Below are 115,343 nucleotides of genomic sequence, written 5' to 3' on the forward strand. Positions count from 1 at the left end.
AAGCCCAGGTTGTAATCACGCTGCGTGCGCTTCTTCCGGGTGGGAGTATCGTTGCCCATCTGCTCATTCTCCAGATGACAACGTATTTCAGGACGGGACACCGCAATAAAAAAGGGCGGCTCGTTGAACGAAGCCGCCCTTTTGATACGCATCAGATTACGATTGGCTCAGAGATCCAGGTAGTCCAGAATCCCCTCGGCGGCTTCGCGGCCTTCCCAGATCGCGGTGACCACCAGATCAGAGCCACGGACCATATCACCACCGGCGAATATCTTCGGGTTAGTGGTCTGGAAGGCGAACTCCGCTTCCTCGGGTGCGCTCACCCGGCCGGAATCGTCGGTGTTCACACTCAGCTCACTGAACCAGTCCGCCGGGCTCGGTCGGAAACCGAAGGCAACCAGAACCGCATCGGCCGGAATGACTTCCTCACTCCCAGGCACCACTTCCGGACGCCGACGGCCATTTTCATCAGGCTCGCCCAGCTTGGTCTGTACCACCTTGACGCCTTCAACCCGGTCCTCACCAATGATGGCAATGGGCTGCCGGTTGAACAGGAACTTGACGCCCTCTTCCTTGGCATTGGCAACCTCACGACGCGAGCCCGGCATGTTTGCCTCATCGCGGCGGTAGGCACAGGTGACACTGGCGGCCTGCTGACGAATGGAGGTGCGGTTACAATCCATGGCGGTATCACCACCGCCCAGCACGACCACCCGCTTGCCTTTCATATCGACGAACTCGCTCGCATCCTTTTCGAACCCCAGGCGTCGATTCACGTTGGACACCAGGAATGGAAGAGCATCGTGAACACCATCCAGTTCCTCGCCCGGGAAACCTCCCTTCATATAAGTGTAGGTGCCCATGCCCATGAAGACCGCATCATATTCATCGATAATGTCCTGAAGCTGGACGTCCTTGCCCACCTCGGTTTCCAGGCGGAACTCGACACCCATTTCTTCGAACACTTCACGACGGCGGGTCATCACGGTCTTTTCAAGCTTGAACTCAGGGATACCAAAGGTCAGCAGACCGCCGATTTCCGGATAGCGGTCAAACACCACCGGCTTGACGCCATTACGCACCAGCACGTCCGCACAGCCAAGGCCGGCCGGCCCGGCACCGATAACCGCAACCTTCCTGTCGGTCCATTTGACTTCCGACATATCCGGCTTCCAGCCCAGAGCGAAGGCAGTGTCGGTAATGTACTTTTCCACCGAACCGATGGTAACGGCCCCATAACCGTCGTTCAGGGTGCAGGCGCCTTCACACAGCCGGTCCTGGGGACAGACACGACCACAGACCTCCGGCAGGGAGTTGGTCTCGTGACAGAGTTCCACGGCCCGCATGATGTTGCCCTCGGACACCAGCTTGAGCCAGTTGGGAATATAGTTGTGAACCGGGCACTTCCATTCGCAATAGGGGTTGCCGCACTCCAGGCAACGGTGTGCCTGGCTGCTGGCATCCACAGGCTCGAACTGGTAGTAGATCTCGCCGAAGTTCTTGCGACGCTTGCTGGCAGGCACCTTTTTCGGGTCGACACGGCCCACCTGGACAAACTGGAAATCGTTGTTCAGTCGTTCTTTCATCGTGACGCTCTCATCATCATGATTTCGACGGGCCGCTCTCGCCATGCGGAGCGGCCACTGACTACGGTTGATGGCGGCCTTTTATTCCGGACGCGCCCGGGTGCTGGCCAACAGGCTCTTGAGGCTGGCGGCTTTCGGCTTCACCAGCCAGAAGCGGACAACGTAGTCGTCGAAATTCTCAAGGATATGGCGGGCCCATTCGCTACCGGTTTCATCCACGTGTTCGGTAACAACACCACGCAGGTGATTGCGGTAGGGCTCCATGTCCTCACTGGAAATGCGCTGGATCTCCACCAGTTCATGGTTGTACTTGTCCACGAAGGTGTTGTTCTCATCCAGCACGTAGGCGAAACCACCGGTCATACCGGCGCCGAAGTTGTAGCCAGTGGTTCCCAGCACGGCCACAAGGCCACCGGTCATGTACTCACAACAGTGGTCGCCGGCACCTTCAACAACCGCGTGGGCGCCGGAATTACGGACCCCGAAGCGCTCACCGGCGGTACCGGCAGCGTACAGCTTGCCACCCGTTGCGCCATAGAGGCAGGTATTGCCAACAATGGCGGTTTCCTGGGACTTGAAGCTGCTCACCTTCGGCGGGTGCACCACCAGCTTGCCACCGGTCATGCCCTTGCCAACATAGTCGTTGGCGTCACCTTCCAGGTGCATGTGCAGTCCACCCACGTTCCAGACGCCAAAGCTCTGTCCGGCGGTACCGGTCAGGTTCAGCACAATCGGACTGTCTGCCATACCCTGGTTGCCGTGGAGCTGGGCGATCTCACCGGACAGCCGGGCGCCAATCGAGCGGTCGCAGTTGGTCACATTGAACGACCAGGTACCGCCTTTCCTGTCCGCGATGGCCTCAGCGGTTTCCTTGACCATTCGCTCCGCCAGAGCACCCTCATCAAACGGGTGGTTACGTTCCACCTGACAGGTCTGGGGCTTGTCCGCCGGGATATGGTCGTTGTGCAACAGGTGGCTGAGGTCCAGGCGCCTCTGGCGTTCGGTATCGCCAGGCAGGCGCTCAAGCAGATCAACACGCCCCACCAGTTCCTCGAGGTTGCGAACACCCAGTCTTGCCATCCACTCACGGGTTTCCGCGGCCACGAAGCGGAAGAAGTTCATGGCCATTTCCACTGTGCCCTTGAAATGCTCTTCCCGCAGGTAATCATCCTGAGTGGCGACACCGGTGGCACAGTTGTTCAGGTGACAGATCCGCAGGTACTTGCAGCCCAGGGCGACCATCGGCGTGGTGCCGAAACCGAAACTCTCGGCGCCCAGGATGGCACCCTTGACCACATCCAGGCCAGTCTTGATGCCACCATCTGTCTGCAGACGGATCTTGCCGCGCAGGTCGTTGGCTCGCAGCGCCTGCTGAGTCTCACTCAGACCCAGCTCCCAGGGGGACCCGGCGTAACGGATGGAGGTCAGCGGACTGGCAGCGGTACCACCGTCGTAACCGGACACCGTGATCAGGTCGGCGTAAGCCTTGGCGACGCCAGCGGCGATGGTGCCGACACCTGGCTCGGAAACCAGCTTCACGGAAACCAGCGCCTTCGGGTTGACCTGCTTGAGATCAAAGATCAGCTGAGCCAGGTCCTCGATGGAATAGATGTCGTGGTGCGGGGGCGGCGAAATCAGGGTGACGCCAGGCACCGAGTAACGCAGTCGTGCGATCAGTGCATTGACTTTGCCACCAGGCAGCTGGCCGCCTTCACCGGGCTTGGCACCCTGAGCCACCTTGATCTGCATGACATCGGCGCTGCGCAGGTATTCGGCTGTAACGCCAAAGCGACCAGAGGCGACCTGTTTGATCTTGGAGCGCTTCTCGGTGCCATAGCGGGCCGGGTCTTCGCCGCCCTCGCCGGAGTTGGAACGCCCGCCGAGGGTGTTCATGGCAACCGCCAGGGCCTCGTGGGCTTCTGGTGACAGGGCGCCAAGGGACATGGCCGCGGAATCAAAGCGCGGGAAGATATTCTCTACTGGCTCCACCTCGTCGATATCCACCGGCTTGATGTCCTTGCGGAACGTCAACAGGTCACGGAGCGTGGATACCGGGCGATTATTCACCAGGCCGGCGTACTCCTGATACTGACCATAGTCGCCGCTGGTGACTGCACTCTGCAGTGTGGTGACCACATCCGGATTGAAGGCGTGATATTCCTGGCCGTGCACGTACTTGAGCAGGCCGCCCTGGGTGATCGACTTGCGCCGCTTCCAGGCGATGGCTGCCAGCTGTTCCTGGTCCTGCTGGAAGTCGAAGAAGGTGGCACCCTGGATGCGACTGGGAACCCCCCTGAAACACAGGTTCACCACTTCATCGGCAATGCCCACGGCCTCGAACAGTTGCGCACCACGGTAGGAAGTGATGGTGGAAATCCCCATTTTCGACAGGATCTTCAGCAGCCCCTTGTTGATGCCCTTGCGATAGTTGTTCTTGGCGTCGATGGGATCCATCAGCATCTCGCCGGTACGAATCAGGTCGTTGATGACCTGATAGGCAAGGTAGGGATAGACCGCCGTGGCGCCAAAGCCGAACAGCACTGCAAAATGATGCGGGTCGCGAGCCCAGCCGGTTTCCACAATAATATTGGAATCGCAGCGCAGACCTTTATCAACCAGGTGATGGTGGACCGCGCCGGTAGCCATCAGACTGTTGACCGGCAACTCGCCCTCTTTCAGATCCTTGTCCGAAAGAATCAACAGCACCTTGCCGTCATCGCGGACCGCTTTTCCGGCCGCTTCGCAGATGTCACGAACGCCATTCTCAAGCCCCCGCTCCGGACTGTAGCTCAGGGGGATCCTTGCCACCTCAAAGCCGGGCCGGTCATTGCCTTCGATGCGCAGAAACTTGGCCGGCGACAGTACCGGCGTGGTCAGGATAATCCGGTTGGCGTGGCCAGCGGTTTCCTCGAAGACGTTCTGCTCGGCGCCCAGGCAGGTCTCCAGGGACATGACCACGGCCTCACGCAGCGGATCGATGGCCGGGTTGGTCACCTGGGCAAACTTCTGGCGGAAGTAGTCGCCGACATGACGAACCTTGCTGGAAAGCACGGCCATGGGGGTGTCGTCCCCCATGGAGCCCACGGCTTCCTGACCATTTTCTGCCAGCGGACGCAGTATCTGGTCACGCTCTTCGTAGGTCACCATGTACATTTTCTGATGAACCTGGAGCTCGTCGTTGTCCATCAGCCGGAATTCCGGTGTGGCGGAGTTCAGTGTGGACTCGACTCGCAGGGCATTTTCCCGGAGCCACTTCTTGTATGGCTGTGCGCTCTTCAGTCGTTGATCGATGTCGCGGGTATGCAGCACCTCGCCGCTTTCGGTATCAATAGCCAGCATCTGACCGGGACCAACGCGGCCTTTTGCCACCACGTCTTCGGGCTTGTAGCTGTATGTGCCAATCTCGGAGGCGAGTGTAATGAAGTCATCCCTGGTGATCACCCAGCGGGCCGGACGCAGGCCATTGCGGTCCAGCATGCAGACTGCATGGCGACCATCGGACAACACCAGACCGGCGGGGCCATCCCACGGCTCCATATGCATGGAGTTGTACTCGTAGAAAGCCCGCAGCTCGGAATCCATGGTATCCACGTTCTGCCATGCCGGCGGAATCATCATCCGGGCTGCCCTGAACAGGTCCACCCCACCGGCCAGCAGCACTTCCAGCATGTTGTCCATGCTGGAGGAATCGGAACCGGTCAGGTTCACCAGCGGCTGAAGTGTCTGCAGATCGGGCAGATCCGGCGCCTCGAACTTGGCCGCACGGGCCAGAGCCCAGTTACGGTTGCCAGCGACGGTATTAATCTCACCATTGTGGGCCAGATAGCGAAATGGCTGGGCCAGCGGCCACTTGGGCATGGTGTTGGTGGAAAACCGCTGGTGGAATACGCAAATGGCAGTCTCAAGGTCCGGGTCACCCAGGTCCGGGTAGAACCGGGTCAGGTCTGCCGGCATCATCAAGCCTTTATAGGACAGGGTCTTGTGGGACAGACTGCAGATGTAGAATTCCTCGTCTTCCTCCATGTCCCGCTCTGCCAGCCGGCGGCCCACGAACAGGTCAATGGCAAACTGACGCTCGTTCTGGTCCTTGCCCGGCACCACGAACACCTGCTCGATCCACGGCAGGCACTCCTGGGCCATGGGCCCAAGGCAGGAGGGATCTGTCGGCACCTTACGCCAGCCAAGGATCTCCAGCCCGCGGTCCGTCAGCCGCTGCTCAATGGCTTTACGTCCTGCCTCTGCACGGGCATCTTCCGGGCTGAGGAAGATCTGACCAACCGCGAACAGATCGCCAGGCTGCTTGCCAAAAGCAGCCTGCGCAGCCTTACGGAGGAAACCGTCAGGGCTCTGGATAAGTAGGCCACAACCATCGCCGGTCTTGCCATCTGCAGCGATACCACCTCGGTGGGTCATGCAGGTCAGCGACTCGATGGCAGTTTGCAACAACTTGTGGCTGGCCTCGCCTTTCATGTGCGCGATCAGACCAAAGCCGCAGTTGTCCCTGAATTCATCGGGATGATACAAACCTGTCATCATAAGCGTTCTCTCGCATAAAAATGCTTTTCTGTCAGCAGCTTAAATGCCTGAAGGGCAAAAGCGCCCGCTAACACTGAAAAAAAGGGCTGGCTATTTTACACTCGTGGAAATACCTATACAAACAAATACGGTGCCAACCTTGCGCTGGCTCGGTGTGATTTGCTGAATTTCCGAGCCACAAAAAAAGGCGCTCAAGGCGCCTCTCAGATATCTCCCAGGGCCCTGATCCAGGGTTGTTGGGAGCGTATCGATGACGGCAGATCCTCGGTGGAAGCACGTGCGGCCTCCCGGCTTTCGAACTGGCCAAGGTAGACCACAAACCAGTTTTGACCATTTCGTACACTTCGAGTGTAACGCAGGCCCTCGAGTTCCGGATAGCGGCGTATAAATGTCACGGCGGTTTGCTCCTGATAACCCGCCACCAGTTGTGCCGTGTAACCTGACATTGACGTTACTTCATCGAGAATCACGAACTTTTCGGGCATAGCTGCCTCAAATGCCTGACTAGCCGCTGGCTCTGGCTCTGGCTCTGGCTCTGGCTCTGGCTCTGGCTCTGGCTCTGGCTCTGGCTCTTTGACAGGCAAGTCGCTTTCAGGCATTCCGTCAAGGCCCTCGGACGCCGAAACCGCACCTGGTGACGTTATGGCCGTCTCACCGGAACTGGCCTCCCGGTCTGGCTCAACGCCTACCGGCCCGCCACCGTTTTGTTCGCTGCCCGGCCCAACCGTGACAATGGCACGCGTTGGTTCCACCTCAGGCTTTACACGACCCGACTCGGTCTCCATGACCTGATCGTACTGACTGGCAACAAACCACCAGGAGGCACCCAGAAGCACGATGGCAAGGGCCACCCACCGGATAGAGCCGAACCAGCCCCGCATTGCGGTGCCAGCCATCTTCCCCGGCGTGGTTGCCATATCCAGCCAAACAGCATGGGCAACTCGCTGCAGACGTCCCGGGCTGCCCTGGGCCAGGGTTGTCAGTTGATCCAGGCGACGCGCGGACAGTAATTCGGACGGCTTACCACCAGCCTTGAGCACCCGTGGTTCAAGATACTGACGGATATCCTCCCGTTCAAACCACGGCAAACCGATGGCATGAACACTGGCCGAAAGGCCCTCGTCACGATCCAACCCCAACTGCTCGTGCAGACCACCAGAGCCGGCGAGTATGGGAACAGCCGCCAGTGATCTGTCTGCACAACGAAAGGCCTCCAACAGGCCCCGCAATACTCCGGACGATGCCTGATCGGCGTCATCCACCAGCAAAACCTGCCGTCGCCCCTTGCAGGTAGCTTCCTCCGACAGCGTGAAAAACGCGGCCAGGGCCTCCCGTGATGTTTGCCCTTCAGGAGGACGGCGACCGATTCCCCGATACAGGGCGCGCACCACGGCGTCAAGGCAGTCCAGCTTGCCGGCATGAAGGCGGATGAACTCCAGCCGCCCGCCTTCACTCCTTACCAGTTCCCCAAGCAAGCGGGTCTTGCCGGCTCCCCGGGCACCAGTGAGTATCAGTGCCAGGTCGCCAAAACCACACAAGTGTCTCAGGGTTTCCAGCGCATGCTGGCGTTGAGCACCGGCATAGAAAGGCGTCTCGAGCGCGAGCGGGTCCTCCCTGAGGCCGTACCGCTCCTGCAATCGGGGGAACAGTCCGCCGGCTTCCAGACCAGTCAGAACATCGCTCATGGGTGCAACGACCTCCCGATTTCTGCGTACCCGTTCATCAATGGCAAAACGCGGACAGCGTGTCTGCCAGAGCATCTGGCGAAAAGCGGTCGGTAACCTCTGCGTCACCCAGGCTGCGAAGCAGTATCAGGCGCAACTGCCCATTCACATTCTTCTTGTCCACGGCCATCAGATTCATAAAGTGGTCTGACGTCATATCGTCAGGTACACCGGTGGGCAGCCCGGCAGAAACAATGACCGACTTCACCCGGCGCAGATCCTCGTCGGTGATGAACCCAAGTCGCTTTGACAGGTCAGCAGCCATCACCATGCCCGCGCCGACCGCTTCTCCATGGAGCCAGTTTCCATAGCCGGCGTGGGTCTCGATGGCATGACCGAAGGTATGACCAAGATTAAGGATAGCGCGCAAGCCTTCTTCGCGCTCATCCTGCGCCACCACGTCGGCCTTGCAGACACAGGAGCGATAGATAGCCTCCGTCAGGGCCTCTGAGTCAAGGCTGGTCAGGCTCGCCATGGCGCCTTCAAGCCACGCCAGGAAATCCGGCTCCCTGATCAGGCCATACTTGATCACTTCCGCCAGGCCAGCTGAGATCTCCCTCTGTGGCAGAGTCTGCAGGGTATCGGTGTCGATAAGCACACTGCGAGGCTGGTGGAAGGCACCGACCATGTTTTTACCCAGCGGGTGATTGATGCCGGTTTTACCACCCACTGACGAGTCCACCTGGGAAAGCAGGGTGGTCGGGATCTGGATAAAATCCACACCGCGCTGGTAACAGGCAGCGGCGAACCCCGCCATATCACCCACCACACCTCCTCCCAGGGCCACCAGCGTTGTCTTTCTCGAGTGACGATTCTTCAATAAGGCGTCGAATATGAGGTTAAGGGTTTCCCAGTTTTTGAAGGCCTCGCCGTCCGGCAGGATCACCTCATCCACCTGGCACCCGGGGAAGCTATTACGGGCCTGCTCCAGATACAGTGGCGCCACCGTGGTGTTGGTAACAATCATAACCGTCCGACCGGACACGTAGGGGGTCAGGTCGAAGCTCCCCAGCAGTCCTTTGCCAATCAGAATCGGATAACTGCGGTCTCCCAGCTCTACCCGAAGTTCCCGGAACGTATCAGGCATGGTTTCGGTCCTCCTTTTTGACCTTGCGCCGCTGGCGTGGGGATCGGGGATTCAGACGATTGATAATCTGCCGAACGACCAATCTCGGGCTCTTTCGATCTGTCAACATGACAATATCCGCCAGATGCGAATAAACAGGGTCGCGTAGCTCAAAAAGTCGCCGAAGTACCGCTTCCGGATCCTGGTTCTGCAACAATGGACGGTTTCGATCCTTACGGGTCCGTTCGATCTGCTGCTCCAGGGATGCCTTGAGGTATACCACGACAGCATCGCGCTTGAGCCACTCATGATTTCCCTCCTTCATCACGGCGCCCCCACCAGTGGCCAGAACCGATGCTCCAACTTCGGAAAGCTCCCTGACCATGGCCGATTCACGCTGACGAAACCCCTCCTCCCCTTCAACATCGAATATCCAGGGGATATCGGCACCACACCGCTCTTCGATCATGCGGTCAGAGTCCAGGAAGTGATACCCGAGTTCCCGGGCCAGTTGGCGACCGATCGTGCTCTTGCCCGCCCCCATGGGCCCGACCAGCACGATTCGTCTAGGTAACGGCATTGCTTCAACTCCCGATTGAACAGGTCGGTGAGAATACCATAAACACAAAAAAGCCGCCGGTGTGACGCGGCGGCTTTTGCTAAGGCCACTTACTTAGTCAATCAAGTTGCCTTCCATGATCTTCGGAGTGATGAAGATCAATAGTTCGCTACGCAGGTCTGACTGCTCCGTGCGCCGGAACAAGGCACCCAAGAACGGGATGTCACCGAGAAGTGGCGTCTTGGTTACAGTATTGGTGCTTTCTGATTGAAAGATGCCGCCCAGAACCACTGTTTCACCATTTCCAACCAATACCTGCGTTGTCACCGAGTTGGTGTTAATGGCCGGACCGGCTGAAGTATCTTCACCGCGCGAGTCCTGAGTAACCAAAAGGTCCATGATGATCTTGTTATCCGGCGTTATCTGGGGCGTCACTTCCAGAGACAGGGCAGCCTCCTTGAATGATGTCGAGGTAGCGCCACTAGATGATGCCTCCTGATAAGGGATTTCCTGTCCGGACTCGATCTTTGCAGTCTGCCGGTCTGCTGTTACTACTCTAGGCTGTGAAACAATCTCAGCCTTGCCATCACTCTCCAGCGCAGACAGCTCCAAGTCTACCAGGAAATCGGCCCCGCCCAAGCCCAAGGCAAATGATGAAGCGCCAGCTTCAGAAACACCCAGATCTACTACCAGAGCATCCGGATAAACGACCTCCTGATCATTCCATACGCCCTCGTTACCTTCAATGGACCCACTACCAAACAGGGTGTTACTTCCATCATCATCATAGAAGCCTCCGCCCCAGCGAACGCCTAAACTTTCCGCCACGTTGGTCTGGGCTCTTACAATCCGAGCTTCAATGGACACCTGGCGCACTGGAATATCCCAAGTATTGATCAGACGACGAATCTCTTCCAGTTTCTCACCGGTTTCACGAACACTGATGGTATTGGTTCGTACATCCGAAGAGATGAAACCACGGTCAGAGATGAGCTCTTCATCCTCCTGGATCAAGCCAACGATATCCCCCGCTTTCGCGTAGTTTACCTGGATAATTTCCAGACGAACCGGTGCCAGTTCGGCAATCTGCTTGTTGGTCTCCAGCTCCAGACGCTCACGAGCGGCAATCTCTTCCGCCGGCGCCACCAGCAGCACGTTACCGATCTGCCGCTTATCCAGCCCCTTGGTCTTCAGTATCAGCTCCAGCGCCTGATCCCAGGGCACATTCTGTAGACGCAGAGTAATGCTGCCATCAACGGTGTCGCTGGCCACCAGATTCAGGCCCGTGAAGTCAGCGATCAGCTGCAGTACGGAGCGTACCTCAATATCCTGGAAGTTCAGGGACAGCTTGTCACCAGTGTAGGGGAATTTCTCTTCCCGACGGCGCTCGGCTTCATCTTCGGTCAGCTTCTCAACGCTGACCGTGAAGCGGGAACCGGACTGGTAAGCGAGATAGTCGTAAGCGCCCTGGGGACGAATCTCGACGATCGCATCGCCACCTTCGACAAAGGTGTCAACACGAGTGACCGGCGTGGCAAAGTCAGTCACGTCCAGACGGCGACGCAAGTTAGCCGGCACCTCAGCGCCATCCATAACCAGCCGGATCCGACCACCCTGCTCGTTCAGGGCAACCGGGACACGGCTATTGGACAGGTCAATAATGACCCGGGCCTCGCCATCCTCGCCCCGGCGGAAGTCCACACCGGTAATGGCATCCCCGGATACCGATTCAGGAGCGGACACGGACGTGGAGGTGCTACCGGCGGACGTGGCAGCCGAAGCGCCTGCCGACGCTCCACCATTACCGATCGTGACAATCAGGCTGCTGCCCTCCACTTCGGTCTCATAGGGCACAAGCTCCACAAGATTGAAGATCAGGCGGGTACGATCCTGGGTTTCCACCACGGTCATGCTCTGGGTGTTGCCATCCCCCAGGGACATGTTGCGGCTGTCGAGGCCGCTGACCGTATCATCGAGATCAATGGCGATCCGCGCCGGCCGCTCAATGGTATAGCCAGAGGGTTCTGGCGGTGTGCCGTCAAAACTCAGGACTACTTCGGTGCGGTCGCCAGAGAGCGAGGAGAACTCCACGTCCTGAAGCGTTGCCGCATTGGCAATTCCGGCTGCTATCGCCAGAGTTGCCGCGCTCATCAATACCGTGAATTTTCTGAACATCGCTAGCCTCGACCCCAAAACTTGTGTTACTTGCCGGTTTCTTTGTGTATGCATGTTCTCGCCGCTCCTTAGCCTTCTTCTTCCAGGGACAGGGATCGCGGCCTTTCAACCCATCCCCCCTGTCCGTTGGGCACTATCTCCAGAAGCTCAACCCGGGTTTCGCTGATACCGATAATGCGGCCATAGTTGGTTCCCATGTAGTTACCAGAGCGGACTCGGTGAATGCCGCCGTCCGCGTCCTCAATCAGAGCGAACAGGTTGCCGCCAGCGCTTGCCAGTGTGCCCACCATCTGCAGCTCAGTCAGACCGTAGTTCTCAAGAACCTCTTTGGGTCGATCGAGATCCGGCTCCACCGTGCTTTCAGGGGTATCGTCCAGCATGGTGAGCTGGACATCCACTGGTGGCTCGAAGGGTGCGCGGCGATCCGACGCCGAATAGGTAAAGGCCTCATAGGCCTGAAATTCCGGCAGCGGTTCCACATGGCCCCGCGGTTTGTTGCGAGTTTCTTCCATATATCGGTCAAGATCTGAAAAGCCACTTTCCTGGGTACATCCGACCAGCGCAGTTGCCAGACAGACTCCCAGCCAGGCTTTTACTGCATGCTGTCTTGCCATGCTCATTCTCCAGCCCGGTAGCGGTAGGTTCTGGCGACGACCTGCATATCAAGCTGATCCGCATTACCGCTTTTTGGTGTAATGGTGAAATCGTGAAGCGTGACGATCCGGGGCAACCCCGCAACACTGCTGACGAAAGAGGCCAGTTCATGGTAGGAACCACTAACCTGGATACTGATCGGCAGCTCGACATAGAAATCACGCTGCTGCTCGCTTTCCAGCTGGATTTCCTGCAACGACAGGCCACTGCCGAGCGCGGTATTGGTAATATCCTCCAGCAGTCCCGGCACTTCAGTGTCACTGGGCAGCTGACGCACCAGTGCGCCAAAGGTTTCCTCCATCTCCACCATTTGCTGCTTGAAAACATCCAGGTTGGCCACTTGATACGCCTTGCGCTCGTACTCCTCGCGCAATTCCGCTTCCTGGCGCTCTACGCGCTCTAGCTGTGCATACTGATCCTTGATAAAGAACCAGTAGCCACCACCAGCAATGAGGCCGACAATGATCAGCGTTACGATAAATTTGATGGGGGCCGGCCAGATACCGGCGTTGTTGACATCAAGATCATTGATATCAAAGTCGTTCAGGCTTTTGAGAGAGTCCGAAAGGCTCACTGGTTGCTCTCCTCTTCCGGCTCGGGCGTAGTCTGGCTCACCGACAGCTTGAAGTCGCTGTAGCCATCACGGCGATCGTCAGCGGCGGCGACACTGGTAAGATTAGGATTCGTGAACCACTCGGAGCGTTCAAAATTCCTCATCAGGGTGGATATCCGGCTATTGGACTCGGCCATGCCCTCAATACTCAGGCTGTCCTTGGTCTTGCTGAGGTCCGTGTAGAACAACCCCTCCGGCAGGGTACGAACCAATTCGTCAAAGACACGAACGATCACCGGACGCTTGCCCTGTAGATCCTGAATAACCTCCATTCGAGCCAACAACTCTTCCCGCTTCTTGCGAAGTTGCTCGATCTCCTTGATCTGGCTGTCCAGCTTACGTGAAGCCGCTTCGATATAATCGTTACGGGACTCCTGGTAGGCAATGCGGTTATCCATATCCGTCTTCCACAGGAACACCAGGCCCGCTGCCACAATGGCGGCCCCCAGCAAGGTAGTGAAGAACCGTTTCTTTTTCTCCGCCCTGAGCTCCTCTCGCCAGGGCCTGAGGTTAATCTTGGCCATCAGTCAAAGCTCCTCATTGCCAGTCCACAGGCAATCATCAGCGAGGGTGCATCATTGGTCAGTGCCGATGCATTCACCCGGGAGCCTACTGCCATATCAGAGAAGGGGTTCGCCACGATGGTGGTCGTGGCCGTCTTCTCCTCGACCATTTCAGCCAGACCCTGGATGGAAGCGGTACCGCCGGCAAGGAGAACGTAGTCCACGGCGTTATACTGACTCGCACCGAAGAAGAACTGCAGAGCCCTGGCTACCTGTTGGACAACGGCCTCCCTGAACGGCTCGAGCACCTCGGCCTCGTAGTCGTCAGGCAGGCCGCCCTGCTTCTTGGCCAGCCCGGCTTCCTCCACCGACAGCCCATACCGGCGCTGAATTTCTTCCGTCAACTGCTTACCCCCGAAAATCTGTTCACGGGTGTAAACGGTCTCGCCTCCGGCCAGCACGCTGAGCGTGGTCATGGTGGCGCCGATATCGACGATCGCCACCACCAGTTCCTCACCGTGAGAATCCAGCTGCGGCTCAATCAGCGAGTAGGCGCGCTCCAGAGCGTAGGCCTCGACATCGACGATTTTGGCCGTAAGACCGGCAATCTCCAACGCATCCTCGCGGATGTCGACGTTCTCCTTACGGCACGCAGCCAGCAGAACATCAACCTGATCCGGATTGGTTTCAGAGGGCCCCTGGACTTCGAAGTCGATGGCCACTTCGTCAAGGGGATAGGGAATATACTGGTCAGCCTCGAGAGCAATCTGGTCTTCCAGCTCGAACTCGTTGAGCCCGGCATTCATCTGGATGACCTTGGTAATCACCGCCGAGCCGGACACGGCAACCGCAGTCTGCTTGACCCCGGTGCGAGCCTTGCTGATGACCCGCTTGATGGCGTCACCCACAGCCTCGACATCGGTGATGTTTTTCTCGACAACCGCATTGGCTGGCAGGGGCTCGACAGCGTGGCTTTCCACTTTGTAGCGACTGCCCTGCTTCGATAGCTCCAGCAGTTTGACCGAGCTGGAGCTGACGTCCACACCCAGTACGGTACTGGATTTTTTTCCTGGTAATCCGAACACGCGCTCACCTTATACCTGGACAACCTTACGTCTGACGTTCGCCAGACTCCGGCCGTAAAACCCTGGCCTGACTGCTTTATACGCTGTAGTTCTTGTATTACTGCGCAGCAGTTCCCTTTATATGATTTTTATGTAAGAGAATTTCTCGTGTTTTAGGTCTACAATGCCCCCTCGTTGTTTTGAGAGGTTGCCGGAGCATTGACTCCTTTTAACACCTAAAGCGATTTCTCAAATGATAGACTTATATCCAACAGTTGTCAGAAAAAAATGTCCCGACTGATTACAGCATCACGCTTCTTCATCTGGCTGGCCATTCTTGGGGCCAGTTCCGCCATGCTCGTTGCAGCTGGCTTCTACCTGCACCTTCGACCGGGCCTGCCGGCGGTACACCAGTTACTGGATACCCGCCTGCAGACGCCACTCAGGATCTACTCCTCGGATGACAGATTAATAGCAGAATTCGGGGAAAAGAGAAGGACGCCTGTCACAATCGACCAAATCCCCGAAAAACAGCTACAGGCCTTCCTGGCTGCGGAGGACGCACGCTTCTACGATCACTTCGGGGTCGACGTGATCGGCCTTGGACGTGCGGCGGTGGAACTGGCATCCACTGGTGAGATCCAGTCTGGCGGCAGCACCATCACCATGCAGGTGGCGCGCAATTACTTTCTCACCCGCGACAAAACCTTCGCCCGTAAATTCAACGAGATATTGCTGTCTTTTCAGATCGAGAAAGAGCTGGACAAAGCCACCATCCTTGAGCTCTACCTGAACAAAATTTACCTGGGCAACCGGGCCTACGGCCTGGCCGCAGCCTCACAGGTTTACTATGGCAAGCCCGTCCCGGAGCTGAACCTGGCCCAGATGGCCATGCTCGCCGGCTTGCCCAAGGCCCCCTCCGCTTACAACCCGCTCGCCAACCCGGACCGGGCCAAGGTGCGCAGAGACTGGATTCTGGGCCGGATGGCCACGTTAGGCTATATCACAGCGGATGAACGCGACAAAGCACTCAGCCAGCCGCTGACCGCCCAGTACAACGCTACCCGAACGGAAGTGAGCGCTGACTACGCGGCCGAAATGGCGAGGGCAGAGATGGTCGCACGCTACGGGGACTCCGCCTACAGTGACGGCTTCCGTGTCACCCTGACAGTCAACAGCGACGACCAGGCCGCAGCCACGAACGCACTGCAACGCGGCCTGGAAGCCTACGACCAGCGCCACGGCTACCGCGGCCCTGCCGGAACCACCGACCAGGTGCCCGCAGACGAGGAAACCTATCGGGACATCCTGGAAGCCTACCCGCGCGTCGAGGATCTTTACCCCGTACTGATCACCGCCATCAGCGACGAGAACAACCAGGCAGCGGCCTGGTCCCGGCACCTCGGCGAAGGCTTCATTCCCTTCAACACCATGACCTGGGCGCGGCAGTTCCGCAGTACCAACGCGATGGGCCCAGAACCGTCGAAGGTATCGGATGTGTTATCCACCGGCGATATCGTCTACGTTCGCCGGCAGCCGGCAGAAGAGCAAAGCGCGGAGACAGTCGCCAGCGACAGTGACATTGCCGACAACGAGACCACCATGGACGAAAATGCCGCTCCCGTCATTGCGCCAGTTTCCATGGCGCTCTCGCAGGTTCCGGACGTACAGGGGGCACTGATCTCCCTCGAAGCCAAGTCAGGCGCCATCCAGGCCCTGTCCGGTGGTTACAGCTTCGGGCAGAACAAGTACAACCGGGCCATACAGGCACGTCGCCAGCCCGGCTCCACGTTCAAGCCCTTCATTTACCTGCACGCTCTGGAGCAGGGAATGACGCCGGCCACCATCTACAATGACGCCCCCATTGTTCACCAGGGCGACGAAATGGAACCGGGCTGGCGCCCGGAAAATGCCAGCGGCGAGTTCGACGGCCCCACGCGCCTCAGGGAAGCTCTGTACCGGTCCCGGAACCTGGTCTCCATCCGCCTGCTGCAGGATCTTGGCGTTGACGACACGGTGGCCTTTCTTGACCGGTTAAAACTCCCCACCGAACACCTCCACCGCGACCTCTCCCTCGCCTTGGGCAGCGGCTCGATGACACCAATGGATATGGCGAGGGCATTCGCTGTTATCGCCAATGGCGGTTATGACGTGCAGCCCTACCTGATCCAGACCATCGAGAACAGCTACGGAGACGTACTCTACGAAGCACCTCCAGCCATCCTGTGTGATCGCAACTGCGACCAGCTCAGGGAAAACAGCCCCACCCCCATTGTGGGCTTCCCGGCTATTCGCGTTGCGGAACGACTGGCCGACGAGCGCGCAGTGTATATCCTGCATTCCATGCTCAAGGACGTCATCAAACGAGGCACCGGCACCGGCGCCCGCGTACTGGAACGTGACGACCTGGCCGGCAAGACCGGCACCACCAACGAGCAGAAAGACGCCTGGTTCTCAGGCTTCAACCATGAGATTGCCACCACCACCTGGGTGGGCTTTGACCAGCCGGCAACCCTGGGCTTTCGGGAGTTCGGCGGCACGGCAGCGCTGCCCATCTGGGTCGACTACATGCGCGAGGCACTGGATGGGATGCCTGCGTCCCATATGAAACAACCGCGAGGCATTGTTCGCGTAAGAATCGACCCGGCCTCAGGCGATCGCGCGGCTCCCGGACAGGAAAACGCCATCTCGGAAATTTTCCGCTCCAATAACGTTCCTGAGCGAACTGCAGGAAACGGACTCAGTGGCGACGACGACGCCAACCTGCCACGCAACCTCTTCTAGAAATCCAATAACCCGGTCCGGATAGCGTTCTTCCGGACTGGGCACCTGCCCCAACCTCAGCAGGCCCTGTACCCCAGACTTTTCCTGCGCCCACAAAAAAACCGACGGCTCTCACCGTCGGTTTTTTCATAGCTGCTTCGCTGACAATCAGCGAATATCGTCCATGGACTTCAGCGGGTAGTGCTCCGGGTAGCCATTTCGGGCCACACCGGAATCCACAGCAGCGCGGGCTACCGCAGCCGGCACCACATCCAGCAAACGGACATCCAGCGGCTTGGGAATGATGTACTCCTTACCGAACTCAAAGCTGCCCACGCCATAGGCTTCACAGATCTCGGCGGGAACAGGCTCTTTCGCCAGCTCACGGATAGCGTGAACCGCAGCCACCTTCATCTCTTCATTAATAGCAGTGGCACGTACGTCCAGTGCACCGCGGAAAATGAACGGGAAGCCGAGAACGTTGTTTACCTGGTTCGGGTAGTCGGAACGACCCGTTGCCATAATAAGGTCGCTGCGAGCCTCAAGAGCCAGTTCCGGTTTGATTTCCGGGTCCGGGTTGGAGCAGGCAAACACGATCGGGTTCGGCGCCATCTTGTTCAGCTGATCAACCGAGAACAGATCGGGGCCAGACAGCCCCAGGAAAACGTCCGCACCATCAATGGCGTCATCAAGGGTGCGCTTGTCCGTATCATTGGCAAACATCGCCTTGTACTGGTTCAGATCATCACGACCTGAATGGATCACGCCCTTGCGGTCCAGCATGTAGATGTTCTCGGAGCGAACACCACAGCTGACCAGCAGCTTCATGCAGGCGATAGCCGCCGCACCAGCGCCCAGGCAGACCACCTTGGCCTCATCAATCTTCTTGCCCTGAAGCTCCAGCGCGTTGATCATGCCGGCGGCAGTCACAATGGCTGTGCCATGCTGGTCATCATGAAAAACCGGCACGTTACACTTTTCAATCAGAGCGCGCTCGATCTCGAAACACTCCGGCGCCTTGATGTCCTCAAGATTGATGCCACCGAAGGTATCGGCAATACGCTCTACAGTCTCGATGAACGCCTGCGGGCTTTCCGAGTTGACCTCGATATCGAACACATCGATACCGGCAAAGCGCTTGAACAGAACACCCTTGCCTTCCATTACCGGCTTGCTGGCCAGCGGGCCGAGATTGCCGAGGCCCAGGATAGCGGTGCCATCGGAGATCACCGCAACAAGGTTGCCCTTGCCGGTGTACTTGTATGCATTCTCGGGGTCCTTCGCGATCTCGCGGACCGGTTCGGCAACCCCGGGACTGTACGCCAGCGACAGATCGCGGGAGGTCTGGGTCGGCTTGGTGATTTCAACACTCAGCTTACCCGGCCGCGGCTGGGCGTGATATTCAAGGGCTGCTTCTTTCAGATCTTGAGACATTGCCACTGTTCCGTTTGTCACGTTAAAAAAGGGACGCATTTCGACCATTCGCGGATTGACGCCGATACCCGGCTCCACAAATGTTAGCGCGCCATTATGGACTGAAGCCTGTCACCAGACAAGGGCCGAAATCCGCAATACCCACTACACTCACATTAAGGCCAGCCACAAAAAAAGCACCCCTCAGGGTGCTTTTCGACGTTTCAGTGCTCGTTGCGAGCGGCGGGCAATCAGCCCTTCCTGCCACCGATACGGCCACCGAAGCGCTTCTGGAACCGGTCAATACGACCAGCAGTGTCCATGACCTTCTGCTTACCGGTGTAGAACGGGTGGCACTGGGAGCATACGTCCAGCTGTAGATCCTGACCAAAGGTCGAGCGGGTCTTGAATACATTGCCGCAGCTACAGCTTGCGGTAATGTCGTAATACTTGGGGTGAATACCTTCTTTCATGGCGAACCTCTTCCGGTCATGCCGCCACCTGGTCACCGGGACTGACAATCGTTTTTACAACGACTTTCAATACCTTGGCGCCGGGCACCGCATGTTTGAATCCAGTGGAAAGACAGGGCACAATCAACCCCGCCTGAAACAGACCGCGCATCTTACGTGCAAATGCCCGCTGACGCAAGATACGCAACGCCCGAAACACGTGCCATGTACGCCCCGGGTGGCTCAGCAGATCAGCGAATTAACCAAACGGGACAACTAGTGAGTCAGACTGTACGCGTTGCCCTCAACCGCCCCCTCAGGCGCCTGTTTGACTATAGCGCACCCGACGACCTTGAGCTCATACTCGGCCAACGGGTGCGGATCCCCTTCGGGCCCCGGTCTGCCACGGGGCTGGTGGTGGATATCGGGGTCACGCCCCCTGAAGGTATTACCCTGAAGCCCGTAACGTCAGTGGCTGAACCCTGGCCGGCCCTGCCTGCGGAAACTGTAAAGCTGCTCAGCTGGGCATCCAGCTACTATCAGCATCCACTGGGAGAATGCCTGTTCATGGCCCTGCCCCCGGCCCTCCGCAAGGGCCGGCCTGCAGAGCTGAAAGACAGGGACAAGTGGTGGGCAGCAAACGAACCGGCCTCCGCTGACGACTTGCCAGGCAAGGCACACAAACAGCAGGCCCTTCTTCGACTATTGAAGGACGCCACACAGGCCGTCCCCTGGAACCAGCTCCGTCAGCAAGGGTTCACCCTCAAACAGGTGCAGGCGCTGGCCGACAAGTCGCTGATCAGCGAGGTTGAACCCCCGGGCATGGAAACACCCGCCGCCACCGGATCAGCCGCCACCCCGACCCTGACCCTGACCGCCGCCCAACAGAGGGCCGCAGACGCTTTGCCGGAGCGAAAGGGCTTCTCCGCCTCACTTCTCTATGGCATCACCGGCAGCGGCAAGACAGAACTCTACCTGCATTATCTGAAAAGGGAACTGCATGAAAACGGGCAGGCCCTGGTACTGGTACCGGAAATCAACCTGACACCACAAACGGTGGCCCGGTTCCGCAAGTACTTCGGCGACAGAATCGTGGTCTGGCACTCAGCCCTGAACGACAGCCAGCGCCTTGAAACCTGGCTGCGGGTCCGCAATGGGGAGCCGGTCATCCTTATTGGTACCCGCTCGGCCGTATTGCTGCCGTTTACCGCATTACAGGCCATAGTCGTGGACGAAGAGCACGACAGCTCCTACAAACAGGGCGAAGGTTTTCGTTATTCCGCCCGCGACCTTGCCGTGTTCAGGGCCAGGGAAAACCAGTGTCCCGTCATCCTGGGAACAGCGACGCCATCCCTGGAAACACTGCAGAATGCAGCTGCCGGCAAGTATCTCAAGGTGGATCTCACCGAGCGCGTGGGCGAAGCCCGACCACCAAATCTCAGGCTGCTGGACATCCGCAGCCGGCCACTGACTGGCGGCCTGTCACGACCGGCAATGGAAGACATCCGCGCGACCCTGGAAGCCAACCAGCAGGTACTGGTGTACATCAACCGTCGCGGCTTTGCGCCCGTACTGATGTGCTTCGATTGTGGCCACATCGCCGAATGCCCCCACTGCGACACGCACCTCACCTACCACCGGCGGGATCGCGCATTGCGATGCCACCACTGCAATTACCAGCAGCCAGCATTCACACGCTGCCCGAAGTGCTCCGGCGAGGCCTGCAAGCCGGTGGGCCAGGGCACAGAGCAGACCGAAGAGATCCTCACCGCGAGCTTTCCGGAGGTCCCGGTGCTCCGCATCGACCGGGACAGCACCCAGCGCAAGGGCAGCATTCAGACCATTCTGAAACAGGTCAACTCCGGCGCCCCCTGCATTCTGGTCGGCACCCAGATGGTCGCCAAGGGCCACGATTTTCCCAATGTAACCCTGGTGGTCGTGGTGAATGCTGACGGCGGGCTATTCAGCGTCGACTTCCGGGCTCCGGAGCAGATGGTGCAGACCCTGCTGCAGGTCAGTGGCCGGGCCGGTCGGGGAGCAAAGCCCGGCCAGGTACTGATACAGACCTGCCACAGCGACCACCCTCTGCTCACCACCATCGCCCGGGGCGATTACCTGTCCATAGCCCGCCAGCTCCTGGCGGAAAGAGAGCGCAACGGCCTCCCTCCCTTCCGGTCCATGGCTGTGATACGGGCCGAAGCCCCCACCATGGAAGCCGCCCTGGCCTTCCTGGACCAGGTCCGCAAGGATCTACCCGACAGTAAGCTGGAAATCTGGGGGCCCCTGCCCGCCACCCTGGCGCGCAAAGCCGACCGTCATCGGGCCCAGTTGGTGCTGCAATCATCGAACCGGGGCAGCCTGAACCGGATCCTGGCACAACTCTGCGCTCATGTTGACCAGCAACGCCTCTCCCCCGGCCTGCGCTGGCTGGTGGATGTCGACCCGCTGGAAACCGGTTAGGCGCCCGGCAACACCCCATCGGATTTTGCTAACCCCCGCCCTTTCCGGGATAATAGCCGCCCTCAAACCTGTACGTTGTTTGTCCAGTCAGATCGACCAGGCGAACCCATATCCTGAAGCAAGGGTCACCGGAAAGCATGAAAGACACCGTCACCGAACTCCTCGGCGCGGCACTGGCCGCCCTTCAGTCAGAGGGCACCCTGCCCGCGGACCAGACATTTACTCCGCAGGTGGGCAACACCAAGGACAAGGCCCACGGCGACTATGCCTGCAACATAGCGCTGGTGGCTGCCAAGGCTGCCGGCTGCCCGCCGCGACAACTGGCCGAGGCCCTGATCGCCAGGTTGCCCGAGAGCCCGGCGGTGGCCAAGGTGGAAATCGCAGGCCCCGGTTTCATCAACTTTTTCATGACCGCTGAAAGCGCCATCAGCATTGCCGCCGAGATCCTGGAACAGGGCTCCCGGTTCGGCCGCAACAACAGCGGTCAATCCAGCCGGGTGCAGGTGGAGTTTGTGTCGGCCAACCCCACCGGCCCCCTGCATGTAGGCCATGGCCGGGGAGCGGCCATCGGTGACAGCCTCTGCCGTCTGCTGGAAGCCAACGGCTACGATGTCACCCGCGAGTTCTATTACAACGATGCCGGCGCCCAGATCGATAACCTGGCGAAATCCGTCCAGGCCCGGGTCAAAGGCCTGGGTCCCGACGACGCATCCTGGCCGGAAGACGGCTACCGGGGCGAGTACATCAACGATGTCGCCCAGTCCTACCTGAAGGGCGAAACGGTGACCGCAGACGACCGCGAAGTCACCGGCAAGGCCGACCCGGAAGATAGTCAGGCTATCCGCGAGTTTGCTGTGGCCTACCTGCGCCGGGAGCAGGACCTGGACCTCAAAGCCTTCGGGGTGGAGTTTGACGTCTACTTCCTGGAGTCTTCCCTGTATCAGGACGGCAAGGTGGAAGCCACCGTAAAGCGCCTGCAGGAGAACGGCTACACCTACGAACAGGACGGCGCCATGTGGCTCAGGACCACCGAGTTCGGTGACGACAAGGACCGGGTCATGCGCAAGAAGGATGGTGGCTACACCTACTTCCTGCCAGACGTGGCCTACCATCTCGACAAGTGGCAACGCGGCTTCACCACCGTCATCAACGAACAGGGAGCTGACCACCACTCCACGGTAACCCGGGTACGTGCGGGCCTGCAGGCACTGAAGGCCGGAATTCCCCAAGGCTGGCCCGACTACGTGCTGCACCAGATGGTCATGGTTACCCGCTCCGGCCAGGAGGTTAAAATCTCCAAGCGGGCCGGTAGCTACGTGACCGTTCGTGACCTGATCGACGAAGTGGGCCGCGATGCCACCCGCTTCTTCCTGGCCGCGCGGCGGGTGGACTCGCAGCTCACGTTCGATATTGACCTTGCCCGCTCCCAGACCAACGAAAACCCCGTGTACTACATCCAGTACGCCCACGCCCGCATTTGCAGCGTGTTACGGAAACTGGCCGGGGAACACGGTATCGAGCGGGGTCGCAACGAGGTGGCAGGGGATCTGGCCCTGCTGACCCTGGACGAGGAAAAGGAACTGGCCAACCAGCTGGCCAAGTACCCCGAGTTGGTCCGCACGTCTGCCGACGCCCGCGAGCCACATCACCTGACCCATTACCTGCGGGAACTGGCAGGGCTCTTCCATACCTATTACAACGCCCACAAGGCACTGGTGGACGACCCGGCCCTGCGTGACGCCCGCCTGACGCTGTATCTGGCCGTTCGCCAGGTGATCGCCAATGGCCTGGACCTGTTGGGCATCAGCGCCCCGGAAGAAATGTAAGCAACAGGAGAGCCACCTTGGCCAGGGATTATGCTCGCAAACAGCGCCAGTCATCCGGAAAGGGAGCGGTCAACCATAGACCGCCTCCCCGGGAATCCCGTGCCCGGCCAGTAAAACCCAAGCGCGCCCCACGACCACCTGCGTCTGGGGCCCCGAAACAAAACGGAGGACTGTCTGTGCGCTGGATACTGTCACTCGCGGTGGTCGGTGGTTTTATCGGCTTCATTGTCTACCTGAATACACTGGAGACTGACGGCAACGCGACATCCGTAACGGAGCAAAAGCCCACCGTCAGCCAGCCGGCGAAACCGGCCCCGGATGCCGACGGGGATACCGCCCGGGAGCAACCCAAGTTCAAGTTCTACGACATGCTGCCGGAATCGGAAGTGGTGCCCCCCAACGTGGAGGAGTACGCCCCCAGCCCTGATACCCAGAATTTCCGTTACCTGGTTCAGGCCGGCTCCTTCCGCACTGAGGAAGACGCCGAGCGTCAGCGCGCCCAGATCGCCTTTCAGGGACTGCGTGCCAGCGTATCCCGCGCTGATGTCGAGGAAGGCAGCACCTGGTACCGGGTCAATGTCGGCCCCTTCGACAGTCGCAGCCAGATGAATTCCGCCGTGGACAAGCTGGTGGCTATCAATATCCAGCCGCTGGTGCGCAAGATTCCGAAGGAATAACCTCAGCCGGTGGAACGGCGCCTTGAAATCCCGCATACAGGCGCCATATCTCGGAAATCACTTCGATTTCAGGAAATGGAGCCCCGATGACCACAATACTTTCAGTTCGCCGCGGCGATGAAGTTGCCCTGGGCGGCGATGGCCAAGTGTCCCTGGGCAATACCGTCATGAAAGGCAACGCCCGCAAGGTACGCCGACTCTACAATGGCCAGGTGCTGGCCGGTTTTGCCGGCGGAACAGCCGATGCCTTTACCCTTTTCGAGCGCTTCGAAGCCCAGCTGGAAAAACATCACGGCAATCTCACCCGGGCGGCGGTGGAGCTGGCCAAGGACTGGCGAACAGACCGGGCGCTACGACGACTGGAAGCCCTGCTGGCAGTGGCTGACAAGACAGCCTCGTTGATCATTACCGGTAATGGTGATGTTATCGAACCTGAACAGGGGCTGATTGCCATTGGCTCCGGCGGCCCCTTCGCCCAGGCTTCCGCCCGGGCCCTGCTGGAAAACACCGAACTCAGCGCCCACGAGATTGTCGAGAAGGGCCTGGATATCGCTGCCGACATCTGCATCTACACCAATCACAATCGCACCCTTGAAGTGCTTTCAGCCAACGACTGAACCGGAGCTACCATGTCTGCAATGACTCCCCGCGAGATTGTCCACGAGCTGAACAAACACATCGTTGGCCAGGATGAAGCCAAGCGCGCTGTCGCCATTGCCCTGCGCAATCGCTGGCGTCGCATGCAGCTCGACAGCACCCTGCGGGACGAAATCACCCCCAAGAACATCCTGATGATCGGCCCCACCGGCGTGGGCAAGACGGAAATTGCCCGTCGCCTCGCCAAGCTGGCCGATGCCCCCTTCCTCAAGGTGGAGGCCACCAAGTTTACCGAGGTGGGCTACGTCGGCCGTGATGTGGAGTCCATTATCCGTGACCTGGCGGATATGGCCATCAAGATGCTGCGGGAAAAGGAAATGAAGCGGCACGAGAATCGGGCCCTGGACGCGGCCGAGGAGCGCATTCTCGACGCCCTGCTGCCACCACCGCGTAACTTCCAGGAAGACAGCCAGCCAAAGGAAGACTCCTCCACCCGCCAGCTTTTCCGCAAGAAGCTGCGGGAAGGTCAGCTGGATGATAAGGAAATCGAGATCGACTTGCGCAACTCCGCCGCTGGCGTTGAAATCATGGCGCCGCCAGGCATGGAGGAAATGACCAGCCAACTCCAGAACATGTTCTCCAACCTGTCCCAGGACCGCAGCAAGACCCGCAAGATGAAAGTGGCAGACGCCATGAAGCAGGTAAAGGACGAGGAGGCGGCCAAGCTGGTCAACGAGGAAGAGATCAAGCAGAAGGCCATCGAGTCCGTCGAGCAGAACGGCATTGTTTTCGTGGATGAGATCGACAAGGTGGCCAAACGCTCCGAGAACACCTCCGCAGACGTTTCCCGGGAAGGGGTACAACGGGACCTTCTGCCACTGATTGAAGGCAGCACCGTCAGCACCAAGTACGGCTCGGTGCGCACCGACCACATCCTGTTTATCGCCTCCGGCGCCTTCCACCTGTCCAAGCCATCGGACCTGATTCCGGAGCTGCAGGGGCGACTGCCCATCCGGGTGGAACTGCAGGCGCTGTCACCGGAAGATTTCCGCCGTATCCTGACCGAGCCGGACGCGTCGCTGGTGCAACAGTACGAGGCTCTTCTGGGCACGGAAGGTGTCAATCTCACCTTCACTGACGATGCCATCGAACGGCTGGCCGAAGTCGCCTGGAAGGTCAACGAAACCACGGAGAACATCGGCGCCCGCCGCCTGCATACCGTAATGGAGCGGCTACTGGAAAGCCTTTCCTTTGATGCCGGCGACAAAGTGACCAACGAGTTCGAGGTAACGGCAGAGTACGTGGATGAGAAACTCGGCGATCTGTCCGAAGACGAAGACCTCAGCCGCTATATCCTGTAGCTGCCCGATCCAGCCATCCCGTGGCAGGGGCCGGCAATACGGCCCCTGCCCCGATCAGGACAATAACCATGAGCCATCGCCCTACCGACATTCGCATCCGGCGGCAAAGCCAGCTCCTGCGGCTGGACTATGCTGATGGCAGCTGCTGGGAACTCCCCTTTGAGTTGCTGCGGGTATACTCCCCCTCGGCAGAGGTACGGGGCCACGGAGCCGGACCTGGCACCCTGCAAACCGGCAAGAAAGAGGTACTGGTCACGGGCGCCGAAATGGTGGGCAACTACGCCCTGAAACTGACCTTCAGCGACGGCCACGATTCCGGCCTGTACAGCTGGGACTACCTGTGGGATCTGGGTGAGAATCAGGAACGCTACTGGCAGAGCTATCTGGACCGCCTGGCACAGGAAGGGGGAAAGCGGGAATCAGGCCCCCAGACCCATCATTGAAATCACGGGCAATGGCTACTGAGCCTTGCCAAGCACCTGACTGACACTACCCAGCACGCCTTTTTTCTGTTTCCGCTTCCGTTTCTTTGCCACGTAGAGAGGCAGGGTTTCCCCGTAAAGGGCTGTACTGATGGTACGCTCGCTATCTTCCAGTACCTTCCGGTTCAGCCTGATACCGTGCCTGGCCAGCACCGGCTCGAGCTGGTCTGCCCTTCGCAGCAAATCTCTTCGGGTCATCTGGTAGGCGTGTTCGCACACCTGTCGTCGCGACCGGAAACTGAAAACACTGGAGAAAAACAGCACGGCATCATCCCTCGTCGGCTCAAACAGTATCACCTCGCGGCCAGGATAGTCCCGGTCGTATTGGGCAAGCCCTTTCTGGATGCGAGAGTGCACCATTGTGCGATACATCTGAGACAACAAGTTAGGCATACCTGCCCCCGTGAGCTCGTCCGCTGCCATGGTTCCCGCTGCTTCGGCGGCACGGGCATCAATAGGAACCTGCGGATTGATTGCCAATACCAGATCCGCACCATGATCCAAAGCCACGGACGCATGCAGCCCCTTGCGTAACGTGCCGTCCACACAATAACGCCCCTCTACCTGCACCGGTATATACAGCCCCGGTGACGCCATACTGGCCTGAATAGCCCGGGATACCGGGATGTGGTCCAGCCCTTCCTCTCCGAAGCAGACCGACTCTGTGGTTTCCACGTCGGCAGCAATCACGAACAGCCTGCGTCGCAGCTTGCGAAAATCATTGGTACGCCCGGACGTGGTGAAAGCCCGGGCCAGGTACTCTTCCAGAGCCGAGTTGTCGAACAGCCCAGCCGGTGCGGCCTGGGCCAGGATGGTCATGGCCTCCAGAAAACTCTGGTCATGGGGGTTGCGCAGAAAACGGGTGACAGCGCTGGACAGCAGCCCCGGCACGGCTCGCAGACGCCGGCCCAGTTCCCTCACCGCCGGCCGGTAGAAGACTTCCGGGTGAAAAGGATGCACTTCCGACTCGTGCCGCACAAAGATCCGGCAAAGCTGGGCGGTGGTCAGCTGGTTGGCGAGGTTGGCGGCCACAAAGCCACCGGCATTTACCCCAACGTATACGTCAAGGTCATTAAAATCCAGGCCATCCAGAGCCTCATCCAACGCCCGCAACGCGCCAATTTCATAGATGCCGCCGAGTGGTCCGCCACCACCCAGCGCCAGGCCAATTCGGGGTGTGGGTCTGAGCTGGGTTGGTTCCGTGGTCATGGTACTCGCTCCCGATACGGTCAATGGGCCTTGACACCAAACACTCAGTCGACCGGGGGTAACTGCTGCCCAGGTGTCATACCCGGATATCCAAATTACCAGCCGGAATTAGAATACTCACCTCAATTTCTGGCAAAAGGATGACAGACGCCACCTACGGCGTTACCGGGCACTCTCATAAGTTGGAACAGGCACCGAGGAACGGCTTGGCCTCAGGTAACGGGCAAACCCGGCACCACGCAAGGCCAGGTCGACACAGCTCTTGATCACGTGGGGGGAATCCAGCAGCAGCACGTCTTCCAGAAGTTGCGCTGCCCATTCACGGCTGATGCTGCGGATCACCGACTTGACCTTGGGCAGACTGGCAGCGTTCATGGACAGGGCATCGTACCCCATGGCCATCAGAAGCAGGGCGCCGCCGGGGTCACCGGCCAGTTCACCGCAGATGGTCACCGGCTTGCCCACGGAGTGGGCGTCCTGGGCAATACGCACCAGTGCCTGGAGGACGGCCGGATGGTAGGAATGGTAAAGCTGGGCAACCCGGGGATTGTTGCGATCCACTGCCAGCAGGTACTGGGTCAGGTCGTTTGACCCCACGGACAGGAAGTCCACCCGTTCCGCCAGCTCCCGAACCTGATAGACCGCCGCCGGCACCTCGATCATCACTCCCACCCGGGGCATGTGGATCTGGTAGCCCTCTTCCCGCACTTCATGGTACACCCGGTAAATCAGGTGCAGCGACTCCTCCACCTCGGAAACGTTGCTGATCATCGGCAGCATGATCTGCAGGTTGTTGAAGCCCTCGCTGGCCTTGAGCATGGCCCGCACCTGAACCAGGAAGATCTCCGGGTGATCCAGACTGATGCGGATACCGCGCCAGCCCAGGAACGGGTTTTCCTCGTTGATCGGAAAGTAGCTCAGCGCCTTGTCACCACCAATGTCCAGAGTACGCATGGTGACCGGATTGGGGGCAAAGGCTTCCAGCTGCTCCCGGTAGTACTGCCGCTGTTCATGCTCGGAGGGGAAACGTTCCTTGATCATGAACGGCACTTCAGTCCGGTACAGACCAATGCCTTCTGCACCGTGGCTCAGGGAGCGGACCACATCGGTCATCAGGCCGGTATTGACCAGCAGCGAAACCCGATGCCCGTCGGTGGTGATGCACGGCTTGTCCCGCAGGGCCTCCAGCCCACGGAACAGTTCGTCTTCTTCCTCGCAGATTTCCTCATAGAAGTGGCGTAATTCCGCTGACGGTGAAGCAAAAATCTGACCCTCGAAGCCGTCAACGATCAGCTCCTTGCCATCGAGCTGGTTCACCGGGATGTCCACCAGGCCCATCACCGTAGGCACCCCCATCGCCCTGGCAAGAATGGCCACGTGAGAGTTGCTGGAGCCACGGACGGACACCAGGCCCACCAAACGACCACGGGGCACTTCCCCCAGCATGGCGGGCGTCAGCTCCTCACTGACCAGCACCGTTCCTTCCGGGTAGTCCACCTGTCTGGTGTCACCTTCCTGGAGATGGGACAGTATGCGCCGGCCCAGGTCGCGGATATCCACTGCCCGCTCCCTCAGGTAATGATCATCCATCATCTCGAAGTGACGCACATACTGGTTGACGACCTGCTTCAGGGCCCCCTGAGCCCACAGGCCGTCGTTGCGAATTCGATTGACCACTTCCCCCGGCAGGGCATTATCCCCCAGCATCCTCAGGTAGACGTCAAAGAGGGCCTGCTCTTCCGGACGCAGCTTGTCCGACAGCCGCTCGGATACCTTCTGGATATCCTCCTGAACAGCCTTCACCGCCTCCTGGAAGGCGGCCAGCTCACCCTCGGGGTTGTCGGTCGCCTTCTCCGGCACGGCATCCAGATCCGCTGGTGGGTAAACCACCACGCCACGCCCAATGGCCACACCCGGAGCCCCGGGTACACCGTTAAACGACACATCACGGGCTTCCTCCCCGGTAAGGGACAAGCCGCTGATGGCGCCAGTGGCCTCACTGTGGGCGATCACACCGGCCAGCTGCGCGGATACGGTAACCAGGAAGGCTTCTTCGCCCTCGTCAAAGTTCCGGGACGCTTCCCGCTGCTGCACAACCAGAACGCCCAGCACCCGGCGATGGTGAATGATTGGCACGCCCAGGAATGAGCGGAAGCGCTCTTCACCGGTTTCCGGAAAATAGCGATAGCGGGGATGGGAAGGGGCGTCCTCCAGATTAATGGGCTCTTCCCGGGAACCCACCAACCCTACGAGGCCCTCCGAGTGTGCCAGGCTGACCTTGCCCACAGCCTTTTTGTGGAGACCTTCAGTGGCCATGAGGATATAGCGGTTGGAGGCAGGATCCAGCAGGTAGACGGAGCACACCTCGGTGTTCATGGCTGCCTGTACCCGGGAAACGATAATGTCCAGCGACTCCTGCAGATCGCGGGCGCCATTCACTTCCTGAACAATACTTCGCAAGATACCGAGCATAGGGGGTGTCAATCCGTCATTGTTGTTGATCCTGCTGGCGCAGTGCTTCTTCGGCACGCTGCCACTGGTCTACGATGCTGAACAGCCGGGGGGCCAGCTCCCTCAGGGCCCGGCGATACACCTCCCGCTTGAATGACACCACCTGCCCCAGGGGGTACCAATAGCTGACCCATTGCCAGCCATCAAACTCCGGCGAATCCGTATGATCTACCCGCACGGATGCGTCCGGAGAAAGCATCCTCAGAAGGAACCATTTCTGTTTCTGGCCAACGCACACGGGGCGGGAGTTCTGCCTCACCATACGTCGCGGCAAGCGATAACGCAGCCAGCCCCGGGTGCAACTGATGATTTCCACATCCGCTGCACCAAGGCCGATCTCCTCAGCCAGCTCCCGGTAGAGGGCCTGTTCCGGTGACTCGTTATGCTTGATGCCACCCTGTGGAAATTGCCAGGAGTCCTGCCCGATTCTCCTCGCCCAAAGCACTTCGCCCTTGTGGTTGGCCAGAATGATTCCGACGTTGGGTCTGAAACCGTCTGAATCAATCACGGCACAGTCCTGTCTCAAAGTTGTTAACACGGGATCTGCGGTATCATCAGGGTGCAGAATCCCGGCGCCCTGTGTTCAGGGACTTTTATTCCAGATTGACTCCATTCTTACAGAAAGCCTACCGCTCGGCAAACGAAGCCGGCATTCTTTTCAGCGTGTTAGAATCGGTTATCAAAGCACTGTTTTAAGGAGACCACCCTTGACCCTGGCCATATTTGACCTGGACAACACCCTGCTGGCGGGCGACAGTGACCACGCCTGGGGCGAATTCCTGGTGGACGCGGAACTGGTGGACGCGCAGACCCACCGCCAGCAGAACGACCAGTTCTATCAGGATTACCTGAACGGCGAGCTGGATATCCAGCGCTACCAGCGTTTCGCCCTGTCCGCCATTGCAGGCAGGGACCCGGAAGAGGTGGCCGTCTGGCGTCAGGCCTTTATGGACAGCCGCATCAAACCGCTTTACCAGAAGAAGGCGGATCGGTTACTGGCCACTCACCGCAACCAGGGCCACACCCTGATGATCATTACGGCCACCAACCGCTTCGTAACCGGCCCGATTGCCGAGGCCCTGGGCATAGAACACCTGATTGCCACCGAACCGGAGTTCCTGGACGGCCGCTACACAGGGGATATCACCGGCGTGCCCAGCTTCCAGGACGGCAAGGTACTAAGACTGCGACAATGGCTAAAAGACAATGATGCCACCCTGGAAGGCGCCTGGTTCTACAGTGACAGCCATAATGACCTGCCGCTGCTGAGACTGGTGGACAACCCGGTGGCAGTGGATCCGGATCCGACTCTCGAGAAGTACGCGAGGGAGCAGGGTTGGCCGGTAATGTCATTGAGGGATTGAAGCGAGCGCCCAAGTCCCGGACCTGATAAGCCCCTCTCCCTTGACGGGAGAGGGGTTGGGGTGAGGGTGGAGCAGGCAGCTCCCGAGTTTGGCCGCCTTTCACCCTCACCCTGGCCCTCTCCCATCAAGGGAGAGGGAATGGTAGACATCAGCTTCGGAGATAACGCCGCCAGCGGATAGCGAGGAGTTTTACAGAAACTCCGTCAGCGACCGCACAAAACATGCCTTGAGATAGTCAGTCTCCGGGATGCCCGGCACCATGGGATGATCCGGCCCCTGGTAGCCCTGCTCCAGAAGCTGCACGAAACGGTCCACTTTGCGCGCGCTGCCACGGATGATGTCCACCAGCTTGTCCCGGGACAGGTGCATGGAGCAGGAGGCGGACACAAGCAACCCGTCACGCTCCAGCAACCGGAGCGCCAGCTGATTCAGGCGGGCGTAGGCCTGCTCACCAGCCTTCTGGTCACGACGGCGGGGTATCAGCGCGGGCGGATCCAGCACCACAATATCGAACTTCTGCCTGTCGTCGCACAGACCTTTGAGCACATTGAAGGCATCTCCCTCCAGGGTGTCCACGTTGCCGAAACCGTTCAGGGCCGCATTGTGGTGAACCCCCTCCAGGGCCTGACGCGAGCTGTCCACACAAGTCACTGACGCCGCGCCACCCGCGGCAGCCTGCAACCCCCAGCCTCCGGCATAGCTGAACACATCCAGCACACGGCAACCCGCACTATACTGCTGCAGCCTCGCCCGGTTCATGCGGTGATCGTAGAACCAGCCGGTTTTCTGTCCGCCGGACAGCGGCACCTCAAAGCGCACACCGTTCTCCCGCACCTGCAGGGTTTCCACCGGCTCACCATCCACCTGCTCAACATAGGAAGACAAGCCTTCCACCGAGCGCATCTTGCCGTCATTCTTCAGGATGATGGCCCTGGGATGGACCAGACGCTGGATGCCCCGCACAATCGAGTCCTTCATGGACTCCATGCCCGCACTTGAAATCTGTACCACAACCACGTCGTCAAACCGGTCGATCACCAGGCCTGAAAGCCCATCGCCATCACCGTATACCCAGCGGTACCAGGGGTCGGGGAACACCCTGTCACGCAAAGTCAGCGCGACCTCCAGACGCTCGGTGAGGCGCTTCGGCGTCATGCCACTGTTCGGGTTACGGCTGATCAGCCGTCCGCATATCAGGGCATGAGGGTTTACAAACAGCGTGCCCAGAGGCTTGTCATTGGAAGCCCGCAGCTGGGCCTGGGCACCGGCCTCGAAATCAGTCAGCGGCGAGCGGCGGGTATCCACCTCGTTGCTGTACACCCAGAGATGCCCGGCCCGGAGACGCCGTTCGGCCCCCTTGCGCAGGTAGAGTATGGGGAAATCCATCAGGCACCAACCTTATGCATCGGCAAGCAGGTCACCATAGCCGGCTGAGTCCATCAGGCCTTCGAGTTCTCCCTTGTCGGCCAGCCTGACCCGGTACAACCAACCCTCGCCATAGGGATCCTCGTTGACCTTTTCGGGTTCGTCCTCCAATGCTTCGTTGATTTCGATGACTTCACCTGTGACCGGGCTGAACACATCGGAGGCGGACTTGACCGACTCGGCCACACCGGCCTCTTCGCCGCCAGTGACTGTGTCACCGACTTCCGGCAGACCGATGTAGACCACGTCACCAAGCTGCTCCTGGGCAAAATCGGTGATGCCAACGGTTGCCGTGCCGTCGTCGGACACACGCACCCACTGATGGGTCTCGATGTATTTGAGGTCGGCGGGTATTTCACTCATATCGATTATCCATGGCTGGAGAATTTGCCGCAGTTTACCGGAAACTGCACCGGAACAGGAACGCCAGAATGGCCGGCACCACCCGTTCGAACCGCTGGAAACGATGATCACCCCCCGGTTGTATCCAGGTCATTGCTCCGGGATGCTTCGCCAGAACCTCCCGGTAATCCAGTGTTTCATCCTCTGTCTGAACCAGAATAAACAGGTTTCCCGGATCGACCGCATCACCGGGTTCCATGGCCTCAAGCATCGAGGTATGGGCCGGCGTCAAGTTATAGTCTTCCCCGGTATAGGGGTTGTGCTGGGGCCCCAGATGATCCTGCAGCAGACGATGGGGCCAGGCGGCCGGATTGATCAATGCGGCCCTGACATTCAAACGGGCGGACAGCACAGACGCAAAGAACCCACCCATGGAACTGCCAATCACGCCGACGGGTCGACTGCCGGCGCTGGCGACGGCCTCGCCGGCACGCTTCAGGGCCAGCTCAGGGTCAAAGCCCAGCTCGGGCACAACCAACTCCACGCCGGGCGCGAGCTTCGGCAACAGGGCACGAAGCTCGGAGACCTTCCGGGATTTCGGGGAGCTGTTGAAGCCATGGAGATACACCAGCACGGGGCCGGTTGCGGAAGATGTCATGGGTTACACCTGATGGATTGCTTCAAGGGAAGCCATACAGTTTAAAGGCTGCCCCCGCCACAACGCATAAAACAGACAACCTCAGTAGCCGCTGCTGTCAGTATCCAGGTCGTACTGGAAATCCTTGGCACGAACAACGCCGGTGTCGATGGAGCCATCGCTGCCGAGGTCCAGCCAGCGGAACCCCGGTGCCTGGCGCTCCACCGAAAATTCCGTGGACCCGGCCTCGAACTGGATACAGGTGGAGGGCGTCGCCAGCAGGCGAACATCGCCCCGGTAGAGATCCAGGTCCTGGTGAATATGCCCCCAGAGCACACCACGGACGTTCTCGGAGCGGTCGATGATGCGCCAGAACTCCTCCCGGTTGGTAAGGCCAATGGGATTCATCCACTCGGTTTCGAGTTCAATCGGATGGTGGTGGAGGCTGACCAGCGCCGGACGCTCGGGATGGGCTGCCAGTGCTTCCTCCAGAAAAGCCAGCTCCCCGGGGTCCAGGTAACCATGCACCTGGCCCTTGACCGCGGAGTCCAGCATGATCACCTGCCACTGCCCGACCAGCATGTGCCTGCCAGCGGCCCGGTAATGCTGGGCAATCTCAGTCAACAATTCGCTGTCATCGTGATTGCCGGCCACCCAGCTTCCCTGGCAGCCAAACACGGAAACCTGCCTGGCAAACTCATGGTACGCGGTCTCGGACGCATCCTGGGCCAGGTCACCCGTCGCCAGCAGCAGGTCCGGATTACCGTACTGGTTCCGCGCACACTGCACCACGGCCTCCAGGCTGTCGCGGGTACGCACTCCCAGCAGGGAGCCGGCCGTATCAGCCATCAGGTGCGGGTCGGTAATCTGTAATACCCGGGCTGCCCGGCCATTGGCTGGGCTGACCATTACGGGTGACCTGTGATCTTTTGCGGGCATTGCGTTATTCATCCATCCACCAATGGTCTAGATACTAGACGGATTCTACGCAAACAACTTAAACATCAGTCACAAGTCGGATGGTATCGAGGCACACCTTTTACAATAGTTTACGCGACAGATGACATCACTAACCTTCAACACCGTCGGAATGATGCCACTGGCTACACTCAGGAATAACGTGACCGAACCTCAGGCAGTAGTCGAGCCAGTCAGCCACGAAGCCGTTCAGCTGCACTTTCTCATCCGGGTGATGCATAAAACGGTTGGGGTAATCGTTAACGGCAGCAATCTGTCGGTTACCGTAGAAGCTGATCACTTCCGCCATACTGGCATCGTGGTAAACCCTTACCGTCAGCTCGGGGTTATTGAGCCAGCGGCCGCTATTGTGCACCTGTTCGAGCAGAAGGGTTTCGGTATAGCGGGTCTGCTGCAGAACGGAAATACTGACCCGACCCAGGTAGTGGGATTCCCGGTGCAGGTCGAACTGAAGCACATCGGTGTCGTTGGTTTCCAGGTTACGCAGGCGACGCAAACGCTGGTAGTTGCCTTCACATAATGCGCCAAGACGCTGCAGGTCCGGCACATAACGGTGCCTGCGGAGGGTGGCGGCACTCATAGGCGGTTCCATTCATCCCGCAGGCGATCACGGTTCAGCTGCAGCCACTGTATGGCCATGATGGCGGCGGCATTGTTGATGCGACCATCGCGGATCATGTTGAAGGCTTCGTCAGCACTGAATACATGTGCCCGGATATCCTCGTGCTCATGGTCCAGCCCGAACAGCCCGCCGGCATTTGCGGTACCCACCTGCCCCACATAGAGGTAAACCATTTCAGTAGTACCACCCGGGGACACCAGGTATTCACAGATCTTCTCGAGACGATCAAAAGTCAGCCCGGCTTCTTCCTCCGCTTCGCGGTGGGCAACGTCTTCCGGGCTTTCACCGGCTTCGTTCATACCGGCCACCAGTTCCAGCAACCAGGGCGACTGGTCCCGCCCGATGGCTCCCATGCGGAATTGTTCCAGCAGCACAACTTCGTCCCGGGCGGGATCGTAAGGCAGCACACAGGTGGCGTCGCCGCGAACAAACAGTTCGCGGGTAAATTCCGGCATGATGGAGCCGTCAAACCGCGGATGGGTCAGCCGGACTTTATCCATGCGGAAAAAGCCCTGGAAAACCGTTTCCCGGCTGCGGATATCCACGTCGCTGGCCTTGAACTGGAAGGGTTCTGGCGTCTTCTCGGTCATGGTGATTCCGGGCTTGATGAGTAAATGAGCGTGATGGAGAACGATAGCCGGATGGTCTGCTGCTTTGCAAGTCAGGGTTTGTAGTTTGTCGGCTGTGGTGCAAGAGAGTCGGGGGCGAGGGGATCTTCCCAGACACGCCGTGAATACATCCCTGGCCGATTTTGCAGGAGCAAAAATCGGCCAGGGACGGATCCACGGCGTGTCCCGAAAAACGTTATCGACCTGTCGGCCAACCCCCAAAATCATCAGACCTGAAGGAAGCTAGACACGGTCATAGATCTTCGCCCCGGAAGCCACAAACTCCTCGGCTTTCTCTTTCATGCCGGCATCCACCGCCTCCACGTCGTCCAGGCCATGCTCTTTGGCATAGTCCCGAACTTCCTGGGAAATCTGCATGGAGCAGAATTTCGGGCCGCACATGGAGCAGAAGTGGGCAACCTTGGCCGATTCCTTGGGCAAAGTCTCATCGTGAAAAGTACGGGCCGTATCCGGATCCAGGCCGAGGTTGAACTGATCTTCCCAACGAAACTCGAACCGGGCCTTTGACAGCGCATTGTCCCGGATCTGCGCGCCAGGGTGACCCTTTGCCAGATCCGCCGCATGGGCAGCAATCTTGTAGGTAATGATGCCGGTTTTCACATCGTTCTTATTGGGCAACCCCAGATGCTCCTTGGGCGTTACGTAACAGAGCATGGCGCAACCGAACCAGCCAATCATCGCCGCCCCGATGCCGGATGTGATGTGATCATAGCCCGGCGCGATATCCGTGGTCAGCGGCCCCAGGGTATAGAAAGGTGCCTCGTCACAGCACTCAAGCTGCTTGTCCATGTTTTCCTTGATCAGATGCATAGGCACATGGCCCGGCCCCTCGATCATGCACTGGACGTCGTGTTTCCACGCAATCTTGGTCAACTCACCCAGGGTTTCAAGCTCACCGAACTGCGCGGCATCATTAGCATCGGCAATGGAACCGGGACGCAGACCATCCCCGAGACTGAAAGCCACATCGTAGGCCTTCATGATCTCGCAGATATCCTCGAAGTGCTCGTACAGGAAGCTCTCCTGGTGATGGGCCAGGCACCACTTGGCCATGATCGACCCGCCCCGCGAGACAATCCCGGTCACCCGGTTGGCGGTCAGGGGCACATGGTGCAGCCTTACCCCGGCATGGATGGTGAAATAGTCCACGCCCTGCTCGGCCTGTTCGATCAGAGTGTCCCGGAAAATTTCCCAGGTCAGATCCTCGGCAACACCACCCACCTTTTCCAGGGCCTGATAGATGGGCACGGTTCCGATGGGAACTGGCGAGTTGCGGATGATCCACTCCCGGGTTTCGTGGATGTTCTTGCCGGTGGACAGGTCCATCACCGTGTCGGAACCCCAGCGGATACCCCAGGTCAGCTTTTCCACCTCTTCCTCGATGGACGAACTGACGGCGGAGTTGCCGATGTTGCCGTTGATCTTCACCAGGAAGTTGCGGCCGATGATCATCGGCTCGGTTTCCGGGTGATTGATATTGGCGGGAATGATGGCGCGCCCCTTCGCCACCTCGTCGCGAACGAATTCCGGCGTGATCTCCTTCGGCAGGTTCGCCCCAAAGGATTGCCCCGGATGTTGCTGGTCCGCCAGGCCATTAGCCCGGGCTTCCTCCAGCTTCATGTTCTCGCGGATGGCGATGTACTCCATCTCCGGAGTAATGATCCCCTGCCTGGCATAGTGCATCTGGGAAACATTGCGACCCGGCCTCGCCCGCAACGGTTTGCGTTCATCCAGGAACCTCAGATGGTCCAGTTGCGGATCTTTCATTCGACGGCGGGTGAACTCCGAAGAATAATCGGCCAGCTGCTCGGTATCGTCACGCTCGGCGATCCAGCTCGCACGGACCGGCTCCAGGCCCTTGCGCAGGTCAATGGTCGCCTGTGGATCAGTATACGGGCCGGACGTGTCGTAGAGGACAACCGGTGGATTTTTCTCGCCCCCCATATCGGTGGGGGTATCGGTGAGTGCCACTTCCCGCATGGGAACCTTCAGGTCCGGGCGGGAGCCCTGAACGTAGATTTTGCGGGAAGCGGGCAATGGCTGGATGGCCGCCCCGTCAACACGGGCGGATTCACTGAGAAACGTTGGAATAGTGGACATGGTGCGGACCCTTTTTGTTCATCCTGTGACACGGGCCGCGTATGACGCTGGTGCTGCAAGACAGCCAAAATGAACCTGTAAAATAAAAGGCTCAGACTACTGGCTGATCAGAGCTGTCCTGGATCCCTACGCCGGTGTTAGCCGGATCAGGTTAGCGGGTTCTGCACTGCAATCTCAGCCGGTTAACCTATTGGGTTAAACCAGCACCCCGTCAAGACGCGATTATTGGAATCTACAAGCTTTCCGGCTGCCAATCTGAAACAGTCGGGCAACCCGATAGATCTTTGAGGCACACTTGAAAACCGTGCGCGCTCCAAGTCTAGAGATCCGTTGGTTTATTGTCCATAATGACCCACCGTTCTGATTAATAAGCGAGTGTCCCGTCTGGGTAATTCGTTGACCTACTGAGCCACTGAGGGCTTTGAGAGCAAGGCACGTTGACGAAGGTTTGGTGGTTCCAAATCGAGTCAACGCAACGCGGCTATCAAAGCCCTCAGTGGCTCCCGAAGGGCGTGACGCTGAGGCTTCTGGCCGGTGTTGCCAGCCCTTGATGTGGAACCACCACACCTTCGGACTGGCGCCTTGGCCAGAAGCCTCAGCGCCACGCAGTAGGTTAACGAATTACCCAGACGGGACACCATGAACACACTGAATCGCCGGCCCTGTCAGGGCAGATGGGGCGACACTTTGGGAGAAGACATGAAAAAGCAACTGCTATGCGGCCTGATTGGTCTTTTATCGGCACAGGCCGCACTGGCCATGGATCTGGTGGAGAGCTATGAACAGGCGCTTTCCTATGATTCCGGCATCGCGGCCGCCAGGGCGTCCCTGGAAGCCCAGGAAGCCAGCTCAGACGTAACCCGAAGCGCACTCCTGCCGCAGATCGGCGCCTATGGAAACGCTAACCATTACGATATTGATGGCCCCAGTCAGGATAACTCCTACAAGAGTTTCAGTTACGGCGTTCAGCTTACCCAGCCGCTGTTTCAGGCCGATGCATGGTTTGCCTACGACGCCTCCAAACTGCGGACCGAAGCGGCAAGGGCCGAGTACAACCTGGCACAGCAGCAGCTGATCCTTGATGTGGCCGAAGCCTACTTCAATGTGCTGCGGGCAGCGGACAACCTCACTACCGCCCGGGCCACAGAAAACGCCATCAAGCGACAGTATGAACAGGCGCAGGAGCGTTTCGACGTCGGCCTGATCGCCATTACCGAAGTCTACGAGGCCCGGGCCAGCTTCGACGACAGCACCAGCCGCCGCATCGCTGCAGAGAGCGACCTGGACATCGCACGGGAAAGGTTATCGCGCCTGACCGGTGAGTATCCCGGAGACCTGGAAAACCTGGAACAGGACTTTCCCCTGATGCGCCCCGAGCCCATGAATCCGCAGGCGTGGGAAACAAAGGCCCTGGAACAGAACTGGCAGATCCAGACCGCCATTCGCGAACTGGAGGCCAGCAAGGCCAACCTGAAAGAAGCCAAGGCGGGTCACTACCCCACGGTTGAACTGAATGCATCCATCGGTCGCCAACGGCTCGACAATGCAGAGACCAGTACCCCCAGCGGATTCAGTGGCCAGCAGGACGGCACCACCACCGAAGGCGTCATCGGCGTCAGCCTCAATGTTCCCCTTTACGCAGGCGGCGGCATCCAGGCGGGCGTACGGCAACAGCGCTCAACCGTTGACGTACGCGACAATAACCTGTCCACCACCCGGCGGGATGTGCGGGTAAACACCCGCAGCGTGTTCAGAACAGTCAACACCAACATCGAGACCGCCTCGGCTCTGGAGCAGACCATCGTTTCCCGCCGCAGCGCCCTGGATGCCACCCGTGCCGGATACGACGTGGGCACCCGCAACATTGTTGAAGTGCTGGATGCGGAGCGGGCCTACTATGTTTCGCTCAGGGACTACGCCAACGCGCGCTATGACTATGTGATCAACTCCCTGCGCCTGAAGCAGTCCGCGGGCACTCTGAGCCCCCAGGACATTGTCGAACTGAACAAGTGGCTCAGTGCGACAGCACCGGGCATCGAGGCCCTGGCCACCGAAGATGAAACCCTGGACAATCCTGCCCGCTAGTGTCCCTGGGTACTTTTGTCAGACATCCTCAGCCGGCCCCAGCCGGGTGAGGATGCCGCTGACCACGCGGTTCAGAGCCCCCCGGTTGGCTTCGACAACCGCCAGGGCATAGCTACCCGTCTCGCGGGCCTGATCCGGAGTGGCCAACAGCCGGATCACCTGCTCTGCCAGGTCCCGTTCATTACCCACACGAACTAGCCCCAGCCCAGCTTCCAGCTGGTCATAGACCGTTTCAAAATTGAATACGTGAGGCCCCGTCACCACCGGGATGCCCCAGGCCGCCGGCTCAAGGGGATTGTGCCCACCCCTTTCGATCAATGAACCACCGACAAACGCAACATCTGCCGCACCATACATCACCAGCAATTCCCCCATGGTGTCACCGAGGTATACCTGGGCGTCTCCCACCGGTTGCCCTGACGCGCGACGAACACAGGAAAGCCCCCGTCTTTGCGTTAGTGTCGCAACGGTATCGAACCGGTCCGGATGCCTTGGCACCAGCAAAAGCAAGGCTTCCGGCAACTGCTCCAGTACCCTCATATGGGCCGCCAGCAGTTGCTCGTCTTCGCCTTCGTGGGTACTGGCGGCAATCCACACCGGCCGCTGTCCGAAGCAGTCGCGCAATACCGAAGCTCGCTGGCGAACCTCGTCTGTAATCGCCACATCAAACTTGATGCTGCCCGTCACGGTGACATCATTACCATCAGCCCCGACTTCCCGGAACCGGGCAGCGTCATCTTCAGCCTGGGCCGCGATCCAGTCCAGGCGGCCCAGCAACGTGCGCGTCCAGCTACCGATACGCTGGTACCCCCGCGCGGACCGCTCTGAGAGGCGGGCATTAATAAGGAAGATCGGGCAATGTCTGCGGCTGGTCTCGACAATCATGTTTGGCCAGAGTTCGGTTTCCATAATAACCAGAGCCCGTGGCCTGACCCGCCGCAGGAACCGGCGCACCGACCCGGGTGTGTCGAACGGCGAATAGGCATAAAGTACACGGTCACCGAACAGGGTCCGGGCCTGGGCCGCACCGGTAGCCGTCATCGCGGTCATCAGCACAGGCACGTCCGGGCGGCGCTCCAGCAACGCCTTCACCAGCGGGGCTGCGGCGATGGTCTCGCCCACCGAGACCGCATGGACCCAGATAACCGGCTGCGGTGTGGGGGCCACCAGGCCCAGGCGCTGCCGCCAGCCCTGGCTGTCGCCGCCGCTACGACGGGTCTGCCACCAGAGGTACAATAACGCGAACGGCAGGGACAGCCGGTAACATAGCGAGTAGATAAGGTGCAGCATGAGGGCTCCGTGATCAGGTGGCACGGCCATTCTAGCGAATAGCATGGATAGTGCCACCGATCGATCGCGGCACTGACAGTACCGGACAAGCCCTGTAAACTTCAGCCTTGATTCCTTTCAACACTCTTACGGAAACAGCGGCAAAGTGAAGCGTGAGCATCGCAAAAAGACACGGGACCTGAACTACAGCCACTACCTGCACCCCCGCTGGTGGCCCACCTGGCTGGGGCTCGGCATCATGTGGCTGATTGCCCACCTGCCCCTTCGCTGGCAATGGGCAATCGGCAGGCTGACCGGAGAGCTGGCCTGGCGACTGCTACCACGAAGACGTCACATTACTGAGGTCAATATCGGCCTGTGTTTTCCCGACCTGTCACCGGACGAACAACGGGCACTGGTGCGCAAGTCATTCCGGGCCAACGGCATTGGCATGATGGAGATCGGCCTTGGCTGGTTCCGGAAGATGGCAGACCTTTCGGACATCACCACCGTACACGGCCTGGACCACCTCAACAGGGCCCTGGAGGGTGGCAAGGGTGTACTGCTGGTAGGTGGCCACTACAGCACCCTGGAAATGGGCGGCAGCCTGGCCACGGAAGAAATGAATGCCGACGTCATGCAACGGGACCACAACAACCCGCTGATGAATGCCGTCATGACCCGGTCCAGGGAAAGCCGATATGGCGCCGTGCTTGACGCCAAGGACCTGCGCGGGCTGCTCAAGCGGCTCAGGATGAACCGCGCGGTCTGGTACGCCACCGACCAGGACTATGGCCGCAAGGGCATCGTATTCGCGCCCTTCTTCGACATTCCCACCGGTACCATTACCGCCACCTCCCGCATTGCCGAACGCAGCGGTTGTGCGGTCATGCCCTTCAGCCACTTCCGCCGGGAGGACCGTCCGGGCTACGACATCTACTTTCACCCTGCTCTGGAAGACTTCCCCAGTGGCGACGAGCTGGCCGATGCCACCCGCGTAAACAGGACCATCGAGCAGGAAATCCGCCGCCATCCCGACCAGTATCTGTGGATGCACCGGCGTTTCAAGACCCGGCCAGACCCGGACGACCCGGATCTCTATGGTAAGCAGGGCAAACGCCGGCGCAGGAGCAAACGCCGCGACTGAATCGTACAGGGGCCGGCAGCCGGCCCCGCTTGCCCACCTGCACCTTTGGTGATAGCTTCCCTTCAGCCCGCTCTTGCAACAGGAAACCCCGTTTCTATGGCGCTCACCAAGACTTCGCTCGCCGTGCTCGCGCTTCGGATCTCCGGCAAACTGTCCCTCCGCATGGCCCAGCGCATCGGCCGGATTCTTGGCACCCTGAGCTGGTGGTTTCCTTCCCGTTCGAAAGCAGTGACCACGGCCAATATCCACCTGTGCTTCCCTGAGATGCCGGAGGGCCAGCGCAAGCGCCTGATCCGCTCGAGCCTTCGGCATACCGGCCAGACCTTTGCGGAGATCCCACTGATGTGGGAGTGGCCGGTGGAGAAATGCCTGGGCCTGATCCGGGAGGTGGAAGGCCTGGAACTGATCGATGAGGCCCTGGCATCGGGCAAGGGCGTCGTCCTGCTGGCCCCGCACCTGGGAAACTGGGAATTGGTAGGGGTCTACTTTTCCTCCCGCTACCAGATGGCTGCTCTCTATAGCCCCCCTCATTTGCCGGAGTTCGAGGACTACATGATCCGGGTTCGCGAGCGGGCCGGTTCCACCCTGGTCAGGGGCGACCGCCGGGGCCTCGCCCGTATGGTCGGCATTCTCAAGGGGGGAGGCATCGCCGGCATCCTGCCGGATCAGAGCCCCGACAAGAAAAGCGGTTACGCCTACGGCCCCTTCTTCGGCATCGACGTACGTACCATGACCCTTGCGCCCAAGCTGATTGCCAAGTCCGGTGCTGTTTCGTGTACCGCCTTTGCCGAACGACTCAAGGATGGCGAGGGCTTCCGCATCGTTATCCGTCCGACCGAACCGGACATCGACCACAAAGACCCGGTCACGGCTGTAACCGCCCTCAACCAGTCGGTGGAGAAGTGCGTGCGGGAGATTCCCGAGCAGTACCAGTGGGAATACAAACGCTTTCGCCACCGCACACCCGGGGAGATCAACCCCTACAATCCCGCCAAACGGTGCAAATAAGGTCTCCGCGATATCCCTGACGGGCAGCCCGAGGTCCGACCATGTATAATCTTCAACTGATTCACATTTCTGAGCCTGTTCGCGATTTATGCCTGCAAAAAACGAAGCTCCCAAGGCGATTGGCGTGGTCATCACCACCTACAATTCTCCGATCTGGCTTGGCAAGGTGCTGACCGGGTATGAGAACCAGTCGGACAATGACTTCCGGGTGATCGTGGCCGACGACGGATCCACCGACGAGACCCGGCAACTGATCGACGGCTTCCGTGAGCGCGGCAGACTCATCATCGACCACGTGTGGCACGAGGATGACGGCTTCCGAAAATGCCAGATCCTGAACAAGGCTATCCGCGAGACGGACTGCGACTACCTGATCTTTACCGACGGTGACTGCATTCCGGAGCCGGATTTTATTGCCACCCACCGCCGGCTGGCCGAGCCAGGACACTTCCTGTCCGGCGGCTATATCAAGCTCACCATGGCGGTGTCGGAAAGCATCACCGATGACGACATCCGCGGCGGCGTGATATTCGACCCGCAGTGGCTGGTAAAGCACGGCCAGCCGAAAAATCACAAGCTCTGGAAGCTCTCCCCTTCAAAGGGCTTTCGCAAGCTGCTCAACGCCGCGACCCCGGCCGCAGCCAGCTGGAATGGCATGAACAGCTCCACCTGGACCCGGGACCTGATCGCCGTGAACGGCTTCAACGAGGACATGCAGTATGGCGGCCTGGACCGGGAGCTGGGCGAACGCCTCTGGAACTACGGCCACAAGTCAAAGCAGATCCGCTACAGCACCGTGTGCCTGCACCTGGACCACGCCCGGGGTTATTCAAAACCGGAGATCTGGGAGAAAAACCGGGCTATTCGCAAGGCCGTGAAGGAGAACCGCACCTTCAGGGCCGAAAACGGAATCGAGAAGTCCCGCCCCGATGCCTGAAAAGCAAACTGCCAATCAGCCCATGAGAACCCTCGTCGTCATCCATAGCCTGAAGTTGGGCGGCATGGAGCGTGTGGCTGTTAATCTGGCCGATGCCTTTGCCGAACAGGGCCACGACAGCCATCTGCTCAGTTGCCGCAACCAGCCCAACGACCTGCAACCGGCTGACAGCCGGGTTACCCTGCATCACTGGGACCAGCTGCAGCAGTTGATGAAGTCGGTAGTGGGTATCCCGGTGTTCCTTCTGTCACGACTTCTTCTGGGCGTAATCCTGCCCCGGTCCCACTTCATGTGGGTGGGCTGGCTGCAGGGCTGGCTGCTCAGGCGTCATATCCGCAAACTGGAGCGTCAGCATGGGCGCTTCGACCGCATCATCTTTCGCGGCCTGGGTACCTTCAAATACTTCTGGTCGTTCCGGGATGACCGCTGCATCTACGTGCTGGAGAACGTCATTCACTACGACCGCCCCCTGTGGCAGAAGCGCTGGGAGTGGAAGCTGGTATTTGAAGGTCGCCACCTGGCCTGCGTTTCGTCCGGCGTGCAGGAGTCAGCCGAGCAGGCTTTCGCCAGGGGGAACATCAACCCGAAAAGTCTGCGGGTCATTACCAACCCCTGCCCTGTCGAGCAGATTCAGGCCCTGGCACAAGAGCACGACCCGGATATCCCGGAATCACCCTATATCGTGAACGTCGCCCGGCTGGTGCCCCAGAAGGGCCATGCGCTGCTGCTGGAAGCCTTCGCGAAGGCCAATGTCCCACACCGGTTGGTGATCGTCGGTGAAGGGCCCCTGCACCAGGAACTGGAACAGAAAACCAGAGATCTGGGCATTGCCGAGCGAGTGATGTTCGCCGGCAAGCGTCGCAACCCCTACCCATGGATGGAACGGGCCGACCTGTTTGTGCTGGCGTCGGAGTATGAGGGGCTCGGTATTGTGCTGACCGAGGCGATGGCCTGTGGTACGCCGATCCTGTCCACCGACAGCCGTGGCGGGGTCCGTTTTGTATTCCGTGGCGAACTGGAACAGTTTCTGACACCATCAACCGTGGATGGACTGGCGGCGGGCCTGGAATCCACGGTGGCGCGGCTGCCGATACCGGTTCAGGAGGAATGGCTGGCGCCATTCCGTAGCGATGTGGTGACCGAAGCATTCCTGTCAGAACCTGAAGTTGCAGCCCCATGAATCAACCTGTCCCCACACCCCTGAACATTCTGGTTGCCGGCATCTACTGGTCCGGGTCCGGTGCGGTGGTGGATTACCTGAAGGGTCACCCCGAGTGCTGGGTGCCCAAGGGCGAGTTTACCGATTTCAAGCGCCAGGGACGGCTTGGCACCATGCTGGAATCAGATACCGTGGACCAGGCCCTCAACCTGGCGCGCCGGACCTGGCTGGAGACAGCTCTGGGCAAGCTCCCTGCAGCCTGGTGGAAACAACGGCGCGCGGCCGCCCCCAACGGCCTGCCCCTGAAGGATCAGGTGTTCCATCATCAACTGAAGCTGAATTACCTGAAACAGTACCGCCAGCAACTGGTGCGCTCCGGCCAGCCAGGGGACGCCACAATCTGGAATCAATGGCTACGGGCGGTGGGACAGAACATTGCAGGCAACCGAAAGGCCGTGGTCTGGAACCAGCCTATCTGGGTGGGTAAGCACGAACATACCTGGCCGGGTGTGTTCGAGCCTTACCGGCTGATTGTGGTCCACCGGAACCCGGAAGATCAGTTTGCGGAAGTGGTGCGGCAAGGCAAGATCGGCAAGCGCAAGTCGGATCCCGCCTTCGACGACAGCGAAACCGACGACGTCGCCTATGTTCTCAAGGGCATCGCCAACAAGTACGAGGCCCTGGCGGAACTCCATCAGCTACTGCCGGAAGGCCGACTGCTGAGCGTGAACTTCGAGGCCTTTGTGCAGGATCACGATCGGCAGGCGTCCCGGATATGCCAGTTCCTGGGCCTGGACCAGAAGCAACTGGAAGGGGCACCGTTCAAGGCCCATGAGTCTGCCCGCAATATTGGTATCGGCCAGACTGAGGCTATCCAGAAGACCCTGAGCGGTTACCGACCCCTGGTGGACCGGCTTCGCGAACTGCGAGCGAGTCTGCCGGGTTAGCGGTCGGGAGCAATACCGTCAGGCCTGCGGCAGCTTGCAGTAGGCGTCAATCTCCCCGGACGTCGCCATGGCCTCGTAAGACTCCAGCTCATCCGCCGTATCCACTTCAAGCCAGCCGTTATCCACCAGGCAGGCCTTCACCGGCCAACCGGCGTCGATCAGGCTCTGCACCAGGCTGGTCATGTACATGTTGTCGAAGTCCTTGCCGTCATAGGTCGCGGACCGGTCCAGTTCGTCGAAGAACGCCTTGAACCGCGCCACATGGTCGCCGCGGATCCTGATCAGTCCCATGTACTGGGCTTGGACCTCATCATAGCTGCCAGGCTTGCGCCCCAGTTCCGTGACATAGCCCTGAGCGTCCATGCGGAAGGTTTCCGCATCGTCCAGGGGCTCGTCCATGCGCAATTGCCAGAGCCGTTTCCACTCCCGGTCCGCGGCCAGGCAAACCGGCGCATCACAGTCGAGCACCGCCTGAAGCACCCTGGGTTCGTAGACGATATCCCCGTAGCTGATCAGCAGATCTTCCCCGTCAACCATCCGGTCCCGGGCGCAGAACAGGGTCAGCACCATATTGGTGGCATCGTACCGGGGGTTGAGCACCAGGCCGGCCTGCAAGGTATCCAGGTCGTCCGAGCGGTAACCGCCGATCACGGTAATACCCTCACGAACACCACAGGCGGCCATGGCGGACATCTGATGGTGGAGCAATGGTTTACCGGCCAGGGGCACCATGCACTTGGGCCGGTCGTTGGTATAGGGGCGCAGTCGGGTTCCCTGCCCCGCCGCGAGGATCAGTGTCTGCATAAAGGCTCTCTGAATACCTGCAGGAATAGTTGCTGGTCCGGGCCGGTGAATGGTGTTTCGCGCTCCGGGTGCCACATGATACCAATCCATGGCAGGGTGTCATGGGTATAGGCCTCTATCGTGCCATCCGGGGCCTCACACCGGGCCGTCAATCCACTGGCCAGGCCATCCGGGTGAATACCCCAGTCATGGAAGCTGTTTACGTCCCGGAAGTCGATAAAATCCACAGCGCCCGGCAGCAACTTAAGGTCGTGCCTGACCGCCGTGTGACCTTCCACCGGCACCAGTTGCCCTCCCAGCCAGTGATTAATCATTTGCATGCCCCGGCAGACGCCAATGACCGGCATCCCCCGCTCTTTCGCCACTGAGAGCAAAGCCGCTTCCGTCTGATCCCGCTCCGGCGCAGGTTTACCCGCGTCCGGTAATGAGGACAGATCATTACCCCCGGTCAACAGTAAACCCGAAATTCCCAGGGCATCCATCCAGGCATCAGGCCGGGCAAGGCCATTGGGGACGGGCACGGCGCTCAGCCCAAGTCCCTCAAGAAACACCGCCCATTGCTGATCCAGGCAGTCCCGGCGTTCACCATAGGATTCGACCACTTCCACGCGCTGAGTGACTCCGATACGCATATCAGCGAACCACCTCCAGGCGACGGTTGGACGGGTCCAGTTCGAGAACCGAAGCACCCGCCAGGCCCAGGTATCGTGCCTCGCCGATACCAATGGCGGCGGACAGGCCGAACTCGGCGGCACGGATGGCCATATGGGAATTGGCACCACCGTACATGGTGACCAGCCCGGCGATATCGTGACCAAACAGCCAGTCGTACCCGGGGTCTGCCTGGGGAATCAGCGCGATACGTCCGGCCAGATCCCCATGGGCATCATCAGCGGTCAACTGGCGCAGATCAATACAGTCAGCCACCACTCGTTGGCTGCCGATGAAATTGGCGTGACTGTCGGCATACAGGAAACCGGAAAAATCCTCACGGCTGCGGATCAGCGGTGGCAGTTCGATCAGCGCGGTGGTCCTGGCCGCGTCGGCCCCCTCCTGGGCCCGTTGTCGCAGCCAACGTTGCGGCTCGGCCACCCCGGGATCGCCTGCACGACAGGCCAGCAAGTCCTCCAGAGACACCTGTGCGATCTCCTCCCGGGAGAGACCATGCCCACCGGCAAAGCCGGCAATACAGTCCAGCGCCAGGGACAGGTAGCGGGTGAACTCGAACTTGGCCTTTTCCCGCCCCTCGATCGCCCCACGCAGGAAGGATTCCACCTCCCGGGGCTCCGAGGGCAGACCGGCGTCTGCCAGAGCTGCGAAAAAATCCTCCCGCTCGGCCTGCCAGGCCCCTGATTCCCCGGACGGGGCGTCATGGGCGACACCGGCACGGGCGACTACCGGCCGCAGGTAGCGCTCCGGATCGTCGGCATAGTTTGCCGAGGTGATATCGTAGGTTCCCGGACGGAGATGCCCGTATTGGGCCACAAAATCGCCAAACGAAAGATCGCCCACAGCGACTCTGGCGGCATCTTCCGTAAACTGGTGAGAGACGGTACGGATCGTGTTCAGGAAGTCATCCACGGCCGCCTGCGAGAGTATTCCCATGGTCACCGCGGACCGCAGCAGCGTGACCGCAACAAAACCACTTCGGGCCAGGTGCGCGAAGGTCAGCGTTCCCACCCGCCGGCAATCCTCCAACAGGGCCACAGCCTTGTCCAGATCGGTCAGTGGCCTCTGGCTGATCACCGAGAATCGTTCCTGCAAGGTGTCGATGGCAGCCAGATCATCGTCAGTACGCCTGAAGGCGCCCCGGGTAATCTCCCTGAGCCCTTCCGCCAGGGCCGACAGGTCGTGCCCATCGAATCCGCCGTCCTGGGCAAGCCGATGCCGCCAGTGATCGAAATCCAGCGCGTAGCAGGTGGGCACCACATCGAACTCTACCTTGTCGTGCAATTGCGGCCGCCGGGCCAGCCACTCCAGGTAGAAGGTGACCAGGCGGGACGCAAGCTCGTCCGGCACCGAGGCCGGAATAAACGAGTTGAAGCTGGCCCGGATGTCGATGTACGGATGCCCCGCAAACAGCGTCAGCAGCGGCTGGGGCCGGACATCCCGGTAACCATACTCCGCTCTCTGCCTGGCCCAGACATCGTCCAGGATCAGGAATCGATACAGGCTGGCAGCCAGTCGCCCGGGTCTTGTGCCGATGATTTCGGCGGGGTTCCAGTCCGGCATGATCCCGAACATCGGCCTCTCACCCACCACGAAGGGACCAGGCGCGGAAAGCTGTCGGAAACGATTCTCCGCCTGATCAATCGCAGCCCGGGCGGCATCGCTGGAATCCAGCTCGTGCTGGACCGCAATCGGGCGCACCTGCAGGATGTGGATGCCCCCATGCCGGGTCATGGCGAACTCGACATCCAGGGAATCAAAGTCCAGTAACGCCTCCACTTCTCGCAGCGCCGGGAGTAACCCCACCAGGTTGTCAGGAATGGCGGGGTGGCCGTCCGGCGCATCCCGGTGCATGAACAGGGTCTTGTGTTCCCGGCTGGAGCCACTGGTAATGGATTCGGTGCTGGCAGTCGTGTCGTCGTAGTTAATGACGTAATAAGGTGCCCCAGTGGCCAGCACGCGGGTGAAGGCGACCCCACTGGCCGTTACGCCCTGCAGCATGGGCTGAACCAGCACCTGATTGTCCGGGTGGCCATCAGGGTAGGAGGCAATGACCTCGGCGATGGCACCGGTCAGGGCACCGGCATCATGCCGATCAACATTGAGCACGCTGGTGTAGGCACCGGCGTTGGACACCCCGAAGCCGTCCTCCGACAGGGCGCTGCTACGCACCACCAGGGTGTCGTCATCCGACAGGCGCTGGTGTATATCGGAGAGGATCTGGTCGGGGGCCCGCTCCCATTCCGCAACCGTAAAACTGACCTGGTCCTCGATGCGGCTGCGATTCAGCATGCCCTGCAGCCGATGCAGGGTCTGGGCCTTGGTTCCCAGGACAAACCGGCTCAGGTCATCGGGTTCGTTCAATTCCGCCCAGTCCCCTGCCACATCGGCGGCCTCCACCGAGAACCCCCGCATCCGCAGCAGTTCCACAAACTGCGACAGGCTGCCCTGACGCACAGGCTCCGGGAAATCCCCCCGGTGCTGATCAATATAGCCAGCCACCCGGGGTGACAGGCGCATCAGGCCCACGAACTCCGCATCCGCCATTTCAGGCAGCAGGTCGCGGCCGAGGCGGGTCACGCGGGAGCCGTGCAGGTTGACCTTCTCGCAGCGCCCAATGTCCTCCGGTGACCTGCCCTCAAAGCGGGACCGCCACTGGCTGTCCACAAGAACAGCCACATCGGCATCGACACTATTCAGAGCCCTTACCGCCGAGGCACGGTAAAGCACATCCGCGAACGACACGAAATGGACATCACGCTCATTCAACGGCGCTTCCAGCAGGGAGGCGGCGGCGCCAGTGGACGACCAGTTGGGGTTAACCGTGTAGTGAAGATCCGGATAACACTCCGCCACTTCATCCAGCTGGTAGCCGCCGACGAAATGCACTTCCGGCGCAAGTTCCGCCATGGCATTCAGCAACCAGTCCAGCACCCGGCTGCGCCCGGTCGCGCCCCGCAAGACGCTATGCTGCTCGCCCTGGAAGGGCTTGCCCGCCCCTAATATGATGAATCGTACGCCTTGCTCTGATTTACCGGGATTCAACGTCCGTCCCCTAAGTGTCAATGCGATCAGCGAGGTTATCGATGCCGTCCACGATCAGCGTAGCCCCGGAAAAGTCATGATCTGACTCACTCCAGCGTCGAGCGAAAACAAAATCGAGCCCCGCGCCTGTCGAGGCTTCCATGTCATAGCGGCTATCCCCGACAAACAGGGCTGGCTCACGGATATTACCGCTACCCAGCTCACGGGCCAGTATCTCGTCCTTGGTGTCCGGGCTGCCGAAAATACCGCCGTCAAAAAGCCCGGCCAGCCCCCGGTCTGCGAAGACATGACGCAGCTCTTCCTGGTCACCCCCGGAGACCACCAGCCAACCAGAGCCTTCGGTGAGATCACGCAGCCTGTGTAAACCCGGCGCCACGGCGCACTGACGCAACCCCTCACCCACCAGCGACGCATAGCGATCCAGCAACTGTTGAAGTTCATTCTGCTCGACGTGCGCCTGACCGATAATATCGGCCAGAAAAGTCCGGAATTTCACATACCGGGAAATGCCGCCATTACGAACATGATAGTCCACCAGCGCCTCGGCGCTGGCACGGCCATAGGGTTCCGCAGCCCTGAAGAAGGCGTCTGTCTTGACCCGGTTGGAGTCCAGCAGAACGCCATCACAATCGAACACCCAGGTCTGGTAGCGGGCCAGGTCAACCATTGAGCTTTCCCTCTGAAACGTTGATGCCATTCAAAGACGCCATACTCTACGCCACTGACCGGAACCGCGACAGACTCTTCAGTGCCGAGGTATGCACGCATCCGATCTGAGCAGGGAACGGGCGATCCAACAACATGGCCATGGCAAACCGATGGCACCCGGCACCAGAGAAGATGGGTTCACCACCGGGACCAAGATGCATCAGGATGCCACCGACCTCCCGGTAGTTGCCGGAATCCAGTTCCTGGCGGGTCGGGAAATAACCCCGGGCCTTTACGCCTTCCCAGATGAGGTCGAGGGTACGGTAACGGTTCCAGACTTCTTCGGGGGTGCTGCACTGGTCCGTGATACCGGTAGGCGAGATAGCGATTTTGCCCAGGAGAAAATCTATCGCCCCCGCCTGCTGCCAGTCCTTTCCGTCGCACCAGTGGGCCCAGCAATAGGTAAGCTTCGGATGATTCTCAAATGGTTGCTCGAGATCCGAGGGCCAGTCCTCCACGACCTTTCCAGACATCTGGCGCACCTTGCCGCCCAGGCGGTCCGTCAGGTCCCGTGCCTCGATGTATCGGCTGCATTCGGACGGACGAATCCATATCCGCTCGGCGTACCGGGGCGCTTGCGGCCCGTACTTGAGGCGATTGTAGCCATCAATCCATAACGCCCGGAGTTGATATTTTAGCGCCAAAACAAACCCTTTAACTGGAAGGTAAGACGAAACCTGAAACCGGAGCCAGGCCGCTTGCTCACTTCACTGGTGCTTCAAAGAATAACCGGTTGGTCTCGTCCACCATGCGATGCATGCCAAACTCGGAGTCGATCCACTGCCTGAGTTCCTCCGCATCAAACGCCCGGTCGCCGGAGATCAGCTTACGGACACCTTCAGCCATGGCGTCCACGTCATCGACGTCCACAAGAATTCCGTAACGGCCATGGCCCAACAACTCCTCACTACCCGGCACGCGGGTTGAAACCGCTGGTTTGCCGTGGCTCATGGCTTCGTTCAGCACGTTCGCCATGCCCTCGTTCCTCGAACACAGGAGGAACAGATCAATCCCCCCGAAGAAAGCGTCCATATCCTGACGATAGCCAAGAAAATGGATACGGGAGGATTCCGGCCTGGCCTGAATCGCTGATTTGATCTGCTCTTCGAACTCGCCCTCTCCGGCATGCACCACATGCACGTTGTCCGGCAGCCGCGAGAGCACATCCGGTAGCTGGTCAAAGCCCTTCATGGGACTGAAGCGTCCGGCGCACCCCACAATCACGGCATCATCCGGCAGGTCGAACATGGCTCGGAAATCCAGACCCCGCACCCCACTCTGTGGCTGACTGAAACCGTTATAGACCCGGACAACATTGTTCTCATCGAAAAAGCGGGGGTGCCTGAGCATCTCCTGCTTCAGGGAGTCGCTATTCACCATCAGGATGGACTTCATCAACCGGAAGATAGCGAAAAATTTGATCGGGCTTTTTACCCTTCGGGCGATCCCGAGATACAGGATGACACGCTTCACTCCGGCCAGCCTCGAGGACAGGGAAACCAGCCACCAATCTTTCTTGAGGGCGGCAAACACCACATCGGGGCGAAGGCGGCGAAGGATTCTGACGTAGTTGGCCACGACGGCGAGGTTGAAATCCCCACCCCGGGATTTCACTTCGATCACCGACACATTGTCCAACCCAGCAAAGTGTTCAGCAAAGAACCCCTCCAGGAGAATAACGTAGACACAAACGCCACTCTCCCCTAGAAAACGGGCCCTGAGAAGCACGTTCTTTTCGATCCCGCCCCATACCTTCGAGGGGCAGAACAGCACGGCTCTTTTCATAGGTCGCTCACTTGAGGACATCCGGGATCATCGCGGAGTCCTTTTCTTACGCTGGTCTCTGAATCGTCTCTTCAGGCGCCTGATCCCAAAGCTCAGGTCTTCCAGCCACCGGGCCAGGCGCAGCCACTTGGACGATGCCTCCTTTTCTGTCAGGGAGTTCCTCGCGTCCGGGCAACTCCGGAGAAACCGGTCCAGCTCCCGGGCCTTCTGTAGTGCCGGCAGGAACCAGGGTTTCTTGAGCCGGAAATCAATAAACACGACGGAATCACCCGTTATCAGGAAGTTGGCGATTTGCGCATCGGTGCGTAGGTATCCCAGCTGGTGCAGCGATCTCAAAGCATCCAGCACTGCGGGTGCATCCTGCGGACCCGCCCGTCGCCCCTCCACGAAGCGATAACACAGGAAGGAATCGGTGATGAACCCGCCTTGCCGCCGCTCGCACGCCAGCACCGCCCTCGGTACCTCAAACCCCATTTCAGCCATTTGTTCGAGGTGATGGAAAGAGCGTACCGAGTCACTGCCCCGGAACAAGGTCAGCAACCGTTCCCAGCGTCTGCCATTACGGGCCCGGGGCACCTTGAGTAGTAGCGACTGGTTCTGGAAGCAGACCTGGGCACTGAGCGTCCGCCAGTTGTCACGGAAAACCTGCTCCCGCTCTACTCCCCCAGCCAGGACCGCCTCCATCAACTCAATGCTGTCAGCTCTGTCCAGGGATGAAACCAGATGCCAGGGCGCTTCATGGTAGGAGGTAGCCAAGGCTCACGCCCCTCCCTGGCGACACCACTGGCCCGGTATTATATAGAACCCGTGATGAAGCATGATTCTCCCCCTTCCTTCAAAACAGTGCACAGGTATCCGCTCCGTAGGCTTTCTGGAGTTCTTCAAGATAGCTAACCAGCCCAAGGGCCATGACCTCCTCAAACCGGTCATCCCCTTTAATGTAATCGCAGGACCACAACCGCCTCATAATCTGATACTGCAGGATCGGGTCGTGGGTTTTGATAAACGAGCGGGTATAGTCCGTTGGCTTGTCGTTGGGCTGACGGTACCCGGTAAAGCGGCCGGAAGAGAGCATCATGTCCGTGTTGAATATGCGAATCCCGGCGGGCGCGAACCTGAGCATATCGATCACGGCATTGGGGCCCGCGTTGAGGTGCGTATCGGGCATGAACCACTGCAAAGAGCTCAGGAGCCGTAGGTTAGGCAGGCTATCGGGGAAGCAGGAAGCGCCTTTGCGGTTATGGCATACCCCCCAGCGCAACTCGGAGAAAGCCGCCTTGTAGCCCGCGCTCGACAGAGCCTTTGCCTGGGTATTGTTGTAGTAGGCGATATCAATCCTGGCCCCCTGCGTATCTGGGTCTCGCCCCTGATGCCCGCCACGGTAGCCGAATTTCACTACCCTGTCGTGACCATCAATCTCGCTGCCTTGGGCCATGTCGGAGGCGACGGGCCCCACCAGTGCCATACGCATGCCAGCAATGGTTTCCCCGAAGGCAGGATCCGCCGATGACGCCCAGGCCACCGTGGAATCCACATCAATCGGACCGCCAGCCATCAGCGCTATGTACCACCGAGCCTGAGTGATTCGATGTGGTGGACATCCCAGGGATCTCATCCGGTCAAGCATGGACCAGGCCAGGGGAAACCGCTCTCGTTCCACTTCCGCATAGCAGGCCGATGTCAGTTGAGAGAGGCCAGCCCTGCTGTCGTCGGCGTCCATGACCATCCGGTCGAGGGCCTTTTCCCTCAGTATTCGTGCCGTCTCGAAGAAGCCAATACCAATGCTCAGCCGGAAAAGATCAAGCCAGCCCATGGCGGCAAGCAACCCAGGGTCCAGCGCCCGGGCTTGGGACTGGATACTCATCAGGTCTTCGGGGATGAGTTCCGGGCAACGGAGAGCCCCCTTTGCCACCAGCTCTTCCCAGAAGCAGGACAGCGCAGTAGGCACCGGGTACCCAAAGCGCTTGAACGCCGCCTGCAACCCGGCATTTCCGACGGAACGCCGGGTGTCGTTCTTCCCATCGCGGATGAACGCACTCTTCAGCACCAGAAAACGCCACCAGCGGTCGCGCCGTTTCCTGCGGTATAGAAATCGATATAACATCCGTCGTGAAACCCGTCGTTACTCAGCCGTCGCAGCATGCTATTACATGGAAAAGATGGACCGCACCGGCAACTCGTGGCGGGTAGGTGTTACCGCCAGCAACTCCCGGGCCCCGGGGGTGTTCGTATACAGCGCCAGTAGCTCACGCATCTCCTGTGTGCGGGGGTCGTCCGCGCTATAACCGTCAAAACCCGCCATCAGCACCCGGGATGCTTCACCACTGGCCGCAATAGCAAGGGCATAAGCGACGACAAGAGAGGTCGGTAATGTACAGGAGGTTTCACCGAATTCGAAGGTGCCTTGCTCGATCCAGAGGCCGAAATCCAGGACATTCTTACCTGAAAGGGCCTGTTTGAGATCGTCCGTCAGTACGGACCAGGGCGTGATCAGTGGCTGCGGGAGGGCCCTGTGAGCCTGGCAATCCGCCAGCAGGCGCACGGGATGACAGGCCACCCTGAGATCAATCAGTTCCGAAGACACCTCCGCCTGGGTATTCAGGGCAATGACCACCGGCCGATGTCGGAGGATGTAGCTCTCGATAGCTGTCCGGTAACGGGCCACGCCCGGGCCGGTACCCAGCAGCATGACCTGCCGGTCCTTCAGCATTTCCCGGGGGTTCCAGCAGCCCCCCCGGTCATTGCCATAGAAATGCCGGGCGGTGTGCAGGGTATTGAAACTGAATTTCTTGCCGCCATTGATGCGCAGGTGTTCGATGACCGCCAACACATCCTCCTCGCTATAACGTGAATCCCCCAACATTTCCTGAATATAGGTGGGGTGAATACCGTACTTCCCAGCCAGGTAGTAGAACGGGTTGGTGCCCCACCCATGGCGCTCCTGCATGGGCCGGAAGTCCTGCCGTACCACCCTCATCAACGGCACCAGGGATACCGGTTCACTGCGACGATCAGCAATTTCAATGGCCAGTTCCTCGGTCCTGGCGTTTCCGGGTCCGCGCCCCATTCCGGTGACCGTGGCATCGACCCAGGTGACCCCGCTCGCCAGGGCTGCAAGCGTATTCTGCAAGGCCATGCCGAGGTTGTCGTGGGTATGGATTCCCAGCGCTCCAGGCCAGTGGCGACGGAACCAGCTGATAATTTGCCCCGTCTGTTCCGGATTCATGCTCCCCATGCTGTCGGCGAAATAGAGTACATCCAGTGGATAACGGGCTGCGACCCGGGCAAGGGATTCCACCTCGGACTGGATTCGGTCTGCCACCTGCATCAGGTTGAAACCCACAAGGTAACCCCGATCCTTAAGCCAGTTGGTGGCCTCCAGTGCCTCTTCAAATTCATGGACATGACAGGCTATGCGGACCAGGTCTACAGGAGAGTCCTTACTCGCCACCGGGAAGAGAACCGACAGGCGCTGGAAAATATCATCCTGTCCCACCAGCTCCGAGGCATTGACCATGACCCCGACCTTTACCTTTTCCGGAAGCGGCAGGCCCGACAGGAATTCGTCCGAAGTGTAGGCAAAGGCCCCCCTGAACCCCTCCTGGCGCAAGCTACGCAGGCCCATTTCAATGACATCAACACCCGCCGAGGACATTGCATCCAAATAGCGTTCGACAAGGCCAGACTCGAAATCCCAGTCATTGTAGTAACCGCCGTCCCTCAACGTGCAGTCCAGAAATGTCAGTCCGTCATCGCTCATTTCTCAATCCCGGTTTTTCCGATTCCGGTCGACAACATAGCCTCCGCGATCCGGAAATCCTCTTCCCAATCAATATCAAACCCCTGGATCTTGTCCAGAACGTACTTATAGGGTGTCTTACCAATTCTGTCGTGGCAGTTACGATAGACGTCCACCGGAGCCAGAAACACGGCACTGTTGATTTCGTAGAGCGGGGACAGAGTCTGGGTACGGGGCCATTTCTCAACATTACGGTCATAGTTGACTGGCCCTGCATCATTCCAGAGGAAGCCTCGCAGCTCGTTAACGGACATAAGGGAATCATAGCCCTCTTCACGCTTCCTCAGGTACATGTCAATCATGTCATCGTAATGCCCGGCCGTGATAAACGGGGAGGTTACGTGAGTCCACAGCAGATCGCCCTGCTCTACCTGGGCTCCCGCAAACTCAATTAGCTGATCGGTACTGGTGCTGCTCGATGCCAGTTCTTCGGCGCGAGCACGGATCTCCAGTCTGGTACTGGCAACTGAACGGGCGTAGGCAATCACATCCGGATCGTTGGTGGACAGGATGATGTGGTCGATCCTGCGACTGGCTAATAACTGATTGAGTTTTATTTCCAGCAGACCAGAGCCATAACCAGCAATAGGCCGGATATTTTTTTTCGGCACCCTCTCGCTGCCTTTGCGGCAGGGCAGGAAACATGTAATCCCCAAAACTCTAGCTCCCGTGGAAAGATTTTGCCATGGCCAACCAACGGATCAGGCCTTTGACATTACCGGGGCAGTAGCACCGTTAGCAAGCCGCTCTTCCCGCTTCAAAACCGCCCAGATGAAGACCATTGCGAAAACAAACATCATCACGCCAACATTACGCTCAAGCAAACTTTGCGTCAGGTTAGCCACACCGTGAAGGCTCACGAAAAGAGCGCCCCCCAGCCCCAGAGACTTTACCGACGGAGTACCGGAACGGGTTTTCTTCATGAACAATACGAACGGCACAATCAGCAATGCCAGATAGGCCACCAGGCCCACCAGACCATACCTGGCCATATTGTCAATGTATTGGTTGTGCAGGTGCCGGAACAGCCCCACATTTGAATGGATCTCCCCCGCCTGTACAAGCTCTCCTACAACGGCGTCCGTTCCAGCGGGGCCAACGCCAATCAGAGGGTTTTTTCTGAATGCTGTCAAACCAGCCTTGTACATGTCTAAGCGAGTCCCCACAGAGCTATAGTTGACCCCCTCTTCGAAATAAGCTGTGAACTCTTTGGCTGCCGCCTGGATGCGCTGTTCGACCAAGTCTACCGAGGCAAGGGAGACAGGTAGCAAGACCACTGCCACGAAGAAAGACGGCAATAGCCATTTCTTAGAGAGCAAGCGATCCCGATAGGCCAGAAACACCAACAAAACAAGAACCGGAAAGGCCACCCAGCTACTGCGGGTCCCTGAAAGGAGGGAGGCGATCAAACCTCCTGCGAAGCCAACGCCCAGCAAACCAGTCCATAGAACGCCGCGCCTCTCACTCACTGCCCAGGCAAGACCTGCCAGGCAGAGGCAAGACAATGCCAGCGCTCCGTTGCCGAAGTGGATAGGGTTATCAAAGCTCTGCACTCGCCCAGCGTCCTGAAAGGCCGCTAGATATATTGAGTATGCCCCAGTAAACAAGCCACCAACGCCGACGAATAGAAAAATCTGAGCTGCGCTTATGGGGTTCACCAGAAGAAACAGCAAAACCAGACCGGCCGCCAGATAACGGAAGGACAGGTCGAACTCTGAAATATCCTCCCCATGCACAATAAGAATCAAGACTTGGGAAATGAAATAGAACCCAAGCGCCCCCAAAAAACAGAGGCTCTCGCCGTCGACGAGCTGGCCAACCTGTTTCCACTGAAAACCGAGGCTCAGAAATGTGAGGAGTAGCAACAGTACCGGACCAAATTCATAGGCCCAGGGAGTTAAAACATGAAAAATAAAATAGGCGCCAATGGCAACTGCAGCCATCCATGAGAGAAAACCTTTAGTCCCTTTGCCTGCCTCCGGTAATGCCCTGGATCCCGGGTACCTCATCATAGATAATCTTGTCCTGCCAAAGAGCCTGATAAAGGCCGTCTATGATACCCCTCGCAAAGGTATTCCCACAGACTATTACGTTGTGGTTCTGTAACTTGTACGACCCTTTTTTCAACCGAACGCCGCAACCTTTGGAGGTTGTCCGCCTTCCACGCAGCCTCGTCACTCCCGACCCTGAGCCGGCATCGGTCGAGGTCTATCAGGTAGAGCTCGCCACCCGCCACCAGAATGTTGTCGCAGTTCAGGTCAACATGATCGAGGCCGGCATCGTGAAAACGGCGGATCATCCCACCCAGCTGGTGCCAGAGCGCTGCATATGCCAGCTTCGGCGCCTCAGGCAGTGGCACAGCGCAGTCAATACGCCTGACCAGGATCGCAGCCTGATACCAGAGCCCCCGACGCTCCCCCCACCAAGCCGCTACCGGTTCCGGAACCGGTAGGCCACGATCATGAAGCGTCTTGAGGAGGTGGAATTCCTGGCAGGAGCGCGTCCTGCGTCGACCGGTGAAGATATAGCTTCTCTCGGAGATTCGGGCAACGAGCCCACCACGACGATAATGGCGCAGCACCATATCGCCCTGGTCGGTTTCCAAAAACCAGGCACTACCACGACCACCGGCGGATACCGGCTTTGCACGGGTACCCCAGTGGGCGGGATCAAACCAGGCTTCGGTGACGGCCTTGTAGGCGGGGTTTACAACCAGCATTCATCAGCTCTGTCGATGGGCCCGCCTGGGGCTCCGCCAAAGACGTCGCACCCCGGACTGGGCTAGAATGAACGCAGTTTAGCAGGAGCGGCACCGCGTGCTCCACTTGTTGATAACCGAACTGTATCGAGAGCCCCGTTGATCAACTCCATCTGTATCCTCCGCCTTTCCGCCATCGGCGATGTCACCCACGTCATTCCGGTTGTTCTCAGCCTTCAGGAGCAGATCCCGGGGGTGAAGATCACCTGGGTGATCGGCAAGATTGAGGCAAAACTGGTGGGTGACCTGCCGGGGGTCGAATTCATTGTCTTCGACAAGAAGGCCGGCTGGAAAGGCTACCGGGCGCTGCACCAGAAACTGAGGGGACGCCAGTTTGATGCCCTGTTGCATATGCAGGTGGCCTTCCGGGCCAATCTGGCCGCGGCTGTCATTCCAGCAAAACTGAAAATCGGTTACGACAGGGCCCGCAGCAAGGACCTGCACAGCCTGTTCATCAACCGCCGCATTGCGCCTGCATCCCGACAGCATGTCCGCGATTGCCTCGCCAGCTATCTTGAGCCCCTCGGCCTGTCCGCAGCAGCACCCCGCTGGGAGATACCGCTGAGCGCCGAAGATCACGAGTTTGCACGCAGCCTCCTGGCCCGGGACCGCCGCAACCTGGTGATCAGCCCCTGTGCCAGCCACTTCCTGCGTAACTGGCCAGCTGACCGGTACGCCCAACTGGCCGACCACGCCATCCGGGACCACGGAATGAACGTGATTCTGGTGGGCAGCCCGGCGCCATTCGAAGCCGAATACTGCACCAGTATAGAGCAGGCCATGGAGGAACCCGCCACCAACATCTGCGGCAAGGACACCCTCAAGCAACTGACCGCCCTGCTCAGCCAGGCTGACCTTCTGGTCGCACCGGATACCGGCCCGGCCCACATCGCAAGTGCCATGGGCACGGATGTGCTGGGGCTTTTTGCTGCCAGCAACCCATACCGTTCCGGCCCTTATAACTCCCTGCAATGGTGCGTCAACCGCTACCCGGAGGCCCTGCAGAAGTTTACCGGTAAAACCCTGGAGGAGGCCCGCTGGGGCACAAAGGCAGAATTCGAGGGAGCAATGGAGCTGATCACCGTGGACGACGCCACGTCGATGCTGGATCGGTGGGTAGAGAGTCAGATTACAGACAGCCCCCATCACCAGATCAGGCGGAAGCTTTTTTGAAACATAGCAACATTCCCCGGACTCTCGGATTTCGCCCTGCCACCGGCCTTCTGACGGACCGGTTGTTCTGGGCGGCAATATCAGCTGGGTTAATCGTAAGCGCGCTACTTGCCGCGGGTGAACTTACGGGGGCACCCCGGAGCATCGACGTTTATACACTGGCATCTCTGCTGGTTTGGTATCCGGCGATAGAGGAACTCACCTTTCGTGGGGTAATCCAGGGCACGCTGGCAGAGACCACCACCGGCCGAAAAAAATGGCTTGGGCTTTCTGTAGCAAACGTTGCCGCAACCTTCGCCTTTACCCTTTGGCATCTTCTTTATCAGGGAGCCCCGATAATCATCACTCTGGCTTTTCCGTCTCTTGTTTTTGGTTTTTTCCGCGACCGCTACCAGTCCCTGGTGCCCACCCTACTGCTCCACAGCCTCTATAATGGCCTCTTTCTCGCGGCGCATTGGCTGTATACCTGATCTCTTAAATAAAAAAACCCCGGCCAAAAGCCGGGGTTTCTTCTCACGTAAACACCAGATGCTTAATCGGTCGCTTTCCGGTTACGCCAGGTTAACCCACCGATAGCTCCAAGGGCCAAGAGCAGAAGTGTCGGATCAAAAGGTGCGCCGGGGTTATAGCTACAACCGAAGATTCCGTCTGAATCATCCGAGGATGACGCGTCATTGGGTTCTTCCGACGGCGGTTCTACTACGGGTGTCTCATCAATGCGCACGGTGATCAGGGCTGCGTTGGACACTTTGCCGTTCGAAGTGACCGTATAGGTGAACCGGTCCAGCCCGGTAAAATCGGCGGCCGGCGTATAAACCACCTCGTTGTTCTCAATCACGGCACTACCCGTCAAAGGCTCATCCAGCACCGCCACTGCTGGCTCTCCAGCCGGTAGGGCATCGTTGGAAAGCACATCAATGGTTACCGGGGTGTTCTCGAAAGTAACGGCAGAGTCGTTGCTGGCAACAGGTGCCTCCGGGTCTGGATAGGCGTTCACCCGAACAGCCACAGTCGCCTCATTGGAGGTCGTTGGCCCTGGAATCGACACGGTATAGGTGAACGAGGCCAGGCCGGTAAATCCGACATCTGGCGTGAAATCCACAGTATTGTCGGCTTGTACGACCGCATCACCACCGGTTTCACTGACAATGGTAACGGCATCAATGGTCGCCCCGGAGTTCAGGAGCAACTGGCCATCGAGCAGATCATTGGCCAGAACTTCAATATTAGCCGTTTCGGCGCCCGGCTCCCAGTATGGGCTGTCCTGATCGTTCTCATACATGGTGACGAGATCGTTCAGAGCTACGGGCTCCCCGGTGGCAGGCAGATAGGAGGCCAATTCGGGCGCTGGGCTTCCAGCTCCCCCGTCTGCCCATGCAGGCGTTTCATTGCCAACACCCTGGAAATCCGTTGTTGGAACCGCAGTGACCCGGTAGGTTATTGAGTCGTATTTCGGATTTCCTTCTGCATCCAGGATACCTTCACCAATATAGATATAGGCATCCATATTCAAGTTAGCAAAGTCGTCACCCAGGATACTGTCGTAACGAACAGCAGCGCCGTCAGGTATATTCCTTCCAAGAAGCTGCGTCGCCCATTGTTCCAGCTGGTCCGGCGCCACGACCCCAAACGGATTCAGACCAGCGGCATCACCCGCCTGACCATAGCGCCAGTCATAGCCATCCCACCAGGCTTCAATAGCATCCGACTCAGCGGCTGGATCGCCTTCATCGTAACGACCGATAACCGTTGTCGCGAGCGAGTCAGACAACCAGTAGCCGAACAGCCCCCGTGGTAGAACAGTGCCCATCGCCTGCTCATCCACCATGCTGAAATAATTCTGTGTAATGGCACCGGTATATCCGTTTGCATTCGTGTCGTCACCGCTGAAAATAAACTGGGTCTTGTCCGATGTGTCATCAAATTCCTGTGGCGGGAAAAGACCTGCCGCCTGGTCGGACAGGAACCCCGGCGGAAATCGCTCACGTTCACCGGTATCAAACAGTTTGGGAGCGAAATGAGCGAAACGGCTCTCATTCCAGACGGCAACGTCTGGAGCACCAGTTTCACCATCAAAGAATTCCCTTGGGACCATTGTCCTCAGCTCGAAAGCTACGTCATCTTCTGCTACGTCAAACGGGACAAAGCTATCACCGACGCCGTGGCCCAGCTCGACCTTGACTCCAACCAGGCGCTGATCAGTATTATTGATGACTTTCTGAATAACCCGATAGATACGGCCAATACCATACTCCTCACGGAAGGCCTCCAGAGCTTCACCGCCATCATCGACCGGATCCTTGACGCCACCGTATCGGATATCTTTCAAGCCGACATCAAACACCAGGTCCACCGGGGTGCCAGCTTCGACGATTTCCAGAAAGTATCGTTTGGAACTACTAGGGGCATCGCTGCAGGTCTTGGGAACGATGGTTCCTTCAAAATCATCCGCTTCCCGCTCGCCCGAGGCCATGATGCAGTTGTTGGTCGGGAAATCGAAATCGTCAGTCACAACCTGTATGCCAGGCGCACGGCCGCTGCCGTCATCCAGCTCCCAGTAAACCACGGCAGCACTGTCAGTCCAGAGCGTATCTTCTGTTTCCGGAGCATCCGGTGCGTTCGTCAGGGCTGCTTGTGCAGCATCTTTGGCGGCTTCGCTCGTATAAATATGGGTCCGGGCTGTAGCACCGGTGTAACCGTCTATTCCCGGCTCAACAGTCAGCCTGTTGACCTCATTCCATGATGTTAGTTGAGGCACGGAAACATCTACGAAAGTATTGGGTGTCGGCTCCTGAGCAACAACGCTCCCTACCACCATCCCCGCGCTTAGTACACCAACGAGAATGGCCCTTTTGCTGGCTCTTAAGCCTGGTCCGGTCGTTGCCGAACGCTGACCCTGCGGATTCGTTCTAGACAAAGGCATCTTTAACTCCATGATTTAACGTAATAAAAAAACTACTGGAAATCTGCCCACAGTGGCTTGTCGACGGTCAAGCCAAAAGTTTGCGAATTAGTTAACGTGAGCTTAACTCAACGTATGGTTCAAAGAACCGCTTTATGTCAATAAATATAGTGAAATGCGCTAAGCTTATGATGAAAATTGAGACCGTAGGGAAAGACCGTGCTTGATCGAGAGAAAGGCGTGCTGGCTGCAAGCCTGATGGTTACATTTCTCTTCGGCTGTGATGGTGGTGGATCCAGTCGCAGCGGCGTCGCAGAAGATGGGGCAGACGCCCCGGAAACCACGGCCCGGCTCACGATGGCGGAAACTGCGGTGCTTGAATCAGCAGGCCTGATCTCAGGAACCATTGAGCTTGATCAGTCATTGCCTGTAGACACATCCTTCACACTTACCGAAAAGCCTGTCTCCGACAAACTGAACCTGCCCAGCGACCCCATACTGATATCCGCAAAAGCGGACAGTGCTTCGTTTCAGGTCACAATAAGCGACGACAACAGCATCGATGGTCTACAGACTTACACCCTGACTGCGACGTCCACAGCCGATTCGCAACTGGAAGCCAGCGCGGTGTTTGATGTTCTGGACGACGATGATCTGCCCAGGCTGACAACCCAGAAGGCCCATTGGGAGCAAACCGGAAACTTCCTGGCAGCGACCGACTGCGGGTCCTGCCATCAGGCCAGTGAGATCAACGCCGACCCGGCAGCGCTTCGCACGCCGGAGAACCCTGGCGATCCCGCCCCCAGTCCAGACGGTGAGGACATTAGCCCGTCCACTGGCTGGAAAAGTTCCGTTATGGCCAACGCTTTTACAGACCCCTACTTTCGGGCGGCCGTGGCCCATGAAACTGAACAGTTTCCAGAGCTGGCAGGTTTCGTTGAGGACAAGTGCCTCACCTGCCACTCCCCCATGGCCCGGACCCATGCCCACAAAACCGGCGAAGGCCTTCAGAACGATTACTATCCCATGACTTCGGCACTGACCGACCCGCACGCACGGGAGGGAATCAGTTGTTCATTGTGCCATCAGATCACTGATGACGTGGTTAATGAGGACATTAACTCAGGTCACTACAACGTCACCTACGGCCAGACCATTCCCCTGATCTATGGCCCCTATCAAAACCCGGTCAAGAACGCGATGCAAAATGCCATCGGCTTCGAACCGGAGTTCGGGCAACACATGAGCGATTCCAGGCTCTGCGGCAGTTGCCATGAGCTGTTTACGCCGGTAATCGATCATGCCACCGGTCAGCCCAACGGTGAGGTCTTTCCAGAGCAGACACCCTATACAGAATGGACGTTGAGCGACTTCGGCCCGCAAGGCGTCACCCAGGCCTCCTGCCAGGACTGTCACATGGCCCGTGACGACATTGGAGACAACTTCCTCACCAGACTTGCGGTTAATCGAAACGATGGCAGCGTCAATCTGAATTGGCCAGAACGTGGCCCATACTCACCTCACGAATTTCTCGGAGGCAACACCTGGCTGCTGGAGACACTGGAACTTTTCCGGGAAGAGCTGGGACGCAGCACAATCAATCAACCAGGCGACTTCGCCAAGGCCGCAGAGCGCACCCGGGCATTTCTGCAAACCGCTGCTACCCTGGAAGCGTCCGGCGCCGGTCTAAACCAGAACGCGCTGTCTTTTCAGATGACTATACGGAACCACAGCGGGCACAAACTGCCGACCAGCTTTCCTTCACGGCGCATATGGCTGGCTACCCGGGTAACAGATGCCCGAGGCGTCACCGTATTCGAAAGCGGCATTCCGGACGGCAATAGTCGCCTGCTCAGCGATAAGCTGTTTACCCGGGGGGAGTGCCTGGCAGCCAAAAAACCGACAGGATTCGATTCAAGCACGTGCTTCAGCGCCCATGTAGACCAGGTGACGTCAGCTGATCAAGTACCGGTTTACGAGACGGTACTGCAAACCACCACCGGTAACATTACTCATATCCTGCTATACGCCTCTGAACCTCTGAAGGACAACCGGATTCCGCCAAGGGGTTTTAATAACGACGATGCGCCCGGTTATGTAAAGCCTGCCGGGGTGGAGGGAGACAACGACTTCAACACAAACGGATCCGGGACCGACACCGTAAGCTACCAACTGCCCATCGCCGCGGATGTGGAACCGCCTTTGGAAGTGGAGGCAACGCTATACTATCAGAGCATTCGCCCCACTTTTATCAACTCAATTCGTGGCAAACATGAGTCCATCAGTCAGTTTCGCACAGCGGCGGAGTTAAACCCACCGCCAGCGGAAATACTCAGCACACTGAGCTTCACAGTGAACTGAGTGTTGCGCCAGAGAGGTCCTACTTGACCTTGGGATCAAGCTCACCAGCCTCGTAACGCTCGAACATCCTTTCCAGGTTGATCGGCTTGATCTTGCTCGCGTTCCCGGCAGTGCCAAAGGCTTCATAACGGGCCACGCAGACTTCGGTCATGGCCTTCATGGTTTCCTTCAGGAACTTACGCGGGTCGAATTCGGCCGGGTTCTGGGCCAGGAAACGACGCACCGCACCGGTGCTGGCCAGGCGCAGGTCGGTGTCGATATTGACCTTGCGCACGCCGTGCTTGATGCCCTCGACGATTTCCTCAACCGGTACCCCATAGGTTTCCGGAATCTCGCCACCGTACTGGTTGATGATTTCCAGCCAGTCCTGGGGCACGGAGCTGGAGCCGTGCATGACCAAGTGGGTGTCCGGGATGCGGGCGTGGATCGCCTTGATCTGCTCGATGGCCAGGATGTCGCCGGTCGGCGGGCGGGTAAACTTGTAGGCCCCGTGGCTGGTGCCGATGGCAATAGCCAGGGCGTCCACGTGGGTTTTCTTCACGAAGTCTGCCGCTTCTTCCGGATCGGTCAGCATCTGGCTGTGATCCAGGGTGCCCTCGGCGCCGATGCCGTCTTCTTCACCAGCCTGGCCGGTTTCCAGGGAACCCAGGCAACCCAGCTCGCCCTCCACGGAGACGCCACAAGCGTGGGCCATGTCTACAGTACGACGGGTTACGTCCACGTTGTACTCGTACTCGGTGGGGGTCTTGCCGTCCTCACCCAGGGAACCATCCATCATCACCGAGCTGAAGCCCAGTTGGATGGAACGCTGGCAGACAGCCGGGCTTGTGCCATGGTCCTGGTGCATCACCACCGGAATATGGGGGAACTCTTCCACTGCTGCCAGGATCAGGTGGCGCAGGAAGGGCGCACCGGCGTACTTTCGTGCACCAGCGGAGGCCTGGACGATCACCGGGGAATCGGTCTTGTCAGCCGCTTCCATGATGGCACGCATCTGTTCCAGGTTGTTCACGTTAAAGGCAGGTACACCGTAACCATGCTCGGCGGCATGATCCAGCAGTTGCCGCATCGAAATCAGGGCCATGGGTTTGTTCTCCTTGCTCTAAATTTGGTTGAGGCAGACTCGGGAGTCTGCTTCGGCGGGCGGGTAGTGCTTTCCGGGACACGCCGTAAATCCATCCTTGGCAGATTAATGCTCCTGCCAAATCTGCATTCAGGCCATCCATGGCCGTCATAGCTCTTCAAAAACGTCCATGTTTTTGAAGGTCCCGGAAAGCACTACCCGCCCGCCTCGCGATATGGTGACGGAGTTATTCTCCCCGTTCTTCCAATACAGCAACTGCAGGCAGCGTCTTGCCTTCCACAAACTCCAGGAAAGCGCCACCGCCGGTGGAAATGTACGAAATCTTGTCAGCTACACCGTACTTGTCAACGGCTGCCACGGTATCACCACCACCCGCCAGGGAGAATGCGTCACTCTCGGCGATAGCACTGGCCAGGGCCTTGGTACCGTTGCCGAACTGATCGAACTCGAAGACACCCACCGGGCCATTCCACAGAATGGTTTTGGCGTTCTTCAGCAACTGCGCAAACTCTCCAGCAGTTTCCGGGCCAACATCCAGGATCATGTCGTCATCGGACACGTCGGAGATGTTCTTCACGGTTGCCGTGGCGTTCTCGTCAAACTCTGGAGCGACCACCACATCCACCGGCAGTGGGATTTCCACGCGGGAAGCGATCTCCTTCGCAGTATCGATCAGGTCATGCTCACAGAGGGACTTGCCCACTGGATTACCGGCCGCCGCCAGGAAGGTATTGGCAATGCCGCCACCCACGATGATCTGGTCACAGACGTTTTCCAGGGCGTTAAGAACATCCAGCTTGGTGGACACCTTGGAACCACCAACAATAGCGACCACAGGCTTTGCCGGATTATCCAGTGCCTTGCCCAGGGCTTCCAGCTCTGCCGCCAGCAGCGGGCCGGCACAGGCCTCGGGCGCATATTTCGCGACACCGTGGGTGGATGCCTGAGCCCGGTGAGCGGTTCCAAAGGCGTCCATCACATAGACATCACACAGGGCGGCATACTTTCTGGCGAGATCTTCGTTGTCTTTCTTTTCGCCTTTATTGAAACGGACGTTCTCGAACAGCACGACCTCGCCGTCGGCTACCTCGACGCCATCGAGGTAGTCCTTGATCAGCCGGACTTCCTGGCCCAGTGCTCCGGAGAGGTGCTCTGCCACCGGCTTCATGGAAGAGGCCTCGTCGTAGACGCCCTCTTCCGGGCGGCCCAGGTGGGACATCAGCATGACTTTCGCGCCGGCATCCCGTGCCGCCTTGATGGTGGGCAGTGATGCGCGGATACGGGCGTCGCTGCTCACCTTGCCGTCCTTGACGGGTACGTTCAGGTCTTCCCGGATCAGCACTCGCTTACCGGCAAGATCCAGATCGGTCATTTTCTTGATGGCCATAGTCTGTTTCCGTTGTTTCAGATTTGATCGCAAAGATTAACCAAGGCTCAGCCAGCGCCGGCTCACATCCAGCATCCGGTTGGCAAAGCCCCACTCATTGTCGAACCAGCACAACACCTTCACCATGCGCCCACCGGTGACCCGGGTCTGGCCGCCATCCACAATGCCGGAGTGGGCATCGTGGTTGAAATCAGAGCTGGCCAGCAGTTCATCGGTATAGCCCAGGATACCTTTCAACGGTCCCTCTGCCGCACGGGCCAGGATGCCGTTGACCGCCTCTACCGAGGTGGCTTCCCGCACATTGATGACCATATCGATGGCGGATACATTCATGGTGGGCACTCGCATGGCCACGGAATTGAAGCGCCCTTCGAGATGCGGCAGAAGGCGCTCAATGCCCCGGGCCAGGCCGGTGTCCACCGGCACAATATTGTGCAGTGCACTGCGGGTCCGGCGCAGGTCCTGATGGTGGTAGGCATCAATCACCGGCTGATCGTTCATCGCCGCATGAATGGTGGTGGTACTGCCCTGCTCCACACCCAACGCCTCGTCCAGTACCTGTATCACAGGGACAAGACAGTTTGTGGTACACGACGCAGCTGACACGATGCGATCCTCCCGCGAGAGGTTCTGGTCATTGACGCCATACACCACGGTGCGGTCCACATCCGGTTCCGCCGGCTGGGAAAACAGCAACCGTTGCGCACCGGAGGCAAGGTGCTGTTCGGCGGTGGCGCGATCGCTGAACGAGCCGGAGCATTCCAGTACCAGATCGATGTCCAGTCGTTCCCAGGGCAGATCTGCCGGGTCAGCGCATCGCAGGACTTCCACCCGGTCGCCGTTGACCACCAGCGCCTCGCCATCCGTGCGCACATCCCCCTGGAACCGCCCATGGGTGGAGTCATACCGGGTCAGATGAGCAATGGTTTCCAGGTCCGCCAGCTCGTTGATGGCAACCACCTGGAACTGCTGCCGAAAACCGTTTTCGTAAAGCGCACGCAGCACGCATTGACCAATCCGGCCATAGCCGTTAATCGCAATGCGTGCAGGGGTGCCTGGCTTCATCAGTTATCCAGCAGATCGACAGCGGTATTGACCACATTGTCGACAGTGATGCCGAACTCCTTGAACAGTTCGCCCGCCGGTGCGGATTCACCAAAGGTGCTCATCCCGATAATCCGGCCGTCCAGGCCCACGTACTTGTACCAGTAATCCTCGATGGCAGCCTCTATGGCAATACGGTTGGTCACATCCAGGGGCAGCACTTTCTGCTTGTACTGGGCACTCTGGGCATCGAATACGTCGGTGGAGGGCATGGAAACCACCCGCACCTTGTGGCCCTGGTCCCGCAGCTTGGTGGCAGCGTCCTGAGCCAGTCCCACCTCGGAACCGGTGGCGATCAGGATCAGGTCCGGGGTGCCCTTGTCGTCGGACAGGATATAGCCGCCTTTCGCGATATCCGCCAACTGCTTGTCATCCCGGTCCTGGTGCGGCAGCCCCTGGCGGGAGAACACCATGGCTGTAGGTCCATCCTTGCGTTCCAGGGCAGCCTTCCAGGCCACCGCAGACTCGACCGCATCAGCCGGCCGCCAAGTGCTCATATTGGGCGTGGTGCGCAGGCTTGCGAGCTGCTCGACGGGCTGGTGGGTAGGACCGTCCTCACCCAGGCCGATGGAGTCGTGGGTAAACACATAGATGGAGCGCTGCTTCATCAGGGCCGCCATGCGCACGGCGTTACGGCAGTACTCCATGAAGATCAGGAAGGTGGCGCCGTAGGGTACAAAACCGCCGTGCAGGGCGATGCCGTTCATTATGGCGGCCATCCCGAATTCCCGCACACCGTAATAGACGTAGTTGCCACTGGCATCGTCTTTGGTCAGCGGCTTGCTGTCGTTCCAGATAGTCAGGTTGGAGCCAGCCAGGTCGGCAGAGCCGCCCAACAGTTCCGGCAGCAGAGGGCCATAGGCGTTGAGGGTATTCTGGGATGCCTTGCGGCTAGCGACAGTCTCGCCCTTATCCTGGCATTCGCGAATATAGGCATCGGCCTTTTCGGAAAAGTCTGCCGGCAGATCGCCGTTCATGCGGCGCTTGAACTCAGCCGCCAGCTCGGGCTCGGCCTTTTCATAGGCCGCGAACTTGTCTTCCCAGGCCTTCTGGGCAGCCGCGCCCTTTTCCTTCCCGTTCCAGGCGGCGTAGATGTCTTCCGGCACCTCAAAGGGGCCGTGGTTCCAGCCCAGCTTCTCGCGGGTCAGCTGGATCTCGTCCTCACCCAGGGCGGCACCATGACAGGCCTCGGTGCCCTGCTTATTGGGCGAACCATAGCCGATGACAGTCTTGCAGCAAATCATCGTAGGCTGGTCGGTGTTGGCGCGAGCACTTTCGATGGCGGCGCGGACAGCATCGGCATCGTGGCCGTCCACCGCCGGAATCACCTGCCAACCGTAGGACTCGAAGCGCTTCGGGGTGTCATCGGTGAACCAGCCGTCCACCTCACCGTCGATGGAAATGCCGTTGTCGTCATAGAAGAAGATCAGCTTGCCGAGGCCCAGGGTGCCGGCCAGGGAGGACACTTCGTGAGAAATGCCTTCCATCAGGCAGCCGTCCCCCAGGAAGGCATAGGTGTAATGGTCCACGATCTCATGGCCGGGCCGGTTGAACTGGTCCGCCAGTGCCTTCTCCGCCAGCGCAAACCCTACGGCATTGGCAATGCCCTGCCCCAGCGGCCCGGTGGTGGTCTCTACACCCGGTGTATAGCCGTATTCGGGGTGGCCCGGGGTCTTCGAGTGGAGCTGACGGAAGTTCTTGATGTCGTCAATGGAAACGTCGTACCCGCTCAGGTGCAGCAGTGAGTACTGCAGCATGGAGCCATGGCCATTGGACAGCACGAAACGGTCACGGTTCGCCCATTGCGGGTTGGCCGGGTTGTGGCTGAGATAGTCATTCCACAGCACCTCGGCAATATCCGCCATACCCATGGGCGCACCCGGGTGGCCGGACTTGGCTTTCTGAACCGCATCCATGCTCAGCGCGCGAATGGCGTTGGCGAGATCTTTACGGGACGGCATTGACGTTTCTCCAGTCTTGGTCAGCAAACAATGGGATCGAAAAAGAAGGCGCGTATTTTCGCCGATTAGTGGCCATGGGAGCAAATCAGCATTGCGCTTTTGCGGAAGCGGCTACCGGACACCCCATAAACCGTATATCAAAATATTTTGATATACATCTTGATCAAGCCCTGAGCAGCCTCTAGACTGCTCACCATGAACAGCCTGACCACCCCAGAATCCGCTCCGGGCCTCGATGCCCTCGCCCCGCTCTACAAGGCCTGCGGCGACCCCCTGCGCCTGGAAATACTACGGGTACTGCGGCGGGACACCTTCGGGGTCCTCGAAATGAGCCAACTGTTCGACGTGCGTCAGTCAGGCATGAGCCATCACCTGAAAGTGCTACACAAGGCCGGCCTGCTGGAACCACAGCGTGAAGGCAATGCCATTTTCTACCGCCGGCCGCTGCACCTGGACGCCGAAAACACCAGCCTCCTGGACAACGCCGTGCGCGAAATCTTCCGCACCATTGATCAGATTCCGGTGGCCAGCCACCTGCAGGGCAAGATTGAAGCCATCCGCAATCAGCGGGCGGACCAGTCCCAGGTCTTCTTCGCACGCCACGCGGAGCAGTTCCGGGAACAGCAGGAGCTGATCGCCGCCTTCGACCTGTACGCCGAACCGACCGCAGAACTGATCCGTGCAAGAGCCGCCAGACATCAGTGGCAGACCGCCCTGGAAATCGGCCCCGGCGAAGGCGCCTTCCTGCCCATCGTCGCCGGTATCTGCCAGCAGGTGGTAGCGGTGGATAACTCCGCCGACATGCTGCGCAAGGCGCGGCAGACCTGCGCCGACGAAAAGCTTGAAAATGTGGAGTTGGTAGAAGGCACAACCGCCACCCTGCTCGACCACCAGCAACGCTTCGACCTGGTGGTTGCCAACATGGTGCTGCACCACGTGCCCAGCCCGGCGGACATCTTCCTGGAAGCCAGTGAACTGATGGCGGCAGGGGGTTACCTGGTGATCAGTGACCTCCGCAGTCACGACCAGGACTGGGCCCGGGAGAACTGTGGCGACCTGTGGCTGGGCTTCGAGCCCGAGGAACTGAATGCCTGGGCCAGTGACGCCGGCCTGGAAACCGGCGAAGCGATGTTCATCGGCCTGCGCAATGGCTTCCAGATTCAGGTGCGGGAGTATCGCAAGCCTGAAAATACACACTGAAACCAACGATACAATGAATATCAAAAGTTTTTGATATAGAATCCAAAATCAATGCAGAACGTATCGGTTAACAACCGGACTTAACCATCGTTACTCATTTAAAGTGGCAGGACCTGCCCAACCAGCTCAAGAGGAGCCTGTGCTATGTCTGACTACAGCATCTTTACATCCGAGTCGGTCTCCGAAGGCCATCCGGACAAACTGGCCGACCAGATCTCCGATGCGGTACTGGACGCCATCCTCACCGATGACCCCCACGCCCGGGTAGCCTGTGAAACCATGGTCAAGACCGGCGTGGCCATTATCGGTGGCGAAGTCACCACCAGCGCCTGGGTCGACCTGGAAGACCTGGTGCGCGGCGTCATCAAGGACATCGGCTACACCTCCTCCGACGTGGGCTACGACGGTGACACCTGCGGCATCATCAACATCATCGGCAAGCAGTCCGTGGACATCGCCCAGGGCGTCGACCGCCAGAAGCCGGAAGACCAGGGCGCCGGCGACCAGGGCCTGATGTTTGGCTACGCCAGCAACGAAACCGATGTGCTGATGCCCGCCCCGATCACCTTTGCCCACCGCCTCGTACAACGCCAGGCGGAAGCCCGTCGCAGCGGCCTGCTACCGTGGTTGCGTCCCGATGCCAAGAGCCAGATCACCTGCCGCTACGAGAACGGCAAGGTGTCGGGCATCGACGCCGTGGTGCTGTCCACCCAGCATGACGAAGACGTGACCCAGGCAGACCTGCGGGAAGCGGTGATGGAACTGATCGTCAAGAACGTGCTGCCGGCCGAGCTGCTGCACAAGGACACCCAGTTCCACATCAACCCCACCGGCAAGTTCGTGATTGGCGGACCGGTAGGCGACTGTGGCCTCACCGGTCGCAAGATCATCGTTGACACTTATGGCGGCATGGCCCGGCATGGCGGCGGCGCCTTTTCAGGCAAAGACCCGTCCAAAGTGGACCGCTCCGCCGCATACGCTGGTCGCTATGTCGCCAAGAACATTGTCGCCGCCGGCCTGGCCGAGAAGTGCGAGATCCAGGTGTCCTACGCCATCGGTGTGGCGCAGCCCACCTCCATTTCCGTGAACACCTTCGGCACCGGCAAGATCGGTGACGACAAGATCATCCAGCTGGTGCGGGAGCACTTCGACCTGCGCCCCTACGCCATCACCAACATGCTGGACCTGCTGCACCCGATGTACCAGCAAACGGCGGCCTACGGCCACTTTGGTCGCGAACCATTTGAGATGACCGTGGGTGGAAAGACCTTTACCGCATTCCCATGGGAGAAAACAGATAGGGCTGCCGTCTTGAAAGACGCAGCTGGCATTTAACCAGGCGACTTCCCGGTAATTGGAACGGCTTTGGGGCGGGAGTCCTCTCGCAGCAGCGCCATGGATGGCGCGGAGCAAGGCGGGCGCCAGGGACGGCCCCTGAATTGCGGCGGAGAGAGGACTCCCGCCCCAAAGCCAGGCACCCAACGTATAAGTCTTCGCAAAACCGCGACATACGAATTCGACAGGAGAACACCATGAGCACTCCGGCAGAACAACTGAACAGCTTCGACGACTACAAAGTCCGCGACATCACCCTCGCTGACTGGGGCCGCAAGGAAATCAACATCGCCGAGGGCGAAATGCCCGCCCTGATGGCCCTGCGCGAGAAGTACAAGGCAGAGCAGCCCCTGAAAGGCGCCAACATCATGGGCTGTATCCACATGACCATCCAGACCGCCGTGCTCATCGAAACCCTGATCGAGCTGGGCGCCAACGTACGCTGGTCCTCATGCAACATCTTCTCCACTCAGGATCAGGCCGCTGCTGCCATAGCCGCCGCTGGCGTACCGGTCTTTGCCTGGAAGGGCGAAACCGATGAAGAGTACGACTGGTGCCTCGAGCGCACCGTGGGTGCCGACGTGGAAGGCTGGGAGCCCAACCTGATCCTGGACGACGGCGGCGACCTCACTGCCCTGCTCCACGACAAGCACCCGGATATCCTCGCCAAGTGCCACGGCGTTACCGAGGAAACCACCACCGGTGTCCACCGCCTGCAGGAAATGCTGCGCGAAAAGACCCTGAAGGTGCCGGCCATCAACGTCAACGATGCCGTCACCAAGTCCAAGAACGACAACAAGTACGGTTGTCGTCATAGCCTGAACGACGCCATCAAACGCGCCACAGACCACCTGATGGCCGGCAAAAAGGCCCTGGTCATCGGCTACGGCGACGTGGGCAAAGGCTCCGCCGCCTCCCTGCGCCAGGAAGGCATGATCGTCAAGATCACCGAAGCCGACCCCATCTGCGCCATGCAGGCCTGCATGGACGGCTTCGAGGTGGTTTCACCGTACATCGATGGCATCAACAACGGTTCTGAAGACAGCATCAACAAGGACCTGCTGGCCCATACCGACCTGCTGGTTACCACCACAGGCAATATGAACGTGTGTGACGCCAACATGCTCAAGGCCCTCAAAAGCGGCGCCGTGGTGTGCAACATCGGCCACTTCGATAACGAAATCGACACCGTCTACATGCGCAAGAACTGGGAATGGGATGAAGTCAAGCCGCAGGTCCACGTGGTCTACCGCGACAAGGCCAGCAACGACCACCTGATCCTGCTGTCCGAAGGCCGCCTGGTGAACCTGGGCAACGCCACCGGCCACCCGTCCCGGATCATGGACGGTTCCTTTGCCAATCAGGTGCTGGCCCAGATGTACCTGTATGAGCGCCGGTTCGCGGAACTGCCCACCGCAGAGAAAGAAAACGGCATCTACGTCAAGGTGTTGCCCAAGAAGCTGGACGAGGAAGTGGCCATGGCCATGGTCCAGGGCTTTGGTGGTGTGATCACCCGGATGACCCCGGAACAGGCCAAATACATCGGTGTACCGGTCGAAGGCCCGTACAAGCCGGAAAGCTACAAGTACTGATCGGACAAGCAAGATGGAATCACAAAAACAGTTCAAGCGTCGCTTCAGCTTCGAGTTCTTCCCGCCCAAGACCGACCAGGGCAAGGAAAAGCTGCAGGGCGTTCGTAACCGGCTGGCGGAGGTGGACCCGGACTTCTTCTCGGTCACCTTCGGGGCCGGCGGCTCCACCCGGGACCGCACCATCGAAACCGTGCTGAACCTGCATAACCAGGGCATATCCACGGCGCCCCACCTCTCATGCGTGGGAGGCACCCGGGATACCATCGCCGAGCTACTCGACATCTACAAGGAAAGCGGCGTCAATCGCATCGTTGCCCTTCGGGGCGACATGCCCTCGGGCATGGGCGCTGCCGGCGAACTGCGCTACGCCAATGAACTGGTGGAATTCATCCGGGAACACAGTGGCGACACCTTCAACCTGGAGGTGGCCGCCTATCCGGAATTCCACCCCCAGGCCCGCAATGCCGAAGAAGACCTGCGGAACTTCGAACGCAAGGTGAAGGCCGGCGCCAACAGCGCCATTACGCAGTATTTCTTCAATGCGGACAGCTACTTTTACTTCATCGACCGGCTGGAAAAGATGGGCATCACCATTCCGGTGGTGCCGGGCATCATGCCCATCGTCAACTTCTCCAGCCTGGTGCGCTTCTCCGACATGTGCGGCGCGGAAATCCCCCGCTGGATCCGCAAGCAGCTGGAGTCCTACGGCGATGATTCGGACAGTATCAAGAAGTTTGGCGAGGAAGTGGTCACCCGCATGTGCGAGCGACTGCTGGCCGCCGGTGCTCCCGGCCTGCACTTCTACACGCTCAACCAGGCGGATGCCAGCCTGAAAATCTGGAACAACCTTGGCCTGGCCAACCGGGACAAGATTTCGTTCTGAAGAAGCCCGCCAGCCTTGGCCAGATCACGGCTGGCGGAACTATTCAATGCAGCATATCGGGGTGCCGCTCTACGAGCCACCAGATATAATCGGCAGTGAAAGGAACATTGCTCCTGATGCGGAAGGACTCAAACCCTTCAATACCCTCCGGGAAAGGCGGAGAAGGTTCATGGATTTTATCCGGCACGATTTTCATTCCCACGGTCAAGCCACCTTCATAGAGAGAGATGTTACTCCGTGAGCCCAGTCGAACTTCTGTCCCATTGCCTGCAACCATGACAACTTCCGGCACGACCAACTCACCAGACTGATTCCGTAGATCGAAAAAATGATCGGGATCATCAGAGAGTTCATCATCATAACTGCTGTTGGAGGTATAGTCGCCGGGATCAACAACCAGATGAAGACCCTGAAGAAATGCTTTCCGATTGATCATCAGGGGCTCATCCAGCTCAATAACCTGCCACTCAATCCCTATCTCGATCGGCCCTGGAATCTTCTGGTTTTCCGGAAAGTCGTTCTGAGCTCCACAGCCCTGTATACTGAGACTTATACCAATAATCGCAATTTTAAGAAGTTGCATTGCAACAGCCTTTTATATATTTAGTCCCTTTACCAGGACGCTATCTAACACTTTTGCTTCCCCTTATACATGTCATGCCTTCAGACTACGACATAAGGTAAACGCCTCTTCCTGCTCTAAGAGCGATAGCCAATGGCATTGCCAGGCAAAGGACGCCAAAATGATTAATGAACATAAGGGCCGCTCCGTTAGAGAGAAAGAATCCTGACAGGACTGTGATATAAAGAACCGAAAAGACGACGAGTGGTAACCAGAAAGCCTGTGCGCATATCGCCAGTATCGGCAACCCTAAAGGGAGAGCCATAAGGATCAAGAAGCTGGGCCATAAGATTATCGATGCAAGGGCAGAATCGCGCACGCGAGAATGGCTCAGCAAGGGAGAGCTCAAGATTACCACCCCCAGAAAGGCCAGGACGAGTACCCAAGACCAGGAGTTTGGTGGCAGATAACTTTGCAGAGTTATGAGATTCATAGGTAGCTCGTTCCTTGAGGCGGCTTATGATCTAACTTTCCCTGGTGAGTGCGCTCACCCAGGGCACCTATTTCTATCAGTACATGCGTTTATGCCGTGGCCAGGCCCCGGCTGGCGGAACCATTCAATGCAGCATATCGGGATGATGCTCAACCAGCCACCAGAGATACTCGGCGGTAAAGGGGACGTCGCTTTTTACGCGAAAAGACGTAAAACTCTTAACACCTTCAGGGAAGGGCGGGGATGGCTCGCGGATGTCCCCTGCCCTCAGCCCCATGCCTACCGTGAGGCCACCTTCGTCAAGACCTATGTTGCTGATTGGCGACAACTCAATCTCAGTGCCATCCTGAGCGACTATCACCACTTCGGGTGCCACTAGCTCGCCTGACTCGTTCCTCAAGTCGAAATAATGATCTAGGTCGTTCGAAAGGTCATCACCGTAAGTGAAGTTCGACGAAAACTCATCCGGATCAACAACAATATGGAGCCCCTGAACCCCCTCCCGGTTAATCTGCAGCGGTTCATCCAACTCGATAACCTGCCATTGAGAGCCGATTTCGATCGGACCGGGAATTTTCTGATTCTCCGGGAAATTATTCTTGGCCTCACAGCCCTGAATATTGATTCCGATGGCGAGTATTACTATTGAGAGCAGCCGCATATCAAGCTACCAACGTAAGTTCACCAACACACCGAACCGTACGCACCTTGCGTAAGGCTCCCGGACCGGCCACATGCGGTCGTCCCGGGACGATCGGCGCCTGGGCCACCTCATAAGCCCTGAATATCAACTCGGAGCAGAAAAAGCTGCTGTCATGCCACTCATCAGAAGCAGCACCTGCGATCTCGTCAACCACGGAAATAGTGTGACCGATAGGCGTCAACCTCAACGGAAAGGTTCGTGATCCAAATTGGAGCCCAACCCTTGCAGCACCTACATTGTCATACCCCGCCCCGACCTGCGCGGCGGCCCAATTCACAGCAAGTGCCTTCTGCTCCCGGGTTGCATTACGGTGCCGGAAAACTACAGCTCTGGAAGCACCTTTCAGTTTTGTTAAAAGGGGCTGCGTTCTCACGCCGACGCCTGGCATAGCGTCGACAGCCATGCCGTCTCTCAAATACAAAATCGCGTGACTGAATTCAGCATTGGTAGCCCATTGAATCCCTTCCGAAGTACTGGCATTGGAAGCTGTAGCGATGATATCCCCGACTTCAATTAAGTCCAGAGAAGCGAGGGAAAGCGGTTCGATGAGGGTCGGTTCTGCATGAAGATTGGGAGAAGCAGTTTGTGTTTTCATAAGATTCCCTTCCAAGTGAAAGCCCGGCCTGCCTGGCCAGTAATGCTCTTATTTAACGGGCCAACAGCGTATCCATAGCAGGCCATCCTGAACACTGAGTCCATCAGCCTGCGTTTATAGCTGATTCCGAGTACCTTTTCCATGGGTCAGTTGCCATCGCCAGGCCACGACTGGTGGAACAAGCCAAAACGGACAGTTCCTTCAGGTGACAAATCACATCCTGCCACGACTGTCGTGCGCCCCGCCCACCCATAAATCTGTCCATAATTTAATATTACGACTGATAGAGAATTGAACTGCTTATCAATTCAACGCCCCATCCCCCTCACTTCATTAACGTAAGCCACCCGGCTCTACCCGCCACGCCAGGCCCCGGGCCCTTTGGCGGAAAGTCTATTGCGACGGCGGCATGTCACCAGGGTTTCCGGTTATTAATTACGGCTGCATAGCTGTCGGCCTTATGCTTGCGTCACTGACCAGACCCGGGCAGGCGTCGAGGTAACCGTCACGTCGGGTCTCCGAAAAACCAATATCACCATCCACCCATGAAAGGGAGATTCCATGGCTCCGTACCGAGTAGCGAAACAACTGGCAAACGCGGGACTGATGCTTTCCGCACTGACTGTCTCCACCTCCCTTATGGCAGCCCCGCCCGAACTGTCGGTAGAAGGCTCCACCATCACAGCCAACGGAGAGGCCGCCAGCCTTAGCGGTATGAGCCTGTTCTGGTCCAACACGGGCTGGGGCGGCGAAAAATACTACACGGCCGAATCCGTGGGTGGCGTCAAGACGTTCTTTGAGGGCAACCTGGTGCGTGCCGCCATGGGTGTCGAGGAGAGCGGCGGCTACCTCTCCGACCGCGAAGGCAATCTCCAGCGCGTGTATGAGGTGGTGGACGCCGCCATTGCCAACGACATGTACGTGATTATCGACTGGCACTCCCATTACGCCCATGAATACGAGCAGAAAGCCATCGAGTTCTTCGAAACCATGGCCCGCAAGTACGGCGATACCAGCCATGTGATCTATGAGATCTTCAACGAGCCCAAGAACGATGTGACCTGGGCAGGCGACGTCAAGCCCTACGCCGAGCGGGTTATCGCCGCCATTCGCGCCATCGACCCTGACAACCTTATTGTGGTGGGTTCGCCCACCTGGTCCCAGGACGTGGACGTGGCAGCCAGCGATCCCATCGAGGGCTACGACAACATCGCGTACACGCTCCACTTTTACGCAGGCACTCACGGCCAGGCGCTACGGGACAAGGCCGTGCGGGCCATGGACCAGGGCGTCGCGCTGTTCGTTACGGAGTGGGGCAGCGTCAACGCCAATGGCGATGGTGGAGTGGCCCGGGCCGAAACCGACCGATGGGTTGCCTTCATGAAGGAACACTCCATTGGTAATGCTAATTGGGCGCTCAACGACAAAAGCGAAGGGGCATCCGCCCTCAGGCCGGGCGCGTCCACCCAGGGTCAGTGGTCTGACAGTGATTTGACTGACTCTGGCCGCTACGTCAGAAACATGATCCGGACCTGGCCGGACAAGACCGGCGATTCCGGCTCTGGCGATGAAGAGGATGGTGGCTCCGGCGCACCGGATGATCCGGATGGGTCAGATGGCGATACCAACGGCGGCTACCAGGGGCAAGCCAACTTACCGGGACGTATTGAGGCTGAAAACTACAACAGCGCCCAGGACACCACTCCGGGCAATATCAGCACCTATTCGTTCTCCAATTGCCAGTACCATGGCCTCGACGTTGACATTGAAAACGCCTCCCAGGGCACCTGCAACATCGGCTGGACCGAAGCCGGCGAGTCCCTGACCTACAAGGTGGGCTCCGCAGGGGGCACGTTCGATATGAATGTCGGCCTGGCCAGCCAGTTCAACGGTCGCCGAGTCCGCATCGACATCAACGGCAACCACGCCGGCGAGGTGTCAACCAATGGCGCGGGCTGGCAAAGCTGGTCCACCGAGACCATCCGCAACGTGACCATCCCCGACGATGCCACCATCACGGTGACCTTCCTCGATGGGCAAACGAATCTGGATTACCTGGATTTCGAGCGTACCGGTGATGACAGTCCGCCCCCCGCTCCGGGGGATGGGGACGGCGCTGGTGACGAGGAGGAAGGTAACGAACCAGAGCCAGGCTCCCCGTCCGTAAGCTGCTCCATTAACCGTACCGATGCCTGGCAAAGTGGATTCGTTCTGGGTGATATCCAGGTGACCAATACTGGCGATGAGGCGCTGAACTGGCAGGTTGCCGTGGAGTTCGACAACCCGGTTTCCTTAAGCCAGAGCTGGTCTTCCAATGTCATCTCCACCGAGGATAGCCGAATCGTCTTCGAGGGGGCCAGCTACAATCGCCAGCTGGCCCCTGGCCAGTCAACGAGCTTTGGCTTCACTGGCGGACACGGTGGCAACCTGGGCGATGTGCGTTGCGTCGGGCAGTAGTCGTCAAACTCTGAAGCCTCTCCCTGAAACCGCGACCCTCGTCGCGGTTTTTTTATGCCCTTCATCGTCCCGGAAGCGCAGAATTTTCCTCCCCGAAGCCGATTGCCCCACGCCCTACTTGATGCTATTTTTGATGCACTATTGCACCATTTTTGAGGAACGGGCCATGCGCACCACAGTGACCATAGATGATGAGCTTTACCAGAAGGCGCTGGAGATGGCGGACCCCGGAACGGACAAGGCAGAACTTTTCCGGGAAGCCATGCGCACGTTCGTGCGAATCCGGGCCGCCAAACGCCTGGCTGCGCTCGGGAGCGCGGCACCAGACATGTCAGAGATTGCCCGCCGCGGGGAAAAACCTGATTCATGAACGTGTTGGTAGACACCTCCGTCTGGGTCAACCACTTTCGTGTCAGCAACTCCGACCTCGTAGCGTTATTGCTATCCGACCGGGTGCTGACTCATCCCATGGTCGTCGCGGAGTTGGCCTGTGGAACGCCTCCCGCACCCCGTTCAAGAACCCTGGAGGATATCGGACTCCTCCAACCCTCCAGCCAGGCCAGCCTGGAAGAAGTCAGGGAGCTCGTGGAACGTGAAAAGCTCTACGGGCTGGGGTGCGGCCTGGTGGATATGACGCTATTGGCCTCCACCCTGATCACGCCGGACGCCTGCCTTTGGACCTTCGACAAGCGATTGACCAAGCTGGCCCAACGCTTCGGCGTCGACTTCTCCATCCATTGAAATGAAATTGGCTACCGGAATAAGCCTCCTGCAAAACGTCGTTACATGGTCTATCCTGATACAGGTATGTTCCTAATCTGAAAGGAGATCCCATGAACACCAACTGGCTGAAACCCCTTGGCGTGGCTGCTGCGCTGTCCTTTACGGCCAATGTCGCCTCTGCGGAAACGGTGAAAGTGGTTACCGACCCGAGTTTCGTCCCCTTTGAAATGATGGACCAGGAAACCGGCGAAATGATCGGTTTCGACATGGAGATTATCGCCGAAGTGGCCGACCGGGCCGGGTTTGAGTACGACCTGCAGACCATGGACTTCAACGGCATTATCCCCGCCCTGCAGACGGGCAATGTGGACATCGCCATTGCCGGCATCACCATCACCGACGAACGTGAGGAAATTGTCGACTTTTCCGACCCTTACTATGATTCCGGCCTGCGCATCATGGTTCGCGCCGACAACGAGGAAGTGGACAACATTGAGGACCTGGAAGGCCTGAAGATCGGCACCAAGATCGGCAGCACCAGCTATGACTTCCTCACCAGGGAGCTGGATGACAACGACGGCGTCACCCCCTACCCGGGCAGCTCCGACATGTATATGGCCCTGATGAGCCGCTCCGTTGACGCCGTTTTCTACGACGCCCCCAACGTCGGCTATTTCGCCCAGACCAAGGGCGAGGGCCGGGTCAAGACAGTAGGGCCACTGTATGAAGGCCAGCAGTACGGCATCGCCCTGAAAGACGGCAGTGAATGGGTGGACGATGTCAATGACGCCCTTGCCTCCATGAAGGAAGACGGCACCTACGACGAAATATACAAGAAGTGGTTTGGCGAACTCCCGGAAGAAAAATAAACCCGGGCATTTCTGAGCAGGTGCCGAAGTCAGCTGGCTTCGGCACCTGCCCCCTCCCTGAAGTGAACGGAGAAACAGAGCGTGGAGTCTCAGTTCCAGTTTGACTGGCAAGCGGCCATCGATTCCATTCCCTTCCTGCTCAAGGGTGTCCCCTATACCCTGCTGATTTCATTCGGCGGCCTGGCCATCGGCTTTGTACTGGGTATCTTCTTCGGGCTGCTGAGCATCAACAAACACTGGTTCCTGCGCTGGCCGGCCACCGCCTACATTGAAGTATTCAGGGGCACGCCGATCCTGGTGCAGGTACTCTTTATATTCTACGGCCTGCCGGATCTGATCGGGGGTCCCATTGACCCACTGACAGCCGGTATTGCCGCGATCGCGCTGAATTCCGGCGCCTATATCTCGGAAGTGGTTCGCGGTGGCGTACAGTCCATCGACAAGGGCCAGACCGAAGCGGGCCTGTCGCTGGGGCTGTCCCGCACCCAGACCTTCTGGTCCATTGTGTGGCCCCAGGCCTTCCGCCGGATGATCCCGCCCCTTGGCAACCAGGCCATCGTCTCAATCAAGGACACCTCGCTGTTCTCGGTGATTGGCGTGGGCGAGCTGGTTCGTCAGGGTCAGGTCTATATCGCCAACACCTTTACGGCATTCGAGGTGTACTTCGTGGTGGCGATTCTGTACCTGATGATCACCCTGTCGTTGTCACTGATTCTGCGCCTGGTTGAGCGGCGCGGCCTGACGTCGGTTTAAGGAGCGGGCACGATGAGCCAGATTGTGAAAATTGAGGGCATGAACAAGTACTTCGGTGACCTGCATGTGCTGAAGGATATCAACCTGTCGGTAGACGCCGGCGAGGTGGTGGTGATCATCGGCGCCAGTGGCTCCGGCAAGTCCACCCTGATTCGCTGTGTGAACGGGCTTGAGCAGTTCGAATCCGGTCAGTTGGAGGTGGATGGCCACCCGCTGGCGCCCAAGGGCGGCAACCAGAAGTCCCTGGCCGAGATCCGCAAGGAAGTGGGCATGGTGTTCCAGCAGTTCAACCTGTTCCCTCACCTGACGGTGAAGAAGAACATCATGCTGGCACCCATGAAGGTGAAGGACGAGCCCCAGGTGGTCGCCAATGGCACCGCCGAACGTCTGTTACAGCGTGTGGGCATTGCCGACCAGGCGAACAAGTATCCCAGTCATCTCTCTGGTGGTCAGCAACAGCGGGTGGCGATTGCCCGGGCATTGGCCATGGAACCAAAGCTGATGCTGTTCGATGAGCCCACCTCCGCCCTGGATCCGGAAATGATCGGTGAGGTGCTGGATGTCATGCGGGAGCTGGCAAAGGAAGGCATGACCATGATGGTGGTCACCCACGAGATGGGCTTCGCCCGCGAAGTGGCCGACCGGGTGTTCTACATCCACGAGGGTCAGATTGTGGAGGAAGGCAAGCCTGAGGATGTGTTCGACAATCCGCAGAATGAGCGGACTCAGTCGTTCCTTTCTCGGGTTTTGAAGCACTGAGGATGTTGGCTGTCTGAGCTTGGGGGCTGGACCGGGGGGTGGTGGGCTCGCTTTCTCCGCCGCAATTCAGGGGCCATCCCTGGCGCCCGCCTTGCTCCGCGCCATCCATGGCGCTGCTGCGAAAGCAAGCCCACCACCCCCGGTCCAATCTAGCAGGTGAGTTACCTCCTTCCGTATGCTCCTCCCGGGGTGTCATCAGATTTTCCCCTCGTCGTCGCCGATTAACACATGCCAAAGCGATGCAGCCTTGCCATGGTTTGTCTGTAATTTCTGGAGAGTCATCCGAGAGGCCCGTCGGACGTGTGGTGTGGGGGAGGCTTTCGCAACAGCGCCATGGATGGCGCGGAGCAAGGTCGGTCCAGGGATGGACCGTGAATTGCGGTGGAGAAAGCCTCCCCCACACCATACGTCCAGCCCGCCAAGCGACCAGTCAACAGTTACACCCCTGGCACCTTCCTAGAAACCGCCGTTAACTGTATCATTCGATCTGGTTAACAGAGACAAACCCACCAACAAAGAAAACGAACCGGAGCCAACCATGCGCAATGCCGACCTGGTCGCCCGTGACCTGAAATCCGTCTGGCACCCCTGTACCCAGATGAAGGACCACGAATCCCTGCCATTGATCCCCATCAAGAAAGGGGAAGGCGTGTGGCTGGAAGACTTTGAAGGCAATCGCTACATCGATGCCGTCAGCTCCTGGTGGGTCAACCTGTTCGGCCATGCCAACCCACGCATCAATGGCGCCATCCGCGACCAGATCGAGAAGCTTGAGCACGTCATTCTCGCCGGCTTCAGCCACGAACCCGTGGTGGAGCTTTCCGAACGACTGATCGAAGTCACCCCGGAAGGCCTGAACAAGTGCTTCTACGCCGACAACGGCTCGTCGGCCATCGAAGCCGCCCTCAAGATGAGCTACCACTACTGGAAGAACCACGGCAAGCCGGGCAAGAAAAACTTTGTAAACCTGTCCAACAGCTACCACGGCGAAACCCTGGGCGCCCTGGCGCTGGGCGATGTTGCCCTTTACAAGGACACCTACCAGCCGCTATTGATGGAAGTGTTGACCGCACCGTCACCGGACGCCTTCAACAAGGAACCGGGAGAAACCGACGAGGAATACGCCCTGCGGCAGTTCCAAGCCATGGAGCAGCTCCTGGCAGAAAAGCACGACGAAATCTGCGCCGTGGTGGTGGAGCCGATGATCCAGTGTGCCGGCGGCATGCGCATGCACCACCCCATCTACCACACCAAACTGCGGGAAGCCTGCACCCGCTACGGCGTGCATCTGATCGCTGATGAAATTGCCGTAGGCTTCGGGCGTACGGGCACCCTGTTCGCCTGCGAGCAGTCCGGCATCACCCCCGACTTCATGTGCCTGTCCAAGGGCCTGACCGCCGGCTACCTGCCGCTGTCCGTGGTGCTGACGACCAACGACGTCTATAACGCCTTCTACGACGACTACGAAACCCTGCGGGCCTTCCTGCACAGCCACAGCTACACCGGCAACCCCATCGGCTGCGCGGTGGCGCTTGCCACCCTGGATATCTTCCGGGACGACGACGTGATCAACGCCAACAGGGCCCTGTCCCGCACCATGGCCGACTCCGTAGCCCACCTGGCGGATCACCCCAACGTGGGCGATATCCGCCAGCATGGCATGACGCTGGCCATCGAAATGGTCAAGGACCGGAAGACCAAGGAGCCTTTCCCCTGGCAGGAGCGTCGCGGCATCCGGGTCTATCAGCACTCACTGACCCGGGAGGCCCTGCTCCGCCCACTGGGCAATGTGGTCTACTTCATGCCCCCCTATGTGATCACCGAGGACCAGATCCGCCATCTGGCCCAGGTGGCTACCGAAGGCATCGATATCGCAGTCAGAGACTAGGAGTCTGCGCGGCAGAAAATCGCACCGCTGCGACCACCCCACTTTGGCCCCTTTTGATCGCTCATTTTCGTTACATAGAACCACTATGCGCCTCAAATGACCGTCAAAATGGACTCAAAGTGGGACGCTCTCGCCTGGCGCGGTTTCTGCCGCGCAGACTCCTAGCGGTGTAAGGGAGCGGCGGTTTTCGGTAATCTGTCGCTCCCGATTCTCTTGGCCTGACAGGACACTTTCGTGCGCAACCCGCGAATCTTTACCGACGCCGCCCTTGCTGCAGGGCAGACCGTTTACCTTGATGACAGCGCCGCCCACCATGTCGGCAAGGTCCTGCGCATGCAGACCGGACAACCGCTGGTGCTGTTTAATGGTGACGGCGCCAACTACCCGGCCGAACTGGACGAGGTAGGCAAGAAGCGGGTCAGTGCACGGATACTGACGCGAGAAGCAAGCACCTGCGAACCACGCCTGAAGATCATGCTTGGACAGGTTATCTCCAAGGGTGACCGTATGGACTACGCGGTGCAGAAGAGCACGGAACTGGGGGTGGATACCATCGTCCCCCTGACCAGCGAGCGCTGCGATGTCCGCCTGAAAGGCGACCGGGAAGACAAGCGAATCCGTCACTGGCAACAGGTGGCCATCAGTGCTGCCGAGCAATGCGGGCGGGCCACCGTGCCCACCATTGCGCCGCTGGCGTCACTGGCGGACTGGTTCAACCTCAGTGAGACCTGCGACCTGCGGCTGGTGCTTCACCACCGTACCGAACAACCTCTGTCCGCAATGACACCACCCGTGCAAGGCGTCGCTCTGCTGGTAGGTCCTGAAGGGGGACTCTCGGAAGCCGAAATTGCCGCTGCCAGGGAAAGCGGTTTTTCCCCGGCAGCCATTGGGCCCCGGGTATTGCGCACAGAAACCGCGCCCGTCGCTGCCATCACCCTGTGCCAATGGCTCTGGGGCGACTTCGGCTAGTGTCCCGTCTGGCTAATGCCTTAACCTACTGAGCTTCTGAAAAGCCGAAGGGCTTGCCTCTGAGGACTCTGAGCCTGTGTTGCCAGTCTTTGATGTGGAACCACCACACCTGCAGACAGGCTGCCGCTGACAGCGACCCCGCCAGACTGTACTATACTGCGACAGCGGACCGGGCAGCGCCATTTCCGTGACGCCAAGACACCTCAAGGAGAAGTACCGGATGCCAGGTATCGCTTCCTGGATCAGACACAGGCTGTTCCCAGACCATTCAAGCCATGGTGCCCATTCCAACACGCCCGGCAGCAGGAACCGCGTGTCTGGCAGCGCCCTGCTCAGCTCAGGTGCCGGAAACGTCGCCGGAAACGGGGAGCCCCTGGCAAAACTGGAAGACCACCTGTTCTGTTGGCTGCTCGACAGCTCACCCAGGCAGATTGCGGAGCCGTCGCCACTGACCGGAAAGGTCCTGCGCGAGTTGGACAACCGCCTGGCAAACAATGCCCTGATGGAACTTCCCCGCCAGCCGCTGACGCTGCCCACATTGATGCGAACGCTGGCCAGTGAGAAAACCTCCCGCAAGGAGGTAACCAGCATCATTCTCAGCGATGCATCACTCACTAACCAGGTACTGCAGGTCGCCAACAGCCCGTTCTTCAAGGTTGGTGACCAGCCAGTGGAGACGGTGGATCAGGCGGTCTTTCTACTGGGGCTCGACGGCATCCGCAACGTGGCTTCGGCGTCGGTCATGCGCCCCATGCTGGCCGCCCGCAACTCCACGGAATCCACCTTCGCCCAGCGGGTCTGGCGATGGGGGCTGACCTGCGCCCGTTCCGCCGAACTCATCGCCCTGACCCAGAAACAGGAAAGCACCAGCTATTTCATGGTGGGCCTGCTGCCGGCCCTGTCGTACCTGACCCTGCGACGGGAGGTGCAAAACATCTTCGATCGTAAATTCCCGGGGCAGACACCGGCCGCCGAGACGTTCCACGAAGCCATGCGAACCTTCCAGTGGGCGACCGCCCAGAACGTTGCCCATGCCTGGAACCTGCCTCCCCGCTACCATGCCCTGCTGCTGACCGCAGAGCGCCCGGCCCCTGAACGGGATCACTCCCCGCTCAACGATGGTATTGTCCTTGGCACCCGGGAGGCCCTGCGGAACGCCCACCAGCGGAACCTCGGTGACGACGAGCTGCTCAGCCTGCTGGGTATCAATGCAGAGCAGCTGGGCAAGGTCCGCCACGTGCTGTCACGTCTCCTGGCCGAGGGGCTATCCAGCCGCTGAGGCATCTGCCGACTGCATCAGCTCGGCGAACGATCGGGTCTGATCCACCCGGATTTCCGGCAGCAACTCCGGCGGCAGCACGGCCGGCAAGCGCTGGACCACGCCTTCCTCGTCGTCTCTTACCGCATTGAGCACATCCCCCACGCGGATCAGGTCCAACGCCCGACCGGGCACCAGATGATCACCGGATGGCCCCGCCAGAGTCAGAAGGCCCTTGCGGATCAGCTTGTCGGAGATACGCCGGGTAATCTCCCCGGGCACTCGCATGTCCTGTTCCAGTTTTTCCTGTTGCGGGGCAGGCAAGCCCCTGGCAAAGGGCTGACAGGCGCTCCACATAAGCACCAGGGCCACCCTCTCCTGCAGCTCGGGTGACGGATCCACGTCACGCATCTTGGAGACATTGCCCGGGTTCTGCAGGTAAAACGCGATACTGGACCCCATCAGCAGGATCATCCAGTTGATGTAGGTCCAGATCAGCACAATGATGCCGATGGCAAAACTGGAGTAAATGGCCGCATACCTGGTCGAGCCCGCCACAAACGACGCGAAGATCATACCGCCTGCCTGCCAGGAGACCCCCGCAATAACCCCACCTACGAGAGCGTAACGCAGCTTGACCCGGGTATTGGGAATGAAAACATAAACGAAGGTAAATGCGCCCACCACAAGGAAAAAAGGCGTCAGCCGGCTCGCCAGCAGCACCGCTGTTCCGAAAGGCTCAATCTCGATCAGCCGCTGCACGAACGCCGACGAGAAAATGGTGGCTGATATACCGATGGCAGACACCATCAGCAGCGGCCCGATCATGATCACACTCAGATAATTGGAAAAGCGCTGGGCCAGTGAGCGCATATCCGGAACCCGCCAGATCATGTTGAAGGAACGCTCAATCTTCTGCACCAGGGCAATCACCGTATAGACCAGCAGCGCCAGGCCCACCGAACCCAGCACGCCCACCTTCATATTATCCACAAAGCCCAGAACCTGGTCCGCCAGCTCGACTCCCTGGCTCCCCAGGGGCTGGAAGAACTGGTACAGGAACGGCTCGATACGCTGGTGCACACCCAGGGCCTTCAGCACCGAGAAGCTCAGCGCGAGCAACGGAACAATGCTCAACAGGGTGGTGTACACCAGACTCATGGCGTGCAGGGTCAGTTGGCCACTGGCCACATCACGCATCACGGCATAGGCGGTCCGCCCCGCCTTGTAGAGCCACGTCCAGGGCCAGTGTTGCGGCGGATTGGGATTGGAAAGGATCCAGCGCTCTGCTCGGTTGAGTCGCTCTTTAAACTGGAATGAGGCCACACAAAATCCTTTGTCGCTTCCGGGGATACCACTGATCGGCCTGTATGCGTCGGGCAGCTTTCTGGCGCCTATTACAGGTTCCCGATTCTAGAGCAATTAAGGGAGAGTATGGCTGAAAATCGGACGGGGAGAAATGCGGGAGGGATCGAACGCCCCCCCAGCAGGCGGGATTGGATTACTCCCGGTTGGCAATCTTGCTCAGGTTCTCGTTGATCTTGAAGATCACGATAAACAGTTCACAGTAGATGCGGACCATCAGGAACCCCCCGACAATAATCCCCAGCCCCATGAGGAAGCTGCCAAAGGTGAAGCCCTGGTAGCCAGAAAACATGCTGCCAACGCCACCGATGACTACCCCGACAATCGACAACCAGTAGATCACGGTAATGATCTTCGGGGTGACCATGGAATCAAAATTCAGAAACATTTTCAGCATTCTACTTTTCCTTGATTTGCACATTGGGTAAACGCCGGACTCGCCGTCAAGACCGCTACTGGAAGGGGTCGATGGGCAGGCACGTACGCTTGCGGGTTCCCCGAATCGCTTCGGCGGGATCTTTGGTTTCAGCGTGGGCCGGACATCGGGAAAGTGTGGTCGCTACCAGGACGGCAACGCCGGAACGAGCAATAGGTCTCACGCTGACTCCTTGTTATCTGATTACCCTGGCGAGGGAGAATCCGGGAGCCAAACGCTGCGATAACTCCCTTTATCACCATGGTCAGGAATCAAAATAATTTTCCTTAACTTCCGTTAATCTTAAGCGAGAAAGGATGCGTAGTAATAGTGCAGGCGGGAAACTATTACGCCATTTTACATTTTCAATACAAACGCGCCAGAAAGCGTAACGCGTTGTTACACATCGACAGGGCGCCCGGCCTGCTGGCCGCCCCACCTCCTCCGGCAGGACGGCAAAGGTGGCTACCGGTTCTCGTAATAATCCCCCCGCACCAGCTCGGCACTGCCAGATAACACAGTGACAAACTTGCGATTGGAGGCCTCCTCATGGCGCACTTCGATTCGGGCCTCCTCGGTGGTTTTCTCCAGTTCATCACCCTCGAAAACCTCCGCAGTATCTCCCGTATTCAGGATATCAACGGTGGGGTCATCCGAGTCATCTCCACCGCCCCCGCCTCCACTACAGCCAGTCAGGCTCACTGTCAGCATGAGTGCCCACAGGGTTCGTATCAGAGTTCTGTTTCCACGCGTATAAGCAATAATCATATAGGTTCCTCCGGTCAGAAACGCAGCGGTCGGGTCAGCGGCGTTTCCACGGTAATGCTGGCGCCACTCTCGTCATCCTCCACCGTAGCTTTGGCCCCGGGCTCAAACAGGGACTCCAGGCTGGTGGGGGCATCAATACCGATGCAGCGGACCGCATCACTGTCGTAGTACCCAAAACCGGTACCGGTTTCGCCATTGCCGAAGGTCTCCACCCAGGCGCAGCGGTCGCCATCACCCAGCCTGGACCGGGCCCGAAGCGTGCCGTCCTCATCAATCGTGGTAGAAGCCCCTGGCGCATTGAACTGGGCGCTGGACTGCGTTCCGGCACGGTTCACCAGGTGGTGCCGGGCCCGACCCTGGCTGTCTGCAACAACCGTCATCGTGCGCCCGTCGACAGAGCTTCGGGTGGTTACCTGTGGACTACCATCCGGGCCCTCCTCCATCACCGTGCGGGTGCCAGGGATCCGGCTGCTGGCGCGGGTGGATTCGCCGTTGATGGCCACTTCATGGCGCACCTCGCCATTGGCGAGCAGTTCCGCCAGCATGTCGGCATCACCGGAACCGGCCACTGCCACCACCCGGTCAGCAAAGCGAATGGACAGGTTCACTGGCAGGCGGACAGTCATCTCGTTGTCTGACTGGCCGGAACGCCCCGCCAGACGATGCAGCGAACTGCCGTCCAGCCGGATACGGGAAGACAACACCCCGCCCCCGTCCGGAAGCGTCTGGCTGACGTCGAAACCGTCGCCATCCCCTGCTTCCTCCACCCGGAGGTTCTCGTTACCGCTTTCCACATCGGTGATCTCGATACGGGCCAGGTTCTGGCTTGCGCCAGCACCGGAGACAACCTCCGCTGCCCGGCGCAGGCCATTACGGTCGGGGTCCGCATCGCGGGACACTACCCGAACACCGTCGCTGTCCAGGGCAATGGCGGAACCCGGGGCTAGATCCACCGGGGTGCCGCTGTCCCGGTACTGCACGCGACCGCCCGCAGTGATCTCGGCCACCTGGGAGGTTGCGCCCGCCGGCAGGTCCACCATGGTGTAGCCATCAACTTCCACCACCCCCGTGGAACCGGGGGAACGGACCGCGATAGCGGATGACAACACGCCATCTGACGGGCCATTCCGACGGCTGAGAATGCTTGCCTCACCCCTTGGGGTAATCCGGTATTCCTGCGCGGCGACATCATTGATGCCCACCGCACCACTGGTCACGGTGACCGCTCCATCGGCCGCGAGCATCAGCGTTGCCGGTATCGGGTCAAAAGCCACAGCAGTCGTGTGGTCGCTGCCATCCGCCCCCGTGTAGACCGAAGTAACAGTCACTTCGCCCGTAGGTGACTGGATAATGGTCACCCGGGTCTGACCGGGACCCTCATCACCAAAGACGGCCTCGCTGCGCATGCTCCCCTGGGGCAGTGATGTGACCACCAGGTTGCGGGCCTGGCTGACCAGGCGGCTGCCCGGTTCGGCGTCACCGCCCTGGCGGAAGCTGCTGACCTCGGCCCCGCCGGTCGGGTCGATCCGCACCACCTGCTCGCTGCCATCGTCCTGGCTGAAGGTCAGGGTCTGGCCACCGTTACCATCGCTGTTTGTGGTGGGCAACGGGGCGGACGGGTCGTCGAGGATGACCGAAACATTCCTGGGCACGCCATTGGCATCCACATAGTCGATGTCATAGCGGGCGCGGGAGGGCTGCTCGTCGGTATAGGAGGGCCAGCCGGACGCCGGCGCATCCAGAACCGGATCGGACGGGTCCACCAACTGACGGTCACTGGCCTCGTCCTCTCCCGGCTCCACCGGGCTGGTGACTGGATCGTCACCGCCCTCATCGGGGCCCCCGGCGTTGTCCGTCACCTGAATCCGGAAGGCAGGCAGGCTGGACGCTTCATCGCCATTGCTGGCGGTGATCACAATGGGCTCGCTGGCGCCCACCTGTTCCAGGTCCGGAGTGCCCTGCAAGCGGCCATTGGACGCGTCGAAACTGGCCCAGGCCGGCAGGTTGGTCACCGAGAAGGTCAGCGGGTTGCCGTCAATATCTGTCGCAGTGGGAGTAAACCGGTAGGCCGTGCCCGCCGGAACCGTGTTCTGCGGCGTACCATTGATCAGCGGTTTGTCGGCCACCGGAGCAACCACCAGCCGGACAACAGCCAGTTCGGATTCACGACCGGTGTCGTCCGCAACGGTGTAGGTGAAGCGGTCTTCGCCGTAGAAATCCTCTTCTGGCGTATAGGACACGGTGCCATCTCCGCCTGACGTCAGGGTGCCGTTCAGCGGCTGCTGCGTCACCTGCAGCGAAGCCGGATCCAGGCTGCCATTCAGGTCCTGGTCGTTGCTCAGCGGTGAGATACTGGCATCACTGTCCTCGGCCACCGCCAGATAACGGGGGTTGGCCAGGGGCCGGTTGTTCCCGGGCTGGTCTGTAATCGTGACCGTTGCCGGTGCCGATAGCTGGCCGTCCTCGTCCCGGATCGTGTAGGTAAAGGTATCCGAGCCATTAAAGGTGTCATCAGGGGTGTAGCGGAAAAGGCCCGCTACTGCCTCCAAAATCACAGTCCCCTGTGTAGTACCGCTCACCAGGGTCAGGGTGGTCGGGTCCAGCGCTCGATCAAGGCCCCGGTCATTGCCCAGCACATTGATGGTCAGTTGGGCGTCGCCCAGGACTTGAACCTGATCATTGCGGGCCAGCGGCGCTCCGGTGAGCCCTACGCTCACAGCAACCGACGCGGTATCGGACACCAGGCCCTGCTCATCCCGCACGGTGTAGTGGAAGACATCCTCACCGCGGAAGTCCGCATCCGGCGTATAGAGTATCTCGCCGGTTTCAGGGTTTACCTCGGCCACACCGTGGCCGGGCAGACGACCAAGTTCCACGGTTGCACTGGCAAGCGCGCTGCCGCTGGCTTCGTCATTGGCCAGTACCTCTACCGACAATGCTGTCGCCGTCGGGGTGGCAACCGAGTCATCACGGGCAACCGGCGCTATCCCGACGTTGGAGACGTTGATAAACAGAGGAGTCGCGGCGGAGCGGACACCATCGGCATCCGCCACCGTGTAGGCAAGGCGTTCCACACCCTCGAAGTCTTCATCGGCCGTATAGGTCAGTTCACCGTTGGCCCACTCTGCGGTGCCGTTGTACGGCCGGAGGACCAGCTCGACGCTCTCCGGATTCAGTGCCACACCAGCGGCGCCGGCGCTATCGTTGTCCAGAATCGCCAGGGTGACGGTACCGCCGGGTGATACCGTTGCCGTGTCGCCACGGGTCTCGGGGGGCAGACCGGCCGGCTCAACCGTCAGGCTGACCGTGGCCGCGTTGGACTCACCACCGAACTCATCCTCCACCACGTAGGTGAAGCTGTCGTCACCGGTATAACCGGCCTCCGGCCGATAGGTGACGGCACCGGTGGCGGTCTCCACCTCGGCCCGGCCGTGGGCCGTTGCGGTGATCACGCGGACACTGGCCGGGGTCAGGCGCCCTTCCTCATCGAGGTCATTGGCCAGTACATCCAGTGCCAGATGCGTGTTCTGGCTCAGAGACGCGTTGTCATTCCCCGCCTCCGGAGCCAGGTTGCCGGCGGTAAACCGCAGCGTGGTGTCGTCCTGGATGCCGGCCCATCCGTTGCCGGCCTCGTCCAGAAGACTGTCTGCGTCCACCTGGACAGCATACTCATGGGTTGGCACCAGGGACTTGTCCAGCGCCACGGTGATCTGCTTGTCGGCCACGGTCACCCGGGCATCGGTGATCGATAGTGCGCTATGGTCCTGCCCGTCTGTCAGGTCCCGCAATGTGAGCTGGCCGCTGTCTGCCACCACCGGCTCGTCGAAGACAAGAACCAGCCCGGAGTCGTAGGGCACATCGGTATCGCCATTGCCCGGGGTGGAGGACTGCAGCATCGGACCACTGCTGTCATAGGTGAAGGTGAAGGGGTCGCTGGCTTTATTCGTATTGCCGGCAACATCATCGGCAACGCCGGCCGGTACCGACAGGGTCACCTCACCGTCGCCTGAACCGGTGACCGTCACCCCGAACTGCCCGTTGCCAAGGTCGGTAAAACCACCGAGGCTGGCATTGGTCACCGTTATATCCCCGACAACAAAACCCGAAACCACCTCACCGAAATCCAGGGTCACATCAACGGGCCCATTAACGGCGCTGCCGGCATCACCACTGGAAATAGTGGGTACGGGGACAGAGCCATCGTATTGCAAGCTGAGCTGGGCAGCGGCCGTGTTGTCATTGCCCGCCGTATCCTTGGCCACGGCGGCACTCACATCCACGGTAACAACGCCATCCGCCGTCGGGGTTATGGTGACGGAATAGGTCGCGCCACTGCCGGAAAAGTCTCCCAAAGTAGCGTTGCTGACAGTGATGTCCCCAACGGTGAAGCCGGTAACCGGTTCCGGGAAACTCACGGTCACCTCAAAGGGCGCCGTAGCCGGATCGCCTGCTGTGGTAGTCAGCGTGGGCTGCGCAGCCGTGGTATCCAGGGACGCCGTATCCGTGACAGCGGCAGCAACGTTGCCTGCGCTGTCTGTTAACACCGCGGACAGAGACAGAGTGCCATCGGAGAGGCCACTGAGGTCGATCCCGCTGACCTGCTCGCCGTCATTGGCAATGGGGCCTGAACCGGTCACGGCCGTGCCGCCACCACTGCTGGAGATGGTGTAGCTGTAGTCGGTCCCGACTTCGGCGCTGGCAAAGGTGAAGCTGGCCGTGGCAGCCTCAGTACTGTTCAGGGTGCCGTCATCAAAGCTGACGCTGTGGCCGATGGGTGCGGCATTGTCGACCTCGGCATTGCTACTATCGGCAACGGTTACCGTATTGCCGGCATTGTCTGTAGCGCTAACCGAAACGTTCAGGTTGCTTCCGGATACAGAGTTGCCATCAATGGTGTAGGTGGCGCTCCAAGTGTCACTGCTGTTGGTGGCAGCGACGGAGGCACCACCGCCCAGAGAAGAAAAGTCGACCGTAACACCATTGATAACGTCACTATTATTGTCCCCGCTGGCGGTATCGTCCCAGGTAACGGTGACAACGTCGCCCAGGATATAGGCTCCCCCATTTCCGGAGCTGCCACTAACACTGATATTGGCATCGCTAACAACAGGGTCGACATCGTCAGCCAGACTAATGGTGGACTCAATAGCCAATGCCGCTGTGTCTTCACCACCATTGACGTCACCACCACTATCGGTAACAGAGGTCAAAGTTACCGTCCGCGTAGAAACACTGAGTGCGGCACTGGTATTGGAATAGGCAATACTGTCAATCAGACTTTGCGCCTGCGAACGACTCAGGCTGGCGCCGGTGAAACTGACTGTCGCGGTAGGGCCTGTAATGGAAACCGCGTAATTCACAGAGTTATTAACCGTTGTGCCAGCATTGCCATCGGTCAACTCAACACTGGAGCCATCCGCAATCAGTGCCTCTTCGGCCCCATGAGCAAGGCCACTGACCGTAAGGGTAAACCCGGCTATGGTTTGGCTGCTTTCCACTGTTGAAAGGTTCGCGCCTGAATACAGGCCAACAGGGGTGGCCCCCTCACTAAAGCCTGGATCAGTGCCCGTGGCGGTCAGAGTGGGCTGATTGTTAACAGCCGCTACCGTCACCGTCGAGCTAACCGCCAGCGAAGCCGTATCATCACCACCGCCACTATCCTGAAGCGAGGTGATGGTAATGGCACGATTACTGGTATCCGGCGTATTGCTGTTGTTCTGATAGCTCAGACTATCAATCAGGGTCTGCGTGGCCGCGCTGGACAGAGTGCCGCCACTCAGGGAGACGGTGGCGGTGGTGCCGGTGACGGAGACGATGTAGCTCAGGCTGTTGCTGGCGGTGGTGCCGGAGTTGCCGTTGGTCAGCACAATCGCTGTGCCGTCGGCGTTGAGGATTTCATCCGTGTCATCATTGACGTTAGTGACGGTCAAGGTCAGCGCGTTCAGGGTCTGCCCGGCCTCGACGGTACTGACGCTGCTTCCGCTGAACAGACTGGCCGCGGCGCCGCCTTCAGTGTAGGTAGGGTTGCTGCCGGCGGCCGTAAGGGTGGGCTCGTCGTTGACTGCCTCTACAGCGAGCGTGGATTGAATTGCTACCGACACAATGTCGTCCCCCCCGTTGGAATCGCCACCACTGTCCTGAAGGCTTGTCAAAGTGACGGTCCGGTTAGCTGTATCGGGCGTGTCACTGTTGTTTTGATAACTGATGTTGTCCACCAGTGTCTGCGCTGCTGCTATGGACAGAGCGCCACCGCTCAGAGAAACCGTTGCGGTGTTGCCTACTACCGATACGGCATAACTCAGGCCATTACCCGCAGTGGTGCCGTTGGTGCCGTTAGTCAGCACAATCGTTGAACCGTCCAGGTTGATCCGCTCGTTGCTGCCATTCGTCACACCGGAGACATTGAAGGTCAAACCGCTGACGGTTTGGCCGGGCTCGATGGTATCGATACTGGTGCCGCTGAACAGCGTTGCCGCTGCGTCGTCTTCGGTGAAGGTCGGGTTGCTACCGCTTGCTGTCAATGTAGGCTCGTTATTGACCCCAGTTATGGACACAGTAGAAACCACCGCCAGCGACGCAGTGTCATCACCACCGCCACTATCCTGAAGCGAGGTGATGGTAATGGCACGATTACTGGTATCCGGCGTATTGCTATTGTTCTGATAGCTCAGACTATCAATCAGGGTCTGCGTGGCAGCGCTGGACAGAGTGCCGCCACTCAGGGAGACCGTGGCGGTGGTGCCGGAAACAGAGACGCTGTAGCTCAGGCTGTTGCTGGCGGTGGTGCCGGAGGTGCCGTTGGTCAGCACAATCGCTGTGCCGTCGGCGTTGAGGATTTCATCCGTGTCATCATTGACGTTGGTGACGGTCAAGGTCAGCGCGTTCAGGGTCTGCCCGGCCTCGACGGCGCTGACACTGCTGCCGCTGAAAAGACTGGCGGCTGCCCCGCCTTCGGTGAAGGTGGGGTTGCTGCCGGTCGAGGTCAGGGTGGGCTCGTCGTTTATGCCGGCCACCGTTACGGTTGAGACGACCGCCAAGGCGGCGGTGTCGTCGCCGTTGGCATTGCCGCCACTGTCCTGAACGCTTGTCAGAGTAACCACACGGTCGCTGGTGTCCGGGGCGTTGCTGTTGTTCTGGTAACTGATGTTATTGACCAGCGTTTGGGCGGCTGCCTCGGACAGGGTGCCGCCGGCCAGGGAAACCGTTGCAGTATTCCCGGCTACCGACACGCTGTAGCTCAGGCTGTTGGTCGCTGTGGTCCCGGAGGTGCCGTTGGTCAGCACAATCGTGCTGCCATCGACATTCATGCGCTCGTTGCTGCCATCGCTGACGTTGGAGACGTTAAAGGTCAGCCCGTTGATCGTTTGTCCGGCTTCGATGGTGCTGACACTGGTGCCGCTGAACAAGCTGGCGGCTGCGCCGCCTTCGGTGAAGGTGGGGTTGCTGCCGGTTGCTGTCAGGGTGGGCTCGTCATTGACCGCGATGACCGAGACTGTGCGTGAGTCGTTGCTGCTGTTGTCGCCGTTGTCCGTTGCGGTGAAGGTGATCGTGCGATCGGATGTGCCGGGATTATCCGATGTGGAGTTGTAGCGAATGGACTGCAGTACTTCCTGGACGTTGACGTTGGTCGCATCGGCGTCGAAGGCAATGGTCAGATTGGTACCGCCGGTGACAACTCCACCGCTTGCACTTAAATCACCAATATCAATGCCATTGCTCAAAATATTGGTGCCGCTGACAGTAATTGAGGGGCCAGCGCCATCGCTGTCGGAAATGGACAATCGGTCGCCGGACTCGGCGTTGGCGGTTATTTGTGCTTGCAGGGTACCGCCGTTCCAGTCCGCATTACCGTCCGGATCGGTCAAGGTGGCGGCAGGGTCAATTTGTGTTGCCGTATTGCCTTCCGTATAAGAGAGGGTGGTGCCTGCAATGGATATGTTTGGGGGGCTGGGAAGTTGAACATTGTTAAGAATAATGTCGTCAATAATGAGACTTTCAAGCTCACCACCGCCACTTTTTTCGATACTTAGTTGAGAAACACCCGACCAGCCAAGGGAGACGGTTTGACCGGAGTTAACTGACAAGCTTGAAGTTGTATAGGTGTTACCCTGAGGAGATGTGAGAGTAAATGCTTGAGATGCACCGCCCTGATTGTATAAGTAAATTGAGCTAACGTCGAAGTTTTCGCCAGAAGAAAAATCGATATAGCCTTTCGTTAACCCGGGCACTGTTGCACCTACATCAAACCAACAGCGGTCATAGGCTCCAACATAACAATACAATGCAGAGCCAGATGTGCTGTTAGAGGATAGCTCAATGGTCTTGCCATCCGTGATATAAGATTTTGTTTGTCCGTAGCTGCCGGAGAACCCGCTCATATTGATGGTCCCGCTTCCGGACGAAAGCCCCAGCGTGGCGGAAAAATCCTTTAAGCTTTCGTGGGAAAAAGGAAATTCGGTTTCGATGGCGCCCTTGCTCAGCTCCAGATCCCAGTCTCCCCCTTGGCTGAGATTTCCGCTGACATCATCAGAGGCCGCAACATCCAGGTGAGTTCGAGATCGAATAATATCGAGAAAATCTTCTCCTTTTGATCCAGCCGCCAAGTTGCAGCCATAAATTAGAAAATCCGCCTCCCGTTTTACGGCTTTGTTCAGTATTTTGAAAAACTCCGTATTTCTCCTAAGATCTTCTCTGTCTACTTGTTGATTACCCAGTTGCAAGACCCCGCTTTCGGAGTGGGAAACCAGATGAATGGCATCCAGTTGGTGATACTCAGAGAGAATGCTCTGAAGAGCCTCCAGCCCTTCGTCATGAATGTTGATAACTCTGACATCCACGCCGGGCTTCAGGCCGGAGGTGAACGCCGAAGGATCCGGTACGGATGCGTCCAGGATTACAACCTCCCGGACGGGGCTTCCCGACCAAATGTCGATCTCACCGATGGGCTCCGGGGTTCGTACAGAAGGCGCTTGACCGGTCTTTATCGAGAATGTCGTTTCCTCGGGTTTCGATATTCGAGTCTGCTGAGAAGACAGTTCGCTTGGCAGTTGCCTTAGGCTCTCCAATAAAGCGGCTGGCTGCTCGAGTCCACGGTCTTTTCTCTGATAGCTTCCATAAGGAATGTACGCAGAGCTAGCTTGGCTCAGGGCGCCCAAGGGTATGAACAATGCCATAAGACTGTTCAACTTGGTGTGTTTCATGCTTAAAGCTCCTGGGGCGAACGTTCGGTTTTCTGTGTGGGGGCGATGATGCTGGCCTCTGTCCCGGTAGTGTCTTTCCAGAACGCCATATCGCTGTACTTTGAAAAAAGATCGGGCGGAAGGATGCTTCGCCTCGGTGTGAACTCGACCTTCCTTTTTACCCGGTGTAAACCATCCACGCCCAGTGTTTGGTCGAACTCGTTTTCTTCGTACTCCACATTGTCGAAATCGTGGCTGTACTCTGTGAGCCCAAGGAATCGGTAAAGTAGCTCGATGGTGCGCTGCGGATTGGTCACCAAAAGGTCATAGTCAAGCAACAACAAGCGGTTGGAGAATTCGCCGTAGTAGGCCTCCTTCAAGGCTGTCCAGGCGCTGCCAACAGAGCTGCCCGCTTGTATTAATGTCTCGCAGCGACTGTAAACGGTCATGCGCGAAGCAGGGTTGAACATGCGGCTGTAGTCGAACGGGTTTTTTCGGTAGATCCGCTCGAAGCTATCCATCACCCATGCCGGGTTGCGCACGCAGCAGATCATCTTGAAGTCGTCGAATAGCTCCACCAACTGGTGCAACCGTGCGGTCCAGATGCGGCTGGTATCGAAGATGACTTCCCGGTCCGTCTGGTCGGCGTAGTAGGCATCGAAGAGCGCCTTGCAGATCCGCTTGCGTTTCTCCTCATCAAAAAACGAGTAAAATTCGCTGCCAGCGCCCATCTGCTCAAGGGCTCCGTTCAACAAGCCGGAAACCGGGCTGCTCATGGAGGCATGAAACCTGGGGTTCTGTCTTAAAATACCGGCAAGCAGCGTAGAACCGGACCTTGGCAGGCCGGATATGAAGTGAAACTGGCTGGCGGACATTAACAACTCCCGGGAATGCGTCCGTCGCTGCCTGGGACAGCGACTACCTTGTAATTTTCTTTATTACTTTTTCGTTAGATACAAGGTAAGTCACAAGGCCGTTACTGTCCTCCACAGAAAAGTAAAATTAGGTAACTTCCTGATTGATTCAGGTACTGAATCGGGGATTGCTCGAAACAACTAAGCGTTGTCGGCCAGATTCCTCGCCGTAATCTCCAAAATCCGCTGCCGCGCCTCGCGACTGGCCCAGGCGGAGTGCGGGATCACGATCAGCATGGGGATATCGTTGGTCAGCAAGGGGGGTCTTCGGTGGGTACGCCGAAGCCGGCGATGGCGCCAGCGTGGTGGGCATCTGTCAGGGCCCGTTCACCTACCTCATCCGCCGCGGCAGGTATTGATGATCAGGGCAGAGCCCTTCATTTGAGGAAAAATATGGCTGACAATCAGAAGGGGAGCAATGCGGGCGGGGTTGAAAGCCCCACCCGCAGACGGGATGACTCCCGGTTGGCAACCTTGCTCAGGTTCTGCTTGATCGACGGACTACCCATGCAGCCCCCTAGCAAGGGTCGATGGGCAGACACGTTCGCTTACGGGTTCCCCGAATCGCTTCGGCGGGATCTTCGGCTTCAGCGTAGGCCGGGCGACGGAGCACCTGCCCCTTTCCCTGGACTTCGCCTTCCACAACACGGGCATAGGCCATGTTCGGTGTACTGCGGGTGACTTCCACAGTGGCGACCAGGCTCTCGGAGCGACCCAGCCCATTACCGGTGTGGCTATTCCGGACAGAGTCGCCAAGAGCAAAGACCTCCCAGCGTTGGCCGGTTTTCATTAGTCCACCGCCCAGGTTGATGATCAGCTCATCCCCCTGACGGCCTTCTACCAGTGGTGGCCAGACTACATCAATAACCGACAATGCCACTTCCTGCCCAGCCCTCTCGAAAAAGGTCTGAATCGTGCCGGGAGAACCATCAAATTCCAGGCCCAGGTATTCCGGTGACAGGTTCAATGTCCGGGTCCAGACAATCTTACCCGTAGCAGGCACCACTACCCGCACCTCCAGAACCAGGGCACCGGTCTGCTTACGACTGCGCTCCCCTGTGAGGCTGGACACCTTTTCCTCGATCCCTATCGTCAGGTCCGTCACCTGGGCAGTGACCAGGTATTCAGCACCTAGCTCATTGCCTAGCATCGCTTTTTCCTGGACCGGAACATCCTCACCCCTCATCCGGTCCCGCTCGGAAAGGATAGCGTTTTCCTTGTCTCTGGCCAGCATGGCGAAGCGGCGGGACTGGACCAGCGCTTCGGTGATGGCCTGGGTCATACGGTCCGATACCTCTACCCGCGACAACCTCTGGTCAGCGATCTCATAGAATGGCCTCGCCGGCCATACCGGGTAGACGGCCATGCGCCAGCGGCCATCATCCGGGTTGCCAGGCGTGTGGTAAACCGGAACATCGACCGTCAGCCTTGCCAGCTTGCCGCCACCAGGAGCATTGGTCACCGATCGCACCCGATAACCACTGATCAACCCCTCCGCAGACACGCTGGTCTGACTGCTCGAACTTTTCTGGATCTCGACACTGGCCTCGCGACCATCCCCGGTCCGAACCGACAGTCGACTCAGGGCAGACTGCACCTGCTTACTGGCACTGATCTGGGCGCCGCGTACCTGACGTACGGCGTCTCCCAGAGCATTAAAGATCGCCTGCTCACGATCGACGCCCGTGGCCTCTGCCTGCACCGTCCGGATTTCTGTGGCCGCATGGGTCAGAGCCGGTACCAGCACCAATGCAAGCACCATAATGATGCGTTTTACCATGAGCCGAAGGATCCTGTACTACGGGTGGATTTCTCTGTTGCCGGCTGGCTGCTGCCAGAAGCCCCTGTTTTTGCCTTTTCGGCGGCCTGGTCTTTACCCTGGGCCTGGGCAGACGTGGCCGGCGACCAGTACTTTACATAGCCCAGGTAAGGGTGACCGGTAGCCGGGTCCACCGCGTCCCACTGGGCGACCGTCTGAATGCCGGTCAGGCGGGCATTGGCTTCGGATTTGAGGATGTTGTTGACCATGCGGCCGATGCCTTCCGATGTTTTAATCTCGGCACTGCCGTCGCCACGGGTCTCGCGTACCTTCTGTTTGAGCTTTCGGCGAGTGGCCTCTTTCTGCCCCTGCACCGTCATCGATGCAAACTGGGCCAGCCAGCCATCGGCCATCAACATGGCTTCGTCCCGCGCGGCTTCCATCTCAGCGGCGATTTCGAATTCTTCCATATTGCCACGGGTAAGTTGCGGGCCGGACGTACCAAACGACAGCAGCCCGTAACGCCCCTGCTCATCCACCACCGGCTGTACCCCGAAATACCCGAGCATGGGCTCACCTTCGCGGACCTGCGGATCCAGCCGTGCGCGGATATCATCGATGGGTATGGCCTTGCCGGCCGTTGAGTTGTTGGAGCGAAGCTGGCGACCGAACTCACTGAACCGGTCAGAACGAACCACCACCACACTCATGCGCCCATTGTTGACCGGGCCGTCGCCGCCAACTTCCTCGATCACGCCGAAGATCCCTACGCCGCTCAGGCGGCCCATGGCCCGCCAGGTGGTCTCACTGACGAATTCGTCGTAAATCAGGTTCTTGCGCTCGGCTACCGTCATCTCTGGCAGTTTCGAAGAATCAACACCGAGCTCGGCAAGCATGGCGTTCATGCTCTGTACCGTGAGCTCTGCGGCGCGACCGGCAACGGCCTTGCCCAGGGCGTCCATACTGGTGGTATCGCGGACGTCCTCGGGTAGATCATCCTTCATGAAGCGATCCGCCAGGGCCACGCCGATATCGACGGAATCCTGGGACACCAGCTCGCCCATGGCTTTCAGGAAGGCCTCTTCGGTCGCGATGATGCGTGCCTGGCTGAATTCGATGGTGGAAGGATCGGCCGCAATGGCCTGACTGGCCACGACCAGGGTGCCGCCGGCGGGGTTCTTCTCCGACTGCCCGCGGACCCAGCCCCGGGCGTCCAGAAACTCCTGAATTTTCTCGTCACCGGGGTCCACTTCCGAAACCGCCATGAACGGAGAAGGCGGAGTCTTGCTGGCGTCCTGCTCAGCAGCCTGGGCCTGCTCGGCCAGATCGGCTTCCTGGGCCAGGAGTGTGGTAGGTGCCGCCATACCCAGAAGGCCTGCGACAACCACGGAGAGAGCTGTCTTTCGATTCATCATGACCTACCCCTTCCTTACCAGCTGACGGACTTGCCGGAGCCCTGTTTGATGATGGGCGTTTCACCTTCCCAGAATGCCAGGCCGGTAGCCAAATCGGTGAGGGTGAGCTGGATTGAGTATTCCACTCTCTGCTCACCACCAAGCTGATGGTTCTTCTGCATCAGCTTGCCGGACAGGCTCAGATCCGGCGCCTGCAGGGTGCCCTTGCGCTGTACGCCGGACTGGTCAAACTCTTCGGAGTCACGCAGCTCACGGGCACGCATGCTCATTTCGTCCTCGGCGCCGTTCAGGCCCACGGCGGTGGTGGTCACTACCTTGCCGGAGCGCAGCAGTGCCACCCGAATCTTCTTCACAAGACGGTCCGTATCAACCCGCTGCATGGTGTCATTGGTGATGCGGCTCACCACCATGATGTAGCGCCCCCCGTTGGGGTTGTCGACAACACCGCTGGCCAGCATGTCTTCCACCGCTTCAGTGGCGGCCCGATCGAAATCCCGGTAGTCCAGTGACATGGACACGGGGCCGTCGTCTGCCGCAGGGTCCACGTAACGGGTCTCGGTGGCACAGCCGGATACCAGTACCGCGGCCAGTATTATCAGAAAGGTATTCTTGAACATGGTGTTTCCTCGGGTTTATCGCATTTCACGCAGATGAAGCTGGAAAGATTCCACGGACGGGTGAGGTGCCGTGGCCTTGAAATAACGGTTCTGTTCGGGCAAAACCCGGGCCTCCCGGTAGCCCCGGCCTACGCCGGGCACGGCCATGCCTTGGCCATTGAACCAGGTCACCTTCCAACCGAAGCGGGTATCTGCCCGGCCTTCCACGGCGAAGGCCACCTGCAGCAGAGAGTCACCGGAAGGCTGACGCAGTCGCTCCTGGAACAATTCAGTAACAATCAGTCCGAACTGCACCTCGCGGTCCACGTTCAGCTCTTCGCGATCATAGAGCTCACTTCTCGGAGGCTGCATGGCGCATCCCGACAGAACGAGACCGAGCAAAGCCATGGTGATCAGATGCTTCACTGGTTATTACCTCCGCTTTCCGGGTTGGAGGCCGATGAGACTTCTGCCTTTTCCGGGACTGCCGGCAGCCGCGCCATGGAGCCTGGCGACGCTCCCTGAAGGTCCAGGGTCATCACGGTCGCGGGAGCCTGCAGACTCGGGCGCTTGACATACACCAATGTGAACGGCTGATCCGGAATGGTGACGCTACCGAGGGTGGTACCGTCGTCCTGGGCCAGGGTCAGCTCTCCATCCTGCGGTCGGCTGATACGGGTAACCTGCCAGTGGTCCGGCAAAGCCTGCCAGCCCCTCAGATCCGCCTGGGTTGTCGCGGCGGTGAGCAAGGCGGAACCAAGCTGCCCGGCAAGGCCGAAGCGTTCCGATGCCTCATTCTGGATGACCGCCTTGACCACCGCAGAGGCCACTGCCCGGGTCAACACACCGGTAAAACGGGCTTTCATTTCTGTTTGGAACACTGTTCCCATGTCTGACAGTACTTCCGTCTCCGCAGTAGTACCCTCGCCAGTAATGGCAATAAGGTGGCCGGGAATGGCTGACCGCGAGGCATACCTGGGCAGGGCAATACCGGTGTAGGCTGGCGCCTGCTGGTTGCCATGGAACAACAGCAACGGCACATCGAACCGCATTTCCTCAAGCACCGGCCCAAGACCATTTTCATAGACTACCCAGACCTGTGGCTTCAGCTCCTCCGGGCGCTGGCGACCTGCTGCCAGATCCTCAGCGAGTGCCAGGTCATTAAGCAGCTGGGGGCTGTCTTCATTCATCTGCGCGACACGCTTGAGCGAGTCCACCGCCTTGTCGTAGTCCGATGAAACCGCACCGTTGGCCAGGAAATAAAGTCCGTTCAGGTAGGTACTGGCCGGTACGATAAACTCCGAGTACACGGCCCACTGGGAAGGCTCACCGTAGTTACCGGCCACGGCCTGTTGGAGGCCTTCGCTTTGCAGGCTCTGGCGGGCAAACAACGCGCTGTTGGCGGCGCTGTCCTGCGGACTTTCCCCATCCTCAGCGTTAGCAGAAGCTGCCTCGGCTTCCGCAGCTTCACGAGCTTCCTCCGCAAGTTTTTCCTGCTGTTCTGCGATTTCGTCGGCAAAGAAATCGACGGCACGCCGGGTACGATCGTCGGCACGGTTGAACTCAATCCGGGCGTATTCATTGTTGCCCTCCGCCAGGAACGCCAGTGCCTTGTAGGTGTTCACCAACACCGCCTCTGACATCAGAGCCTCATAGTCACGGGCGGAATCATTGATCATCACGGCCATGAATGTTTCACCCGACTCTTCAGCCAGGTTCTCTGTGTCCAGGTACTTCATGCCTTGCTCGGCAAGGTCATAGTATTCGGCGGATTTACTGAAGTTTCCGTTCAGCCGATAAAGTTCGGCCTGGTGCAGGATCTCCAGCAGATGGGCCTCCGTGTCCACTTCCTTCTCGGAATCAATGTCGAATGCCATGCTCTGGAGGGCTGTTGTGTAGTCTCCGCTGGCATAAGCGGTGTTGAAATCCGTCATCTGTGAGCGATGCTGGAAAGACGCACAACCGGATATTGCAGTCGCTGCCAGGGCGGCAACGCCAAAACGAATGAGAGGTCTCACGCTGACTCCTTATTATCGGTTTTCCCTGGTGGGATCCGGGAGCCATGCGCAGCGATAACTCCCTTTATTACCATCGTCCAGGAATCAAAAATTCCTTAACTTCCGGTAACTTTAAACGGGAAGGAAGTCCGATAAAAAGAGTAGGAGAGAAACTATTGCTTCATTTTACATTAGTGATACATCTATTATTTACAACGTAACACAGCGTTACAAAGTGCTTATTTTTCAAACAGGTATCAAGATTTTCCGATCAGCTATTGATCGGCCCTGGCAAGACGGCTACGCGAAGACCCCTGATTCACAAGACCAGTCATAGCCACCCACCTCCCCGTTGTGCACCAATCCGGCGCTTAATGACCGAATGGCTGCCCGAGCGGCTCAGTCTTCCTGAGCCAGATTCCTGGCCGTAATCTCCACAATTCGCTGCCGCGCCTCGCGACTGGCCCAGGCCGAATGCGGGGTGACAATCAGGTTGGGGATATCCCCCGCCAGCAGGGGGTTGCCGTTGCGGGGCGGTTCTTCGGTGAGCACATCAAAGCCGGCGCCACCGATGGTGCCGGCGCGCAGAGCGTCGGCCAGGGCCTGTTCATCCACCAGGCCGCCGCGGGAGGTGTTAATGAGCAGGGCGGAAGCCTTCATCTGACCAAGCTCAGTAGCGCCGATCAGGTGTCGGGTCTCCTCGCTCAGCAGGCAGTGTAATGAAAGCACATCCACCTGGGGCAGGAGTTCAGCCAGCGGGATTCGCGGATAACCGTCCACCTCCCCCGGTTCCTGGCCGGGACGGCAACCGAGAACAACGTTCATGCCGAAGGCCCGGGCACGTTCGGCGACGCCCTGCCCCAGGTCGCCGTAGCCGATGATGCCCAGGGTCTTGCCCTCCAGCTCCATGATGGGGTGATCCATCAGGCAGAACATATCGCTCTGCGCCCAGCGACCCTCCTGTACATCTCTGCTGTAATCGACCAGCCGGGTGGCCAGCGCCAGGATCAGGGCCATAGTGTGCTGTGCCACGGTGGAGCGGCCGTAGCGGGTGACGTTGAGCACGCGGATGCCGTGGTCTTCCGCTGCCTTCAGGTCGATGTTGTTCAGCCCCGTGGCCACCACGGCGATGGTTTTCAGCTCCGGACAGGCCTTGAAGTGCTCGCGCCCCAGCAGCACCTTGTTGACCAGAACCGTATCGAAGCCCTGCAAACGGTCGGTAACCTGATCTGGCGCCGTGCGGTCATGGCAGGTCAGCCTGCCGGTTACCTGTTCAATAGGAACCAGGGTAATGTCATCGCCCAGAGTGCGGGCGTCGAGGAATACGGCTTTCACTGTTCTGCCTCCTGTCTTATGCTCAGGGAAACCACTTCAACCACCGACGGGGAAACGCATTATGGAGCATCAATTCTGGCACACCCGCTGGGAAAAGGGCGAGATTGGCTTCCATGAGGGTACGGTGAACAAGTACCTCCATGACCACTGGCCCGAGTTTTCCGGCGACAGCACCGATGCCGTTTTCGTTCCGCTATGCGGCAAGGCCCATGACATGTGGTGGCTGCATGACAGAGGGCACCCGGTGATCGGAGTGGAACTGAGCGAAGTGGCCTGCAAGGACTTTTTCGAGGAGGCACAGGAAAAGGCAAAGGTTCATCCTGGAGAGCCGTTTACCACCTTCCGGCACGATGATGACCTGGAACTCTGGTGTGGCGACTTCTTCCAGCTGGTCCCGGATGATCTGAAGCATGTGCGGCTGGTCTATGACCGGGCCGCCCTTATTGCCATGCCTCCGGAAATGCGCCGGGACTACGTGCAGCACCTGACCGCGGTCATCCCCGATGGCACTCGGATTCTGCTGATCACCCTGGACTACGACAGCAACGAGATGAAAGGCCCGCCGTTTAACGTCAGCGACCAGGAAGTGTTCGACCTCTTTGAGGGCGACTATGAGATTGATCACCTGCTCACCAACGACATGGGGCGGGACAGCCCGTTTGCGAAACGCAAAGGGCTGCGCAACGGCGCTACCGAGAGTGTTTTTTATCTCAAAAAGAACTAACGCGGGTGCGAACGCGGTTTTAACTTTTTTTTCAAAGCATTAGTAACGCATTCCAGGGGCGCCCCAGCTGCAGGGGCGCCTTTTTCATTTCTGTTCGTTTGTTTTTTGTACATGTTTGACCATGCTGGTGAGTGCACCCCTGTAACAAAAATTTACATAGAGGGAACTTCACCATGCTGCCCAGACTGCTGCTTCAACCCCTTATCATTCTGCTGGCTGTAATCGGGCTGGCTGCTGCCGGCCATGCGGCCAACCCCCACTACGACATCAGGGTACTGTCCAGCGCACCGGATCAGGTATCCGGGAATGATGTACTGGTACAGATACTGTTCAAGGACCGCCCTGTGAAATCGAGACCCGCGACACGCTCCCGGCTCAGACACCTGGAATTCTGGCTCAATGGCCAGCCCATCAAGCCCGAAATCCGGGCCGGGCGGAAGGGTCATGAAGTCCTGGTAACCGGCCTGCGGGAAGGTGAAAACCGGCTTGAACTGCATCACCGCCGTCAGGGTCCCCTCGCTTCGGTTTCACTGACAGCTCACCCGACCACCGGCCCCATTTTTTCGGGACCACAACAGTATCCCTTCGTGTGCACCGTTACCACGGAGCTCGGCAAACAGCCATTGGTCGATACAGACGGCGATACCGGTTTCCCGGTGCTTAGTGAAAGCGGCAACCAGATAGGCCTGAGCCGCGACTGTTCCATCGAACCCTATGTCACCTTTGTCTATCGCACCACGGATGGTCGCTGGGAGCCGCTCCCGGACGATGGCACCCGTCCGGACAACATGGCCCGCACTACCCTGACCGATGGCCGGACCGTGGACTTCATCGTCCGTCAGGAAAGGGGCACTATCAACCGGTTCATCTACAGCTTCGCCACCCTGGCAGATAACGGAGAGTCGCCATGGGAGGCGTCTGCCGACCACTGGAATGGGCGACTGCTGTTTCATTTCGAGGGCGGTGTCGCGATTGGCCACAGTCAGGGACGTATCAGCGGACGGGCACTGGAGCCAGAGGTACTGAAGAAAGGTTACGCGGTCATCTATTCCACCGGCACCCGTACCAGCAGCCACTACAACCTGCAGGTGGGTGGCGAGACTGCGCTGATGGTGAAGGAGCACTTCATCAAACGTTTCGGTGTACCCGACTACACCGTGGCCATCGGCGGCTCCGGTGGCGGCATCCAGCAGTACGTGTATTCCCAGAATCACCCGGACCTGCTGGATGGGGGGGTGCCTCAGTACTCTTACCCGGACATGATCACCCAGGTTATTCATATCGGCGATTGCGAATTGCTGGAACACTACATGGACGTGACTGACCGCAACAACCCAACCTGGTGGAACACCAACAACCGCAGCTGGCTGGTGGGCCTGAATGCCACTGACAACTACCCGGACCCCTTCGCTGATGCAAAGCGGGCGCTGGGCTATGGCACTGCCCCGGGCATGACCGAATGCATCCCGGCCTGGCGCGGCCTGACGGCTCTGGTACTTAACCCCAACTATGGCCAGGCCCGGAACCAGGAACTGATGCAACCCGCCGGGGTCATGGACGACGTCCAGTGGACCCACTACGATGACGCCCGCAACATCTACGGCCTCGATGAGAATGGCAATCCCCGCACCGTATACGACAACGTGGGCGTGCAATACGGACTCTCTGCCCTGGTCGAAGGGAACATCACCACCGCCGAGTTCCTGAAACTGAACGCACAGGTTGGCGGCTGGAAACACCCCAACGATATGGTTCAGGAAGGCTTTCCGTATCTGGGTGCCTTCTCACCGGCCAACTTTGATCCCTGGAGCCGCCGCAACATGATGCTCAGCCCGGATGGCGTGACCCCGGCGCCGCGCACCGAAGCGGATATCGAAGCCATCAACGCGGCCTACACGTCTGGCCTGGTGTTCGACGGCCAGCTCAACATGCCGGTGATCGACTGGCGTCATTACCTGGAGGAGGTGCTGGACATGCACAACAGCCATCAGTCCTTCTCGGCCCGCCAGCGCATCATTAACCGAATGGGCGATGCCGGCAATCAGGTGATCTGGTTCACGGACACCCGGCCAACGGACTACTCCGACCCTGAGGAGCCGGAGCCCCGGGAGGAATACAACCAGACCTGGATGGCCCTGGAAGTGCTTCATGACTGGATTACGAATATTCAGGACAACCCGCACCTCAGCATCGCCGAAAACCGGCCAGCCGAGGCTGTGGACGCCTGTTACAACACCGATGGCTCACTGATCGACGCGGGAGAAGACGTCTGGAACGGTATCCTCGACAGCAATGCCGAAGGTGCCTGCACCCGGCAATTCGAAACCTACACAACCTCCCGCATGGAGGCCGGTGGGCCGATCGAGGGAAGTGTCTTCAAATGCGCACTGAAGCCAGTGGAAGCCGCACTGAGCGACGGCACCTATGGCAACACGACCTTTACCGGGGAGGAAGTTGACAGGCTGCAGGAAATTTTCCCCAGCGGCGTCTGCGACTTCAATGAACCGGATCAGGGACGTCCTGCCGGCTGAGGGTCCTACCCCTGCGCCGATCCCGGCATCGCTTGCCTTGGCCGGGATCGGTCGCAGGACGAAAGGTCGGGGTGCGGCCCGTGACTTAATGGTCAGTCGGTCGGACTACCGCCCCCTTTGCTGCACACCTGGATTCACCGTTCCGCCGGTCCCGGTTTGGAGCCCTGCTTCCTGGTGGCACCGTCACCCACCTGGGTCTGACGAAGCACCCGCCACGCTCTGAAGATCCGCTCCGAAGAGCCTGCCAGTTGTATCGCTGAATGGTTCATAGCCTGCCTCCCTCAAGAAAACCAGCTACTGAAAATAGCAGCATTCGAAGGCAATTGAAAACGATTATCATTACGATAGCTAGAGATTTTCCCTTCCGCAGCCCCTGACGGACCTGTCTATAACGCCGTCATGATTTGCGAAGCCGGTTACAAAACCCTGCTAAAAAACCTCAAATTTTTGCCGAACTGGTACACCGTTCCCCTGTCCAAGCTCGTAGCGTTGAACTAAGCTGAAATTAAAGCCTCAATGAATGGAGGCTTCGCCGGACCACCGGAAACAGCTCTCCGGAGCACCTCCGGCAGACAGTCGTGTTTTCCATCCAACCATAAACAGAAACGTCCTCCCGCGGCGTCCAACAACGGGGAATATTGCGTGTAGTAGAGCTGATTCATTAGCAAGCGAGGGTTACCCATGAGCATATTGCAGCACTTCAAAGATCGGTATGACCAGACCCAGGAAGAGGAATACTCCCTGGAGGAATATCTGGAGATCTGCAAGAAGGATCCATCCGCCTATGCCACCGCCGCCGAGCGCATGTTGCTCGCTATCGGCGAGCCGGAGTTCATCGACACGTCCAGGGACCCGCGCCTGTCGCGCATATTTTCCAACAAGGTCATCCAGCGATATCCCGAATTTTCAGAGTTCTACGGCATGGAAGAAGCCGTGGAAAATATCGTGTCCTTCTTCCGCCATGCCGCCCAGGGCCTCGAAGAAAAGAAACAGATCCTCTACCTGCTGGGCCCCGTCGGTGGCGGCAAGTCCTCCCTGGCGGAGAAGCTCAAGTTCCTGATGCAGAAGGTGCCCTTCTACGCCATCAAGGGCTCGCCGGTTAACGAGTCACCCCTGGGGCTGTTCGATCCGCTGGAAGACGGCCAGATTCTGGAAGAGGAATACGGCATTCCCCAGCGCTATCTCAAACCCATCATGTCGCCCTGGGCGGTGAAGCGCCTCCATGAGTATGGCGGCGATATCAGCCAGTTCCGGGTGGTCAAGAAGTATCCGTCGGTACTGGATCAGGTCGCGGTGTCCAAGACCGAGCCTGGCGACGACAACAACCAGGACATTTCCGCCCTGGTGGGCAAGGTCAACATCCGCATGCTGGAAGATTTTTCCCAGGATGACCCGGACGCCTACAGCTTCAGCGGCGGCCTGAGCAAGGCCAACCAGGGGCTGATGGAATTCGTGGAGATGTTCAAGGCCCCCATCAAGGTACTGCACCCGTTGCTCACCGCCACCCAGGAAGGCAACTACAACACCACCGAAGGCATGGGTTCAGTGCCCTTCGACGGCATTATCCTGGCCCACTCCAACGAGTCCGAGTGGCAGACCTTCCGCAACAACAAGCACAACGAGGCCTTCCTTGACCGGGTGTACATCGTCAAGGTGCCCTACTGCCTGCGGGTGACGGAAGAAATCAACATCTACCGGAAGCTACTGACGCACAGCTCCCTCTCCGGCGCCCCCTGTGCGCCTGACACGCTGGATATGCTGGCCCAGTTCTCGGTGCTGTCCCGTATCAAGGAGCCGGAAAACTCCAGCATCTACTCCAAGATGAAGGTGTACGACGGCCAGAACATCAAGGACACCGACCCCAAGGCCAAGTCGATCCAGGAGTACCGCGATGCCGCCGGCGTCAACGAGGGCATGGACGGCCTGTCCACCCGTTTCGCCTTCAAGATCCTGTCCAAGGTGTTCAACTTCGACAGCACCGAGGTAGCGGCCAACCCCGTACACCTGCTCTATGTGATCGAAAAGCAGATTGAGCAGGAGCAGTTCCCACCCGAGGTGCATGAGCGTTACCTGCGCTTTATCAAGGAATTCCTGGCGCCCCACTATGTGGAATTCATCGGCAAGGAAATCCAGACCGCCTACCTGGAAAGTTACAGCGAATACGGCCAGAACCTGTTCGACCGCTACGTCACCTACGCCGACCTGTGGATCCAGGACCAGGAATTCCGCGACCCGGACACCGGCGAGATTCTCGACCGGCCGGCCATCAACGACGAGCTGGAGAAGATCGAGAAACCCGCGGGCATCAGCAACCCCAAGGACTTCCGCAATGAGGTAGTCAACTTCGTGCTGCGGGCGCGGGCCAACAACCAGGGCGAGAATCCCTCCTGGCTCAGCTACGAGAAGCTGCGTAGCGTGATCGAGAAAAAGATGTTCTCCAACACCGAGGACCTGCTGCCGGTGATTTCCTTCAACCCGAAGGCCAGCCAGGAAGACCAGAAGAAGCACAAGCAGTTCGTGGACCGGATGGTCGACCGGGGCTACACCGAGAAGCAGGTAAGGTTGCTGGCAGAATGGTATCTGCGGGTCCGCAAGTCCCACTGAGCCTGTTCTGACCTGACTGGAGTAACACTATGGGTATGACCCACATCGTTGACCGGCGTCTGAACGGCAAGAACAAGAGCGCGGTGAACCGGGAACGGTTCCTGCGCCGCTATCGCCAGCACATCAAGAAAGCCGTGTCGGATGCCGTGCAGAAACGTTCCATAACCGATATCGAGCGGGGGGAAAGCGTCAGCATCCCCTCCCGGGACATTCACGAACCCATCTTCCACCATGGCCAGGGTGGCAAGCGGGAGATGGTCCACCCGGGCAACCAGGAATTCG

General features: G+C 59.0%; 90 protein-coding genes, 1 pseudogene and 1 riboswitch (1 of these 92 running past the window's edge). Of the genes and pseudogenes, 34 read left to right on the forward strand and 57 right to left on the reverse strand.

The features are described 5' to 3' along the window. Positions 1 to 167: 167 nt before the first annotated feature. The 10 genes from ACFOZ5_RS08605 to ACFOZ5_RS08650 form a co-directional block, all read right to left on the reverse strand. Positions 168 to 1,586, reverse strand: coding sequence for an FAD-dependent oxidoreductase (locus ACFOZ5_RS08605; RefSeq protein WP_379886632.1), 1,419 nt, complete (start codon positions 1,584 to 1,586; stop codon positions 168 to 170). 81 nt (positions 1,587 to 1,667) lie between these two features. After that, on the reverse strand, positions 1,668 to 6,122 hold the full coding sequence (gene gltB / locus ACFOZ5_RS08610; RefSeq protein WP_379886633.1) for a glutamate synthase large subunit: 4,455 nt from the start codon (positions 6,120 to 6,122) through the stop codon (positions 1,668 to 1,670). A 203-nt stretch (positions 6,123 to 6,325) separates the two neighbouring features. Further along, on the reverse strand, positions 6,326 to 7,807 hold the full coding sequence (locus ACFOZ5_RS08615; RefSeq protein ID WP_379886634.1) for an AAA family ATPase: 1,482 nt from the start codon (positions 7,805 to 7,807) through the stop codon (positions 6,326 to 6,328). A 37-nt stretch (positions 7,808 to 7,844) separates the two neighbouring features. Then, complete coding sequence (aroB, locus tag ACFOZ5_RS08620) at positions 7,845 to 8,933, reverse strand: 3-dehydroquinate synthase (RefSeq protein WP_379886635.1); 1,089 nt, start codon at positions 8,931 to 8,933, stop codon at positions 7,845 to 7,847. Continuing rightward, positions 8,926 to 9,492, reverse strand: a complete 567-nt coding sequence (aroK, locus tag ACFOZ5_RS08625; RefSeq protein ID WP_379886636.1) for a shikimate kinase AroK — start codon at positions 9,490 to 9,492, stop codon at positions 8,926 to 8,928. The genes aroB and aroK overlap by 8 nt, the downstream gene beginning before the upstream one ends. Before the next feature lie 93 nt (positions 9,493 to 9,585). Further along, on the reverse strand, positions 9,586 to 11,646 hold the full coding sequence (gene pilQ / locus ACFOZ5_RS08630) for a type IV pilus secretin PilQ (RefSeq protein ID WP_379886637.1): 2,061 nt from the start codon (positions 11,644 to 11,646) through the stop codon (positions 9,586 to 9,588). A 68-nt stretch (positions 11,647 to 11,714) separates the two neighbouring features. After that, entirely contained in the window at positions 11,715 to 12,260 is a 546-nt protein-coding gene (locus ACFOZ5_RS08635) for a pilus assembly protein PilP (RefSeq protein WP_379886638.1), read from the reverse strand. 2 nt (positions 12,261 to 12,262) lie between these two features. Continuing rightward, complete coding sequence (gene pilO, locus ACFOZ5_RS08640) at positions 12,263 to 12,874, reverse strand: type IV pilus inner membrane component PilO (protein ID WP_379886639.1); 612 nt, start codon at positions 12,872 to 12,874, stop codon at positions 12,263 to 12,265. Further along, the gene (locus tag ACFOZ5_RS08645) at positions 12,871 to 13,437 is read right to left on the reverse strand and encodes a PilN domain-containing protein (protein ID WP_379886640.1); all 567 of its coding nucleotides are present in this window, start codon (positions 13,435 to 13,437) and stop codon (positions 12,871 to 12,873) included. Before ACFOZ5_RS08645 ends, pilO begins: the two co-directional genes overlap by 4 nt. Then, a complete protein-coding gene (locus ACFOZ5_RS08650) occupies positions 13,437 to 14,501 on the reverse strand; it encodes a pilus assembly protein PilM (RefSeq protein ID WP_379886641.1) in 1,065 nt (354 codons plus the stop codon). Before ACFOZ5_RS08650 ends, ACFOZ5_RS08645 begins: the two co-directional genes overlap by 1 nt. Positions 14,502 to 14,768: 267 nt before the next feature. Between ACFOZ5_RS08650 and ACFOZ5_RS08655 the strand changes: the two genes are divergently transcribed. Next, a complete protein-coding gene (locus ACFOZ5_RS08655) occupies positions 14,769 to 17,264 on the forward strand; it encodes a penicillin-binding protein 1A (RefSeq protein WP_449288622.1) in 2,496 nt (831 codons plus the stop codon). A gap of 147 nt (positions 17,265 to 17,411) precedes the next feature. Here the strand turns inward: ACFOZ5_RS08655 and ACFOZ5_RS08660 are convergent, their stop codons facing one another. Next, positions 17,412 to 18,677 carry a malic enzyme-like NAD(P)-binding protein gene (locus ACFOZ5_RS08660; protein WP_379886642.1) on the reverse strand — a complete coding sequence of 422 codons (1,266 nt, stop codon included), beginning with the start codon at positions 18,675 to 18,677 and terminating at the stop codon, positions 17,412 to 17,414. Positions 18,678 to 18,907: 230 nt separating this feature from the next. After that, positions 18,908 to 19,129: a 50S ribosomal protein L31 gene (gene rpmE, locus ACFOZ5_RS08665; protein WP_379886643.1), complete on the reverse strand. Its 222-nt coding sequence runs from the start codon at positions 19,127 to 19,129 to the stop codon at positions 18,908 to 18,910. Positions 19,130 to 19,387: 258 nt separating this feature from the next. Between rpmE and ACFOZ5_RS08670 the strand changes: the two genes are divergently transcribed. The 6 genes from ACFOZ5_RS08670 (at position 19,388) to ACFOZ5_RS08695 (ending at position 26,472) form a co-directional block, all read left to right on the forward strand. Further along, entirely contained in the window at positions 19,388 to 21,568 is a 2,181-nt protein-coding gene (locus ACFOZ5_RS08670) for a primosomal protein N' (protein ID WP_379886644.1), read from the forward strand. 137 nt (positions 21,569 to 21,705) lie between these two features. Beyond that, positions 21,706 to 23,394, forward strand: coding sequence for an arginine--tRNA ligase (gene argS / locus ACFOZ5_RS08675; protein WP_379886645.1), 1,689 nt, complete (start codon positions 21,706 to 21,708; stop codon positions 23,392 to 23,394). Positions 23,395 to 23,570: 176 nt separating this feature from the next. Next, positions 23,571 to 24,071 carry an SPOR domain-containing protein gene (locus ACFOZ5_RS08680; protein WP_379886646.1) on the forward strand — a complete coding sequence of 167 codons (501 nt, stop codon included), beginning with the start codon at positions 23,571 to 23,573 and terminating at the stop codon, positions 24,069 to 24,071. An 86-nt stretch (positions 24,072 to 24,157) separates the two neighbouring features. After that, the gene (hslV, locus tag ACFOZ5_RS08685; protein ID WP_379886647.1) at positions 24,158 to 24,688 is read left to right on the forward strand and encodes an ATP-dependent protease subunit HslV; all 531 of its coding nucleotides are present in this window, start codon (positions 24,158 to 24,160) and stop codon (positions 24,686 to 24,688) included. 12 nt (positions 24,689 to 24,700) lie between these two features. Continuing rightward, on the forward strand, positions 24,701 to 26,029 hold the full coding sequence (gene hslU, locus ACFOZ5_RS08690; protein ID WP_379886648.1) for an ATP-dependent protease ATPase subunit HslU: 1,329 nt from the start codon (positions 24,701 to 24,703) through the stop codon (positions 26,027 to 26,029). A gap of 68 nt (positions 26,030 to 26,097) precedes the next feature. Then, complete coding sequence (locus ACFOZ5_RS08695) at positions 26,098 to 26,472, forward strand: gamma-butyrobetaine hydroxylase-like domain-containing protein (protein ID WP_379886649.1); 375 nt, start codon at positions 26,098 to 26,100, stop codon at positions 26,470 to 26,472. Positions 26,473 to 26,487: 15 nt separating this feature from the next. On the opposite strand, the gene ACFOZ5_RS08700 is transcribed toward ACFOZ5_RS08695, so the two are convergent. The 3 genes from ACFOZ5_RS08700 to ACFOZ5_RS08710 all read right to left on the reverse strand — a co-directional run bounded on the left by ACFOZ5_RS08700 (position 26,488) and on the right by ACFOZ5_RS08710 (position 30,739). Further along, positions 26,488 to 27,720 (reverse strand): patatin-like phospholipase family protein, encoded by a 1,233-nt coding sequence (locus ACFOZ5_RS08700; protein WP_379886650.1) that lies wholly within the window; start codon positions 27,718 to 27,720, stop codon positions 26,488 to 26,490. Positions 27,721 to 27,882: 162 nt separating this feature from the next. Next, a complete protein-coding gene (gene ptsP / locus ACFOZ5_RS08705) occupies positions 27,883 to 30,192 on the reverse strand; it encodes a phosphoenolpyruvate--protein phosphotransferase (RefSeq protein WP_379886651.1) in 2,310 nt (769 codons plus the stop codon). A 16-nt stretch (positions 30,193 to 30,208) separates the two neighbouring features. Then, a complete protein-coding gene (locus ACFOZ5_RS08710; protein ID WP_379886652.1) occupies positions 30,209 to 30,739 on the reverse strand; it encodes an RNA pyrophosphohydrolase in 531 nt (176 codons plus the stop codon). Between the two features lie 199 nt (positions 30,740 to 30,938). Between ACFOZ5_RS08710 and ACFOZ5_RS08715 the strand changes: the two genes are divergently transcribed. Next, on the forward strand, positions 30,939 to 31,595 hold the full coding sequence (locus ACFOZ5_RS08715) for a histidinol-phosphatase (RefSeq protein ID WP_379886653.1): 657 nt from the start codon (positions 30,939 to 30,941) through the stop codon (positions 31,593 to 31,595). Between the two features lie 189 nt (positions 31,596 to 31,784). On the opposite strand, the gene ACFOZ5_RS08720 is transcribed toward ACFOZ5_RS08715, so the two are convergent. From ACFOZ5_RS08720 to thiC, 7 genes are all read right to left on the reverse strand, one after another. Beyond that, positions 31,785 to 32,981 (reverse strand): class I SAM-dependent rRNA methyltransferase, encoded by a 1,197-nt coding sequence (locus ACFOZ5_RS08720; protein WP_379886654.1) that lies wholly within the window; start codon positions 32,979 to 32,981, stop codon positions 31,785 to 31,787. 12 nt (positions 32,982 to 32,993) lie between these two features. Continuing rightward, a complete protein-coding gene (gene gcvH / locus ACFOZ5_RS08725) occupies positions 32,994 to 33,383 on the reverse strand; it encodes a glycine cleavage system protein GcvH (RefSeq protein WP_379886655.1) in 390 nt (129 codons plus the stop codon). Positions 33,384 to 33,417: 34 nt separating this feature from the next. Beyond that, positions 33,418 to 34,020, reverse strand: a complete 603-nt coding sequence (locus ACFOZ5_RS08730) for a YqiA/YcfP family alpha/beta fold hydrolase (RefSeq protein WP_379886656.1) — start codon at positions 34,018 to 34,020, stop codon at positions 33,418 to 33,420. Positions 34,021 to 34,101: 81 nt separating this feature from the next. After that, positions 34,102 to 34,908 (reverse strand): 3',5'-cyclic-AMP phosphodiesterase, encoded by an 807-nt coding sequence (gene cpdA, locus ACFOZ5_RS08735; RefSeq protein WP_379886657.1) that lies wholly within the window; start codon positions 34,906 to 34,908, stop codon positions 34,102 to 34,104. Positions 34,909 to 35,068: 160 nt separating this feature from the next. Further along, on the reverse strand, positions 35,069 to 35,557 hold the full coding sequence (locus ACFOZ5_RS08740) for a DUF1249 domain-containing protein (RefSeq protein WP_379886658.1): 489 nt from the start codon (positions 35,555 to 35,557) through the stop codon (positions 35,069 to 35,071). Beyond that, positions 35,554 to 36,189, reverse strand: a complete 636-nt coding sequence (nudF, locus tag ACFOZ5_RS08745; protein WP_379886659.1) for an ADP-ribose diphosphatase — start codon at positions 36,187 to 36,189, stop codon at positions 35,554 to 35,556. The genes ACFOZ5_RS08740 and nudF overlap by 4 nt, the downstream gene beginning before the upstream one ends. 261 nt (positions 36,190 to 36,450) lie before the next feature. Beyond that, positions 36,451 to 38,328: a phosphomethylpyrimidine synthase ThiC gene (gene thiC, locus ACFOZ5_RS08750; protein WP_379886660.1), complete on the reverse strand. Its 1,878-nt coding sequence runs from the start codon at positions 38,326 to 38,328 to the stop codon at positions 36,451 to 36,453. Between the two features lie 106 nt (positions 38,329 to 38,434). Continuing rightward, a riboswitch (TPP riboswitch) is annotated at positions 38,435 to 38,549 on the reverse strand. A 478-nt stretch (positions 38,550 to 39,027) separates the two neighbouring features. Between thiC and ACFOZ5_RS08755 the strand changes: the two genes are divergently transcribed. Then, positions 39,028 to 40,413 (forward strand): TolC family outer membrane protein, encoded by a 1,386-nt coding sequence (locus tag ACFOZ5_RS08755; protein WP_379886661.1) that lies wholly within the window; start codon positions 39,028 to 39,030, stop codon positions 40,411 to 40,413. Between the two features lie 18 nt (positions 40,414 to 40,431). On the opposite strand, the gene waaA is transcribed toward ACFOZ5_RS08755, so the two are convergent. Next, complete coding sequence (waaA, locus tag ACFOZ5_RS08760) at positions 40,432 to 41,703, reverse strand: lipid IV(A) 3-deoxy-D-manno-octulosonic acid transferase (protein ID WP_379886662.1); 1,272 nt, start codon at positions 41,701 to 41,703, stop codon at positions 40,432 to 40,434. Positions 41,704 to 41,848: 145 nt separating this feature from the next. On the opposite strand from waaA, the gene lpxL reads away from it, so the two are divergent. From lpxL to ACFOZ5_RS08785, 5 genes are all read left to right on the forward strand, one after another. Beyond that, positions 41,849 to 42,829, forward strand: coding sequence for an LpxL/LpxP family Kdo(2)-lipid IV(A) lauroyl/palmitoleoyl acyltransferase (lpxL, locus tag ACFOZ5_RS08765; protein ID WP_379886663.1), 981 nt, complete (start codon positions 41,849 to 41,851; stop codon positions 42,827 to 42,829). Between the two features lie 96 nt (positions 42,830 to 42,925). Continuing rightward, complete coding sequence (locus ACFOZ5_RS08770; protein ID WP_379886664.1) at positions 42,926 to 43,837, forward strand: lysophospholipid acyltransferase family protein; 912 nt, start codon at positions 42,926 to 42,928, stop codon at positions 43,835 to 43,837. Between the two features lie 88 nt (positions 43,838 to 43,925). After that, positions 43,926 to 44,774 (forward strand): glycosyltransferase family 2 protein, encoded by an 849-nt coding sequence (locus ACFOZ5_RS08775; RefSeq protein ID WP_379886665.1) that lies wholly within the window; start codon positions 43,926 to 43,928, stop codon positions 44,772 to 44,774. Beyond that, on the forward strand, positions 44,767 to 45,954 hold the full coding sequence (locus ACFOZ5_RS08780) for a glycosyltransferase (protein WP_379886666.1): 1,188 nt from the start codon (positions 44,767 to 44,769) through the stop codon (positions 45,952 to 45,954). Before ACFOZ5_RS08775 ends, ACFOZ5_RS08780 begins: the two co-directional genes overlap by 8 nt. Beyond that, entirely contained in the window at positions 45,951 to 46,880 is a 930-nt protein-coding gene (locus tag ACFOZ5_RS08785) for a sulfotransferase (RefSeq protein ID WP_379886667.1), read from the forward strand. Before ACFOZ5_RS08780 ends, ACFOZ5_RS08785 begins: the two co-directional genes overlap by 4 nt. 18 nt (positions 46,881 to 46,898) lie before the next feature. Here ACFOZ5_RS08785 and ACFOZ5_RS08790 read toward each other — a convergent pair whose 3' ends face one another. The 12 genes from ACFOZ5_RS08790 to ACFOZ5_RS08845 all read right to left on the reverse strand — a co-directional run bounded on the left by ACFOZ5_RS08790 (position 46,899) and on the right by ACFOZ5_RS08845 (position 60,409). Continuing rightward, positions 46,899 to 47,684: a phosphocholine cytidylyltransferase family protein gene (locus tag ACFOZ5_RS08790; protein WP_379886668.1), complete on the reverse strand. Its 786-nt coding sequence runs from the start codon at positions 47,682 to 47,684 to the stop codon at positions 46,899 to 46,901. Beyond that, positions 47,672 to 48,316: a gamma-glutamyl-gamma-aminobutyrate hydrolase family protein gene (locus ACFOZ5_RS08795; RefSeq protein WP_379886669.1), complete on the reverse strand. Its 645-nt coding sequence runs from the start codon at positions 48,314 to 48,316 to the stop codon at positions 47,672 to 47,674. The genes ACFOZ5_RS08790 and ACFOZ5_RS08795 overlap by 13 nt, the downstream gene beginning before the upstream one ends. A 1-nt stretch (position 48,317) precedes the next feature. After that, on the reverse strand, positions 48,318 to 51,398 hold the full coding sequence (locus tag ACFOZ5_RS08800; protein WP_379886670.1) for a PEP/pyruvate-binding domain-containing protein: 3,081 nt from the start codon (positions 51,396 to 51,398) through the stop codon (positions 48,318 to 48,320). Positions 51,399 to 51,408: 10 nt separating this feature from the next. Next, positions 51,409 to 52,065 carry an HAD family hydrolase gene (locus ACFOZ5_RS08805; RefSeq protein ID WP_379886671.1) on the reverse strand — a complete coding sequence of 219 codons (657 nt, stop codon included), beginning with the start codon at positions 52,063 to 52,065 and terminating at the stop codon, positions 51,409 to 51,411. Positions 52,066 to 52,111: 46 nt separating this feature from the next. Then, the gene (locus ACFOZ5_RS08810; RefSeq protein WP_379886672.1) at positions 52,112 to 52,750 is read right to left on the reverse strand and encodes a hypothetical protein; all 639 of its coding nucleotides are present in this window, start codon (positions 52,748 to 52,750) and stop codon (positions 52,112 to 52,114) included. A 58-nt stretch (positions 52,751 to 52,808) separates the two neighbouring features. After that, positions 52,809 to 53,891: a glycosyltransferase gene (locus ACFOZ5_RS08815; RefSeq protein ID WP_379886673.1), complete on the reverse strand. Its 1,083-nt coding sequence runs from the start codon at positions 53,889 to 53,891 to the stop codon at positions 52,809 to 52,811. A 27-nt stretch (positions 53,892 to 53,918) separates the two neighbouring features. Further along, a complete protein-coding gene (locus tag ACFOZ5_RS08820; protein ID WP_379886674.1) occupies positions 53,919 to 54,647 on the reverse strand; it encodes a hypothetical protein in 729 nt (242 codons plus the stop codon). A gap of 79 nt (positions 54,648 to 54,726) precedes the next feature. Then, positions 54,727 to 55,995 carry a hypothetical protein gene (locus ACFOZ5_RS08825; protein WP_379886675.1) on the reverse strand — a complete coding sequence of 423 codons (1,269 nt, stop codon included), beginning with the start codon at positions 55,993 to 55,995 and terminating at the stop codon, positions 54,727 to 54,729. A gap of 42 nt (positions 55,996 to 56,037) precedes the next feature. Next, positions 56,038 to 57,651 (reverse strand): aldolase catalytic domain-containing protein, encoded by a 1,614-nt coding sequence (locus ACFOZ5_RS08830; RefSeq protein ID WP_379886676.1) that lies wholly within the window; start codon positions 57,649 to 57,651, stop codon positions 56,038 to 56,040. Continuing rightward, the gene (locus ACFOZ5_RS08835) at positions 57,648 to 58,346 is read right to left on the reverse strand and encodes an acylneuraminate cytidylyltransferase family protein (RefSeq protein WP_379886677.1); all 699 of its coding nucleotides are present in this window, start codon (positions 58,344 to 58,346) and stop codon (positions 57,648 to 57,650) included. Before ACFOZ5_RS08835 ends, ACFOZ5_RS08830 begins: the two co-directional genes overlap by 4 nt. A gap of 45 nt (positions 58,347 to 58,391) precedes the next feature. Further along, on the reverse strand, positions 58,392 to 59,633 hold the full coding sequence (locus tag ACFOZ5_RS08840) for an O-antigen ligase family protein (protein WP_379886678.1): 1,242 nt from the start codon (positions 59,631 to 59,633) through the stop codon (positions 58,392 to 58,394). A 65-nt stretch (positions 59,634 to 59,698) separates the two neighbouring features. After that, positions 59,699 to 60,409: a 3-deoxy-D-manno-octulosonic acid kinase gene (locus tag ACFOZ5_RS08845; protein ID WP_379886679.1), complete on the reverse strand. Its 711-nt coding sequence runs from the start codon at positions 60,407 to 60,409 to the stop codon at positions 59,699 to 59,701. Between the two features lie 141 nt (positions 60,410 to 60,550). Here ACFOZ5_RS08845 and ACFOZ5_RS08850 point away from each other — a divergent pair, with 141 nt between their 5' ends. Further along, complete coding sequence (locus tag ACFOZ5_RS08850; protein ID WP_379886882.1) at positions 60,551 to 61,621, forward strand: glycosyltransferase family 9 protein; 1,071 nt, start codon at positions 60,551 to 60,553, stop codon at positions 61,619 to 61,621. Then, on the forward strand, positions 61,618 to 62,091 hold the full coding sequence (gene mrtJ / locus ACFOZ5_RS08855; RefSeq protein ID WP_379886680.1) for a JDVT-CTERM system glutamic-type intramembrane protease MrtJ: 474 nt from the start codon (positions 61,618 to 61,620) through the stop codon (positions 62,089 to 62,091). The genes ACFOZ5_RS08850 and mrtJ overlap by 4 nt, the downstream gene beginning before the upstream one ends. Positions 62,092 to 62,153: 62 nt before the next feature. On the opposite strand, the gene ACFOZ5_RS08860 is transcribed toward mrtJ, so the two are convergent. Further along, positions 62,154 to 64,544: a choice-of-anchor F family protein gene (locus tag ACFOZ5_RS08860; RefSeq protein ID WP_379886681.1), complete on the reverse strand. Its 2,391-nt coding sequence runs from the start codon at positions 64,542 to 64,544 to the stop codon at positions 62,154 to 62,156. A gap of 198 nt (positions 64,545 to 64,742) precedes the next feature. On the opposite strand from ACFOZ5_RS08860, the gene ACFOZ5_RS08865 reads away from it, so the two are divergent. Next, the gene (locus ACFOZ5_RS08865) at positions 64,743 to 66,884 is read left to right on the forward strand and encodes a hypothetical protein (protein ID WP_379886682.1); all 2,142 of its coding nucleotides are present in this window, start codon (positions 64,743 to 64,745) and stop codon (positions 66,882 to 66,884) included. A gap of 19 nt (positions 66,885 to 66,903) precedes the next feature. On the opposite strand, the gene fba is transcribed toward ACFOZ5_RS08865, so the two are convergent. The 4 genes from fba to tkt all read right to left on the reverse strand — a co-directional run bounded on the left by fba (position 66,904) and on the right by tkt (position 72,420). Beyond that, positions 66,904 to 67,968, reverse strand: coding sequence for a class II fructose-bisphosphate aldolase (fba, locus tag ACFOZ5_RS08870; RefSeq protein WP_379886683.1), 1,065 nt, complete (start codon positions 67,966 to 67,968; stop codon positions 66,904 to 66,906). 226 nt (positions 67,969 to 68,194) lie between these two features. Further along, a complete protein-coding gene (locus tag ACFOZ5_RS08875) occupies positions 68,195 to 69,355 on the reverse strand; it encodes a phosphoglycerate kinase (RefSeq protein WP_379886684.1) in 1,161 nt (386 codons plus the stop codon). A 36-nt stretch (positions 69,356 to 69,391) separates the two neighbouring features. Next, positions 69,392 to 70,420, reverse strand: a complete 1,029-nt coding sequence (gene gap, locus ACFOZ5_RS08880; RefSeq protein WP_379886685.1) for a type I glyceraldehyde-3-phosphate dehydrogenase — start codon at positions 70,418 to 70,420, stop codon at positions 69,392 to 69,394. Beyond that, the gene (gene tkt / locus ACFOZ5_RS08885) at positions 70,420 to 72,420 is read right to left on the reverse strand and encodes a transketolase (protein WP_379886686.1); all 2,001 of its coding nucleotides are present in this window, start codon (positions 72,418 to 72,420) and stop codon (positions 70,420 to 70,422) included. Before tkt ends, gap begins: the two co-directional genes overlap by 1 nt. Before the next feature lie 195 nt (positions 72,421 to 72,615). Here tkt and ACFOZ5_RS08890 point away from each other — a divergent pair, with 195 nt between their 5' ends. The 4 genes from ACFOZ5_RS08890 (at position 72,616) to metF (ending at position 77,430) form a co-directional block, all read left to right on the forward strand. After that, positions 72,616 to 73,620 (forward strand): metalloregulator ArsR/SmtB family transcription factor, encoded by a 1,005-nt coding sequence (locus tag ACFOZ5_RS08890; RefSeq protein WP_379886687.1) that lies wholly within the window; start codon positions 72,616 to 72,618, stop codon positions 73,618 to 73,620. Between the two features lie 144 nt (positions 73,621 to 73,764). Beyond that, positions 73,765 to 74,955, forward strand: a complete 1,191-nt coding sequence (metK, locus tag ACFOZ5_RS08895) for a methionine adenosyltransferase (protein WP_379886688.1) — start codon at positions 73,765 to 73,767, stop codon at positions 74,953 to 74,955. Positions 74,956 to 75,152: 197 nt separating this feature from the next. Continuing rightward, on the forward strand, positions 75,153 to 76,547 hold the full coding sequence (ahcY, locus tag ACFOZ5_RS08900; protein WP_379886689.1) for an adenosylhomocysteinase: 1,395 nt from the start codon (positions 75,153 to 75,155) through the stop codon (positions 76,545 to 76,547). 13 nt (positions 76,548 to 76,560) lie between these two features. Further along, a complete protein-coding gene (gene metF / locus ACFOZ5_RS08905) occupies positions 76,561 to 77,430 on the forward strand; it encodes a methylenetetrahydrofolate reductase [NAD(P)H] (protein ID WP_379886690.1) in 870 nt (289 codons plus the stop codon). Positions 77,431 to 77,473: 43 nt separating this feature from the next. Here the strand turns inward: metF and ACFOZ5_RS08910 are convergent, their stop codons facing one another. The 3 genes from ACFOZ5_RS08910 to ACFOZ5_RS08920 form a co-directional block, all read right to left on the reverse strand. Continuing rightward, positions 77,474 to 78,013, reverse strand: a complete 540-nt coding sequence (locus ACFOZ5_RS08910) for a hypothetical protein (protein ID WP_379886691.1) — start codon at positions 78,011 to 78,013, stop codon at positions 77,474 to 77,476. Positions 78,014 to 78,609: 596 nt separating this feature from the next. Next, entirely contained in the window at positions 78,610 to 79,146 is a 537-nt protein-coding gene (locus tag ACFOZ5_RS08915; RefSeq protein WP_379886692.1) for a hypothetical protein, read from the reverse strand. A gap of 1 nt (position 79,147) precedes the next feature. Next, positions 79,148 to 79,783 (reverse strand): YiiX/YebB-like N1pC/P60 family cysteine hydrolase, encoded by a 636-nt coding sequence (locus tag ACFOZ5_RS08920; RefSeq protein ID WP_379886693.1) that lies wholly within the window; start codon positions 79,781 to 79,783, stop codon positions 79,148 to 79,150. A gap of 561 nt (positions 79,784 to 80,344) precedes the next feature. Between ACFOZ5_RS08920 and ACFOZ5_RS08925 the strand changes: the two genes are divergently transcribed. The 9 genes from ACFOZ5_RS08925 (at position 80,345) to ACFOZ5_RS08965 (ending at position 89,480) form a co-directional block, all read left to right on the forward strand. Continuing rightward, positions 80,345 to 82,240 (forward strand): cellulase family glycosylhydrolase, encoded by a 1,896-nt coding sequence (locus ACFOZ5_RS08925; protein WP_379886694.1) that lies wholly within the window; start codon positions 80,345 to 80,347, stop codon positions 82,238 to 82,240. 166 nt (positions 82,241 to 82,406) lie between these two features. Beyond that, positions 82,407 to 82,610, forward strand: a complete 204-nt coding sequence (locus tag ACFOZ5_RS08930; protein ID WP_379886695.1) for a type II toxin-antitoxin system VapB family antitoxin — start codon at positions 82,407 to 82,409, stop codon at positions 82,608 to 82,610. Continuing rightward, positions 82,607 to 82,981, forward strand: coding sequence for a type II toxin-antitoxin system VapC family toxin (locus ACFOZ5_RS08935; RefSeq protein WP_379886696.1), 375 nt, complete (start codon positions 82,607 to 82,609; stop codon positions 82,979 to 82,981). Before ACFOZ5_RS08930 ends, ACFOZ5_RS08935 begins: the two co-directional genes overlap by 4 nt. Before the next feature lie 92 nt (positions 82,982 to 83,073). Continuing rightward, a complete protein-coding gene (locus tag ACFOZ5_RS08940) occupies positions 83,074 to 83,832 on the forward strand; it encodes a transporter substrate-binding domain-containing protein (RefSeq protein WP_379886697.1) in 759 nt (252 codons plus the stop codon). Positions 83,833 to 83,913: 81 nt separating this feature from the next. After that, on the forward strand, positions 83,914 to 84,585 hold the full coding sequence (locus tag ACFOZ5_RS08945; protein ID WP_379886698.1) for an amino acid ABC transporter permease: 672 nt from the start codon (positions 83,914 to 83,916) through the stop codon (positions 84,583 to 84,585). A gap of 12 nt (positions 84,586 to 84,597) precedes the next feature. Continuing rightward, complete coding sequence (locus ACFOZ5_RS08950) at positions 84,598 to 85,344, forward strand: amino acid ABC transporter ATP-binding protein (protein ID WP_379886699.1); 747 nt, start codon at positions 84,598 to 84,600, stop codon at positions 85,342 to 85,344. Positions 85,345 to 85,882: 538 nt separating this feature from the next. Then, positions 85,883 to 87,232 carry an adenosylmethionine--8-amino-7-oxononanoate transaminase gene (locus ACFOZ5_RS08955; RefSeq protein ID WP_379886700.1) on the forward strand — a complete coding sequence of 450 codons (1,350 nt, stop codon included), beginning with the start codon at positions 85,883 to 85,885 and terminating at the stop codon, positions 87,230 to 87,232. Between the two features lie 234 nt (positions 87,233 to 87,466). Further along, the gene (locus ACFOZ5_RS08960) at positions 87,467 to 88,201 is read left to right on the forward strand and encodes a 16S rRNA (uracil(1498)-N(3))-methyltransferase (protein WP_379886701.1); all 735 of its coding nucleotides are present in this window, start codon (positions 87,467 to 87,469) and stop codon (positions 88,199 to 88,201) included. A 313-nt stretch (positions 88,202 to 88,514) separates the two neighbouring features. After that, positions 88,515 to 89,480, forward strand: coding sequence for an HDOD domain-containing protein (locus ACFOZ5_RS08965; RefSeq protein ID WP_379886702.1), 966 nt, complete (start codon positions 88,515 to 88,517; stop codon positions 89,478 to 89,480). Here the strand turns inward: ACFOZ5_RS08965 and ACFOZ5_RS08970 are convergent. The 13 genes and pseudogenes from ACFOZ5_RS08970 to ACFOZ5_RS09030 form a co-directional block, all read right to left on the reverse strand. Then, the gene (locus tag ACFOZ5_RS08970; RefSeq protein ID WP_379886703.1) at positions 89,466 to 90,785 is read right to left on the reverse strand and encodes a YihY/virulence factor BrkB family protein; all 1,320 of its coding nucleotides are present in this window, start codon (positions 90,783 to 90,785) and stop codon (positions 89,466 to 89,468) included. The two genes, ACFOZ5_RS08965 and ACFOZ5_RS08970, sit on opposite strands and share 15 nt — an antisense overlap. Before the next feature lie 175 nt (positions 90,786 to 90,960). Next, positions 90,961 to 91,221 (reverse strand): DUF4282 domain-containing protein, encoded by a 261-nt coding sequence (locus ACFOZ5_RS08975; protein ID WP_379886704.1) that lies wholly within the window; start codon positions 91,219 to 91,221, stop codon positions 90,961 to 90,963. A 55-nt stretch (positions 91,222 to 91,276) separates the two neighbouring features. After that, positions 91,277 to 91,423, reverse strand: coding sequence for a hypothetical protein (locus ACFOZ5_RS08980; RefSeq protein WP_379886705.1), 147 nt, complete (start codon positions 91,421 to 91,423; stop codon positions 91,277 to 91,279). A gap of 281 nt (positions 91,424 to 91,704) precedes the next feature. Then, a complete protein-coding gene (locus ACFOZ5_RS08985; RefSeq protein ID WP_379886706.1) occupies positions 91,705 to 91,950 on the reverse strand; it encodes a hypothetical protein in 246 nt (81 codons plus the stop codon). Positions 91,951 to 92,021: 71 nt separating this feature from the next. Continuing rightward, complete coding sequence (locus tag ACFOZ5_RS08990; protein WP_379886883.1) at positions 92,022 to 99,872, reverse strand: Ig-like domain-containing protein; 7,851 nt, start codon at positions 99,870 to 99,872, stop codon at positions 92,022 to 92,024. 555 nt (positions 99,873 to 100,427) lie between these two features. After that, positions 100,428 to 101,207 (reverse strand): annotated as a pseudogene (locus tag ACFOZ5_RS08995) (DUF4347 domain-containing protein); the annotation flags it as partial. 2 nt (positions 101,208 to 101,209) lie between these two features. Further along, positions 101,210 to 102,061: a sulfotransferase gene (locus ACFOZ5_RS09000; protein ID WP_379886707.1), complete on the reverse strand. Its 852-nt coding sequence runs from the start codon at positions 102,059 to 102,061 to the stop codon at positions 101,210 to 101,212. Positions 102,062 to 102,617: 556 nt separating this feature from the next. Further along, on the reverse strand, positions 102,618 to 103,880 hold the full coding sequence (locus ACFOZ5_RS09005) for a CsgG/HfaB family protein (protein WP_379886708.1): 1,263 nt from the start codon (positions 103,878 to 103,880) through the stop codon (positions 102,618 to 102,620). After that, the gene (locus ACFOZ5_RS09010) at positions 103,874 to 105,274 is read right to left on the reverse strand and encodes a DUF6844 domain-containing protein (protein ID WP_379886709.1); all 1,401 of its coding nucleotides are present in this window, start codon (positions 105,272 to 105,274) and stop codon (positions 103,874 to 103,876) included. Before ACFOZ5_RS09010 ends, ACFOZ5_RS09005 begins: the two co-directional genes overlap by 7 nt. Before the next feature lie 14 nt (positions 105,275 to 105,288). Next, complete coding sequence (lpoB, locus tag ACFOZ5_RS09015; RefSeq protein ID WP_379886710.1) at positions 105,289 to 105,891, reverse strand: penicillin-binding protein activator LpoB; 603 nt, start codon at positions 105,889 to 105,891, stop codon at positions 105,289 to 105,291. A gap of 15 nt (positions 105,892 to 105,906) precedes the next feature. Next, entirely contained in the window at positions 105,907 to 106,242 is a 336-nt protein-coding gene (locus ACFOZ5_RS09020) for a hypothetical protein (protein ID WP_379886711.1), read from the reverse strand. Positions 106,243 to 106,292: 50 nt separating this feature from the next. After that, positions 106,293 to 107,888 (reverse strand): COG3014 family protein, encoded by a 1,596-nt coding sequence (locus ACFOZ5_RS09025; protein WP_379886712.1) that lies wholly within the window; start codon positions 107,886 to 107,888, stop codon positions 106,293 to 106,295. A gap of 378 nt (positions 107,889 to 108,266) precedes the next feature. Next, the gene (locus ACFOZ5_RS09030; protein WP_379886713.1) at positions 108,267 to 109,202 is read right to left on the reverse strand and encodes a D-2-hydroxyacid dehydrogenase; all 936 of its coding nucleotides are present in this window, start codon (positions 109,200 to 109,202) and stop codon (positions 108,267 to 108,269) included. A 61-nt stretch (positions 109,203 to 109,263) separates the two neighbouring features. Between ACFOZ5_RS09030 and tmpT the strand changes: the two genes are divergently transcribed. Then, positions 109,264 to 109,926, forward strand: a complete 663-nt coding sequence (tmpT, locus tag ACFOZ5_RS09035; RefSeq protein ID WP_379886714.1) for a thiopurine S-methyltransferase — start codon at positions 109,264 to 109,266, stop codon at positions 109,924 to 109,926. A gap of 173 nt (positions 109,927 to 110,099) precedes the next feature. Continuing rightward, on the forward strand, positions 110,100 to 112,457 hold the full coding sequence (locus tag ACFOZ5_RS09040; RefSeq protein WP_379886715.1) for a DUF6351 family protein: 2,358 nt from the start codon (positions 110,100 to 110,102) through the stop codon (positions 112,455 to 112,457). A gap of 134 nt (positions 112,458 to 112,591) precedes the next feature. Here ACFOZ5_RS09040 and ACFOZ5_RS09045 read toward each other — a convergent pair whose 3' ends face one another. Beyond that, complete coding sequence (locus ACFOZ5_RS09045) at positions 112,592 to 112,726, reverse strand: hypothetical protein (protein WP_379886716.1); 135 nt, start codon at positions 112,724 to 112,726, stop codon at positions 112,592 to 112,594. A gap of 412 nt (positions 112,727 to 113,138) precedes the next feature. Between ACFOZ5_RS09045 and ACFOZ5_RS09050 the strand changes: the two genes are divergently transcribed. Then, the gene (locus tag ACFOZ5_RS09050) at positions 113,139 to 115,061 is read left to right on the forward strand and encodes a PrkA family serine protein kinase (protein WP_379886717.1); all 1,923 of its coding nucleotides are present in this window, start codon (positions 113,139 to 113,141) and stop codon (positions 115,059 to 115,061) included. Positions 115,062 to 115,096: 35 nt separating this feature from the next. Continuing rightward, positions 115,097 to 115,343, forward strand: the beginning of a protein-coding gene (locus ACFOZ5_RS09055; RefSeq protein WP_379886884.1) for a YeaH/YhbH family protein. 1,043 nt of this gene lie beyond the right edge of the window; 247 of the gene's 1,290 nt are visible here — the first part of the coding sequence; the start codon lies at positions 115,097 to 115,099; its stop codon lies beyond the right edge, outside the window.

It is taken from the genome of Marinobacter lacisalsi, from assembly GCF_042651045.1.
Classification (GTDB): Bacteria; Pseudomonadota; Gammaproteobacteria; order Pseudomonadales; family Oleiphilaceae; genus Marinobacter; species Marinobacter lacisalsi.

Excerpts from the sequence above, each read along its gene's own strand:
- ACFOZ5_RS08605 (WP_379886632.1), bottom strand. The coding sequence starts at position 1,586 with ATGAAAGAACGACTGAACAACGATTTCCAGTTTGTCCAGGTGGGCCGT.
- gltB (WP_379886633.1), bottom strand. The coding sequence starts at position 6,122 with ATGATGACAGGTTTGTATCATCCCGATGAATTCAGGGACAACTGCGGC.
- ACFOZ5_RS08615 (WP_379886634.1), bottom strand. The coding sequence starts at position 7,807 with ATGAGCGATGTTCTGACTGGTCTGGAAGCCGGCGGACTGTTCCCCCGA.
- aroB (WP_379886635.1), bottom strand. The coding sequence starts at position 8,933 with ATGCCTGATACGTTCCGGGAACTTCGGGTAGAGCTGGGAGACCGCAGT.
- aroK (WP_379886636.1), bottom strand. The coding sequence starts at position 9,492 with ATGCCGTTACCTAGACGAATCGTGCTGGTCGGGCCCATGGGGGCGGGC.
- pilQ (WP_379886637.1), bottom strand. The coding sequence starts at position 11,646 with ATGTTCAGAAAATTCACGGTATTGATGAGCGCGGCAACTCTGGCGATA.
- ACFOZ5_RS08635 (WP_379886638.1), bottom strand. The coding sequence starts at position 12,260 with ATGGCAAGACAGCATGCAGTAAAAGCCTGGCTGGGAGTCTGTCTGGCA.
- ACFOZ5_RS08645 (WP_379886640.1), bottom strand. The coding sequence starts at position 13,437 with ATGGCCAAGATTAACCTCAGGCCCTGGCGAGAGGAGCTCAGGGCGGAG.
- ACFOZ5_RS08655 (WP_449288622.1), top strand. The coding sequence starts at position 14,769 with ATGTCCCGACTGATTACAGCATCACGCTTCTTCATCTGGCTGGCCATT.
- ACFOZ5_RS08660 (WP_379886642.1), bottom strand. The coding sequence starts at position 18,677 with ATGTCTCAAGATCTGAAAGAAGCAGCCCTTGAATATCACGCCCAGCCG.
- rpmE (WP_379886643.1), bottom strand. The coding sequence starts at position 19,129 with ATGAAAGAAGGTATTCACCCCAAGTATTACGACATTACCGCAAGCTGT.
- argS (WP_379886645.1), top strand. The coding sequence starts at position 21,706 with ATGAAAGACACCGTCACCGAACTCCTCGGCGCGGCACTGGCCGCCCTT.
- hslV (WP_379886647.1), top strand. The coding sequence starts at position 24,158 with ATGACCACAATACTTTCAGTTCGCCGCGGCGATGAAGTTGCCCTGGGC.
- hslU (WP_379886648.1), top strand. The coding sequence starts at position 24,701 with ATGTCTGCAATGACTCCCCGCGAGATTGTCCACGAGCTGAACAAACAC.
- ACFOZ5_RS08695 (WP_379886649.1), top strand. The coding sequence starts at position 26,098 with ATGAGCCATCGCCCTACCGACATTCGCATCCGGCGGCAAAGCCAGCTC.
- ACFOZ5_RS08700 (WP_379886650.1), bottom strand. The coding sequence starts at position 27,720 with ATGACCACGGAACCAACCCAGCTCAGACCCACACCCCGAATTGGCCTG.
- ptsP (WP_379886651.1), bottom strand. The coding sequence starts at position 30,192 with ATGCTCGGTATCTTGCGAAGTATTGTTCAGGAAGTGAATGGCGCCCGC.
- ACFOZ5_RS08720 (WP_379886654.1), bottom strand. The coding sequence starts at position 32,981 with ATGGATTTCCCCATACTCTACCTGCGCAAGGGGGCCGAACGGCGTCTC.
- gcvH (WP_379886655.1), bottom strand. The coding sequence starts at position 33,383 with ATGAGTGAAATACCCGCCGACCTCAAATACATCGAGACCCATCAGTGG.
- ACFOZ5_RS08730 (WP_379886656.1), bottom strand. The coding sequence starts at position 34,020 with ATGACATCTTCCGCAACCGGCCCCGTGCTGGTGTATCTCCATGGCTTC.
- cpdA (WP_379886657.1), bottom strand. The coding sequence starts at position 34,908 with ATGGTCAGCCCAGCCAATGGCCGGGCAGCCCGGGTATTACAGATTACC.
- ACFOZ5_RS08740 (WP_379886658.1), bottom strand. The coding sequence starts at position 35,557 with ATGAGTGCCGCCACCCTCCGCAGGCACCGTTATGTGCCGGACCTGCAG.
- nudF (WP_379886659.1), bottom strand. The coding sequence starts at position 36,189 with ATGACCGAGAAGACGCCAGAACCCTTCCAGTTCAAGGCCAGCGACGTG.
- thiC (WP_379886660.1), bottom strand. The coding sequence starts at position 38,328 with ATGTCCACTATTCCAACGTTTCTCAGTGAATCCGCCCGTGTTGACGGG.
- ACFOZ5_RS08755 (WP_379886661.1), top strand. The coding sequence starts at position 39,028 with ATGAAAAAGCAACTGCTATGCGGCCTGATTGGTCTTTTATCGGCACAG.
- waaA (WP_379886662.1), bottom strand. The coding sequence starts at position 41,703 with ATGCTGCACCTTATCTACTCGCTATGTTACCGGCTGTCCCTGCCGTTC.
- ACFOZ5_RS08770 (WP_379886664.1), top strand. The coding sequence starts at position 42,926 with ATGGCGCTCACCAAGACTTCGCTCGCCGTGCTCGCGCTTCGGATCTCC.
- ACFOZ5_RS08775 (WP_379886665.1), top strand. The coding sequence starts at position 43,926 with ATGCCTGCAAAAAACGAAGCTCCCAAGGCGATTGGCGTGGTCATCACC.
- ACFOZ5_RS08780 (WP_379886666.1), top strand. The coding sequence starts at position 44,767 with ATGCCTGAAAAGCAAACTGCCAATCAGCCCATGAGAACCCTCGTCGTC.
- ACFOZ5_RS08785 (WP_379886667.1), top strand. The coding sequence starts at position 45,951 with ATGAATCAACCTGTCCCCACACCCCTGAACATTCTGGTTGCCGGCATC.
- ACFOZ5_RS08790 (WP_379886668.1), bottom strand. The coding sequence starts at position 47,684 with ATGCAGACACTGATCCTCGCGGCGGGGCAGGGAACCCGACTGCGCCCC.
- ACFOZ5_RS08795 (WP_379886669.1), bottom strand. The coding sequence starts at position 48,316 with ATGCGTATCGGAGTCACTCAGCGCGTGGAAGTGGTCGAATCCTATGGT.
- ACFOZ5_RS08805 (WP_379886671.1), bottom strand. The coding sequence starts at position 52,065 with ATGGTTGACCTGGCCCGCTACCAGACCTGGGTGTTCGATTGTGATGGC.
- ACFOZ5_RS08815 (WP_379886673.1), bottom strand. The coding sequence starts at position 53,891 with ATGAAAAGAGCCGTGCTGTTCTGCCCCTCGAAGGTATGGGGCGGGATC.
- ACFOZ5_RS08825 (WP_379886675.1), bottom strand. The coding sequence starts at position 55,995 with ATGTTATATCGATTTCTATACCGCAGGAAACGGCGCGACCGCTGGTGG.
- ACFOZ5_RS08830 (WP_379886676.1), bottom strand. The coding sequence starts at position 57,651 with ATGAGCGATGACGGACTGACATTTCTGGACTGCACGTTGAGGGACGGC.
- ACFOZ5_RS08840 (WP_379886678.1), bottom strand. The coding sequence starts at position 59,633 with ATGGCTGCAGTTGCCATTGGCGCCTATTTTATTTTTCATGTTTTAACT.
- ACFOZ5_RS08845 (WP_379886679.1), bottom strand. The coding sequence starts at position 60,409 with ATGCTGGTTGTAAACCCCGCCTACAAGGCCGTCACCGAAGCCTGGTTT.
- ACFOZ5_RS08860 (WP_379886681.1), bottom strand. The coding sequence starts at position 64,544 with ATGCCTTTGTCTAGAACGAATCCGCAGGGTCAGCGTTCGGCAACGACC.
- fba (WP_379886683.1), bottom strand. The coding sequence starts at position 67,968 with ATGGCCCTGATTTCGATGCGGCAACTGCTGGATCATGCCGCCGAGCAT.
- ACFOZ5_RS08875 (WP_379886684.1), bottom strand. The coding sequence starts at position 69,355 with ATGGCCATCAAGAAAATGACCGATCTGGATCTTGCCGGTAAGCGAGTG.
- gap (WP_379886685.1), bottom strand. The coding sequence starts at position 70,420 with ATGAAGCCAGGCACCCCTGCACGCATTGCGATTAACGGCTATGGCCGG.
- tkt (WP_379886686.1), bottom strand. The coding sequence starts at position 72,420 with ATGCCGTCCCGTAAAGATCTCGCCAACGCCATTCGCGCGCTGAGCATG.
- ACFOZ5_RS08890 (WP_379886687.1), top strand. The coding sequence starts at position 72,616 with ATGAACAGCCTGACCACCCCAGAATCCGCTCCGGGCCTCGATGCCCTC.
- metK (WP_379886688.1), top strand. The coding sequence starts at position 73,765 with ATGTCTGACTACAGCATCTTTACATCCGAGTCGGTCTCCGAAGGCCAT.
- ahcY (WP_379886689.1), top strand. The coding sequence starts at position 75,153 with ATGAGCACTCCGGCAGAACAACTGAACAGCTTCGACGACTACAAAGTC.
- metF (WP_379886690.1), top strand. The coding sequence starts at position 76,561 with ATGGAATCACAAAAACAGTTCAAGCGTCGCTTCAGCTTCGAGTTCTTC.
- ACFOZ5_RS08910 (WP_379886691.1), bottom strand. The coding sequence starts at position 78,013 with ATGCAACTTCTTAAAATTGCGATTATTGGTATAAGTCTCAGTATACAG.
- ACFOZ5_RS08915 (WP_379886692.1), bottom strand. The coding sequence starts at position 79,146 with ATGCGGCTGCTCTCAATAGTAATACTCGCCATCGGAATCAATATTCAG.
- ACFOZ5_RS08920 (WP_379886693.1), bottom strand. The coding sequence starts at position 79,783 with ATGAAAACACAAACTGCTTCTCCCAATCTTCATGCAGAACCGACCCTC.
- ACFOZ5_RS08925 (WP_379886694.1), top strand. The coding sequence starts at position 80,345 with ATGGCTCCGTACCGAGTAGCGAAACAACTGGCAAACGCGGGACTGATG.
- ACFOZ5_RS08930 (WP_379886695.1), top strand. The coding sequence starts at position 82,407 with ATGCGCACCACAGTGACCATAGATGATGAGCTTTACCAGAAGGCGCTG.
- ACFOZ5_RS08935 (WP_379886696.1), top strand. The coding sequence starts at position 82,607 with ATGAACGTGTTGGTAGACACCTCCGTCTGGGTCAACCACTTTCGTGTC.
- ACFOZ5_RS08940 (WP_379886697.1), top strand. The coding sequence starts at position 83,074 with ATGAACACCAACTGGCTGAAACCCCTTGGCGTGGCTGCTGCGCTGTCC.
- ACFOZ5_RS08950 (WP_379886699.1), top strand. The coding sequence starts at position 84,598 with ATGAGCCAGATTGTGAAAATTGAGGGCATGAACAAGTACTTCGGTGAC.
- ACFOZ5_RS08955 (WP_379886700.1), top strand. The coding sequence starts at position 85,883 with ATGCGCAATGCCGACCTGGTCGCCCGTGACCTGAAATCCGTCTGGCAC.
- ACFOZ5_RS08975 (WP_379886704.1), bottom strand. The coding sequence starts at position 91,221 with ATGCTGAAAATGTTTCTGAATTTTGATTCCATGGTCACCCCGAAGATC.
- ACFOZ5_RS08985 (WP_379886706.1), bottom strand. The coding sequence starts at position 91,950 with ATGCTGACAGTGAGCCTGACTGGCTGTAGTGGAGGCGGGGGCGGTGGA.
- ACFOZ5_RS09000 (WP_379886707.1), bottom strand. The coding sequence starts at position 102,061 with ATGTCCGCCAGCCAGTTTCACTTCATATCCGGCCTGCCAAGGTCCGGT.
- ACFOZ5_RS09005 (WP_379886708.1), bottom strand. The coding sequence starts at position 103,880 with ATGGTAAAACGCATCATTATGGTGCTTGCATTGGTGCTGGTACCGGCT.
- ACFOZ5_RS09010 (WP_379886709.1), bottom strand. The coding sequence starts at position 105,274 with ATGATGAATCGAAAGACAGCTCTCTCCGTGGTTGTCGCAGGCCTTCTG.
- lpoB (WP_379886710.1), bottom strand. The coding sequence starts at position 105,891 with ATGTTCAAGAATACCTTTCTGATAATACTGGCCGCGGTACTGGTATCC.
- ACFOZ5_RS09020 (WP_379886711.1), bottom strand. The coding sequence starts at position 106,242 with ATGCAGCCTCCGAGAAGTGAGCTCTATGATCGCGAAGAGCTGAACGTG.
- tmpT (WP_379886714.1), top strand. The coding sequence starts at position 109,264 with ATGGAGCATCAATTCTGGCACACCCGCTGGGAAAAGGGCGAGATTGGC.
- ACFOZ5_RS09040 (WP_379886715.1), top strand. The coding sequence starts at position 110,100 with ATGCTGCCCAGACTGCTGCTTCAACCCCTTATCATTCTGCTGGCTGTA.
- ACFOZ5_RS09045 (WP_379886716.1), bottom strand. The coding sequence starts at position 112,726 with ATGAACCATTCAGCGATACAACTGGCAGGCTCTTCGGAGCGGATCTTC.
- ACFOZ5_RS09050 (WP_379886717.1), top strand. The coding sequence starts at position 113,139 with ATGAGCATATTGCAGCACTTCAAAGATCGGTATGACCAGACCCAGGAA.